We start from the raw sequence: 115,343 nt of genomic DNA on the forward strand, positions 1-115,343 counted from the left end.
GCCTGAACCTAAGAATAGGGTTACGCTTAATGAAGGTGGGACACCATTAATAAGGATTAGTAAGGGATTATTCGGTAAGTTTGAGGGTCTTAACCCAACTGGCTCATTCAAGGATAGGGGTATGGCTATTGGGGTTAGTTTAGCTAAGGCAATAGGGGTTAGTAATATTGTGGTTGCATCCACCGGTAATACTGCAGCCTCAGCGTCAGCCTATGGTGCTAGGGCTGGGTTAAGGGCCATAGTTCTCCTACCCAGTGGTAAGGTGGCTAGAGGTAAGTTAGCTCAGTCAATTATCCACGGTGCAAGCATAATGAGTATTGATGGTTACTTTGATGATGCGTTAACTGAGGCAATGAACATGTTTAAGGCTGGTAAGGCATACTCCTTAAACTCAATAAACGCCTGGAGACTTGAGGGGCAGAAGAGCATTGCCTACGAGATATATGAGGACATTAAAGTACCGGATAACGTAATAGTACCCGTTGGTAATGCAGGCAACATATACGCCATATGGAAGGGGTTCTGGGAATTAATGCAGATTGGGTTAATAGATAAGGTACCTAGGATGATTGGTGTTCAAGCTGAGGGTGCATCACCACTTTATGAAACCTGGAGGAGGGGATCCAGTGAGTTAATTGAGGTTAAGGAACCTAAGACTGTGGCATCTGCAATAAGGATTGGTAAACCAGTGAATTGGCTTAAGGCCCTTAAGGCGGTTAATAATTCAGGTGGATTACTAGTGACGGTTAATGATAATGAGATAATGATTGCTAGAGGTAGGTTAGCTAGGAGAGGTATCTTTGTTGAACCAGCCAGTGCATCAACGTATGCTGCATACATTAAATTAATTAGGAACAGTGTAATAAGTAATGATGAACGCACCGTACTTGTATTAACTGGGCATGGTTTAAAGGACCCTGATTCAGTTAAATGAAGACTAATGAGTAATGAGAGACACCAGGGTCATAGCCTCCATTAAATCACCGCTTAACCTAATTAAGCCACTTAAGTATGCTTGAACCGGGTCCATTTGCCCATTAAGTAACTTAGCAAGAACATCCCCTGAAACCTGAATGGTTAAGGTTGGGTTACTGTGAATACCCTTATTAATTGTTAATGATCCATTATTAACCATTACGTAGAAGGGTTCATAATCATTACCCTTAAATTGAAACACCTTAACGCCCTTAACATTACTTAGTAATTTCTCAGCCTCCTTAACCTTAGCCTCAATTAATGCGTATGGGTCGTTACTCGTACTCATGCTTAAGTACCTTAAGTCCACTTATTAAACGTTACCTAAACTATTACAATCATGTACCTGAAGCCTAATAATCCATGATAATGCATTAAGATATTTAATGTAGTAGCGTTGACTTAAGGGTTTAAGCTCTTGGCAGTGCTCAGTGTAACCCATTTCCTGAAGCGAGGAGGTGGATTATTTGTGTCTTATTAGATCCTTAATACGGATGTTTCTCTCCGCCACAGTCCTACTGATGAGTGGTAGAGGGTTGATTAATGGCCATTTGTAAATCACTATATCAAGTATTTCACTCTCATCATAATTCACTGTAAAGTAACCCACTGGTCTAACGTCACTCCTATTCAACATGCTCTTAGCTATCTCCCTATGAATAACATCACTCACGAACGGGTGAACTAGTATTGATCTATCGAAGCCGAATGAAAGATACTTGGCTGAAACCGTGAAACCCCTATGCTCAGTTCTCCTAATATCTAGGAAGTGATGGGCTATTAACTCATAATCAACTATTATAACTAAGTCAACCTGCTCATCAAACCTCACACCACCAAGCCCCCATATCCTATAGAGGGCATCACTATATGAACCACTTATGTATTTGCCGTAAGCCTTAATAACCTCAACATACCCACTCATTACATCCCCGTACTCCAGGTATGGGAATGGTGAGAAGCCTAGGAGCCTCATACCCATGGGTTCAACCTCCTCAACCTCCACCTCCTCGCAGAGTCCATTAACCCATGGTACCCAGTTGAAGAATTCCTGTAGGTAAAGCCCATTACTTATCCTTAACCCAACCCCATTCTCCTCAAGCTTTTTAACAACATCACCCACAAGTATTATTGAGCCATCTAATGTTGCGTATACTGATTTAATTAAACCACCCTCATTATCAACTACACCTAATCTTAACCACCTACACACCATGGTCCTTAAGTCCTCAGGCAGCCTCGCCACAGCATGCTGATACTGCATTACCCATGCACCATTCGTATTAGCAATCACGGCCACGCATCATCGGGGTAAAAGGCAATCCTCATAACCCTACTCCCTCTCCCCCAGGCTCTAGCCATGGCGCTTGTATTGAATGAGGAAGCAACGTTACCCTTAGCATCAATTCCTATTACACCAACTAACCCATTACCATATCTCTTAGTAACATCATCCACAACCCTCCTTAACGCCTCCCCTATGCTTAACCCATTCTCAACTAGGTAAGCAGCCCTAATGCAAACCATACTCCTCACTATCACCTCCCCCAGCCCTGATGCTGAGAAGGCTGCAACACCGTTTTGAGCCCAATACCCTGCCCCAGGTATTGGTGAATCACCAACCCTACCATCAAGCTTCAACCACACACCACCCGTGGATGTACCAGCGGCTAAGTTACCGTCCTTATCCAACGCCACCGCCCCCACAGTATCCCCTATTCCTAATTCACTAATTAACTTAAGATTACCGCTGAAGTAACCCTTACCGCTCTTGTAATCCCTAAGCATGTCCTCATACCTCCTTGACTTAGCATCACTGTAGAGTTTATGGGTTGGTGTATATAGTTTCCATAACTTGGCTAATTCCGCTGCCCCATCTCCAGCAATAATGACGTGACTAGTCTTCTCCATGATCATTCTAGCTAATTTAATTGGATTAGCTACATTCTTAACAGCAGCCACTGCCCCTATTCTCATTGATCTACCATCCATTATGCCAGCGTCCACCTCCACATTACCACTTATGGTTAGAACCGAACCCTTACCAGCATCAAAGAGTCCTGAATCCTCCATATTAGATACTGCGGCCTCAACAGCATCTACTGCACCTCCATTCTGCAATGCCTTAAGCCCATTAATTGTCGCATCCTCGAGTTCCTTTACATACTTAAGTCTCTCCTCATCATTACTGAATCTATACCCGCCTGCACCACCGTGAATCACTATTATTGGTTCCACTTAAGGGCGGCTAAATGAACCTTTTAAATTAATTAGCCTTAGGAAACTGGTAAACAGGCTCCTTAATCATCCTAAGCAGTAACATTAGTAACAGTGATATTAACCCAACCACCAGGTAACCTACCTTAATCCCTAGGGCTAACCCTATTGGAATAGTTAACATTGATGATATACCATAGGCCACTGCCAGGGTAGGCATGTAGAGTATTGGGCTTGAAATTGATGCAAGCAGTTGAAGAATTATTGAGTAAATCATCATTGATGATGCGGCCACGGCGATTAAGGTGAATTGACTATTGAAAACGTAAGTTAACACTGATGAGGTGGCAAGTATAATTATGGAAATCCTCAATGAGCGTGATAAACCCCACCTCCTAACCATCAAGTGTGTTGGGATTATTGATAATGGAATCGATAATACGTACGCTGAACCAAGCCAATACTTAGATAGTAGTATGGCTGAGGAAACCATGTACGGCAGTGAGAAGGATATGAATACAGCCACTATGAACATTACTTGGTTGGTTACTGCGTATTTTAACCCGGTTCCCCTGGGTTTAAAGTAAATGGAGGATAAGGATAAGTAGAATGATAGTGAAAGCATTAGTATCGTTACGACTATGAAGAGTACACTATTGTTAAGTACAGATGATAAGACACCTATTACTAAACCCACACCGAATAAACCTGAGTAAACATACATTATGTAGTCTATTAAACCACTGCTACTTAATATTATTCCAATAACCCCTATTAACGCCATGAAGTAGAGCCCCATCCCTAAGCCTAGTAATAAATTACCTATGTATGAATTATTTAACGCATGAATGAAGCTACCAATAGCCCCTATTGATAGGGCAACTGAGAGCGTATTACCGGCTCCTATTTTTGATACTAGAAGCAGACCTATTAATTGGGATAACGTGAACATTACAGTGAATAAGACCCCAGCGGCTACACTGGTTAGCCTGAGGGATGCTAGGAAAAGTATGTATCCAGCTAGTGCAGCAATGCCATATGCACTATATTTTAAAGTACTCACTGTGTTACTAAGAGCGGTAAGTACTTAATATATTTTATGCGAATACTAAAGCCTTACTCAACTTCACAGTAATTGGCATATATTACGTGAAAATTAACTAGCCTCAACCATGGATTAATTAAGGATGGCGTTAACTTATTAAATCCCAGTATTAAAACCTATGCATGAATAGGCTTGGGTTAATAATAGTGGTTATTGTATTGATAGCGGTGGCTGTGGTGGGGGTATTATCATACATGTCGTTAACCTCATCTGCTAAGCCTAGTCCAATTGTAATGTTGAATAAGTGGAGTAGTTCAACATACACCGCCAATTACACAATTACGTACACTGGTAGCATAAATATCTTCGGCGTAATAGGTATTTCATCATCATTGATTGGACCAAGGATAACGTGGTCTCAGAACACGTTAAATAAAATCCTACTTGTATTAAGCTTGAAGAATCAGACAAGCACCCTAGTGGCAATGAATAATATTGGAAATAATGAATATAACCTATGTATAGCGCTTACGGGTGGATTAACGTTAAGCTACTGTCAACATACGTCACCTTCCCAATTACCCTTAATTAATTCACTGTCATCCTCATCATGGAGTTTCTTATCTAGGATTAACGTTAATGGTATAAACAGTTACTGTTACGCATCAGTATCAAATAGTAGTGAGCAATCATATAACGTGACCCTCTGCATAGCGTTAAATGGAGTACTCACGAAGGCGTACATAATTAAGAATACCACCTCAGGTTCCTACAGTATTATAATGACTATTAACGGTGTTGAGGTTAATCAATTCCCGTCAAGTGAATTCAATAAGATTACCAGCAGTAGTTGAGGATACCTTATTTAGTTAAATCATGATTCCCTCCATTGAATTCAGTAGTAATGAAATACATTATGTTAACCCCTTAATGGGTAAGGTTTAGGAACATGTGTAGGAAGTTAATTGAGGTGCACCCATTAGACTACTTAGTATGTGAGTTCTCGTACTGTTTCTAATTAATTCTTATAAGGATCCAGTACATTACCCTATTATGATTTTCAGGTATAGGGACTATCATAAGGTGGATAATGGGTGGGTTAAGGTCTTTGAAGACGGTTACTTTAAGCTGAGTTCAATAATGGTCAATAAGGCTACATCAACAGTAATTAATGTTACTAATGGTGAAGGATTATTATTCGCATTGAAGGGATCTGTAAAAGTTAATGGAGTATCCATGAGTAGCTTCGATGTTGCATATATTCCCAGGGGATCAAGTGTAAAGGTTGAGTTAAACCCAGGTACATTAGCCTACTTGGCTGAGTCATGGGCTGACAACACCAGGGAGTTCTACGTGAAGAGGAGGGAGTCGGTGAAACCTGTGGTATCCGGTGTCCCACCCTATGAGAGGAGTGTATACACTATGATAGGTGAAGGTGATCCAGCTGACTCCTTCCTAATGGGTTACACCGAGGGATCCATAGGCAACTGGACCTCTTACCCACCTCATAGGCATGATGGGAAACCGGAGGCTTACATATTCTACAATATAGATCCAGGTTTTGCCGTTCAATTTATTTTAAGTGAGGATGAGGAATTAGCCTACGTGGTGCATGATTTTGACGTGGTTTTAATAAGAAAGGGCTACCACCCTAATGTAGCATCCACCATTAATAGGATAAGCTATGCGTGGGTAATAGCGGCTCCAAGGGGGCAGAGGACACTTGCAGTTAACGTGCATCCACTCTACAGTGGATTACCAATGGGTCAAACCCACTTGAGGCTAAGTAAGTGAGGTAACTTAAGTGCAGTTTAAGCAAATTGAGTACTTGATTTTACTTAACTTATCCCTCAGTATCGTGTATTCAATTATGATTATTAGGACTATTGATGCGGCTAGAATGTAGAGTAATGGCAGATTCACCACAGAGTAGTATAGGGTTATGGCCAATAGGGCAGCGCCAATAGTTATAATGACCTTACCACTTAATCTAGCTACCATAAGCGCCCCCACAGCCACCAGTATTAGGCTTACCACGTAGTATAGTGAATCAATGGCGTAGGCGTACTGCATTGCATTATACGTTAATTCAATGGGCTTAATGTAGCCGCTTAACCATGATGCTAAGTAAGCCATTACAATGGTTAATACTGATATGATTGTACTGAAGTAAAGAGCCTTATGTGGGCTCCCATACCTTGGGTGAGTGTCGGAGAGCCATGCCGGTAGTAAACCATCCCTAGCCATGCCGTAGAGCATCCTGGCTGTGGCATTTAATGTTGCTAAGTAGCAACCGAACACACTAATCATTACGCTTACCGCGAATAGTACTAAGCCTGGTTCACCTAGGTAATGGGCAATAAGGGTGTATACTGGGTTAACACCCATGCCTGATGCCTCATTCACAAAGTTATTTACCGCGTACTGCGAGTAACCGATATTAACCAGTATGGCGTAGGTGACGAGAACATACAATATACCCATGAATACAGTAGCCCATAGTGTGCTCACAGGCACGTTCCTCCTAGGGTCCTTAACCTCCTCAGACAACTGTGTACTAACCTCGAAACCCATGAAGTATGTTATAGCGTAAACTAAACCCCCTGACAATGCTGATAAAGCACCTAGGGGGGTTAACGCATATGCCCCACTTATGGTGAATGGCAGTACTGAAAGCTTCCCCGCATTAGTAATGATGGTTAATGCAACGAATATGAGTAATACACCTATTTCAATACTTGTTAAACTAACCTCAGTCCTAATGCTTGGCCTTATACCCAACACAGCTGGTATTAGAGCTAATACGACTGGTATTGGTAATAGGATGAGTGGATTAACCTGGTATCCAGTCACCGCGTAAATACCCTCCACACCCAGGTATGCGAATGCTATGGCCACTGATCCAACACCCACTATGCTGTAGAATATGGTGTATATGATTCCATTGAAGAAGCCGGCCTTGGGGTTAATGGTATTGGTTACGTAGGCGTAGAAGCTTGCTGCATGCGGGTATCTACGTGCGGTAATGAATATTGAGTAGACTATGGCTAGAACACCAAGTAGTGTTATTAACATTGCTAATGGTGCAGCAGCCTTGGCGCTACCCATTATTAATGCAGCACCACCAGCTATACTGTATGCCGGTGCCTGACCTGCAAGTGAATTATAGAGTGAACCCAGGAAACCCACTGAACTCCTCTTTAACTCACGGCTAGTGGCCACAGTCATGAGTAGTGGCTAACCCGTACTGGGGCTTATTTTTTATTAAACGTTTAGTAACCTTAAGGTTAATTAAGAACGTTAATGAGTAAGTGGTACGTATTGAAAATACGTGAAATGACTACATTGTGTTTTATTTCAGTGACTAGTAGCCGACGTAGATTGCCTTAATCCTGGTGAAGAATTCAACGGCTTCTTCACCCATCTCCTTATACATGTCGTTCCCTGAACCCTTAACACCACCGTAGGGTACCCATGGTTCAAGACCTATTGTCGGCTTATTAACCTTAACAACACCAACCTTAACACCCTCAGTGAACTTAGCTGCTTCACTAATATCCCTAGTAACTATGCCTGCTATTAAGCCGTACTCAGTGGAGTTAACTATGTCGATTGCCTCATCAAGAGTCCTATAGGTCATTACCGCTAATACTGGGCCGAATATCTCCTCCTTGGCTATCCTCATGTCTGGTGTTACGCCGTCAAATATTGTTGGCATTACGAAGTAGCCGTGATCAAACTCCTCACTCCCCTTTATTGGTTGACCACCGTAAACTAACTTAGCCCCCTCATTCCTACCTATCTCAATGTAGCTCAGTATCTTATCATACTGCTCCTTACTGGCTAATGGACCCATATCCACGCCGCTCTTCAACCCATTACCCACAACAATCTTCTTAGTCCTCTCAATTAGCTTACTTAAAACCTCATCATGCATGTCCTCGGGTACCAGGAACCTTGATGTTGCTGTGCAGGCTTGGCCAGTTAAACCAAAGGCTGACCTAGCAGTTAACTCCACAGCTAAATTAATATCACCATTCTTAGATAATACCGTGGCATTCTTACCACCTAACTCAAGTTGAACCCTAATGAACCTATTCATTCTACCAACCTTCTCATTAATCTCCTTACCAGTCTGTAAACTACCTGTGAAGGTTATTGCATCAACATCCTTATTAGTCACTAACTCATCACCAACTTCACTGGCTGACCCAGTGACCAGGTTGAGTACACCCTCAGGTAGGCCTGCATCGTAGAATGCCTTAACAAGCTCATAGGCTATAGTAGGCGTTATGCTTGCAGGCTTCCAAACCACAGTGTTACCTGTGGCTATTGCTGGTATTATTTTCCAAGCTGGTAATGATAATGGGAAGTTCCACGGCGTTATGACTGATATTACGCCAAGAGGCTCCCTAGTGGTCATTATTATAGTGTTCCTATCCTGTGATGAAATAACCTTACCCTGACCCCTTGTTATTAAGCCCGCGTAGAACCTTAGTAAATTAACAGTCCTAACAACCTCAAACATACTGTCCGGAAGAGTCTTACCCTCCTCAAGGGTTAGAGTCCTAGCCATTTCATCAGCCCTTGATTCAATAATATCAGCAACCTTATACAGTATCCTAGCCCTCTCCACAGGCAATGTCTTACCCCACTTAGCAAAGGCCTCCTTAGCCACACCTATAGCCTCCCTTGCATCATCCCTCCTCAACCTAGGGAACTTAGCTACAACCTGCCTAGTATCAGCGGGATTCCTGATTTCATAGAACTCCCTATCCCGTGGAATAATGAGCTTACCAATGAATACGCCTCTTTCACTCATAAAACAGGAATCAAACTTTATATTTTTAAATTTTACCTATGTAACATGAATACAAATATGAATACTATTATTCAACAAACATTAATCAGTTCGTCCCTTCCTACATCATTAATCATCACCTCATCGACCCATCATCACTATGCATTACTCATTAAGTAGACTTTTTAATCTTACCTCATGAATTAGCGTATAATCAATATATTCCTGAAAATAGACATTAATTTGCATATTATCGAACATGTTCCTTAAACCAGTTACCTTAAGTAATTAATCAATGTAAGTATGGGTTCTACTATGTATAATTCCTTATATAGAAAAGTTATTAAGAAATCTCATGGAGACTAACTTTACGCATGATTACGCATTTACATTAATGAAAACTTTATCCCACATTGAGAGGCCTTGAGACACGGAACACGCATGGAGTTTACAAAGATAGGCTTAAAAATCCTGAACCAATAAAGGTAGGGGTCGGGGCGTGGTGAAATCCTTGGCCAGCTGACGCTTGATGAAGCGGGATCAAACAGATCCCGACCCCTTTCACCCCCCTCTAAGTGGTTTCTCTCTAGGGGAGTTTTTAAGTTTTGCTCCTTTTAATTTGTAATTTTTGAATTTTAAAGTTGCTTCATGTGTCGGTACCATGGATTTAGGTTGAAAATTCCTTGTCTATCCTTGCCTACGGCATTCATTTGATGCTTAATAGGAGTTGGTACATTAATGCAGACATCAGTATAGCTAAGCCTGAGAAGAGCCATAGGTAACGGTAATTAAGTGACAATAGTAGGTATGCCGCAATGCCTGGAGCCACGGCACCGGAGAGTTGCCAGAATAGGTTTGCTAGTCCAGTGACACTGCCTGCTCTTTCCCTACCTATCAGTGAGACTGCCGTGGAGTTGGCTGGTGTTATTATGAACCTGACGAAACCCATAGCCGCAGCCACAGTAATTAATCCCACACCCGTGAGTAACCCGAGGAGTATTGTTAATACACCGTAGATTGCCTCGAATATTACTAGAGTATTCTTAACGTTTAATCTACTGATTATGTAACCGGCAATAACAGTGGATGGTATCCCTAGGAGTGCGAGTAGTGAGTATGCGAGGCCTGCTAAGTAGTCGTTGAAGCCCAGGGTTAGGAAGTACTTGTATGCGTATAGTGTTATTACCCAGTATGATAGGAAGAATAGGAAGCCGGATAAACTGATGACAAGGGTATTGGGATTCTTGAGAACCGTTAAATCAGTGAATACCCCACTAGCCTTGGATGGTTGATCGTTATCATTACCACCGTTAATTAAGTATAGTAAAGATACCGTGATCGATATAACGCTAATTATATAGTATGCCCACCGCCAACCAAGGTTTACGCAAATGAAGGGTAGTACGGCACCAGCCAGAACTATGGATAATGGCCAGGCGAGGCTGTAGTAACCCATGGCTATGGGTAATTCCCTACCCTTGAAGTTCATGGTTATTAACTTAACAGTACCCGGGTATACCCAACCCGCTGATAGACCCATGAAGAAGCTGGCCACGTACTCCACAAACACACTATTACCCAACCCAGATACTATTGATGAGGCCGCGAGCCCCATTAAAGCAGTCATGACTACGTACCTGGGATTCACCTCATCTGATATCAATCCTGAAGGTAATTGAACAATCACATAACCTATGAAGAATAGTGAGAAGATTATACTATCCTCAATAACCGTTGGTCTTAATGAAGAGTAAACCGATACAATACTCCAGGCAAGCCTTGAGAAGTAACTTAGGAAAAATGATGCAGACGAAACCCCCACGATAAACCACCTCCTGTAGGCCACGGAACTCACCGTTAATCATGATTTTAAAAATACTTACTCATTTACAGTAAACCTAGGAGATTATTAGGTTGAATAAGTCACGAAGCTCTATGTAAACCCACCAAGGCCTAATTACTCTTTGCCCCATTGACCCTAATGGGGATTAATGAAATGTAATCGTTATTGGGCAAAGTAATGCATTAAGTAGTTAAATAACTTGAATACCTGGTATATTGGTGAATAAATGAATATGAATAACGTTATCCAACACTCTTAGCAATATGTTACTCTTTATAAGCTTGTGAGGTACAGCGTCTTGTGATACCCATTAATCACCCAAGGAGGGAGTCGTTATTAATTAGGGAGAGACTTGTGGATGGGGTTAGGGAGGGTTATGTAGCTTTACAGGGTCTTATTGCCCATGGACGTGGTGAATGTTTTGATTACTTAATTGGTGAAACCACGATTAATGAAGCCTTAAATGCAGAGAGGGCCGCCGTAGCCGCACTGCTCCTTGCTAGGAACCCTGTTATATCCGTTAATGGAAACACAGCGGCTCTGGTGCCAAGGGATATTGTGGAGCTTGCTGAGTTAGTTGGTGCTAAGGTTGAGGTTAACCTGTTTTACAGGACCAGGGAGAGGGAGGAGTTGATAGCCAGGATCCTACGGGAGAATGGGGCTAGGGAGGTCCTTGGCGTAGGTGATGATGCGTCCTGCGTAATCCCCGAGCTCTTTAGTGAGAGGCGTAGAGTCTCGTGTAGGGGCATCTACGTGGCTGACACTATCCTAGTACCTCTTGAGGATGGTGATAGAACCGAGGCCCTTAGAAAGATGGGTAAGACCGTAATTGCAATAGACCTGAATCCACTCTCGAGGACTGCCAGGGCCGCCAGCATAACGATTGTGGATAATGTGGTGAGGGCCGTACCGAACATGGTGAGGATTGCGAGGGAGCTTAAGGCAAAGCCTAGGGAGGAGCTTGAGGGGATTGTCAGGGATTTTAACAATGATGAGAACCTGAGGAAGGTTTTGATGTACATATCCAGGAGACTCGCGGAATTAGCCCAGAATCACATTGTGTTGGAGTTTCCAAAGGATGCTAATTATCTGTGAGGAAGCATTACTTTTAAACTTTAATAATACAGTGTTGTAAAATTACTTAATGGAGAGGAGGAAAGTAACGATTAGGTACTTCCTAGAGAGTAAAGGTAAAAGGAGAATTGCCATGATAACGGCCTATGATTACCCAACCGCAAGGCTCGTTGATGAGGCAGGGGTTGATGGTATACTCGTCGGTGACTCCCTGGGCATGGTTGTATTGGGGTATGAAAGCACTATACCTGTAACCCTCACCGACATGTTAATACACGTGGCTGCGGTGGCCAGGGCAAAGCCTAAGGCGTTACTAGTGGCCGACATGCCATTCATGACCTACGAAACAGGCCCTAGGGATGCCCTGAAAAACGCCTCTAAGTTGATCAGGGCCGGCGCCGAGGCCGTTAAGCCCGAGGGCGGCCTTGAGATAGTGAGGATAGTCGAGAGGCTCACCAAGGCCGGCATTCCGGTTATGGGGCACATTGGCCTAAACCCGCAGAGGGTGCTTACGCTGGGTGGTTTTAGGATGATGGGCAGGACTGAGGAGCAGAGGAGGAAGATCCTCGAGGATGCCAAGGCCCTAGAGGAGGCTGGTGCCTTCGCGTTGGTCATTGAGTTCGTGCCCGCAGGTTTGGCTAGGGAGGTTACGGAGTCCGTGAAAATACCCACGATATGCATCGGAGCCGGGCCTTATTGTGACGGACAGATACTGGTGCTCCACGATGTGATAGGACTAAGCGAGAAGCCGCCTAGCTTTGCTAAGAGGTATGCGGACGTCGCATCTATAATAAGGAATGCAGTGAGTAATTACGTTAATGAGGTTAAGGAGAGTAAATTCCCCAGTCCTGAGTATTATAAGGAATAGTAAAGCAAAACCTATTAATACAATAATATAGTCCACTCCCTCAACTTACCTGTGACCGGATCCACCTGGAGCCCCAGGACCTCCAGAGTTGTTACTCCGATTAGGACCTTGTCTATTATGCCCGAGATCAATGCAGGAATCACCTCACCCCTACCCTCAAGCTCCACCCAAACCCTCGTACGCTCAAGCTCCAATAAACCGCCCGCGCTCATCACCGTGGACTTACCCGTAACAGTAAGCCCCAACTCCCTAGCTAGGTCCTGTGGTATTACGGTTAATGTTGCCCCAGTATCCACGAGTGCATCCACCTCAATAATCTTCCTCATTTCAGGATCGCCAATCCTGACCTTAACCCATACATGACCCATTAATTAAGGTATCACAACCTCACTTATTAGGCTTTTCAACACTAAGTCTATCTTTACCCCTGAGCCTCAGTAACTTCTAGTCCCTAATTACCTCGTTGTTTACGTCCCTCAAGGTACCTCACCCTAATTAACGCAGCAATCACAGAACCCCTGTCACGCCTTAGGGTCTTATAATCAACGCTCTCCATCCTAGTCAACTCACCGTGAAGTCTATTAAGGTCTTCAGCATTAAGCCTCAAGTTACCTGTACTGTATATTACCTTAACAGCACCGCTGATGGCCATTATGATTATGATTACATTGAAGCAATCCCAGAGCTACCTAACTCAACTTTACCATACCTATAAACCACTGCTGTAACACCAAGGTCATTAATGATGCCTTAGACGCCCCTCCATCTCCACCATGCCTTTATCGCAATAGGATCATTAGCTTACTTATAAGTCATATCACCCTAATGAGTAATCCTCACCCAGGCACCTGCGTCACTTGGCTTAAAACGCCTTACATGAATGCCCCTCTCACTTAGGCATTGAGATGCCTCATCGGCCTTATCCCTGTGTGTTATTAGTACCAGGACACCTTTCTTAACGTAGTAACCATCCAGGTACTTAATACATGGTCTAACATTATCCTCAATATCCCTAGTCAAGAACCCAATTCTCCTCGAGAACTCCATACTCAATCTAACGAAGTTCTCATAGGTGGGTTCCCTCATAATTTCACCCATAAACTCCTTTCCAAGGACCTCCAGCTTATCCCTGAGCCTAAGGAGCATCACGTTAGTATCCTCCCTAGTGAATTCATGGGTTAGGATTACTAGGTTGTTTGGGTAAGGTATTTTATCAATAACACCAACGCCAGGAGCCCCTGGCTTAACCCTTATTTCAATACCACCACCATAGAATTCAGCGATCACATCACCAAGCCCAGTACCAAGATTAACCTCGACCTCATGGGCTACTTGAGCAGCTTCAAGTAGAGGCTTCCTGAGTAATGCAGCAACACCCAGTGCGGTTCCTAGGGTTAATGCAGCGCTCATTCCATAACCAAAGCCAAGTGGTGCCTGTGTCTCGTATTTAACGACTGCATTCACGTTATACCTCCTCAACACTTCATCAATATGCCTTAACCCCATTGTCCCTTCACCACCCTCAATCGTCATCACTAGACCAGGGCGTATCACAATACCTGCACCTAGGGATCCTGTCGTCATTGGGTCATTGGTGTACCTGGGCAGCCATATGCTTGTTACATGTAGTGGCACATTAACTATAACCTTCATTAAATTATTAATGCCCTGCTTGGCTTTAAATCTAGCTGCTCTCATGAATCCTACTCTCCTTCAAACAATATTCACCTATCCCAGTAAGCCTCCTACTACGTAGTCGAAATCCTAAATTCTAACCATATCAACTCCCTGAGTCCTCTCATTGCGTGAGCTATGTCCGCATTTTCCAAGGGAACCTAATTATCTTAAACCTTAACCAATAGGCGCACTGCGATTCTTCAGCTAGCCTGATGCTTCAGCACTTAATGTACTATCCATTATCCTTAAGGATTCCCGCACTCAATGGTATTCGAAATTCCCAGCTCGAGGAACTTTAATTCACTGTCTTTAATTATTTTAAACAAAGGCTCCTCAGAATCTTTATAATTATTAGTAAGGCCTTATTTATGGGTGTGGGTATGCCGAGGAGGCTACCGTATTTGGTTATGGCTCCATTAATGTAATCAATCTCTGTTTCCCTACAGTTCATTAAGTCCTGGAGCATTGATGAATAATTATTACTGGTTTTAGAAGCCACATCTAGGGTTTCGGCTACGGGATCTCTGGGTAGGTTAATACCCAATGCCTTAACCACAGCAACACCCTCATTGATTACTTCTAGGGCCAATTCCCTGGCTAATTCATTATTAATCAATATACCGTTTGGTGACTTAAGTATCGTGGTTATGGGGTTTATTGCAGCATTAACAATAACCTTCAACCACCTGAAGGGTTCCACATCATCCACAACCACCACATTGGCACCACCACTCCTAAGTATATCAGCCAACTCACCTAGGGCACTTGGCATTATTATCTCACCTAACCCCTTAACCTCTGTGATATTTCCATGTCTCGTAACGCCATAAGTCACCACAGCACTGTAACCAACACCCAGTCTCTCCTTTATTAACTCAAGACCACCAATACCATTTTGGAAAACCACTGGCGTTCCCTTAATCTTATTTATCACGTTCACTGTATCATACGCCTTAACAGCAATTAATGTGTACTTAACCTCGCTTGGTAATTCTTGAACTAATTTAATGCTTAGGTCATAATCACCATTAAGCCTAATGATGTATCTGTCATATAAAGTCCTCGTTATTACGTATGGTGTAAACCCAGCCCTGTTTAGGAAGTAGGTTAGTAACGAGCCCACGGCCCCAAGACCTATTATGCTAAACATAGGACCTCAATATTCTTATAATTTAAGGAAATTTATTGCTTTCACATCATAATAAAACCTAATATAGTAGGGCAGTAAAAATGCTGCAATGACTAGGGCATTAATGATAGAGGGTAAGGTTACGAATTAGGTTAAGCCGTGACGAAGGACATTAATGAGTTTAAAGCTTTATAGGAGGATTGTTGAGGAAAGGTGAATAATAAGGAGCATCAAGGAACTTGAGAGTATGAGTGATGATGGTTCCATAAATGAGATTTGGTGAATATGGTAGGTCCAGGGTAATGTTAAGGTGTAAGATGAGTCATGTCAATGTTATGGCTAGCAATAGGGATGAGTCGATAGAGGTATGGGTTTTGATGTATTGCGGTGATGTTAGTATGTACGTATTACCCTGGTACATGGTCATTTCTTAACTAGGTTTGATATGAACCATTCATGAACCAGGATTGTTGTTAACTCCGGGTGAAAAGTTAAAGCAAGCATGTTGTTCTCAATGACCACTGGGTAATTGTCACCGTAGGCCACCAGTGGTTTTGCAGAGCCCCAGTACTTAACTATGGCTGGTGCCCTTATGAAGACAGCCCTTACTGTGCCAATACCCTCAATGTTAAGCGTGGTTTCGAAGGATTCCCTCTGTCTACCGTAGAAGTTCCTGACCACAGATATATTCATGATTCCTAACACACCTTGACCGGTCTCACCCATAATCCTATCCTTAACCTCCCTAGCCATGAATATGGCGCCTGCGCATGTACCCATTGCAGGAAGCCCATTGGATACCTCATCACGGAGCGCATTCATTAGGTTGCTCTTAGACGTGAGTCTCCATATGCTCGTGGATTCACCACCAGGGATTATTATTCCTGATAAGCCCCTTAAATCATCAATCCTCTTAACCCTGGCCACGTCACCGCTTATGCCCAACTCATCCATAGCCTTTTTAACGGCGTACTCATGCTCTTCCACATCACCTTGCACCGCAAGTATGCCGATCTTCATTATTAAACACCCCTCGTCTGCAGTAATTCCTCGGATTTGAGGGTCTTCACATCGATGCCCATCATCGCTGACCTCTCACTAACCATCCTCTGAGCCTCAATGACAGCCTCTGGGTCATCCCAGTACGCCGTGGCTAGGACAATGGCCTCAGCCCTCTGCTTTGGGTCCTGGCTCTTAAAGATTCCTGAACCCACGAATACTCCGTCAGCGCCGAGCCACATCATCAGCGCTGTATCCGCTGGCGTGGCTATGCCTCCCGCTGCAAATGTTATGACTGGTAATCTACCGAGCCTAGCCGTTAAGGTGACTAGCTCCATGGGTACTTGGCACTGCCTGGCGAGATCCCTTAGCTTCTCCTCATCACCACCCCTGTACGCTGAGGTTAGTTCCTGAATGGCCTTGTTCAGTAATTTAAAGTGCTTAACCGCCTCGCTAACATTACCCGTGCCCGCCTCACCCTTACTCCTAATCATTGATGCACCCTCGGAGATCCTCCTCAAGGCTTCGCATAACTCCCTGCACCCGTTTACGAAGGGTACCTTGAACATCCACTTATTAATGTGGTGCTGCTCATCCACCGGAGTAAGTACTTCGGATTCATCTATTAGATCCACACCAATGGATTCAAGTAAAACAGCCTCATAGTAATGCCCAATCCTGACCTTAGCGCTCACGGGTATTGTTACGTGGTTCATCACATCCTCAATAACCTTCAAATCAGCCATCCTAGCCACACCACCAGCCTTCCTAACATCATAGGGTAGTTTATCCAGGACCATGACACCTACAGCGCCCGCCTCCTCGGCAATCTGAGCCTGCTCCACATTGGTTACGTCCATGATCACGCCATTCCTAAGCATGGCTGGGAAACCAACCTTAACATTAACAGTACCAGGTACGGCATCTGGTAGCTTAACGGGCCACTGGACACCAACCTCCCTAAGCCTATCTCTAAGCTCAAGCATACCGTAGAGGAAGTCCCTGAGTTTAACCAAGTACTCAAGTCCAGTAACTATCGACATAACGATGATGCAGCAAAGGGTTAGATAAGTCTTGTTAAACGTTTAATAAGGATGCTGTTTGAATTATGATTATAATCCACATGAACTCTGTATTTAAGTAAAGGATTTAACAAATAGTATATCTAATGATATTAATCAGTAATAAAGCAATAATTATACTATAGTGCACTTAAGGTTTTGTTTTATGGACTTAACTGTAAATATAGAAAATCAATATATTATCTAAGCCATCATACGTTAATAGATCCTTATGACCCCTATTGTTGAAGGATTCTGCAGAATATGGAATCATAAGGCTTGGGGGTAAATGCTATAAACTAATGCACAAACGTAAATTTAACCATGTCTTTATCCACTACTTGTGTCTAGGATTTAAATGCATCCAACTTCCATAGCTCTAGAAGTCTTATTCTATATTATAGTGTAAACTATTTAAATCAGAACTTGAAGTACAAATAGGGATCTTTCTGATTAGAGTGGGGGGTCTAACCATACCTACTATGGATGATATAGATATACGATCAAAGAAGGTTCTATTACGCATAGACATAAATTCCCCTGTGGATGAGAACGGCAAGATAATAGATGATTCTAGAATAAAGGCGCATGTTGAGACAATTAAGGAGTTAATTGATAAGGATAATTCCGTTGTGTTAATGTCACACCAGGGTAGGCCTGGGGACAAGGATTTCATAAGTCTAGAGGAGCACTCCAAATTAATTTCAAAGCATTTAAATAGAGAAGTGATTTTCGTGGATGATGTAATAGGCCCATATGCAAGGGAAATTATTAAAAATCTAAAAAACGGTGAAATTTTACTTTTAGATAACGTGAGATTAATCTCAGAGGAATTGATCGAGGCCCCACCGCAGCAGCATGTAAAAACCTTTTTAGTAAGGAAATTGACCCCATTCTTCAATATTTACATCAATGATGCATTCGCTACTGCGCATAGAAGTCAGCCAAGTATTGTAGGTTTTCCTCTAGTTTTACCATCAGCTGCTGGAAGAGTGATGGAGAGGGAAGTTTCCGCCTTGGCTAGGATTTTTAATGCCGAAGATACGCCTAAAATATTTGTATTAGGCGGCGGTAAGGTTCACGATACTATTAGGATAATTGAGAATCTAATGAGAACAAGGATAGCAGATAGAATACTTACTGGGGGTTTAGTTGCAGAATTGTTTTCTGTCGCTAAAGGAATGAATTTAAATACGAAGAATATGGAGATCTTGGAAAGAATGGGTATTTTAAGCCTAGTTCCTAGGGCTAGAAAACTACTTCTAAGTGGAGCTCCAATCGAAATACCAGTTGATTATAAGGTAGAAATAAACGGAAACGTAATTGAGGAACCAGCTAGTAAGATCACTGGTGTTATAAAGGATATTGGACCCGCCACTGTGGAAATATACTCATCACTTATAAAAGACGCTAAGGTAGTGGTTTTGAGGGGACCAATGGGGGTAATAGAAGATGAGAGATTCAGGGATGGAAGTAAGAGTGTTCTAAAAGCATCACTGGAGGGATGGGGTTACGTTATAATAGGAGGAGGACATATGATAAGTGCTTTAGATAAGGATATGAAGATTGACAATAATAAGGTTCACATCTCCACTGGAGGAGGAGCTCTTCTCTTATTCCTATCCGGGGAACGTTTACCAGCGTTAGAGGCATTATCAATGTCGATGACAAACAGGGTGATGAATAATGCCAGTTAACGTAGCTATTAATGGCTATGGTACCATAGGGAAGAGAGTTGCTGATGCCGTCATGAAACAACCAGACATGAAACTAGTGGGAGTTGCGAAAACATCCCCAAATTACGAAGCATTTATAGCACATCGCAAGGGAATAAAGATCTACGTACCGCAGCAGTCTATTAAGAAATTTGATGAGGTTGGAATACCAGTGGCAGGTACAATAGAGGATCTAATAAAAGCCGCAGATATTATAGTGGATGCTACACCCAATGGTGTTGGTGCTCAATATAAATTAATTTACCAACAATTACAGAAAAACGCCATATTTCAAGGAGGTGAAAAAGCAGAGATAGCCGATGCTTCATTCTCAGCCTTATGTAATTACAATGAAGCCCTTGGTAAAAAATACATTAGAGTAGTATCGTGTAACACTACAGCACTACTTAGAACAATATGCGCAATAAATAAGGTCAGTAAAGTGGAGAAAGTTAGAGCAACGATAGTTAGAAGAGCCGCTGATCAAAAGGAGGTTAAGAAAGGTCCCATAAATTCACTAGTACCTGATCCTGCATTAGTGCCGAGCCATCATGCAAAAGATGTTAACAGTGTCATAAGGAATTTAGATATAGTTACGATGGCAGTAATAGCCCCAACAACATTAATGCATATGCACTTTATCAATATAACCTTAAGAGACAGAGTAGAGAAGAAAGATGCACTCAGCGTTCTGGAGAATACTCCTAGAATAGTCCTAGTTTCTTCAAAGTATGGTGCAGAAGCCACAGCAGAATTAGTAGAAGTAGCGAGGGATTTAAGAAGAGATAGAAATGATATTCCAGAGGTAATGGTATTTAGTGACTCGGTTTACGTTAAGGATAATGAAGTCATGTTCATGTACGCAGTGCACCAAGAATCAATAGTGGTGCCAGAGAATATAGATGCAATAAGAGCCTCCATGAGATTAATGAGCGCGGAAGACTCAATAAGAATCACTAATGAAAGCTTAGGAATATTAAAGGGGTATCTAATATGAATGAACCATCTTATTCTATAAGCTTCTGGTTAAGGAGAATACTAGTGCCAGTGGATGGCTCTGAGAATAGTTTAAGGGCATTGGATCTTGCAGTAGACTTCGGTATGAGATACGGCTCTAGAATAACTATAGTACATGTATGTAACGACTGTAGCGATGTGAATGATATACAATCACTTATTGAAAAGAGAGTAAACAATAAGATTAAATACGATTTAAAAATAATTAAGATAAACGTAAATGAATCCAGTGTTTCAAATGAAATATTAAAAATAATAAATGAGGAACCTTATGATGCAATAATAATGGGTGCAAGAGGAACTTCACTAAATAGCGATATAAATATAGGCTCTACAGCGTTAGCAGTATCGATAAATGCCCCAGTATCCGTAATATTAGTTAGATGATTAAAAGAACCCGTGAAGCACTTTTAACCTAAATTTATTAATTTGGCAATTTTTGCCAGTTAACTAAGGTTGAATTAGCTGCCTACCACGGTGTTTTGCATAATAAGAACTATATTTCAATAGCCTTTACCTTGATCAATGAGTAAGGAGGCATTGATTAAGGAGATTAAGGGATTAAAGCAGGAGAGGAATGCCATAATACTGGGTCATAATTACATGGACATGGATGTACAATTAATAGCGGACTTCACAGGTGATTCCTACGACCTGGCGGTTAAGGCCATGGAGACTAAGGCTGAGGTCATAGTCTTCGCAGGGGTTAGGTTCATGGCTGAGCAGGCTAAGGCTTTGAACTACGATAGGGAAGTACTATCACCAGACTTGAATGCGGGGTGCACAATAGCGGATGCACTGGATACGGAGACCTTGAGGGAGTATAGGGAGAGGTATCCTGGGGTTCCTGTTGTTCTCTACATTAACTCAAACATAGATGTTAAGGCCATGGCTGATTACATAGTCACCTCCTCAACGGCAGTTAAAGCAGTTAGGAAGATACCGGGTGATACTGTAATATTTGGGCCAGACTACAACCTGGCTACCTACGTTGAGAGGATGACTAGTAAGAAAATAATCAAGGTGCCACCGAACGGTAAGTGCATTGTGCATGGGAACTACGTGCCTGATTACATTAGGGAGGCGAGGACTAAGTACCCTGGGGCTAAGGTAATGATTCACCCAGAGGCGCCCTTGAACATTATTGACCTAGTGGACTTCGTGGGCTCCACAAACCAGATGATAGAATTTGCAAGGAATAGCGAGGCCAGGGAGTTCATAGTAGGTACTGAAATTGGGATGATAAATGCGCTTAAACTAAAGGTCCCGGGTAAGGAATTCTACCCATTAACCACCGAGCCCATAGCCCGTTGCCCCTTCATGGCTATGATTACACTAGAGAAGATCTATAGGTCCCTGAGGGATGATGTTTACAGAGTTGAAATACCTGGGAACATAGCCGAGGCTGTTAGAGAGGCTTTCGAGAGGACTAGGAAGCTACTTGGTGATTAGGCAATGATCTACATAATCGGTAGTGGTATAGCGGGGCTTTCAGCCGCGATTTCACTGAAGATGAGTAATTACCCAGTTACCGTGATTACTAAGAGGGTTCAGGGAGGCTCAAGCTACGAATCAAGGGGTGGAATAGCAGCCGCAACGGCACCCAATGATTCACCTGAGCTCCATGCCCAAGACACCATAGCCGTGGGTGATGGATTATGCGATGTTAAGTCAGTGGATTACTTCACAAGGGAGGCCCTAGAGGCCATAGAGACCTTGGAGAAATGGGGGTTTGAGTTCGATAAGGACCTTAGGCTTGAGGCAGGTCATAGTAGGAGAAGGGTTCACCATAGGATGGACTCCACAGGCATGTTCCTAACGAACTTCCTACTTAAACTAGCCACTAAGCTTGGTATCAATATTGTTGAGGATAGGGTTATGGCATTGAAGGTTAGGGGTAATGTTGTTAAAGGCTTCATAACCACTGGGGGTGTTTCCATAGATGATGCCGACTCTGTGATATTGGCAACGGGCGGTTACGCCTACCTCTGGAGCTACACCTCAAACCCACGTGACAATACAGGCGATGGTGTTGCCTTAGCCTTTAGGGCTGGTGCCGTTGTTGGTGACTTGGAATTCGTTCAATTCCACCCCACGGTCACTGTAATAGACGGCGAATCCTTCCTATTAACAGAGACCCTTAGGGGTGAGGGCGCGGTTTTAATTAATGATAAGGGTGAGAGATTCGCTTTCAAGTACCATGAAAAGGGTGAATTAGCACCTAGGGATGTGTTGTCCAGGGCTATTTACAATGAGTATAGGCTTGGGCGCAGGGTTTACATGGATTTAAAGCCCATTGATAATTTCGAGATCAAATTCCCATCAGTTAACGAATTCCTGAGACGCCATGGACTTACCAGGAATGACTTAATACCCGTAGTCCCAGGTGCCCATTACTCAATAGGTGGCGTTAGGGTTAATATCAGGGGTGAATCAACAATAAGGGGACTCTATGCAATCGGTGAAGTTGCGAATACGGGGCTACACGGCGCCAATAGACTAGCCAGTAATTCACTGCTCGAGGCCCTGGTCATGGGAATCAACATGCCATTGCACATTGGTGAGGATTGGGAAGGCCCAGACCTAAACGATGGGGAGGTTCTGAACGTTAAACTACCAAGTGGTAGTCGTGAGATGGGTCTTGAGGAAATTAGGAGGCTTAATTGGGATTACCTGGGTATTATTAGGGATGGGGATGAATTAAGTAGATTAATCAGTATTTATGAGGATGTTTATTTAACAGGGATTGATGAGTGGTCGAATGCGGCATTGATTTCCTACTTAACGGCTAAGGCAGCCTTAATGAGAAAAGAGTCACGGGGCTCACATTACAGGGCTGATTATCCTAGTAGGGATGATGCCAGGTTCAGAAGAAGGATTTACTTCAGGATGATGGATCATGATTAAGGAACCCTGAAGTTAATAATGTTGTGAATTATGGTTCATTAATACATGCTGATGAACTATTTACTATTGAGAGGTTAGTGGTATTAGCTCGCGCAGAATTTAACCTGTGGATAAAGAATAAGCACACTTCACTATACAGGCTTAGAGGGCTTGATAAGACTTGCAGAGTAAGCTTCGCAAAGAAGGTTCAAGCGGAGTACTGTAGAGGCTTGGTATCCGTGCCTTCTGATTAATCAACAATACTGTCACTCACCAGGTTAAGCTTAGTTATTTCCCTCATGATAGTGGGGTTAACGAAGCCATTGGCCTCCAACAAATCCTCTTAATACCCTGACTCGGTTTCTTACCCCCTTAAGTGAGCCCCTTGGTATTAAGCACTCATTTACGCATACATGGCAGTGATAATAACTCTCATTAGGAGGAGTGAAGGTAATTCCACGCTCAACCCTCACCTAGCCCTGAACCTCATAATAATTACCAATACCTCAGTTGTATTAATTCCTTCACTTAGCTAAGGTCCTATTCATACCTCATTATCTCTGCATATTAATAATTAAACACCGTATAATCTATAGCAGGTAATGCATGGACTGGGTGGCATTAAATCCATGCTATATTCATTGATAGAAGTAGAGTCTTGGTGTCTTCTTATAAATTTAAACCTAAATTCTCGATAGGCTTCACTATTCCATATGTTCATAATTCTATCATTGTTTAAGTTCCCGAAGATTACCTTCTTTACTTTAAAACATTTACCCATGAAGCAACGGGGTATATAGTTACTTCTTGTTGGTAGGTTTAGGAAGACGCATGGTGAGACATAGCCATCAACATTTATGAATATGGTTTCAGTGGGCCTCTCAGGACATTCAGTGAGTTCCCAGCAATTTAGTGAGTATGTGAATAATTTAATGCCTAACTCCCTAGCCCTTCTTAGTGTTAAATTAATTATACGTTCGTAGATCTTAAATTCTCTCTCCATGGGGTCTGAGAATGCCTTTGACATAATCATATCCTTATTTAATATATACGATAGGTTGTCAAGCACTACTTCCTCAATCCCCAGGTTATTGACCAGCTCTATGAAGTCGGGTAATTCGTGGATATTTACTGGCATCATGATATAACTAGCTACTACTCTGGAACCACTCTTTAACATGTCCTTAATTTTAATGAGTTCTCTTACGTTATTAATGAGAATATTGAAGTCACAGCCTCTCCTTATAGCATTATGTGTTGATGGAAAAGTCCCCGCGAAAGTCACTGCAATTATATCAATCCCTGATTCTAATAACATACGTGCATAATGCTCATTTAGTAACATTCCATTTGTTGTGAGACCGAAATTAACATTATTACGAACTTCATTAATAATGCTTGAAAGATTGGGGTGTAAGAGGGATTCACCCCACCCCTGTAAGTGCACGTACCTCACAGACCCCATGCTTAGTAACTCCTTTATCACGCGACTGTATAATTTAAGGTCCATGAACCTAGAAATCCACTCACTCCTCAATACCGTACGTGGGCAGTAAATACATGATGCATTACATGAGGTGGAGATTTCTATTTGGGCTATTCGTGGATAAGTATTAAAAATATTTATTTTAAAATTAATGATGAACCACCCATCACTTAGGTGGTGGTAATCCAGCGAAGAAGGCTATTGAGGGACCAAGGGCTATGAAGATAATGATAATTAACGACACCACGTAAGCAATTATCATACGCCCTGCCTTTATCTCAGCGAGGGTTCTAAACCTGGTGACTAGTCCTATGGACATGAAGGTTAAGGCAAAGAAGAAGTACCTAAATAACTCAGTCTGTGGCGTTATACCACCCACCATAAACTTAGAAGCTACCACGGCACCCACAGTGAAGCCTACACCCCATAGTATTAGCCACGTGCTTATATAACCCAGCACGAACTTCGGGAACCTAAACCAAATCATTATTGCCGGCACCTTCTGCCCTGGCTTCTTCTCAACAATCATCAGCCATATCACGGCTAGTATGAATGCCCACAAGCCAATCCATATATCAATGAATACCTTAGTCATGACTGCTGTGTTCATAACCCACGTCTTATAAACCGCAAGACCGGGTTGATTACTAATTAAGGCGTCAGCCAAAGCACCGCTTGCAGCAGCTGCACCATCAGTCTTGACACTCAACCCCATCCAGGCACCGGCCGCGTAGGGAGCCCACTTAAGTATTGAAGCCGCAACGAAAGGTAGTATTACCAACTCTACTACCGCGAAGAGAACTATTATGGATGACACAGTGGCTGGAATGATTGATGGCGCACCTATTGCGGCTGCTGTTGCTATGGCTGCAGAAACACCGCATATGCTTACGCCTGAGGCCAATGTAGCTGCCCATTTATTGTCAAGTTTAAACAACTTATAAGAGAGGAAGTATGATATTGGCCAGTAAATTAAGTAAGCGGCAACTATCGCGATTAATGATCTCTCAACCAAAGTAATAGCTATTGTCATGTACCTAAGTGATGATGCACCAATCAATGCCCCAAGTAGCACGATGGCTGTTTTTATGTACCACTCAGTCCTAGCACCTGCCTCGAGAACGGTAGGTAATTTCTTGTAAAAGATAACGTTTGATATAAACAAACCAATTAGGAGTAAGTATATCAATATGCCATCAGCACCCACGGGTATGGACCAGGTAATGTGAAGTTTTGCGTATTGATCAGGGGTTGCGTTGAAGTAGGCATAGCCGAAGAGCCATCAAAAGCCGAATGTTAGGATGAATAGTATCGTGAAACCAGCCGCAAACCTCTTCACATTATACTTCATTAACCAAGCGGCAAAAGTTAATATCGCCAATAGAAATATGCAGAAGAAGAACACGCTGAGTACAGGGTTAAGCCCTGGATAGGCCTTGGTCATGGTTAATGCCTGAGCGACAACTACTAGGCTCTTCGATGGGTCAAGCCAAGGCACAGCAACCCTGGGAACCCAACCCAGTAGATATATTTTATAATAGCCAGGTAGGGCTAGGAAGAATATCAATAGCCCTATCCAAAGAGCCCACCAATCTTCCTTCCTCCATAACGATGACCAATCAATCTTTAACCGTTCCCCTTGACTCATATATTATCGCAACCTTCTCTTACAGGTCAAAATAAGTCTTATTATCCATAGTAACCGTTAATTATGTGAAATAACCTTTTTAAATAAACCTTATCTCCCCATCAGTTGGCTTTAGTAACTTTTAAACTAAGATTTTTACCATGTGAATGTACCATTTATTTAAGGAATACATGTATAAGTTCATTAATGAACCAGGTAGATGGGGAAGGACTAGATAATGTAAATACACTAAGTCATTATGGAAAATAATGCCAGGATTATACACATGAGTGTGAACATGGATATGGTGGACTCAGCCTATGCACCTAAGCCAATAACCCATCATCAGGCAGATTCACCACAAGGGAGGCTTTAGGGCTAGTTAGGGAGGTCACTAGGGCCTTGAGGTTAAGGTATTCAATGTGGTTGAGCATACATTATCCTATGATGCCAATGATATAACGGGAATGTTAGTCACCACGCTAATAATAAACACCACAACGGGTTTAGTGACTAGAATACCTTAAATAATCATAGTTAACCTATGCACCAAGAGGCAGAGACTTTGCTCAGGGAGGCCTTAAGAATAAGATAACTGGGAGCGTGGATAACCTAGGTTCAGGATTTTACTCATATAGTCCTTTAATTCTCCTTAAATGAACCTCATTGAGGACTCTGTTAACGCATCAAAGCTAAATTGACCACTAACCCCTTAGACCAGTCGCCATAAAATAGTTGCGTTGAACTATCAATCAACACATGGTCATCATTTGTAGGATATGGTGAACAGGGTGACTTATGATTCATGGATTGTCTTCGTACAGACTTGGTGATGCGGAATTCGTAAATGCTGTAGAAGGGGGTAATTCCTTGAGTTGGATTGAGTGGCACTATGATTCTCACTGGTCTTAATAAATTCTAGCCGTATTAATTAGGTAATGCCGCAGTCTCTCTGGTTCATTGATTATTAGTATATTTAATGTACATTGGGTGGTTAATAAAGTATTATAAGGGCGTTACCTAAGCCTAACCGTGGCTTACTCTGAACGGGTTAAGGCACTTCTAGGGGGGATTGGGGAGTTTAGTAGGGTTAGGGTGCGTTTAAAGGATGGCTCGACACTGGAGGGTTTAATACTGCCTAGGCCTGAGGTGGGTGATCCTGATGTACTACTGGTGAAGCTTGAGAATGGTTACAACGCCGGTATTCATGTTGATAAGATACAGGCAGTGGAGGTTCTAGGTAAATATGAGCCACCTAAGGTTGAGGTACCATCATACGGTACTGTGATGACTGTAAAGGGTACTGGGGGTAGGGTTAGGTTCGTGGCCACTGGGGGTACTATAATGTCTAGGGTTGATTACGTCACTGGGGCTGTTTACCCAAGCTTCAGTCTGGAGGATCTTTACTTAATGTACCCTGAGTTAAGGGGTTTAGCATCAATAGAGATGGTTAACTTAATGTCAATATTCAGTGAGGACATGACTCCAACCAGGTGGAGTATGATTGCTGAGGAGGCGTGTAGGGCCTTTAATGATGGTGTTGTTGGTGTTGTTGTCCTACATGGTACAGACACAATGCACTACACGGCCGCTGCATTAGCCTTCGCCATTAAGTCAGCCCCAGGTCCAGTTGTTCTCGTGGGTGCCCAGAGGAGTAGTGATAGGCCTTCAAGCGACTCCTTTGAGAACCTTTACGCAGCAACCCTAGTGGCTTCCCAGGCTAAATTCGCCGAGTCCGTGGTTGCGATGCATGATAACACCAGTGATGGTGTGGTGGCTGTTCATAGGGGTGTGAGGGTTAGGAAAATGCACACGTCCAGGAGGGATGCCTTCATATCGGTGAACCATGAACCAATAGCCAAGGTACTGACCAAGGAGGGTAAGTTAATAATGAATACCAGTGACTATAAGGGGAGGGGGCGATTGGAGTGTAGTACTAGGTTTGATGATAAGGTGGCTTTAATCAAGTATTACCCAGGCATGAGTAGTGAATTACTGGATTACCTGGTGGATAAGGGTTACCACGGCATAGTAATAGAGGGCACTGGTTTCGGTCACGTGGGGGAGTGGTTACTTAAGCCAATAGCTAGAGCCATTGAATCAGGCATACCCGTGGTAATATCCAGTCAGACAATATTCGGTAGGGTTAACTTAAATGTGTATAGGAGGGGTGTGGAGTTGCTTAGGATTGGTGTAATACCAAGTGAGGACATGCATCCTGAAACCGCCTTCGTTAAATTATCATGGGTCTTAGCCAACTCCTCAAGGGATCTTAATGAGGTTAGGAGACTCATGCTTACGCCACTTGCCTATGAGATTAATCAAAGGACAAGACCCATGGATTACGTGGTTAAGCCAAGTGTGCCCAAGGATTAGGCGTTTTTAAAAAGCCTAGAGTAGTGGTGTGGTTTAGTGATGTTTAAACCGCAGGCCACTGATTATTGATGAGGAACTTGGGCCTGATGAAATAGTAATAGCCTAGATTCAGTGTTATTAACTAAGGCATTTTACTATACCATTAATCGTATCATTAGCTATCCTCTCCACCATTGAATCAATGTTAATGAACCTACCCATCATTTGAAGAAGCCTACCTAAACCCGCATCGGCGCTCCAATTAACCCTGGAACCACCATTATTGGGTTCAACGATTATGCTTAATGTGACTTCTATTGAACTACCAGCAGCCCTACCATTCACCCTCAGCCTAATACTGCTTTCCGATGCCTCAGTAACCTCAATAACAGTATCTGATGTCACCCTCCTTAATTCAGCCACCGGTACTTCATCGCCTAGGTCAACCCTGAACCTAACCTTAGCCTTTGATTCACTAATTAACTCGTAGCTGGTGACGTTGGGGATGCACTTGATTACTAGGCTTAAATTAGATAAAGCCCCAGTGACCTCCCTGGGGGGTTTGGTTAAGTTGAATGAACCACTGTAATGTAGGTTAGCCACCTAGGACCACCCCATTAACCTCCTACTACTCCTAGTTACCTCACTGACTAGTAGTGTTAAGGCAGCAACCCTACCCCTCTCCTCATCTATACTGCCCTTGAAGTCTAAGGCAAGGCTACGTAGTGGGTTATCCAGCTCCCTTAAGTCCTCGTAAAGATTAGCGCCGAATAATGGATGATTCCTAGTCATTGACCCCTTACTTGAACCCAATAGTCCACTGACCTCGTCACTAAGCCTCTCACCAACCAACCTGCCTGTGGTGAACTTTCCCCCTATTACTGATATTAGGTTACTTGGCTTCTCATGCTTAATAATAGCGAAGTCCCTGGCAGCTTCCCTTGCATTAACCCCAGGCATTTTAATTAATGGCCTAACTGAGGCATAGGCCCTAACCACATCAACCTTAGTCAGCATTGGAACCATTCTTGAACCCTCTGAGGTGAGGAAGTCAATGTCATCACTGGATATGGTTAAGTTATCCGGGTCATCAACTATGACTGCTGTTGTTCCTACTATTGATGATGAGGCGTAGGGTAGGAGTATATCGCCATCAGAGGGCATCCTCATCCTATTTATGACCCTTCCAGTTAATCTACGCCTATAAACAACCATAACACCCATTGTAGGCATCATATCAACCTCAATGTTAGCCATCTTAACCACCTTATACGTCCATGGACCAGCAGTAACCGCAATAACCCTTGGCCTAATTCTCCTAATATCCCCAGTCACGTGATCCTTAACCACAACCTCATCAATCATGCTACCACTTATGTTAAAGCCGACCACCTCAGCACCCTGAATTATTAAGGCACCTTCCCTATAAGCTGACGCAGCTACGCTGAATAATAGATCCTTAGCGAACACCACCTTATCTGGAACCTCAACCACAGCCTTCACCTCAGGGTTTAAGTTAGGCTCCTCCCTAAGTGCATCCCTAGGATCAACTTCCCTATAATCAATGTTAACGGCCCTTAACCCCTTAATGAACTGTTCCCTGTACTCCTCATCATCCTTATCCACAGCTACGTAATAACCACCAGTATTCTCAACTGCATGGGGAGCTATGCTTGCTATTATCCTATTCTCCTCAGCACACTCCACGGCAGCCTTAGGGTCAGTGGCCACATACCTGGCTCCACTGTGGAGTAGGCCATGCATCCTGCCGCTTGCCCCACTACCGATGACATTCCTCTCCAGTAATACCACCTGGAAACCCCTTAATGATAAATCCAAGGCCGCAAATAATCCATTAACTCCACCACCAATCACAACTACATCTGGGTTTGGATTCGCCATTAAGTATTCCTTATAATTCACTTTTAAACGCTTTATCAATTAACCAAGCCCATAAGCCCACGGTACCTCCTTAGCCCAGCCTAATGCCCTCTTAACCGCCGCCTTCCATCCATTGTAAAGCCTCTCCCTGGTTTCAGGATCCATCCTTGGTTTAAAGACCTTATCAAGCCTCCAATTCTGCTTGATTTCCTCTAAATTATTCCAGAAGCCTACGGCTAATCCGGCCAGGTAACCGGCGCCTAGTGATGTTGTTTCAAAAATCACGGGCCTCCAAACCTCAATACCGGTAATATCGGCTTGGAACTGCATTAGGAAATTATCCTTAGCTGCACCACCATCAACCTTAATCCTAGGTATCTTAACCCCAGTATCACTCATCATAGCCTCAAGCACATCCCTAGTCAAGTAGGCTATTGACTCGAGAATAGCCCTTGCAATATGCCTCCTCTCAGTACCACGGGTAATACCAATGATTAAACCCCTAGCGTACTGATCCCAGTATGGTGCACCTAAGCCGACGAATGCTGGTACGAAGTAAACACCACCGGTGTCACTGGCACTGGCTGCAAGGGGCTCTATTTCATCAGAAACCTCAATGGCCTTAAGCCCATCCCTAAACCACTGCACTGCAGCACCAGTGATGAATACACTACCCTCAAGTGCGTATAATGCCTTCCCCTCCTCAAGTGAGTAGTAGACCGTGGTTAATAGATTCATCCTAGACTTCACTGGTTTATCACCGGTATTCATTAGTATGAAGTTACCTGTACCGTAGGTTGACTTAACCTCACCGGTATCAAAACCCACCTGCCCGAATAAGGCCGCCTGCTGATCCCCAGCATCCCCACATACAGGTATGTTAACACCATTGAGTATTTGGGAAACTTCAGGGCCTGTGTACCCGTAGATGGCCTTATCGCTTGATGGCCTTGGTAACGGGAGTACATCCCTCGGTATCTTACCCTCAACCTCAAGTAATTCATTATCCCAGTCAAGTTTATGAATATTAAAGATCATGGTCCTAGACGCATTACTGTAATCAATTACGTGAGCCCCACTCCTCTCAGGGGTGAGTACATCCTTACTACCCCTAGTTAGGTTCCAGATAATCCAAGTATCAATAGTCCCAAACACCACCTCACCCCTCCTAGCCCTATCCCTAAGCCCCGGCACATTATCCAGTAACCACCATATCTTAGTACCGGAGAAGTAGGCGTCAGGAACGAGACCTGTCCTCTCCTGAATCATGCCTAGGTAATTCTGCTTAAGGTAATCAACCATCTGTGACGTCCTCCTATCCTGCCAGACAATGGCATTGTAGACTGGTTGCCCATTCCTTGGATCCCAAATAACCGTGGTCTCCCTCTGATTAGTAACCCCAATTGCCGCTATCTCCCTAGGATTAATCCTAGTGTACTCGATCACCTCCTTAATGACTAGTTTAGTATTCCCCCAAATCTCCAATGGATTATGCTCAACCCACGCAGGCTTAGGGTATATTTGAGTGTGCTCACGGTATGAGTAACCGATTAACGAACCATCGTGACTGAATAAGACTGCCCTAGTGCCTGTTGTCCCTTGATCTATGGCTAAGATGTAACTACCACTAACCATACCTGCATCATTAAGGTTAACCACTCATATTTAAATACATACCATATGCATTACTAATATGGAGATAGGGCACTTTAAATGGTTAAGTGAACATAAGGTTGACTTAAACATTGCCAGCAGCGGTATGATACCGGTTAGTAGGAGTGACGTGGAAAAGTTGGGTGAACCCACTGATATCATGGAGGCTCTGAGCAACATCTATAATGTATCCACTAAGGCTATTGCGTTAACCCATGGTACACAGGAGGGCAATTTCGCAGTCCTATCGGCAATTAAAGATGCTGTGGATCAGGTTATAACAGTGGTGCCTGAGTATGAGCCGATTAGGGTTTTACCAAGTTTCCTTGGGCTTAGGCGAATTGAGGTTAAGGTGAATCACGGGTTAAGTGAATTAATCAACTATATTAAACCCAGGTCAGCTTTATTCTTCTCCAATCCAAATAATCCACTGGGCATGCACTTAAGTAGGGGTGAGATTAGGGATCTTGCTGATGAGGCTAGGAGGAAGGGCTCATACTTAATCATTGATTCAATATTCCTTGAATTCGTCACAAGTGATTTACGTGACCTACCCCTGGAGAATACCGCATACACCTTTAGTACCTCTAAATTCTACACTGTTGATTCCTTTAAGGTTGGTTGGATTATTGGTGATGAGGAGCTTATTCGAAGAGCCGTTAACGTAATTAACCTAGTAAGCCCCCTGGTTATTGGACTTGAGGCATCCTACGTCTCCATAATGCTCCAGAATAGGGATTGGTTTAGGAGAAGAAACCTAAGCATAATTTCACCTAATAGGGAATCATTAATGAGTATTAGTGAATCATTAGGTAACTTAATTAAGGTAACTTACTTCAATCACATGCCCATAGCCTACGTAACCACTAAGTGCAATGTTGACAGTCTTGAATTAGCCAATGAATTATTAAGAAGAGGAGTCTTAACTGTTCCAGGATTCTACTTCGGTATTAATAATGGAATTAGGATTGGCTTAGGCTCAGTTAACCACGACACATTCACTAAGGCGCTTAACGTAATGGTTAACGTGATTACGGGCTTATGCACCAGGTAACTTAAATTAACCTGAATTCAACCTAGGCTTAATGCGGTTTAGAACACATGTAGTCTTCTCAATTGGCTTAACAGCGTTAATTGAGTCGGCCCTGGGAATAAGTAACATTATCCTCCTCCTAGGATCCTCACTGGTTTTATCATATTTAATTAACTTCCTCATAGATGCTCTTGGACATGAGGAGAAGAATGGATTCACCCATAGATCACCTAGAACACACACCATGAGTAGATCATTCACACTCGGCTTAATCATAAGCCTACTGGTGGCTTTATTCCTCTACTACATGACACCCATAGGCGCATATAATGCGTTAATCATAGTATTAATGGGTCCTTTAACCGGGTGGAGCCACATGCTTCTAGACGCCTTAACGGAGGGAGGCATATACATTAGGAGGAATGGGAGGTGGGTTAGATTCGCCCTAGCCCACTTTAAGTATAATAATACTGTATTAAACTGGTTATTCACTATAATTGGAATTCTACTACTCATTAAGTCACTAGTAACGTAGCGTGAAATAACGCGTAACTACATTAGTGATGAAAACATGATGAATAAGTTAAAGTTAAGATTATTCAACCATTATGCAAACCAAAGCAATATTAATACAGATACCATTAACACTACAATACTTGGAGTATTTGCTTCTAGTCATTCAAGGGATATAGTACTTAATGGTTATTAATTGGTAGATAAAGTATTGATAGTGTGGATGACTTTAGAAGCATTGAATCTATTGGTTAATCCAAGTAGTAGGTTAATTAAGAGGCGGAGAGGCCTCCTATTATATTTAGTTAATACTACCTATTCATTATCGATTACTCCTGCTTAGGCTGATTTTAGCAACATCGTCTTTACCTAAACTTAACGTTAATTCACCATTCCTATACCATTAATCAATATTCTCAATATTATTTCTCACCATGTCTATAATCTTCCTAATATTATCAAGAAAACTACAACCATACTATCCTTTGCATTATTTTTAAATATTTAATCATTAGTAAAGCAAAATACATTTAACTAAAAGTGTTATCTCTATTATTTTAAAATTATAGGAAAAACTTAAAATGTAATAAATAGCAGACTTCGAGTGAAGGATATGGTTACTAGATTATATGTGAGACTTCATCATTATCATGATTGGACTGAAGCCACGGCCGATTATCCAAGTATTGAAACTAGCATGGTATATTACTATCCATTTTTCGATAAGGGCTACAGTATCGAGGGCATAGTAGCACAGGGTACAAAATATGGTGAATTAAAAACTTTCTTAAGGAGATTACCTCACTTAGCCAATATAGTGGATGTGATATATATAAATAAGATTAATAATCATTTATATGAAGTATTCTTTCTAGGCGACATTAGGGGTATGGTAAAATATGTAATATTAAATGAGGGGGGTATTGTAATAAACTCAAAGGTTAAGAATGGAACCAAGGACTTTACAGTATATTTAATAAATGATCATGAGGAAAAAATATCATCATTATATGAAAAACTTAATAATTATGGTGAATTACTGAACTTCATAACTAATAAAATACCCGGAAATATTCCACTTTTTAATCGTAGTACTTTACCTTACTTAACAAATACTGAGGGAAAAATACTAGTATATGCATATTTAAATGGGTATTTCGATCGATCAAGAAAGATAAATCTTAATAATATTGCTGCAAAGTTCAATGTAAGTAAGGCAACGGTCGATGCGCATCTAAGAAATGCAATAAAGAAAATCCTTAATGCATACTTTATAAGAGATATGAATGCAATGCGTTACTGATCTTTATTTCCTTTAAAAATTAATATGTAAATTAAAATCCAAGAAGCAAAAACAATAATTTTAAACTTTATAATTTTAGTGATATCAAATTACTCGATTAATTTGCCTAAACAGCAACCTCCTCTGTTTCAGGTGGTTTATACTTCCTAGCATCAAAACCTATTGCTAATCCCAAGATTGCAGTTGCTAAAGCATAGATACCCAGTATTTCCGTCATCTTAGGGGCACCGAGAACGGCTAACCATGTGGGCGCTATGAAAGAACCTACAACAGCGGCTAACTTAACCCAGAAATAACCCCAGCCTGCTGCAGTGCCTCTTTCACTGGCACCGAAGGCCGCATTTATGGACGTCATACCCTGGCTTGCAGGCACAATAACATGCCCAAAGTAAAATGCAGAAGCAAATAATACGAATAGCCAGAGGGGCCAGTGATACAGGAATGTGAATGCAAGACCAAGTAGTGTTATGCCAGCTAACGCAGCACCGATCACGTACTGAGACTTAGTACCTATTCTAGGCGTAAGATATGCCGTAAGGACTCCAGCAATTACACCCATACCATAGAATATTGCAGATGCCTCTATAGTGGCTAATGAACCGGCTAGGTGCATAGTCAGTAATATATACGGCATGTAGAAACCAAAGGTGTAAAATTCAAAACCCTGTTCAAAGTTTCCATTAAAGCAATAAACAAGTTCCCTCCACTTGTTCCTCCTGAATATCTTAAATGCGGACCTTAATCCCCTAGCAGGTCTTCTTAATTCTACGTCAATATCAGGTACGTCAGGTAAATCAATACCGTGTGTACGCTTAAGGATCCTCTTAGCAGTGGCTAGACGCCCCCTATATGCCTCCCATAGTACGGACTCTGGTATTCTTGCTCGTAGCATTAATATAATGAACGCAAAAACGGCCCCTCCAAACATAATAATCCTCCAGAACCATGGATGAAGTAATGAGTAAGTTATTAAGTAGAATGGTAATACGAAGATAAATATAACAACCTCATACATTAGATACCACTGCAACTGCCATAAGTTAGACCAGACTAATCTTTGCTGTTTCTCTAGGTATTCGAATATGTACGCAAAACCTGTTGCCGTATCTGCACCCAATGCAAAACCAAGTAATATTCTAAAGACTGTGAAAGTATATGGATCCGGTGCAAGACCGGCCCCAACTGCCATTACCGTAAAGAGTATCATATTCAAGATGAACATGTTTCTTCTACCAATTCTATCAGTTAACCAACCACCAACTACAGCACCTACCGTAGCTCCTATTTGAACCGCAGCTACTGCTAGGCCAAAGAGCCACGTGGACATCCAGGGAAACGTATTCTTAAATGCTGCTGTTGCAAATGTGAATGCTGCAAAATCATAGGCATCAACCCATAGCGAGGCCAAGGCAAGAATTACTATGTATCTAGCTGTTATATTCTTAGTATTTAACACAATCTCATAGATCCTAGCAATACCTCTCTCGATCTCCTCCCTGCTGTAGTTGCCCTGAGACATGGTTACTCATTGCTATACCTGGGCGTATTAATTAATTGAATCTTACCTGTTAGATTTAATTATGTAAATAATTCTTTTCTTTGAAATGCTACGTGGTGTATTTTTTCAGTTTTTCTTCATTTATGTCAAGTCCCAAACCTGGTTTACTTGGTATGATTACTTCATCCTTCTTAAATACCTCTATGGGCTCCCTGGGTATGTCATATGCCAGTGGGTTCTTCTCGATGTAGTAGTATTCGTATGTTGGTGTGAAGATTATGTGGCTTGGTAGTGAAGGCTATTACTTGGAGCGTTGCCGCCCTACAACCAGCCCCTGATAATCCAACGTGGAATGTCATAAGTATGCCGAAGGAGTCAGCTAATGAGGCTATTTTAATGGCCTCCGTTATCCCACCAACCCTGGCTATGTCGGGCATGGTGATGTCCATGGCGCCCCTACGCATGAATTCAAGCCACTGGTACTTTGTGAATAGTGTTTCCGCGGCGGCTATGGGTATGTCCAGGGCCCTTGAAACCCTAACGTAGGCCTCAGGGTTATCAGGTGGTACAGGCTCCTCAAACCAAAGTACGTCGTATTTCTCAAGCATCCTGCCCACCTTTATTGCGGTGGCCACGTTGTATGCCGTGTTGGCATCAACCATTATCTCAACTTCATTGCCCAGGGAGTCCCTTATGGCCTTTATCACGGCTTTATCAACATCGTATCCCCTGCCAATCTTAACCTTAATGTACCTAAACCCCTGCTCCACTAACTTACTAACCTCCTTAACCGTGTCCTCAGGGCTCATAAAAAGGATTGATGAGACTTATGCAGTGGCCCTATCCCTGAAGGAACCGCCCAGGAGTTTATGCACGGGCTTTCCAAAGTACTTACCTTTAATATCCCATAGAGCTAGGTCAACCCCTGATAGAGCCTCCACGTAGTAACCCGCGAAGTGCCCTCTAATCCTCATTGCAGTGAATAATTCCTCCCAGAGGACCTCATTATCCAGTGGATCCCTGCCAAGGAGCATGGGCCTAAATAATTCATTAATCACGGAGGCAGCCGCCGAGGGAGCCTCCCTCGCTATGGATTCACCCCAGCCCACTATGCCCTCATCAGTCTCTATTTTTACGTAGACTGCTGTGAAGCCGTGGCTTATGCGTGATGCCACGGTCTCGTAATGGCCCCTAAACCCCGTTACGGGTTTCCCCACCTCGGCTCTTAGTACGTATGTCTTTACATCCGTTATTTTCATACCAATAACGAATAAGTATATGGGGGTTAAATATTTATATTGTACAGGTTAGAATTAAGGTATTTAATATCTGAAATATGAGTGTGATACCGTGATTGTAGGTTTAGTGGGCTTGGGTAGGATGGGTGGCGCCTTTGGTAGGGTTCTGCTTAGTAAGGGCTTTAACCTGGTCGTCTACGACGTGGTTAGGGATAAGGTCAATGAATTCGTAAAACTCGGCGCAACCGGCGCCTCATCACCCGCGGACCTTGCCTCTAGGGTTGATATAGTGCTTACTAATGTTCCTAGGTCTGAGGATGTACTGGATGTTTATCTCGGTGGTAATGGCATTCTCAGTGGTGCTAAGCCGGGCCTTATAGCTGTGGAGACAAGCACAACAGACATTAAGACTAAACTCAGGGTTGCGGAGGAGTGTAGGAGGAGGAATGTGGGGTTCATAGTTGCAATGCTGGGTAAGACGGTGCCTCAGGCTGAGAGGGGTGAGACTCCGTTGTTTGTTGGTGGTCCTGAGGAGGTTTTTAGGGATAAGAGGGTTCAGGAGGTTTTTCAGGCAATATCCTCTGGTAGGATTTATTATATGAGGACTATTGAGGCTGCCGTAGCCTTTAAATTAATCACGAACTCCATGGGCTTTGCACAATTACTGACATTCCTAGAGGGCCTACTCTTCATTCAGAAATTCGGTATAAGCATTGAGGAGTTTCTGGAGGCGGCTAGGGATACCGCAGCGTATAACTACTGGTTTGATGCTAGGCGTGAGAAAATACTCAAGGAGGACTATAGTGCCTATTTCTCAATTGATTACATAATTAAGGATTTGATGTACACGCTTGAGGAGGCAAAGGAACTGGGGTGTCCTTTACCGGCTACTGCACTAGCCCTTCAGTACTACGTGGCGGCTAAGGGTATGGGTTATGGGGGTGAGGACGGTATAGCATTAATAAAATTGCTGAGGGAGTCCTGCAAGAAATGATTTATTTTAAATGAATGCGCAGCATTAATAAAATAAATCTTACTCCCTCGCAATCCTTAAACTCACTCCTTTTGTTTCTGGGCCTATAGCTGCCCCTATGGCTCCCAGAATCCCACCTATGATTAGCATTATAGCCGCTATGGGCCACATACTGCGGAATACTGGGTATAGTAGTATTGACCAACATGGCATTAATGTTGTCGAGAGGAAAATACCTGAACTATAACCAAAACCAACACCTAAGTCCCCCTCACGGTTGCAAACCTCTCTGAGAGGTATGCTGGTTCCACACCCCAAATCCAATTGGTGAACCAACCAACTAGGAATGTACCTAGCTAGAGAAGTAATGAGCTTCTGAGGCTACCTCCAAGGTAAAGTATGTAGAATGATGGTAATGCCATTATTGCGGAACCAATACCTGCTATTATTATCGCAAGTCTCCTCCCTATAAAGTCACTCATTAAACCCGTAAACCATATTGAAATAGCGTCAATTAGGCCAGCTATTGCGTAGAAGAATGATGCCGTGACACCTGGAAGCCCAGTTTCTGTTAGGATGCCCACGAAATAATTAAACATTGACCATGAGCAGTAAAACATCCCAGTCATAACGAGCATGACCTGTAGGAACGTGAGGACTATCTCCTTGGGCCACAGCGTAAACCATGTTATGACAGCGCCACCCATGGCAACACCAAATGCAAAGCCTGATTTATCAACACCACCGGCAAACCCCCTCCATTTAATCGGTACCTGTCCCAATACAAATAGATGCCCAGCTGCGTACTCACCGCCGATGAATACTTAGTATTGAGAATGTTATGTAAGCCATTATGCTAACCTGCGCGTAAGTGGGTATCGCAGCCGTTAATGCACTAAGAACCCTAGCACCGAGTAACGTGATCATCAAGACACTTCTCCTACCAATTATACCGGCATAGTTACTGAATAATGCATTACCCACAGGCCTCGCAATCAATGTGAATACATATCCATACAGCATTATGAAGTACGCAAGCCATGCCGGTAATTTAGACAGTAGCAAAACCTTCGCCAGAATTGGGGTCACTGCGGTAACTAACATGAGATCGTAAGCATCTAGGAAAATCCAATTGATTGACCAAGAAGTGCCAATGCCTCTTGCCTTGTTCACCTATATTCAAAATCCTTAGTCACTATTAATAAAAACATTGTTAATTCTAGGTATTAAATACTAAATCTGACTTGTTTAAATAAAGATTAAATAGTTTAAAGATAATAGTCACATTAATGGATGCACCTACCCTGCTAACCGATGTTCTTAGAGAATTGAGGGCTGACTTATCATTTACAGTGGCTGCTGAGGGTATAATGCCTATTTTGAGGTCATTTATTAAGCAGGGTATTAATGTCGTGAATGTCAAATTCGAGCCATCCCTGAGCTTTATGGGCATTACCTATTCACGCCTAATTAATAAGCCAGGGCTTATTGTGGTTACACCAAGGCCTGGCGCACTTGGGGTTGTCTCACCAACTGCTGAGGCCTTTGTTGAGGGTGACCCGTTGATTGTGGTTTCGATGAATGTTGATGGTATTAGAGGTACTCACATGCATTAATTACCCCGTAGTGATACTCAAATTTCCGTTTTCAAATCAATAACTAAGGCAACGTTCAGTATAAATGATCCGAGGGATATACTAAGCATCTTAACTAAGGCGTTTAGTATTTCCATGAGTGATAAACCAGGCCCTGTCTACGTGGAAATATCTAGTTCCATGTTAAGTGAGGATATTGGTGAGATTAAGTATAAGGTTTATTACAGCGTGAGTAGGCCATTGGCATCCCCCAATGATGTAAAGACCACGGTTGACTTAATATGTAGCGCTGAGTATCCTGTTATTCTAGTGGATAGGGGCGTTAGGATATCCCATGCAACTAATGAGGTGATTAAGGTAGCCGAAACAATTAACGCGCCCATTGTAACCACGGTAATGGCTAAGGACGCCATACCCAGTAATCACCCACTCTATGCAGGGGTGGCCATTGGTAGGGCGGGTAATATCGTTGCTTACGAAGTTCTACGAAAGGCGGATGTAATCTTATCCGTGGGTAATAGGTTTAGTGAGATTGGTACTGGTAGGTACTCACTTGAGATCAATGGTGAGCTAATACACGTTAATGTTGACCCATACGACCTCGGCAGGGCGTATAAACCCCGCTTGGCTGTTCTCGCTGATGCTAAGGATTTCCTTACGAAAGTCCTCCAGGAATTAAGCTTAAGGGGTAGGTGTAGGGGGGAGGGAGTATAGGGAATTAACTAGGTATTATAGTTCAATCTCTGGGCTTATAAAGCCCTGGGAGGTTATTAAGGCCGTTAGGGATTCCGTTAGGGGTAACGTGATATTTCTAGGGGATGTGGGTGCTCATAGGATTGAAAGCTTCCTAATGCCCATCTATGAAAATGAGAGGTACATAACAACCACAAGTTACGTATCAATGGGGCTTGCTGTACCGGGGGCCGTGGCAGCATCAATAGTGGATTCGGATAAGACCGTAATAGCCCTCGTGGGTGATGGTGGGTTCCTAATGACGGAGCTTGAATTATCCACCGCTGTACAGTACCATGCTAAGCCAAAGATCATAATCTTTAACGACTCATCATACAGAGTGTTGGGTGTATATGAGAAGGTCAGGTTTGGTGGTATAACTGAAGATCTCATTAAATTACCCACGGTAAACTTCGCGGAATTGAGTCGCTCACTTGGTGCTGAGGGCATAACCGTTGAGGATAGAGGTGAATTAATGAAGGCGATTAATGAAATGCTTGCAATAGACAGGGCTGTGGTTGTTGATGTGCGTATTGACCCAAAGTCGGTGCCCATACCATATCAAAGATTGTATGAAATGCATAGTTTATAATGGTGAGCGGAGCCTTCAGTGCTTTGAGTCGTAATAAGTAGGGTTTAATTAAATATCTAGTTCCTTTACGATGCCATCCTCCGTTAGTCCCCTCTTTCTATAGTAAAGTGGTAGCCATTTTTCGACTATCCTGGGTATTTTTGTGTCATCTCTTTTTTCGTGGGGTGTCAGCATTCTTGGTGGTAATACATCGTCTTTTCTCGTAATTCCTAATTGGTTGTTTATCCATCTTTCTATTTTCCAAATTCTACCCCCAATCTCCAGTATTTTCTCCACGGTGTAATCCTTACCTGTTGTTAGCTTTAGTAGGTTTATTATATCCGTTATTGTTAGTCCTGCGAAGTGTGCATATTTACACATTGTCAGTGAGTCATACACCACCATTAGGTTTTGTATGTTTATTACTATATCCACCATCTCATCACTCTCATTATAACGATCTGTACGTGCATTAATCCCCAGTTCAGGTATTGGTATACCTCTCCATGGTATATGGGTAAAACCAAGGTGATCCGCGCCCCTATTCATTGTCATGAAGCTTAACGCATGTGCAAAGAATGCCCTACCATCATGGGCTGGCACCTCTAAACCTTTAATGTGCATTGCGAATTCCCTACCGCCAATCCTCTCAGAGACCCTCCTGACGCCCTCGGCCAGTAGATCCCCGATGCCGTCCCTGTAGGCAATTTTTTGTACAAGTTTGATTATCGTGTCCGCGTTACCCCATTCAAGCCTTAACCCATCAACTTCCTTATTAATTAGTCCCTTCTCCGCCGCCTCGAATATGAAACCTATGACGTTGCCCGTGGACATGGTGTCAAGGCCCAGTTTATCGCATAGTTCATTTATCTTGATCATGGCCTCAAGGTCGCTGTTTAGTAGGTTTGAGCCCAGCAATGCTAGGGTTTCGTACTCAGGGCCAAGCCCCCTGAAGCCCCCTGGGAAGTACTTACTGCCCGGTTTAACCTCGACGTACCTCTTACACGCCACTGGGCATGTGGTGCATGGGAATGGTCTCTTTAGGAATGTTTCCGTGAGCTTCTCACCACTTATTTTGAACACCTCATCATCGTTCCACCTACCCCATGCGAAGTTCTTAATGGGTAGGTTGCCTATTTGATGATATAAATTAACGGTACCCGCACTACCGTATCTCCTAAATGACGCGCCCCTTGTTGAGCTGGCGAGCTTTACGTTTAGGTCCCTCACGTACCTCCTTAATCCTTCAGGGTCCGCCATGGATATATCCTCAACGCCCTTAACAACAATGGCCTTCAACTTCTTACTACCCATGACCGCACCACCACCAGTCCTTCCACCAATTCCCTCCTCATTTGCTATTGTTGAGAACTTCACCAGGTGCTCACCAGCTGGCCCTATCGCTATTGCCTTAATTGATGGGTCACCCAGGTCCTTCTTGATGGAGTTCACGGTCTCCATTATATCAAGACCCCAATACTTCTCCGCACCCCTAATCTCCACGTGGTCACCCTCAATGTATATGTAAACGGGCTTCTCCGATGCCCCCTTAACGATCACCGCGTCATAACCAGCCCTCTTAAGCTCGTAGGCAAACCTAGTACCTATGTGCGTGGCGCCGAAGATGCCGGTTAATGGTGAGATGAAGGCCGCGGATAACCTACCGCTTTGGGGTATGATTTCGCTGGTTAATGGACCGCTGGCGAACACGATGATGTTGCTTGGATCCAGGGGGCCCCTTATCTCGTGGAAATTCTTATAGATGAAGTAGGCAGCCAGTCCTTCACCACCAAGGACTTTATCATAAACCTCGGCATCTAGGGTTAACGTCTTAATACCGCCACTGCTTAGATCAACCTCGACAACCTTACCCACCCAACCAAATAGCCTGGGCATTTGGTGTTGTGTAGGCATTCATGGGATTAAATATGTTATTTTTACATGTAAAAAAGGACGTCATTGCCTTGGTGAAACTCGCTAATGAGTATAAGGTGCCTGTAATACCGTGGGGCGCTGGGACATTATGGCTTCGATGTACTTTGGCATTAAGTCTGGATTGTAAGGTACATTGATTAGCATTGCCATGGCGGTATTGACAACCTTAATTACAAAGTCCGCAATGCTCATTCCCCATACAATCACGCGATGCCCCTTCTCATCCACCAAGTGCTTAATGCTCAGTCTCTCAAGCACCGACCTAACGAACTCAACATTATTGTAGAAGTAAAGCATCTTACTTTTGCCGTCGTAATACGTCCACCTAGTCCTAACGAGTAGTTCATAGAGCTCGTCAAAGCCCACTGAGCCTGGGGCTTGGTTCACGGGTTGAGTTCCCCCGCCTTCGGTGTTATAAGGTTGGTCTTATGATGGCTTTACATGGGCGTCAATGAAAGTTTCACCCAACTCCCTGAGCCGCTCAGTTGCTCGTTCCGGCTCTGGCTTGGGCTTGAGGAGCAGCAATTGAGCAATTCCCTGATTGCCTCGCTCACGGTCAGTCCCCTCTCAGTGACCATTTTACTCAACTCCTCGTAGACGTCCTCGGCGACCCTAATTGTCCTGTACCTCACGGGAGCCACCATGACACATTGAGCATGCCTTAAAAGGGTGAAACGCACCAATGCGTCACGTGTGCCACGGCAAGGCATAGAGGACCGAGAACACCGTGACGTAACAAGAAGATCATAAAGCACCGTGACACATTGAGAAGCAGAACGAGAGGTATACGCGTGATGTCGATAGGCGGGATCATAAGGGAGAGGCCAGGGAGAAGGTTATTAGGGAGGTGATGGAGTACGTAATGAAGCTAAGGGCCAGGTGGGGCAAACTCACGGCAATACTCTACGGATCATACGCAAGGGGCGACTTCAACCTATGGAGCGACGTCGACGTAATACTCATAACGGAGCACTTCAGGGGCAGGGAATTCATAACCAGGTGCGTGGAATTAATCGACACACCACCAAGGCTAGAACCCATATGCTGGACCCCTGAGGAGGCCAGGAAGGCCATGAAGAAACCCTGGCGGATTGAGGCACTACGGACATCCATCATCCTAATTGATGACCATGGCTTAGCGAGACCATGGATGCAATGGGTAACGGTTTAACTGCCCCTAAGTAACTGATCTATGGGGTATTGATGACTCCCACTCAATGGGGATCGGCCCCATGTAGACTTTCGTGATGATTATGTTAACGATCTGAGGAACTGCGGTTAAGGATAGAAATTCACATATTAAGCCCAAATGACTGGTACCGGAAAATTAACTGTGAAGGGAATGGAAATTCTTAATGAAGTTTTATTTTTAATTCTTAAGTATCGTTATTTAGGCATTATTTCATGTTGGAATGGCCTCTTCCTCCGTCCTATACTTCCTCGCATCGAATCCGAGGACCGCACCTATCACTGCAGTGATAAATGCGAATGTTGCCAGGAAGTGTAATGTATTCACTACGCCGATCGAGCTGAACAGAATGGGTGCCCAGAAGGAGCTTACAACTGCCGCCAGTTTACTGAAGAAGTAGTTCCAGCCACCTGCTGTACCTCTCTCACTAGGTCCGTATGCCGTGTTTATCATTACGTATGACTGTACACCATTGGGTCCCATTACGTGGAACACCAAGAATGTTGTAGCGAAAAATACTATCAGTGGCACTATCTTGGGCGGCAATACGAAGGATGCCGCAAGCATCGAGATACCAGTACCCAGTGTACCTATGACGTATAGATTCTTCGTACCAAGTCTCGGAACAAGATATGCCGTAGCAATGCCCGCCGCGAATCCCGCAACATTTATTATGGTAGTTGAGACTAGGGTAGCCAGTGAGCCTATTTTTGAAAGCACCAATAAGATATATGGAGTATAGAAACCGAAGGAGTAAAACTCGATTCCACCCTCGAAGGTGCCTATAAAGGTACTGGTGAGTTCCTTCCACTTACTCCTCCTGAATATCCTAAACAAGCTCCTGAAACCACGAACCTTGTGTATATCCAAGTCAACATCCGGTACATCCTGTAAATCTATTCCATATACCTGCTTAATTATTCGTTTCGCCGTAGCTAATCTACCCCTATATGCTATCCAAAGCACCGATTCAGGTATCCTTGATCTAAACAGAAGAATTATGAAGGCAGCAATACCGCCAATAACCATGATGGCCCTCCATATTATTGGGTGCGTTAATGAATGTAGTGCAAAATACAGTGGAAAAACTATGAATACTATGGCAAACACCACAGAACCAAACCAATATGCATCAAAACCGCCAGAGAACACGAGTCTCTTATTGAACTCAAGGAACTCGAAGATGTAGCTAAACCCCGTAACTATGTCTGCACCTAACGCATAACCCAGCAATATCCTGAATATTGAGAACGTGTAGGGATCCGGTGCCAAACCAGCACCAATAGCCATAGCTACGAACAGGATCATGTTAAGTATAAGCATGTTCCTCCTGCCTATCCTATCATTCAACCACCCACCCGTCAGAGCACCTATCGTAGCTCCTATTTGTATGGAAGCTATGGCAAATCCAAAGAGGGCGGAGGACATCCATGGCCATGTGTTCTTGAATGCTGCCGTTGCTAGTGAAAATGCGCTGAAATCATACGCATCGAGAAATAGGGAGGCTATGGCTATGCCAATTATGAAGTATGGAGTAACGTGGCTCTGGGCAAGAACGACCTGGTATATTCTTTTTATACCCCTCTCTATGTCTTCTCTAGTGTAACCGGGTTGACTAGCCACATTAGCGATTAATCGACTTGTGTTTATATACATTTTTTAAACTTCTTAAATAAAAACCATCAACCATACCAGTGATTACTCCTCAATAAATACAAGAAATCCATTATTGCTATAAGCCTAGAATTTTTATCCCTCCACAACTGATCCTAGTTTGAACCTCCTTAGCTCTGCACCATAGGGATTTATTATTAGTTTGATTACCTCATCATTATTAATCAGTTCCCTGAAGTAATCGTTAATTTTGATTAAGGGTATCTCAATAATGGGCATCCTGTATAAGTATTCATACTTCTCTTTATGCATATTATAGAGAATCTCTATTGCATTTATGAAATCACTTGGATTATATATTATGGATCCCTCTATGTGGATCTCCCTCCGTACGACTGCATAAAGATCTATATTCACATTTTTTTGCCCTAAGCCTAGAATAACCGACCTTATTCCTGATGGCAATATATTCGATATACTCATTATGTCCGATATACTACTATTATTACCTACTGTATCGACTATCTTTAGCCCGTTTAAATAAGGAAATTCAAGCGGATAATCATAAATACTACTCAGTATGTGCACTAAATCGCCAAACACCTCTCTCAGTATGTGTACTTTCTTAATATTTATTTCCTTTATAAATATGTTTACCTTATCTCTTAGTTCGTGGAGTAATAACATTGTGGTTAGATGCCCCAGTGCACCGCCACCGATGATCAATATATTATCGCCGGGTTTAGGATCTATTTTCTTCATTGCATGGATAACTACTGCTAAGGGCTCGGTTAATACTGCCTCATAGTTACTCAAGGAGTCGGGTACCTTGAATAAATACTTACTTTCAACATCCATGTATTCTGAGAGGGCTCCAGGCGCATTAACGCCAATACTTACTTTATTTTTACAAGTATTGAAGTGACCCACCTTACAATCAATACATGAGTCGCACCAATAATTGGGAAAAACCACAACCCTATCATTAATTTTAAGGCTGTTAGATCCATCTTCCTCCGCTATATTGACTACTTGAGCGACAATCTCGTGGCCTATCACTAGGGGGTACTTTATTCCCTCTCTATGGCCCCTACATATTTCCTTATCAGTACCACAAACACCCACTAGTAACGGCCTAATTAATACATGCCTAGGGGGTGCCTCCTTTATGTCTTTTCTATGAAATACGCAATCCTTATCAAGCTCATACTGCCACATCATAATTCACCCATAATTCTTACAAAGTCTAACATATGCGACAGAGGGATCTGGCCAGACGCTGATTTACCCATTAGGTCGACGAAAACTAAATCTGAACCGAATATCGGCGTCAACACCCTACCTACCTTCCCCCTCTCCCCCATGGTTAGCGTTATCAGGGGCTTCCTTAATTTAGCCCTCAAGTCATGGGTCACTCGAAGCATTGTTATGATATCGCTGAAATCACGCGCCATGGTGGCGATCTTAAGGATATCTGCACCCACAGCCGCCTCCTCCTCACCAATCCTATATAATGTATCATAATCCGGTGTATTATTAAAGTCATGGTAAGATACTATTAACCCTATACCCTCATCTTTAGAGTACTTTAGGATCGATGAAGCATAATATCTCATTTCAGGATCCTTAAATACATACAACTCCACATCTAGTATTGTTGGTTTGTATTTCACTATGATATCTAAAATCATCTTCAGCCTAAGGTGGTCCGGAATTTCATAAACACCCCCCTCTCTGGGTGACCTGAAGGTGAATATGTAGGGGAACCCGAGATTATTAAGTTGTAAAAGGATATTTGATGGAGATAAATCCTTGTTTTCCATCAATAAGTAATCATACCTTATCTCCAAGATATGGATGCCCTTCTCTTTAGCTATATTAACTATTTCACTAATATCATTAAACCCCTTAAGGCTAATCACTGGTGCAGCGATTATTACATTATTATCTCCAAAGACTATACCATGTACATTAACTGCCTTCTCCAGAGTATACCTCAAGGCGAACACCCCTCTTACTCCTTAGGAAGCTCGCCTGGTGGTGAGTAAATCCATAACAGTATCAGCGGCTTGTCACAAGTGTTTATATGTCTATGTTCAACTCCTTTGGGTATAAACATGAAGTCATGTTCCTTAAAGGGCCTCCTCTCTCCCTCAGACTCTACTTCCCCACAACCTTGAACTACAAAGTCAATCTCCTCAGAATTTGGGTGGGAATGTAAGGAACTAGATTCACCAGGCTCAAATATGGTGATCCCAGCGACAAACATCGTACTCCCCGTTAATTGGGGGCTAATAGTCCTAAAAACCTTCCTTATTTCTCCAGGCTTGTTACCAAGCCATATTTTTTCGGCATCCCTATATGGGTTTATTATTAGTATCTTCATCAAGAATACCTTCTCAGAATACCTTAATAAGACTTTATTTAAGAAGTTTTAATGCCCGCCGCGAATCCCGCAACATTTATTATGGTAGTTGAGACTAGGGTAGCCAGTGAGCCTATTTTTGAAAGCACCAATAAGATGCAATGTCAATTACTCAATGTTCTCTCTCCTATCGAACATATAGATCAACTTACCATGATATATCTCGCTTATTGACCAGTGACCTGTAACGGGTACATCAGGCTGCAGTGCAGTTGGCACCTCAACCACAACAGGCTCACTCAACTTTATGGCCTCGTTTAATGCATCTAACAATTCACTGGGCCTCTCGATCCTCATACCCTTAACCCCTGAGGCCTCGGCTATTTTTACAAAATCAGGATTATACAGTCGTTTATACTTATCATAAAATGCTGTACCGATGTACCTCTCCCCGTAATGAATCCTCTGTATATTCTGTATCGTACCGAAACTATAATTATTCAGCACTAAGAACACCACAGGTATTTCGTATTGCTTGGCCGTAAATAGGCATGTTACCGTGCTAGTGAATCCTCCATCACCCACGACACTAATTACCTTCAGGTTAGGGTTACCCAACTTAACGCCGAGAGCTGCAGGCGGCGCAAACCCCATGATGGCGAGGCCAGCTGTTGTTATATAGTTATGGGGTTTCGTGATCCTCAAGAACTGGGCTATGCCATTCTTGGGCCACCCAACATCAGTGACTAATGATATATTCTCATCTTTCTTAATTAACATCTGAAGTACCTTAACTATATAATCAGGCCTTATGGGTGTATTCTCTGCGGTTACCGACATAAAATCTTCCCAATACTTATCGTACACTTCCTTGAACGAGTTGAACCATGGAGAACGCTCAACCTTACCCTTCCTTATTAAGTTCCTTAGTTGGTCTATGATCTCACGCAAGGTGGCCTTTATGTCGCCCAGTAGGAAAAGGTCCTCAGGGAAACTCTTACTTTGCTCCTTCTCATCTATATCTATTCTCAGAAGTCTTGATTTAGAGAAATCGAAAGTGTACCCATAGATCCATGAGCTTGAGTTAACTTCGCCAAAACGAGTACCTAGGGCTATAACCAAATCCGCCTCCAGTAACGCTTTATTCGCGGCGGGATTACCCCAACCACCAGCAAAGCCCAGCGCAAGGGGATGATCCTCAGGGAACGTTCCCTTACCACCCATGGTAGTAACGACAGGAGCATTAAGTAGTTCCGCAAACTCCAGTAATTCCGGCTCTGCTTCTGAAAGTCTAACGCCACCACCTGCCAGTATGACGGGTCTCTCACTCCTAAGGATCATGTTTATGGCCTCATTTATTTTCTCAGGGGAGGGCCTTATCCTTAAGTCATTCAATCTATGTAATCTCCTATAGATGCCGTGCTTATTTGTCTTGAGACTGAATATCTCCATGGGTATATCCACCAACACGGGCCCTGGCCTATTCGATAATGCTAAGGAGAAGGCCCTATCAAGTATTCTCTCAAGGTTATGTACATGATGCACCTGCCAGACCCTCTTTACGAAGGGCAAGTATGTTAGGTGTTGAGACAAGTCAATCAATAGATTGATCTCTTGATGGGCGCCAGCACCCTCATATATGGATGGGGCATCTCCAGATATGATTATCATGGCACTAGAATCTAACGCGGCGTTAGCAACAGCGGGTACCGCATTCAAAAGACCAGGACCCACATGAGTAACCACGACGCCCGGTTTATGCGTTACCCTGAAATAACCATCCGCCATATACGCGGCTACTGCCTCGTGCCTCACCTGGATCAGGTTTATATCTGGGCTGTATAATGCATCATAAAGATCTACTATAGTATGTCCAGTTAATGTGAATACGTACTCAACTTTTTGTCTCTCCAAATACTTAACTATTACTTCTGACCCTCTTAATTCATTCATCATGGATTAATCGTTTAGGTTATATTTTTATGTTTCTTTAACATGTTTAATTTCTCGGCCACTAAGTTATGGTGACCATTAAAGGCTCATTGAATATATTAAAAAAACATTTAAAGGTACCAATTAGGGACAACACATCGTATGATAATCGATGACACCTTAAGGGAGGGTTTGCAGGCACCTGGTATCTCATTCACTGTTGAGGAGAAGATCGAGTTAGCTAAATTAATCAGTAATGCTGGCGTAGATGAAGCCATTGTTTCCCACCCATCTGCACATGAGTCTGAGGTTGAGGTTACAAGGATCATTGTGGAAAGGAACTATTTTAAGTACGTGTTCGGCCTCGGTAGGGCATTAAAGGAGGATATTGATTTAATAGCGAGTACCGGTGCTAATATCAGCACGTATATACCATTTGAGCCTCAATTGGTTAATAAATCCCTCGATGTCATTAAGTACGCCGTTAATACCTACGGTAAGGGTAAATTGATAATTGAAGTGGGTATTACGAATATAACCGCTTATGAGTTAAGCAATATCGTTAAGTTAGCTAAGACCCTGGAGGAGCTGGGTGTCGATAGGATTCAACTTGCGGATTCCCTAGGTAAGGCCACGCCGAAACTCATGTACAATATTGTAAATAACGTGAAGCATACCGTAAAGATTCCAGTCAGCGTGCACTGCCATAATGATATGGGTGCTGCGGTAGCTAACTCAATAAGTTCAGTATACGCTGGTGCTGATTATGTGGATGCAACAATCTACGGTATAGGTGAGAGGAATGGTATAGCCGATTTAGCCACAATAGCCATGATACTGAGAAACGATAGTTACAGGATAAACATTGATTTCGAAAAACTTAGAGATGCATATAACTACTTAGCTAAATTAATAATCGATAAGATTGATATCGAGTTCTTTAGAAATAATTTCCCAGTATTTGGTAATAATATATCTATACAAACCGCCGGCACACACGCAGCTTATCCAGGGGTATTTAAGGAGGTGGGGTATTCGCTTAATGTATACGTGGGTAGGTCCACATTACGTAAAGTGCTATCTGAACTCGGTATATCCCTTAACGATCAGGAATTATTAATGCTCATGAGGAAGATTAAGGATACAGCCGTAAGGACAGGTAGAGCTGTAACTTATGACCAATTACTGCGACTCATCAATGAGATTAAGGGTGAGTTACATGGTTCTTGAGATAAAGCCCATAGTTCTTGAGCTTGGACAAATCGTAGCAGGACCCACAGCTGGATTGATACTCGCTGATCTAGGCTTCAACGTCATAAAGATAGAGCAACCAGGTCGTGGGGACATAGCGAGATACCTTACTGGGCCTAGTGAGGGGCACTTTGCATTCTTTAACAGGGGTAAGAGGAGTATGACCCTTAACCTGAAGACAGAGGAAGGTAGAGAGATATTTCTTAAATTAGTTAAGAGATCGGATATTATAATCGAGAATATGGGCTATGGCACCATGGAGAGATTAGGCATTGGTTATTCCGTATTGAGTAAGATTAATCCAGGGATTATTTACTTATCCATAAAGGGCTACGGGAGTGGGCCATACGAGGACAGGAATGCATTAGATTACCCAATTGAGATTGAGTCTGGGGTTGCTTATATGAATGGCTTAAGCAATAAGCCAATGAGGCTAGGGGCCTCCATCATAGATATTGCAGCGGCCATGTTTGGGGTAATTGGAGTACTTCATGCATTATTAGAGAGGGAGAGGACCGGTAAAGGCACATTCATTAAGATTGGATTGTTTGAGACAGCCATGTTCCTCATGGGCCAACACATAGCTGCTTACCAAGCCAGGGGATTTGTACCCCTGAAGCCTATGAATGAGGAGGGATTTGCATGGGCAATCTATGATTTCTTCGAGACAGCCGATGGTAAAAGAATATTCATAGCAATAACCACAGATGCCCAATGGCATAGATTCTGTGAACTCTTTAAACTACCCATATGCGAATCACCCGACTACTCGACAAATGAGGCAAGATATCAACGTAGAAGTGAGCTCATACCTATGGTAGCAGAAGCCATAAGAAGGCTTCGTAGTGATGAGTTAATTCATGTGCTAAGGCAAAACGGTATCAGTTACGCCGTACTGAATACACCATGGGATTTATTGAATGATCCTCATGCATCCAAAAAATTAATCAGCATCAATTATAGACAGAAACAGATTAAGGTACCAGTAACGCCATTAGAGAGTGATACAATACGATACAATGACGCGGATCCGCCTGAGCTTGGAGATAGCACGGAGATAATACTTAAAGAGCTTGGTTATAGTTAATGAAGATATAGATTAATGAAGATATAGATTAATGAAGATATAGATTAATGAAGATATAGATTAATAATTAAAGGTGTCATTTAAATAAGAAAAGTAGTAATGTTTTTATATTTCTTATTTAATTTGAAAGTAACGGGTTTCTATGTATCTAGTTACTTTAAGGATTCACAGCGGGTGCGGACTAGCTATGGCCGCGAAGGTTGTGCAATCCCGCATTATATCAATAAATGCTTATCCAATTAATGATAAAATGAACATAGTGCTCGCACTTTTTAAGGTGGACAAAAAAGAGGATGATGTTATGGCTATTAGGTCATTAAAGAGGGATTTCTTAAAACTATCTAACTTATCGCTGCATGAGAATAATAACAAAAAGTATTATGTTATTTCCGGTGTAAAAAGTGGTCATGGTGTGCTTTATCCACTGGTTAAGCATAATGCAATACCGTTATTGCCTTACATTGCATTGCCTAATGCTGAGTCCTTCATCTTCTTACATCACGATAAGAGTACCATAGACGACATCGTCGATGAAGTAAGTCATAAAAATAAACTGGAATATTTTGACTATAAAAGGATAAGTAATGGAAATGATATAATGAGGATAATCACTAAAAACTTCAATGAAATATACCTCTACGATCTTGATGATTATGAGCGTAAGGTGCTGAAAATAGCTATCAATATGGGTTATTTCGATTGGCCTAAGCGTGTAAAAATAGATGAAATAGCTAGAGAATTGGGTGTTTCGAAACCCATGATTTCCTATTACCTTAGGAAGGCCAGTAGAAATATTTTTGACAAAATGGGGCTGAGGCGTTTCTAATGAATACGGAGGCCCATGTTAAGGACGGCTTGCACTGGCTCTCATGCTTCAAGGCTCAGCAGGTGGCTGAGTTCTCACTAAGGTCAATACTAAGGGCGCTTGGGAGACCAGCCTTCGGGCACAACCTAGTGGCGTTCCTAAACGAGTTAGCGGGCATTTGCCCAGGGCTCACGACCGAGCTCAGGTTCTGTGTGGGTTACCTGGATAAGATGTACGTAAGTGGATTCAACTATGGCGATATTGAGAAGGCACCGCCGCATAGGTTGGTTAAGGAGTACGGTGTTACCCACGAGAAGCTTTGGAATAACCTTAGGGAGTTCCTTGAGTATATAGTGCCAATTGCGGAGCAGAGTAATGTTAAGATAGCAATGCACCCCGATGATCCACCAATACCCGAGTTTAGGGGTATACCGAGGATCATGAATTCCATTGAGTCCTTTGAGAAACTACTGATCCTAGTCAGGAGTGATTATAATGGTATAACTCTATGTCAAGGAAACTTCACATTAATGACTGACGACCTACCAAGCGTCATTAAGAGGTTTAGGGATAGGATATTCTTTGTGCATTTCAGGGATGTTAAAGGTGATAGGTATAATTTCGTGGAGACGTTGATAGGTGAGGGTAAGACGGACCTGGTGGGGGTCATGAGGGCGTACGTGGAGATTGGCTATAATGGTTACGTTAGGGTTGATCACACACCAACCCTTGAGAATGACGCAGAATTAGGTGCACCTGGTTATAACTACCTGGGTAGAATCTACACAATAGGTTATATTAAGGGCCTTTATGAAGCAGTTAAGAGGGAATTTAGTAAGGAGATATTAAATGCATAAGATAGCACCCTTAAATTACTTAAGGGTCATTTTGTTGAGTTAATGGTTAAGGAGCAATTAATTAACGAGCTAAGGAAGCTCGGCATGACGTATGAGTTTGGTGAGAGGAGGGATTTCATAGGATTCCCTGTAAACCCCTGGTAATTGTTTATCCTCGTAATGAGCAGGACGTCATTGCCTTGGTGAAACTCGCTAATGAGTATAAGGTGCCTGTAATACCGTGGGGTGCTGGGACAAGTCTCACTGGTGCGTTGTCATGTGATGGTTGCGTCTTAATTGATATGAAAATGATGAATAGTGTTCTCGAAGTTAATACTGTTGATTGGTATGTTAGAGTTCAACCAGGGATAATCCTTGATAGACTTAACGAGGAACTTGCAAGGTACGGCTTCTTCTTCCCAGTGGATCCAGCGAGCCATTACATGTGCACTGTGGGGGGTATGATTGCAACTGGTGCTGGTGGAATGAGGGCTCTGAGGTACGGAACCATGAAGGACTGGGTCCTGGCGCTCAAGGTTGTTTTACCCATGGGTGAAGTTGCTCAATTCGGTGAACCACTGAGGAAGGATAGGGCAGGCTATGATCTGGTTCATCTATTCATCGGCAGTGAGGGTACCCTTGGGATTATAACTGAGGCATGGCTTAGAATAATACCGATACCGAAGAAGTCATTCACCACGTTGCTAATAGGTATTGAAAATGAGGATGAACTTGGTAAGTTGGTGGTGAAGATTAGGGAGGGTGGCTTGTTACCTGAGTTGATGGAGTACATGGACTATTACTCAATAATGGCTGTTAATAAGGTATTCAATGGTAATTTACCTGAAGCACCTGGTGGATTATTGATTATTCGAATAGAGGGCGAGTACATGGACGACTTAATGAACATAGTGAAACATGTTGGATTGCAAAATGTTAAAACATTGGTAAGTGAAGAAGAGGCTAAGGAGGTTTTAATGCTTAGGTCAAGGGCTGGTGAGGCTATAAAGGCATTCTATGGGAACTTCTTCTCAGAGGATTTATCGCTACCTATCTCGAGGATTACTGATGCAATTAAGGAGGTGAGGAGGGTGGAGCGGATTATGGGGAAACCAATACCAATACTAGCACACATTGGTGATGGTAATATGCACCCGCACATACTTATTGAGCCAGGTAAGGAGGAAGAGGCAGATAGGGTATATGAGGAGCTTTGTAGAATAGCAATTAAGATTGGCGGTAGTATAACGGGGGAGCATGGTGTTGGGCTTCAAAAAGCCCGATTACTCTATGAGCAGTTTAAGTCACGTAATAACCTAAAGGCATTACTAATTATGAGGAGGATCAAGGAGTTAATGGATCCAAACGATATAATGAACCCCAATAAATACGTAGAATTATCCTTAAAATATACGAATTAATACTCATGACATGCTTGGATTATACCTGCCATTCATGGCCTTCCTCTCATCATTCATGAATACGAGTACCACGGAACCAACCACATTATTAAACCTAATGACACAGTACCTAAAGGCCTTATTACCACCAACCCTATAAACAACTACCAAAATCTTAACACCGTCCATAACCCATAATACCGAGGAACCCTAATATAAATCCAGATAAGCTAGGTAATTCTTAAAAATTAAATAAAATATCTACTTGTCAGTTATGGTTCATTTTGTTCTAAATAAGCAAGACGTTGAGGATTTAGTTGTTGGCGCCGCTATACTTGGTACCGGCGGTGGTGGCGATCCATATATTGGTAAATTAATGGTTCTTCAGGAATTAGAACGCGGTAGAAAAATCGAAGTTGTTAGTATCGACGAGATTGATGATGAGGCCTTCATAATACCCGTAGCCGCTATGGGAACGCCTGTAGTTCTAATGGAGAAGATACCCAGCGGCAAGGAGGCATTGTTCTCACTTAATTTATTAGAGAAGTACTTTAATAGAAAGGTGGACTTTATATCACCAATTGAGGCTGGTGGTGTTAATTCCACGATACCTCTTGTGGTGGCAGCAGAAAGGGGATTGCTTGTTATTGATGCTGATGGTATGGGTAGGGCATTTCCCGAACTTCAAATGGTCACTTTTCACATATACGGAATAAAAGCAACACCAATGGCTCTTTCTGATGAACGTGGTAATGCAATTATACTTGATGCTATTGATAACTTCTGGGCTGAAAGGATAGCTAGAACTGTAACCGTTAGATTTGGTGGCTCTGCTTGGATAGCTATCTATCCAACTTATGGGAAACCATATAAAGATGCTGCTGTGAAGGGCAGTATATCATTTGCGATTGAAATAGGTAGAACACTAAGGGATGCAAAGATCACTGGCAAGAATCCAATTGATGCATTGCTAGATGTAACTAAGGGTTATGCCCTATTTAAAGGTAAGATCATTGATGTGCAAAGGTTTAATATAGGTGGTTTTGCAAGAGGTGAGGCTGTGATTGAAGGGCTCGATGAATATAAAGATTCAAAGATTACTATTAAATTTCAAAATGAAAATCTCGTAGCAATTAAGGATGGAGAGATTATAGCATCGGTACCCGATTTAATAACAGTACTTGATAGTGAAACCAGTAAACCCATAACCACAGAGAGACTTAGATATGGTTTAAGGGTTATCGTAATTGGTATACCGTGCAATGAAAAATGGAGAAATCCAAGAGGTCTAGAAGTTGTAGGGCCTAAGTACTTTGGTTATGACATTGATTATGTACCCATTGAAATGAGAGTTAAGAAAATAGGTGGTGTGGCATGACAAAGTACAAGATTGGTATTGATGTTGGTAGCACACATACAGATGCTGTGATACTTGATGAAAATAATAATTTAATATATGCTGCTAAAACCATGACTACACCCGATGTTACATCAGGAATAATTAATGCATTAAAACTTATTCTTGAAAACTCCGGTATTAGTAAAGATGATGTTGTAGCCGTAATGTTTGGAACTACGCACGTTATTAATGCAATAGTTCAAAGGAGAAATCTTGGCAGAGTCGGAGTAATTAGAATCGGATTACCCGCTACTGAGGCTATAGTGCCTATGCTTGACTGGCCAAGTGATCTTAAAAATGCTATTCTAGCGAGTTCATACATGGTTAAGGGTGGTCATGATTATACTGGCGAGCCTATTACTAATTTTGACGATAATAACATCAAAAGGATACTTAAGAATTTTACAGAAAAGGGAGTAGACGCTGTAGCGATTACATCTGTATGGTCTATAGTTAATCCTGAACATGAAAATAAAGTTCTCGACATTGCTAAGGAGACTATGCCTAATACACCGATTGTTTTATCACATGAAATAGGTTCAATAGGACTTTTAGAAAGAGAAAACGCAACAATACTTAATGCCGCTACAATTAATGTCATGAAAAATGCCATTAATTCCCTTAAGAGCGCACTCAATAGCATGGGATTAAGCCACGTTAAAATGTTTTTTGCACAGAATGATGGAACAACAGCCTCTGCTGACTATATAATGAGGTTCCCTATATTCACTGTCATAGCACCTATATCAAATAGTATACGCGGTGCCTATGTCTTAACAGGAATACCAAATGCTATAGTTGCTGATACTGGTGGCACAACAACAAACATAGGCGCACTCGTTAATGGCTATCCACGTGAAGCCCTAGAAGTAGAGATTGGGGGTGTTAGAACAAATATTAGGGCGCCCGATATAATCGCCATAGGATTGGCAGGCGGTAGTATTGTTAGAGTCGAAGGCAATGATGTGAAGATAGGGCCTGTCAGTGTTGGGTATAGATTAATTTATGAAGGTATTGCATGGGGTGGTGAGACAATAACGGCCACTGATATAGCACTTGCAAAGGGTGTTATGGTAATAGATGATCCACAATGTAAATCAGAACTTGCCAAAGCTAAGATACCTCAGTGGTTAGTTGAAAAAGCCTATGATAAGATGGTTAAGATGCTAGAGGATGCTCTAGATAAAATAAAGACAAGGCCAGAGCCTGAAACTGTGATTCTGGTAGGTGGAGGATCTGCCATGTGGCCAAGAAGATTAAAGGGTGCTAAGGAGGTTATTAGACCCGATAATGCACAATACGCAAATGCCATAGGTGCAGCAACAGCATTAGTAGGTGCAACAGTAGAGAAAGCGTATTCTTATGAAAAAACCTCTAGAAGTGATGCTATTAATGATGCATCTAAAGAAGCCATTCTACGAGCAATACAGGCCGGTGCCGATCCAGCTACCGTAGAGATTGCCGAAGTTGAAGAAATAGCAATGCCATATTTACCAGGAAATGCTGTTAAGGTTAGGGTTAAAGCTGTTGGTAAATTGAAAATTTAAGACGAATCACCTAAACCTCTTCTCATGATTTCACTTAATTCGCCATAAGTGTTTTTTAAAATGTTCCATTCATTTTCATCATAAAACTTCATCTTACCTGTAGTAAATTCATAAGCAACCTCTAATATGAATCGTGATGCTTGATCCAGTGATATTAAATTTGTGACGTTAGTAGCAGAGCCTGGTATTACTGTTTCCGTAGTAATGGCAACACCAACTACAGGTGATTTCGTGAATAACCATGGTTGTACTATACTGTTTATATGATAAACAGGTACCGTAAATGGTATTATATCCTGCATAGTTAACGGTACAATGATGGGGGTTCTACCAGTTACATTCATGTATATTTTTATCAAGTCAGGGCTTACCTTCAATATCCATCCCTCCTTAACAGTTGGTGTTATCGCGAAACCTAAATTCTTAACAACTAAATTAGCCTTTGTGGCATCAACACTTAGTATTGCATCCATTTCAGGTTTAACCTCTCTCCTTAAAATTTCAAATAAATTAATAGGGCTTCTTATTAATGGTGCAGGTTCATGCGGTATTACTATGGCATTGGGGCAAATATTAGTCGTTATGATAACATCCCCGGGTAATGCATCACCCCTACGGGCCATCTCTGCTATTTTATAAGCAACAGCTAATGCTGTAATTACACCATCTGCATCAGAAACAAGCCCTTTAATTGTTGGTCTAGCACTAATACCACCAGCTCTGCCAGTAATACCCAGTGTTGGTGCTGTCCCACCTAATTTTTTACCTTGTGCGCCTGGTATTAAAATAGTTACCAAGTCAACAGAACCATCATTACCTTTAATGGTTTCAACATCAACCCTTAAGTAATTAGAATATTTTGCTTCAAGGAAATCCTTGACTCTATAGCCATCAATTTTAGGATCTTCTAAAATATCAATTACCTCTATTAAGTATTTAACCATTGACATTAAGAAAGACTTTAATTTCAGCGGCATAAAAAGATTACCACATGACGCGCGACATTAAGGTGGGATTCATAACCATAGGGCAATCACCAAGAACTGACATAATACCAGAAATAATGCCCATTCTCGGTAATAATATAAAAATAATAGAATGCGGTGCACTAGACGATTTATCCTTAAACGAAATCAAAAAATTAGCACCTAAGGATAATGATTACATACTCGTTACTAGATTAAGAGATGGTACCCAAGTAATGCTTAGCAGGAGTAAAATAATTGACTTAATGCAAAAATGTATTGAAAAACTGGAAAAAGATGTTAATTTAATAGGATTATTATGTACAGGTGATTTTCCAGAACTTAAGTCTAATATTTTAATGATCGAACCATCTAAATTAACAATGAATGTTGTTAAATCTATGAATGTTAAAAAACTAGGTATTTTTGTACCTGATAAATCTCAAATTAACTTAATAAAAAATAGATGGTTAAATATAGTTAATGATGTAACTGTAGTTTCATCATCAGCTTACATAAATACTATTGATAAATTTAAAGAATTATCAAAACAATTAATTGATACCGATTTAATCGTGCTTGATTCATTTGGATATTCCATAACAATTAAGAAAACGGTTGCTGAAATTACAAAGAAACCTATAATATTACCTAGAACACTCCTTGTGCGAGTAATTAAAGAATTATTAGAAATCTGATAAATATAATATTTAAAATGGATTAATAATTTTAACTAATATTACTTATAATCTTAATATATTAATCTTACTTCTCCATGCAAGATATAAATCAATTATCCACAGTGCCGTTACTATACTCGTAACAGTCAATTCAAGCGGCTTAACAGGATTATTCATAAACGGTGATACTTGGATCGCTATATAAGCAGTAATTATGGATATTACTAACCAAGCATCTGCGATAATCCTGCTTACTTGGTTTTTCCAGGAGAAGTATATACTCATTAATGAAGTTATAAGCATGAATAATGTCGCTGCCAATGTATGGTACATGGCATAAATATTGACATTATATTTTAACACTGCAAGTAAAATTACTGAAAATACTAATTGAATTATCGCAAAGTATAAACTTAATCTTGAAAAGTTCATTTCACAACACCTCCCATGTACACATACTTACCTAATTCGTACTTAATTTCTGTCCTCTTGAAGGCATACGCTAATATTACATGTACAATAAATGCAACAAGAATAGCATTAATTGCTGCTATACCAACAGTTAAGAAGAAGCCAGCAAGAGCACCCGCAGCAAATGATAATATACCAGTGAGATTAAGTTCAGGGTACTCCTTACCTGGTATTAATTTAAATCTCTCAAAGGGATTCTTAACACCTTCTAGATAAGGTTTTACGATGAAAAACTCTGCAAATACAGAACCACCAGCAGCTGGTAGTAAGGAACCCAGTACAGTTATAAAACTCTCAAAAGGTGCTAACGAAGCGCCAGCTGTATAACCCCAATATGCCGCTAATAATGTACCTATAATACCTACTATTATTGAGGAATAATCCCTTCTGATAGGTATTGCATTCGTAAAGCTTAAACTACCGCTGTATAGATTCACTGTATTTATTATCCACTGCCCCAGAACTATTATCAAAAGTATACCAAGGCCCATACCTAATTTAAGCATATCCTCAGTGATAATTACACTACCAGTAAGCAGTACTATGGCAACAGCACCAAGTATTAAAAATGGATAAAACACAAACATATGTAACACCCATGCAACAACAGAATCCCTCGGTCTTTTCGCAAACCTAGTAATATCTGGTGCTATTAATGAACCAGCTATGTACAAGCCTACCGTAGCCGTAATTGCATCAGCCAGCGACATATGAGACTTAGGAACAGCAGTCCATACGGCACCCCAACCACCATGTAATGAAATAGCAAGAAAAAGCCCAACTGCAATCAACCATACATGCTGTGGAAGTATGAAATAACTAAGGAATGATAAAGCCCTGTAACCTATATAGGTAGAGAGTATCATTAAAGCACCACCCCATAATGCAGCCGCCCATACGGAGAAGAAAGGATTATTGGGATATATCTCATTCATAACAACACCAAAGAACCAGCTCTCAACAGCAAACCAACCAATTCCAGTTGTTATCGTTATTAACGCAAACCCTAATAATTTACCACCAACTCTACCAAAGGGTAATCTCCAGCCAACATATGTTGACAAACCAGAATACGCACCAATAACACCAGATAAAGCACCAATTATAGATAAAATTATATTACCAACCATCACGGCTATTATTGCATTAGTAAAGTTAAGACCACCACCAAGAACACCACCAGCAAATAAAACCGCTATGGCACCAAACGATGCACTTAATGTCAAGAACACATTATACAAACCATACCTCTCAACAATAGGCACCTCCTCAATCGAGTAGTCATCAAATATGAACCGCCTTTGCCTCCTAGGTTCTCCTGCCATAGCAATACTATATAGTTTATGTATTTTTAAGCATTTCTCTACTTCATGAACAGTTAGTGGTAGGTTTGTTTTTCTATCCTTATATGTTAACTGGCTTTAGCATTGGGTGGGAGATTACTGGGTAATTTCACTGCTTGGCAAAGGCCTTAGTAATTGTCCTCCGGCTGATTCTTAATGCATATGAATGATACTTTAATTATTTTGATTAACTTATTCATGTTAAGTATTATTCTTTACTTCCTTGAAAACTTAATGTACATGCAGTTGGCATCCATGGTTACGTGGGTTCAGGAATCAGCGGTATCATCAGTTATCAGGGCTGCAAACCATCATCACTTACTACTAGTACTTATGCATGCTTATTAAATAATTCACCTGCCTCAACTTGATTAACCATTAATTAGAATGATAGTAGGCACGGTTGCTGTGAATTATCCCATTATTAAGGGAGTTATTTTAAGTAGTCGAGTATTGAGTTATTCCTACGTCTACTCCTCCACTCATCCTCCTCAGTAATGCAGTTAACGCCGTAGCTATCGCAGAGTTGTGTTAATTCGCCTACTACTCTTCTCCACCAATTATTTGTTGGCACTGGGTTAATGTTTAATTTAGTCCTCATTAATCTTACTGCTGTTTCCCTTGGCCTAAACCTGTCTATTATTAATTGACTGTTAGTCTCCTTGGCTAATCTAATTATTGGCTCGTAATTGAGCCTTGAGTCATTTATGCCTGGTATTATTGGGCCTAGGAATATCCATGTTTTTACACCAGCTTTAGCAAGCTTCCTAATGGTCATTGCCCTAACCAACGGTGGTGGTGTGTTTGGTTCAATTAACTTATATGAATCACTCATTGTTGTTATCGTTAAGCCAACATCAGCCATTTCACCGCATTGTTTAAGAACATCAATATCCCTAATCACTAGGGCTGACTTGGTTTGAACACTAACATGGAATCCTGAATCGCAAAGTAGGCTTAAGGCCCTTCTACTGAGCCTATACTTTGATTCAATGGGTTGATAGGGGTCTGTTATTGTTGATAAACCAACAACACCTCTCCTAAGCCCCTTAACCTCACTGCTGAGTACTTCAATTAAATTAACCTTAACATACACGACCTCACCCCACTTAATGGCTGGTTCCCCCTTGGTGAAGTCCCTTGCATAACAGTATATGCAACCATGCTGGCAGCCTAAGTATGGGTTGAGGGCGTAGTCGTACTCGGGTAGGCCGGATTTACTTAGGGCTTTCTTAACCTTAATCTCCTTAACTATGATACTCATAGTAATCTAGCCTCCCTTAACCTCCTCAATACGTAGGATCTTGAGGCCCATTGAGCCAGCGGTAGTTTAAGTTGACTTGAGGCGAATTTAAGCGCCTCATCAAGGCTACTGAAGCTGACGTAGCTACCCTTAAACATGGCTCTAACATTCTCCCTAACGAACCAAACACCCACAGGTATATTGAAGCCTGGGTAAATCTCCCTCCAGAGAATTACGGCTGCCTGCCTATGCATACTATGAAGCGCCTCTGCTGCAGCTAACCTGGCTGCGTAGTAGCATCCACCGATGCTTGGGTAGGTGTCCCTACCCCAGTAGCCTTCACTATCGATTTCAATCACTGGTTCACTTCCCCAGGTGTTCCAAGTGCTCCCAGGCCACCATGCCTCACCCCACTCGTATAGCCAGGTGTGTGGGGCTAGTATGCCTATGAATAGGTTATTGTTACTCCTCCTGACGTAAACCCTGTACTCGCTTAACTCAGGGTAATTCTTAACCTCATTGATTAACCTACTTGAAACCTCCTCATCAACCGCAGTTATAGACCACCTAGTGGGTACGAGTCTCCTAGCCCTACCCCTACCTATGGCGCCTACGCTCATTAACCTTGAGATAACGTGCACATCAATGCCTGAGTTATAAAGCATCCAAACGGCATCATTAGCCTTTAAATCCACGTCGGAGTAAGCCTTCTCCACAGCCCTGCTTGGTTGAGGTATTGTGGATAATTTAATGCTTCTCAATGGGGCTGAGGGGCCTATTGGTGGTTCCTGTTCATTTAAGGTTACATTACCTTTAATTGGCTTAGCCAGCGTTAACTCAGTGTCCACGGGTCCGCTTGAAATAGCCATTACCTGTATGTCGTGGAGTTGCCTAGGTGGGTTCCTTGGGTCATTAACCTTGAAGATTACTGACCCCCTGATTAACGTGAGTCTACTTGATAGGAAGTCCTCAAGCCTCATGCTTAACCATGTCCTCGGTTCCTCAAGCCAACCTGTGTCCCCATGAGTGGGTGGTGTGGCTGGGTAGACTCTAACCTTAGGGTAACCTAATCTACCAACCATGATGCTTGGGGGTGAGGAGCCGTTAACATCCTGCCTACCCTCAAGGGGCTTAATCCTCCTAAGTGTCCAATTATTCACTAGTATTGGGCAGTACGCTAACCCGCATAGGTTATACTCCCCACGGCATTTAATGCATAGTTCAGGGTTAATCCGCACTACGCATTAGATGGTGCTTAGGATGGTTAAATACCTTTCACTCAATGAGTATACTTACTTAACTTAATTAGGGTAATTACCTAGCGTTTAAGTATCCTGACTCCTAATACGTCTTGGAAGAACCTAATGGTCTCCTCCCTACTTACCCTATGATCCTTACCCACGTCTGCCCTTGCCCTACGCCTATACTGAACCCTGAACCCGGGTCTAGCTAGGGTTACTGCAACATCGAAGCCAAATATGCCTAATGCTGGGTCATACCTAGAGCCGGGTACAAGTATGTGCTCCCTAATACCGAAGCTTACGTTACCTGCATTGAAGCTCTCCTCCCTAAGCGTGAAGTCAACCGCCGCCAGGGCCCTTAGTAGGAACCAGACGGCTTCATTCCTCCTTAAGGTGACTAATAGGCCTATTGGCTCACCTCTCCTTATTCCGAAGTCCTTAATTGACTTATGGGCAAGCCTATAGGATGGTGTCCTCCCAGTTAACTCAGACATAACCTTAGCGGCCTTCTCAAGCCTCTCACCACTCTGCCCAATCCCCATATTCACAGCCACACTCCATATGAATATCCTTCTCATTGGGTGACCTGTATCAAGTGTGAACTTCCTCCAATCCAGGTCACTGGGTTTTATTGCCCTTAAATCAATGGTTGATAGGTCAATGGCCGGCATCACTCAGTCACCTTCACCACTGGTGATTCCTTACCGATAACGAGTAGGTAGTTTAATACCGTCCTGAACTCAGAGTCCTTAGCCTTAACCGTGGCTATGGCGTCCCTCTTCCTAAACGACCTAACCCAATTAATTAAAGTACCGTGCCTCCCCACGTTAACACCGTTGAAGGCTATTACGTATTGGTTAGGCTGCATTGGGTAGTAATCCATTAACTTACCGTCCTCAAGATTAACCACAACGCTCCCAAGCGTCTCATACTTCCTACCCTCATCCTGGTCAACAATTATGTTCCTCCCATCATGTAGGTTTAACTGAATCTTACCTGCCTTAACCATGGTCTTATCCTCAATCCTACACACCTTTACGCCTGCCTCAGACTTATCAATCCTAATAGGCCTTAGGAAGTTAACTGGATCAGGTATAATCCTGTAGTACTCGTTTATTGGCGTTAACTCAATAACATCCATTAAGCCGACTGGGTACTTGTAATCCCTCCTGACCTTACCATCAACCTTAACATACCCCTTACCTATTATTAACCTAGCCTCCCTAAGGGTCTTAGCGTAGTGGAATACATCCCTAAGAAGCACCGCGAGGGGTATGCTTGAGTTAGCCGGGTGGGGTCCTGGGCTTGGTTTAATTGACCACGGCGCCCCCTTCCTCTCCACAGGCCACCATTCAGGTGATGTTGATCTCCTTAAATGCGTCATGATTGACCACCCTGCTGTGGTGTTATAACCTCCCTAACACCCGCCTTAGCCTCCCTAGCCTTCCTAGTCTTATCAATTGCAGCAACCCTAGCCTTATCGCTTTGATCAAGCTCCACGATAACTACCTTAGATGGGTGTATTGGGTAGTACACAGCCTCACCACTGGGTTTCTTAAATGAAGCCGAGTCAACGTATATCCTCACTCTCTTATAATCAACCCTAGTCACCTTACCCCTAGTACCCTTAAAGTCCCCCCTCAGTATTAGCACGGTATCCCCAACCCTAACAGGTATCCTCCTTATACCCAACTGCCTCTGAAGATCCTTAGATAATGGTGCAGTCAATAACCTACGCCTAGCATGCCAAGGCGCCTTAGTAAGCGCCTTATGCTGCTTCCTGGGTTGACTCGATGATGTTAACACAGGCATGTTATTATCCTTAAACCCACGCTTAATTGCCCTTATAAAATTAACTATAAGTCACTAATGCAATGCGCCTTAACCTCATTAACAAGCGTTGACGCGTACTGGAGAACCCTCCTTAAAAATTCATTACTTATTACGCATTCCACACTTAACCCCTTCAATGACTTTAATAAGCATTGAATAACCCTAACATACTCGTCACTCAAGGAGTCACTATAATTCGATTCAAACTCAATTACGTTTAATTTAATTAACCTCAGTGATTGAGCTAAGGCATATATACCCAGCACCTTAATCAACTCCTCATTACTAATACCCAACTCCGCAGCATCAATTATAGTGTCCTGAACCTCGGAGTGAATCCTTTCAAGGAAATCCCCGGAGCCGCAGCTACTCATTAATCCCTTCACTAATTCATCCACATTAAGCACCAGTTAATTAGATTCATGGGTTTATAAGTAAAACCTCATTGATTCACCGGAAGCATATGCCTCAACTGATGAGGAGTCTACTGAGAAGCCTTTTAAAAGGGGTGGTTTAATTTAGTTTGCGTGAAGATAAAATACTATGAATGGGTTAGGCATGGTATAACTGAACCATTACTGAAGGTTCAAATATTTAAGAAGGTTGAGGACGGTAAGATTGTGGCAATGTACGATATAATGTATTACTCGAATAAGTTGATCACAGTGTACGAGAATTCAACACTAGATGGCCCAGTCATAGTTGAGGAGAATGATGAAGTTAACCTAGCCAATGTACTTAAGTTAGTTAAGAAGTACTACGATGAAGCCACTGATGATTTAATAATAAGGGGGGAAAGGTACCTTGGGGAGAAGCTTATTGAATTAATAGCATTGGAGGAGAGCGAGCGAGTTTAGCGTTAAATGGGAATTAACCCAATAATTTTAATTCACCATTAACTCTGCTGTAAGCCTCATTCATAAACTCCAGCCATAACTAATGTAATCCCTAAAGAACCCTACCAACAATAAGCCTCATAGCCTTAACATAATCACCCACAATGCACCTCCTTAAAGACCTCTAAGACTTAGTACAGTGGATTGTACATGAAGTCGACATAAGCCTTATCATATTGCATGGCTTAAAGCCCGCATAGTAAATCCCTTAACCATACACCCACTGGACTTAATCATGCTGATTAAGCCAATAGTAATTCATGTACTGTAGTATGTTTAATTTCAGGGAATAGGGCAGTAATGGAGAGGAGTGTAGGGGGAGCCATACCTTAGCGGGCCCGCCGGGATTTGAACCCGGGTCCTACGGCTCCGGAGGCCGCCGCTCTAATCCATGCTGAGCTACGGGCCCTTAGGTGAGTTGATGCCATTTAACTATTTTAGTGTTTCTCAATAAGGCTTAGCGCATTATTGCCTTGAACCCTGCTACATATGATGTAAGGTTAACGTAACCCATGTAAATCATGAAAATCATAACGGCGTATATGGCTATAGTGACTAGTATGGGTGGTGATGCGTAGAGTGTGTTTACGCTACCTATTGTTAACCATAGGCTGTTTAACGCTGGGACGAGGAATGTTAACATGAACAACACCATGATTACTAATGCTATGATTAATATCTTACTGTCTCTCAACGCATACTTAAACTCCCTACGCATGATACTCTGCTTAATCATATAGGAGTACACTGATAATGCTATTGAGGCTACTGCTATTACTATTACTGGGATAACGTTAAGCACGTATATTAATGGTACGTTTCCAATGGTCTTGGTTGAAATAGTGAATACTAGTGATGCCGATATGAAGGCTATTAAGGCTACAATACCGGTGAAGAAGCCGTACAAGTAGTAGTTAGCAATCTTATCCAATGATGGCTTCTCCTCAGCCTTAACTTGAGTTGGTTGAATGGGCTGGCTAATTGGTTGGCTCCAAGGCTGCGGTGATTGCTGAGCATAATACTGCAGTTGATTCAATGGTATTGGTTGAACATCGGTTTGGTTAATAATAACTACGTCGCCGATGGAGCTGACCTTATCCACCGGTACAGCGACATAACCTGTTGGACCAATGATCCTTAGGTAAACAGTGCCTTCGTAATTATACTCATCATACACCATGCCTAATGACCTACCACTCACTGTGTATGCGTACTTCCTTGCCGCTGTACCAGGCGCCATGGGTACTGCCTCCTTTGGGTAGACTGAGTTATCAACTATGACTATGTCGCCGATTGCCTTAACTAAGTCTATTGGTATTGGGACTTGAATAACATTAGACCTAACGAGGATGTAGGGTTTTCCATCCTGTCCTGTGTAAATGCTGTATGCATGCCCAATAAACCAACCATTCTCCGTGAACACTTGCCTACCTAATATTAGTGAAGGTTCTTGATTCTTCTGCACAATTGCCTTTATTCAAAGTGTAGTTAAATATTTTCCGCATAGTTAATTAAGACGCCTACTGTTTAATGTTCTCTGAGGCGTAAACGTATATGCCGTCTAATATGCCTGGCGCTGATTCTCTACCGTGGGGACTGGGTCTATTCTTACCCCTGAGTGTTGTGGCTAACTCAATGTTTGCCGCGAATTGACTAACCAGTTCCTTATCAATACCCTCCACCACTATATCATCCTTAGCCACCTGAACCTTAACACCCTGTGGTATTTGGAGAATTATCTTAGACCTCCTACCCAGGAAATTCTCTATCACCACACTATTGCCTTGAACCTTAACGCTTATTGGGAAGTGGGCGTAAACCACCTTAAGCTTATACCTCCAACCCTTAGTTACCCCAATTATCATGTTCCTAATGTGCCCAGCAACAGTGAACACCGTGGACTTAGCCTTCCTATCCAATGCAAAACCCTCCACCACGACTTTACCATCCCTTAAACTCACCAGTACTGGTAATCCCTTAAACTCCTTTGCCACTGAACCCAAGGGCCCCTTAACGGTTACCCTGTAGTTCAATTCCCCTCCCTCAACATTAACCTCCACCCCATCAGGCACCTCAATGGTATCTGATAAGTAAGGCACCTTAGCCATTACGGTAGGTCACCACTAGGCCTTAATAAGCTTAATGCTATTCACTGGTTAACCTTATTCCCCAGAGCCGTAATTCAAGCACTGAAGCCCTTAAGGCAGTATCACTGTTCCAGTGACCCCCTTAATTAACTCAATGGCCTTACCTAACCTACCAATGTAGGCTCTCCTGCCACCATCTTCAATGAACCTAATTACCGCCTCCACCTTGGGTCCCATGTTGCCCTCAGGGAATTGCCCCTCATCATAGTACTTCCTTAATTCACTAACCCTTACCGTGGTTAATGGCTTCTGGTTGGGTTTCCCGTAGTTTAAGTACACGTAATCTACATCACTGAGTATCATTAATTCATCAGCGTTAATACTATTTGCAAGTAATTGAGTGGCTAAATCCTTATCAATAACAGCCTCAACACCCTCATGATTAATAACCGGTACACCACCACCGCCAACTGCGATAACTATGTTGCCATTATTAATTAACTGCTTAATTGCATCAATCTCAATTATGGATACTGGTCTTGGTGATGGAACAACCCTCCTCCAACCACCCCTGGGGTCTCTTCTGAAGACCCAACCCTTAATTCTACTTAACTCAACTGCATCAGTCTCACTGTAAGCTGGCCCAATGAACTTAGTGGGGTTCCTGAAGGCTTCATCATTACTATTAACAGTAACCCTGGTTACAATAACCACAGCCCTAGTATCCAACCCCCTTCGCCTAGCCTCACCCTCAATTGCATTAGCCAGTAAATACCCCATCCAACCCTCCGTGGCGGCAACAGCCATATCTAGGCTTAATGAGTCACTAATCCTCTCAGTTATTAAGCCGACCTGGGGGCCGTTGCCATGGGTAACAATAACCCTATACCCTAATTGAACCATGTTAATAACATCAACAGCAGCCTCCCTAACAGCCTCCAATTGATCCTTAGGTGAACCAACTCTTGAACCGGTCTTAGCGAAGGCATTACCACCCAGTGCAATAACCAGCATCATGACTTAAACGCTATGCTTAGGTATTTATATATTTCCCTATAACTTGAGGTAAAGTAAGTAGTGGTTCATATTCTAATTAGTTTAAGTAATGAGTTACGGATATTGTTAACACTACTTTCAAACACGCTATCAATATTATCCAGGAAGCTCATAATCATGTCATAGGTTATTAACCTAATCGCCTCCTCCCTACTTAACCCCCTCATCCTGAGGTAGAGCTCCTGCTCCTCATCTAAGGCGGCGTCTGATGCGGCGTGTCTGGCGCCGTTAACATCACCTGTATCAACCATTATCACCGGCACTGACATACCCACTGCATTACTTGAGCCTATGAATACCTTACCCTCTATGTTAGTGTACGACCACTTACCATGATCACTAATCCTTCCAAAACCCCTATGTATAACTGTGGCTGAGTCTAAGGCAATAGCCTTAGTAATGGAGTTACTGCTGGAGCCTTCACCATAATGCATTAGATTCACCATGTAGTCGATCCTAGAGGAACCTAAACCAACTTCAAGTGAATTCACATTAACCATTGATTCCCTTCCCTGCAGCACATAGTCCTCCCTGTGGTGAGTCATTTTCCCGTTAACCACTATTGAGTATGAGTTAACCTTAGCTCTAGCCCCCTCATTAATCCTGATTAAGTTGAATGCAGGGTCCACGTTCACTGAGTAGATGAGTAAATTAACCACTGCCCCATCACCCACGTTTAACTCCGTGATATTAGTCCCGCATCCCCCATTTCCAATAATGCTTAGAAACACATTGGCTAAAGCATCATTATTAACGTTTATTATAACGTGGTTTGAATGCATTTCACTGCCTCCACCACTGTAACTCATCATTACCCTGACGCTTGATGATTCACTTAACGTTAACGAGTGTATCTCCCTTATATTAACGAAATGCCTTGCAATTATCCTTGACTCAGACGGATCTATGCCTGTTACCGCATTATCACTGGTTAATTCATTACCCTTAACTAGGATGCCGTTGTGAATAACCACGTCGTATTCATTAAATTCAAGTGAGGGCGGCGATGCATTACCATTATTTGATTCAACGCAATTATCGAAGAGGTTCCATTGCGTGTAGTATTTAACCGTTGGTGAATCCTTAATTAACTGGTATGGTATTCTACCCGCAAGCTCCCTAGCCTTAACCTTAATCTCCTCCGGCACCAACATTGATTAAGCCACCTTACCGTATTTACTGAATTCAAGGCTAATTACCCTGTTTAAAACCATGGCGTACTCGAATGGTAAACCCTCTGTTACATCGCTTATGAATCCAAGTACTATTAGGCTTTTTGCTTCTTCTTCGTTTAATCCTCTGCTTCTTAGGTAGAATAGTTTATCTTCGCTTATTCTGCCTGTGTAGGCTTCGTGGGTAACCACTGCCGTGTCCTCGAATACTTGATCATGAGGAATAGTGTATGCCTTAGACTTATCATCAAGAATAAGCGAATCACATGAAACATGAGACCTAGCAAACCTAGCACCCCTCCTAACGTAAACAACCCCCTTATACACCACAGTCCCACCATTAGCCGATATTGACTTATTAACTATCTTAGAATACGTATTAGGCGCATCATGAATCACCTTAGCGCCATTCTCCTTAATGTGCTTACCATTAGCCACGGTAATGCCTGTTATTTCCGTTCCAGCCCCCTCACCCTTAAGTATTGTGGATGGGTAGACGAAACTGGCCATGCTTCCTATACTGGCTTCAACCCACTCAACCTTGGCGTTTCTCTCAGCTATAGCCCTCTTATTATTGAAGTTTATCACATTCCTACTCCAATTCTGCACTGTGGTGAACCTTATCCTAGCCCCCTCATGGGCGTATAACTCAACCATACCATCATGGAAACTATACCTACTGAACCTTGGGGCTGAGCAACCCTCAATGAAGTGTATGTAACTGTCCTTATCGGCTATAAGCAATGTGTGTTCGAATTGACCCTCACCGGCATTGCTTATTAGGAAGAAGGCCTCAATGGGTGCTTCAATCCTAACCCCTGGGGGTACGTAGACGAATACTCCACCACTCCAGAGTGCTCCATGTAGTGCAGCGAACTTATGTTCAGGTGGGAATATCTTCATGAAGTACTGCTTAACTAGGTCAGGGTACTTCTGAACAGCCTCCTCCATGGGCATCACTACCACGCCTTTTTCAGCTAACTGCTTCCTAATGTTGAAGTATATCATTTCTGAATCCAATTGTGCACCAAGGCCCATTAATGCCCTAGCCTCTATCTCTGGTATATTCAATGACTCGTAGTACTTCCTAACCTCGGGTGGTATTTCATCCCAACTACTGGCCCTATTAATGTCGGGTTTAGCGTATGTTGAGTACTCCTCAAGGTTAATGTTCTCCAGGACCCAGTTGGGTAACCAGTTTGGTGCTGGTAATTTATTGAATAACTCAAGGTTCCTTAACCTAAGCCTCCTCATCCAATCAGGCTCATTCTTAGCCTTAGATATCTCCTCAATAACATCACTGGTTATCTTACCCTTAATCTCAATGCTTCTTCTAATCGGCGTATCCCTACTAAGAACCTCCTCTGGGGTTAATCCCTCCTCCACCAGGTTATGTAAGTCCTGCCTCATCTTGACCTCACCTTAAGGAAGTTCTCGTAACCAATCTTCTCAATCTCCTCCACCAGCTCTAACCCACCCTCAGCGATTATCTTTCCCTTACTTAGAACCAGTACCCTAGTTGGTTTAAGGATGTGGAGTATTCTGGCGCTATGCGTGGTTAACACTATTCCTGTCCCTGAGTTAACCAGGTTAAGTAATGCCTTCCCAACGGCGAAGATACCGTCAACATCCAGTCCTGAATCAGGTTCATCAATTAGGGCTATCTTAGGCTTAACCATGAGTAATTGAAGCACCTCACTCCTCTTCATCTCGCCTCCACTGAAGCCATGATTCACACCCCTACTTAAGTGGGCTGGGGTTAAGCCAACCTCCTGAACACCCTTAACTAGGTTATTTACGAGACTTGGTGGAGCTGGGTCAGTTAGCTTCTTACCATTCATCTTATTAACCATAGCCGTTATGAGTGTTGATAACCTAACCTCAGGTACTGCGATTGGTGTTTGGAAGGCAACCATTATGCCCTTCAATACCCTCTCCTCAGGTAGTAGTGTGGTTAAGTCATCGTTATCCAACAATACCCTACCCTTAACTATGTTGTACTTAGGGTGGCCGGCAATAGACATGAATAAAGTCGTCTTACCACTACCATTAGGCCCCATTAATGCTAAAACCTCCCCACTCCTAACATTGAATGACACATCCTCTATAATCACCTTACTATCAACCGAGACCGTTAGGTTTTCAACCTTTAACTCAGCCATACTTAATGCCTCAATACACCCCCACGTGACACCTATTTAAAACTTTTCGTGGGAGTCACAAACAATATATTTACAGTTACTCCTTTACTTATTAAAATCAGCATTAAGGCTATTACTCATAAGGGTTAAGTGAGGATTAATAATGTTAAAGATGCCCCAACCCCAGCACGGGCCTTTCCCACGGCCTCGCGGACCGCAGTACTCAGCACCGCGGTGGGGTGTTTCACTTCCAGGTTCTGATGAGTCTGGGTGGGTCCACCCCACCTATGGCCGGGTTATGGGGCAGTTACCTCAGTTGCATAGGGGCTTTTAAGCATTACTAATCATTACTCCTTAACTGGTTAAGGTGCAGAAATGCTTTTATAGCGTCTTCAACACCAGTTTTCCGTGGGTAAGATTAAGCCTAGTAGGACTAGGGAGTTTGGTAAGGGTTCCCTTAGGTGCGTTAGGTGTGGTACTCATGAGGCTGTAATAAGGAGGTATGGATTAATGCTGTGTAGAAGATGCTTTAGGGAAGTGGCGCCTCAGCTTGGATTCAAGAAATACTATTGAGACTGTTATTAAATCGTTAATACTAATGGAACAATTATGGGAACCAGTATTGTAAGCAGTAGGCCGTTTGATATTGAGGCCACGGAATACTCATTACCTAGGACTGACACGTAGACTGGTAACGTATCATCCATTGATGTCGCCCCACCAATGCTTATCAAGGCCTGTGGACTACCTGGTATGAAGGGAACTAGGATGAAGGTTAATTGCTCCCTAAGGAAGTTGGATAGGAAGGCTAGTAAACCGTAATACGGTCCCGCGTATAACGCAACCATGGGTCCAGTGAACGTGTACCAACCCATGCCTAGGGCTATTGCTAAGGATACGTTTAACCTAATGTTGAAGACATAAGATAATATTAAACCTGAGGCTAAGCCACCTAGGAGGGCACTCACCCCAGCCTGCATCCCAATCCTTCCCCCAGCCATGAGTGATTTAACATTCATTACTCTACTTGAGGATAAGCCAATGACCCCAGCTAAGGCTATTAACTCAGCTTCAATAATGTTACCTATGCCTGTAACATGGAGGAGTAAGCCCGTTAACCAACCAATCACTAGGGTAATTATGAATATTAACGGTGTCCTATTCATGAGTCTTAATGAACCATTACGCCGCCTCTCCCCTATCATAATCCCTACGGCGTATGATAATGCCACTGTTAATAGTGAGTAGATTAACGAGTATGCTACCAGGGAACCAGCCTTACTAATACTTGTTAATTGCTCACCGCCCCATAGGCTTATCGTGAATATTAATGCCACAACAATGGGTATTACCGCTTTATCCGAGGCCTCACTAATGGATACTGGGGTTAACTTACCAATCGCAATTGATACTGCAAACACTACTATGAATATGAACCCGGCAACATACATTGAAGCCTAGTTAGGTAAGTCCCTTTATAAACTGTACCTAACATAAGCTTGGTCACTTAAGTAAGGGTTTAATGATCCATTAACAAAAATTAATCTAAATTCACAATCCCTGTGGGCAGTATGTGAAACAAGCCTTAAAGCTCACTCATAATGAGTAATGAGGGTGTCTTAAGCTTAAAACGATACTTATATTTACTATCCCCATGATTAACCCAGGTGGCGATACAGGATACTAAGCCAAGTAGCCTTAGTAGGGTGATAGCTGCACTAGGTGGCTTACTCGTCTCCCTGATTGCATTAGCTCCATTCGCATCATTCACCATGCTAACAATCACTAATCACGGCTTCATGCTGCTAATGCTAGTAATACTGGGTGGCCTTATTGCAATCAGCGCCGTGGGTAGGCTTAACCAAGCCTCAATCCTAGGTCTACTGGCGTACGTAATGGCGTTACTGTTGGCCTCATGGTCATGGTTCTACAGGGACCCCGTTGGCTCAATGCTTAGGTTAACCCCCCTACTCATAATACCAGTGGTGATAATAGGTGTCCAGGTTAAGTTATTTAACTCATCGTCAAGCCAGGGGGTAAGCCCATTATTCTCAATAGGTTCACTGCTACTTATGTATCAGCCATGGCCAGGTCCATTAATTGGGGCTGCATGGGGTTTAGCAGGAGGGATTACGTCGGCTTATGAGGCCTTCTCAATGCCAACCCTACCAGCCTTAACGTATATTGTAACCTACTTGATCGGCAGTATGATGCAGGGTACATTACCGTGGAACCCAATATCACTAACCCCCCTAAGCTTTTACAGGGTTTTCGTTAATAATATTGCAGTGTACAGTAATCCAGCAGTGTTATCCTTAGTTATTGTGATGGCTGTGGTTTACGTTGCTTCACCATCAATAGCCAGGTTAATTAAGGGGCATGCATCACCAATATTAGCCTCACTACTGGCTTCGGTTGCATCAATAATACCCATGCTGACGTATGATCAATCACCAATCCTCCTAATCACGCAAACAGTAGCTATACTACTCATCGCCGCGCTACCAGCATCCTATGCCGGTGTCTGGTACGTGAATAGTACTGACGTATTACCAATGCTGTACGGTAGCATAGCGGATATACCCGATAGGTATAATTTAATGAAGTACTACCATGAGGATTGGGAGGCTTTAATAGGCTTGGATTCAGCTAAGAGGGAGTTAATTATTGCCGCTGAGAGTTTTAGGAGTAATGGTGTCAGGCCTATTCACGGTATCCTACTCTATGGCCCAGCGGGCACGGGTAAGACTGCTCTTGGTCTTGGTTACGCCGCCTGGCTTGGCTTATACAGGGGTTTTAGGGTTATTTTAGTTAAGTCCGGTCGCCTAATGAGGGGTGGTTCATGGGAGGCTGCCTGGAGGCTTGAGAGGGTTTTCGCACTGGCTAGGGCTCTTCAACCAAGCGTAATCTACATTGATGAGGTTGACTCAATAGGTAGGGCTAGGGAGGAGGCTGGTACTGGTGGGTATAGGTTGGTTAGCGTACTCCTCCAGAATATTGATGGAGTGGCCTCAAGGTACGATAAGGTGCTTGTAGTGGCTACGACGAATAACGTTAATGCACTTGATGAAGCCTTAATCAGGCCGGGGAGGCTGGGGGACTTGAAGATATACGTGGCTAAGCCACCGCCTGAGTTGGTTAAGGCAATAATAATGGGTGTAGCCAGGCAGAGGGGGGTTATTATGCCTAATTGGCTCCTCGAGAAGGCAGGCAGCCTAATTGAAACAGGGGCCGAGGCGGAGGCGCTTGTGAACTGTATTGCAGTTAAGCAACTAGCCGGTGTTAATGATGCAACGCAGCTTGAAGCCTGCCTGGCAGGGATAACGAAGGGAATAGAGGCTTATGACCAATTCCCCACTGGGAGTGGGTAATGAGTGGTGATTATGCTTAAATTTATCTTTGTATTAAAGTATTTAAGCCATAGGGGTGCATGGGTGTTGTGGTTAGTAGGAGGTTGATGTTTAAGGTTAGGAGTACTGATGAGGCTGTTAGATTCATTAATACTTACTTAAGTGAGGTTAAGGCTAAGGAGGTTTACGTTAAGTATAGGGGTAGTAGGCTTGAGGTTAAGGTTAGGGGGAACCCGGTTCTTGCTAAGGTTTTATCAACGGAGGCTCATAAGGTTTACGGAACCTTGAGGCAAGGTAGGTTGATTAATGTATTTGACTTAACAGTAATTATTCGTGAGGCTAAGCCTAAATCACCCATACCGCCTGAGACCATTGAGTTAACCCTTAGATTAATGGGGTATTACGCTGAGTTGAATGAGTCAAGGCTACGCACTGGTGCAAGCCTCAGTAAGGTTATTGAAACTGTGAGGAGGCTTTCAGAGGCTTACGCAGCAATGGTGGACTTAGACATTAGTAGTAGCGCTAAGAGGATTATAGCGTCCCTAGCCGTTGCCAAGGGGGTAAGTATCTATGATGCAATTGATGAGTTAGTGAACATGGATGTGCTTAATAAAGGGAAGGTGAATGGGAGGGAGTACATTACCCTTAAGGCTAATCTTAATGATATAGTTAACATGTTAACATCAATGAAGAAGCATTAAGTGAGCTTAAGGGTTTCATTAACTGTGAAAGTTTTTAAAGGGTGCAGCACCGCATATGGTGTATGAGTACAATAGACCCGAGGGTCTTTTACGCCAATCCACCTCAGGGGAAGCCAATATACGTTAGGTTTGCTGTCCCCCAGGAGTTAGCTGAAATGACGTATAATGTGGTGAGCATGGCTAAGCAGACTGGGGTAGTTAAGAGGGGTTCCAATGAGACAACCAAGATGATTGAGAGGGGTTTAGCTAAACTAGTGGTTATCGCTGAGGATGTTGATCCACCGGAAATAGTAATGCACCTACCATTACTATGCGAGGAAAAGGGCATACCGTACATTTACGTACCCAGTAAGGAGAGGTTAGGTAAGGCAGTTGGCTTATCATCATACGCCTCAGCAGTCACCATAGTTGACCCAGGTCAAGCAACCAAGGACCTTGAGGACCTGGTGACTAAGCTAAATGACGTTAGGGTTAGCGCTGGCTTAAACCCAATACAATTACCGAGGACTCAACCACAGGCTAAGCCGCAGCAAAGGGAGAGGAGGGAGAGGGAGTGATTTAAATGGCCGGTGAGGGTGGTGAAATTAAGTTAAGCCCATACGATGACGCCACAGCTGCAGTGGTGGTTCAGATACTGGGTAGGACTGGGGTGGCTGGTGAGGTTAATATTGTTAGGGTTAGGATACTTGAAGGTAGGGATAAGGGGAGGATAATAACAAGGAACATTAAGGGCCCCGTGAGGGTCGGGGACATATTAATGCTTAGGGAGACTGAACGTGAAGCAAGAAAGATAACAGTGAAGTAAAAATATAATCAAATCAATCCCTAATAAAAGCCAGTTTCCTCCAAAATTAACCCAATAATATAGCAAGGTAACCTCAACGTTGAACCATCTAACCTGTTAGAATAAGACTTATTACTATCCATAGCATAATCGGAGCTGATGAGTAACTATATACTTAAGGAGAAAGGTTATGTAACAGTAATACTACTGGTAACAGTAGTAATCTTAACTCTGAGCGCCTTAAAAGTAGCCTACGCTCAACAATCCTACCCAACTTATAATATGTATATGGCTGCTCCATGGTACTATGTCCTGCTTCCTCCTTGGCCTGCTCCTTGGTGGAATCCCTTTGCCTCAGGTAATGTGATATTCCAAACTGGTACATGGATGCCTCTTGCCGATTATAATGATCCCACTGGTCAGTGGTGGCCTGTTTTGGCTGAGAATTGGACTGTGTTTCCTCAGAATCAGACCTTGATAATCTACCTTAGGCATAACTTGTATTGGTTTAATGGTTCAGCGGTAATACCCTTCACCGCATGGGATGTTTACGCATGGTTCTACATTAGTGATAAGGCCTTTGGTGAATGGGAGCCTTGGTTAATGCCTCAGAATGCTGATAAGGACTTCATAATCATAAACAACTACACAATATCCATACACTTCGACTACTGGTCAACCACAGGGTATTACTGGTTACTAATGAGCTGGATACCTAATACACCATGGCCAGTTTGGGAGAGCGTAGTAAACGAGTTGAAGACAATGAATGTAACAGAGGCGCAGAAATTTGGGTCAGTTAACATAACAAAGATGGCTATACCATACTGGGGTTTAAGCCCATACTACGTAACCAAGGCTACACCAAACTATATCACTGTTCAGCTTGAGCCTGATTACTTCCAGGGTAAGCCATTGTTGGCTGAGTGGGATAAGATACTACCATTCCACACATGGCAATACTATCCGCAGATAACAATAAACATAGCCGTATCAGGTGGATTAACTCAATTAGTATCATATGCGTTAAGTGGCCAACCATACTTCATACATACCGTTGAGGCTATGCCCTATTCATTCCAGAGTAAGTTGAAGAGTGCAGGCTACTACATACTTCAGCTACCTGACTTATCCATTGAGGGAATAGCATTACCAACATATTACCCGTTTAATATTCCTCAGGTTAGGCAAGCATTCCTATACATCATTAATAGAACTGCTGCAGCTGCACCATGGTCATGGCCTAATGTACCAGTCTTCATTAATGTTCCAGCCCCAGCACCTAATACCGTGCCTGGCTTTTGGTTGACGTTCCCAGCGGATATTAGGAGTATGGTTGTTAACTTCACTGAACCAAACTTAACCAAGGCAATGCAACTCCTAGAGTCAGCTGGCTTAATTTATAAGAGTGGTCAATGGTACCTACCCAATGGAACACCACTAACACTAACAATATACGCTAGCTCCACAGCTCACCCAGCATGGATTGAAGCTGCGTCAATTGATGCTGAGGCTTTAACAGGATTCGGTATAAAGACCACTGTAGTCACCATAGAGGGTAGTACTTATAGTTCTGAGCTTGATAGTTGCCAATTACCAGATACTGGCACTGACTGGTTCTTCGCCGGTTCTAATAAGGGTGGTGTTAATGAATTATGGATATACTATGATGACGCACTTTACACGGCACCAGGCCTTTTCCCATCCTACTGTGTCCCTGGCCACACTACGCCTTTCGCCTACCCGATTGTTCAGAGTAATCAGATTACCGGCTGGTATTGTAAACCATTAACCACCAACCTGCCTATACCGAATAACACCATTGTAACATGCGTAAACTCAACATACGGATACATTAACTTGAGTAATTGGTTAGCTGCAATAGCCGCAGCTGCACCAGGCACATCAACATACTATGAGTTAGTTAAGGCATTCTACGCATGGTTCCAATACTGGGTACCTGGAGTGGAGCAGTTCCAGTCTCTAATAGCTTACGCATTCCCGGAGAAGATGGTTGATCCAGAGTGGGTTGTGACATGTATTAATTATAGTAATCCTGAGTACACTGAGGCAGCATATTCGCTGCTTCATGATTGGGCTATGGGTTGGGGTTGGGATGGATTCTACCCAGGCTTCAACACATGGCTATTCATGGGTGGATTCGCACCTCAAGGCGTGATGCCTCCTTTGGCTGAGGCTATTATTAATGGTAGTCTTTGGACTAATCCGTATCTGCATCAGTGGGCTGTCTTAATAGGCTTACCTAATCCTGATCCTCAGTTGCAGGCTTGTGTTGCATCATACTTCCACACAACATACACACCGGTAACAACCACTACTTCAACCACAACCACTACTACAACAACCACTACACCGGTGACTACTTCAACTACTACTTCAACAACAACTAGTACCGTCACCTCAACAACCACTGCCGTTGCTACTGTTACAAGCACAGTAACCAGTACAGCCGTAAGCACTGTAACATCAACAGCAACCACAACAGCAGTATCAACCGTAACCGTGACTAAACCAGTAGTATCAACAGCATTAATAGCAGGAATAGTAATAATAGTAATCGTAATAGCAGCAGTAGCAGCAATAATAACATTAAGAAGAAGATAAGGCAAATAAAAATCTAAAATCAATTTCAATTTTATTTTTATTAAAAATAATAACGTAGATTATTAGTTTCAGCCTGGTTTAGACTAATCACTGTGTTCATTCCTACCACGCCTCATCATTAGTTTCACTGTTTGTATAGGGATAAAAAGGTTATTCCTTAGGTTGGGACTTAGTATGTTCAGTTACAGTTAATCTGTATTCCTTCCTGCTATGGGGTGAAGAGGATCCGATGGGTGAATCCTCATACTGAGAGTCATAAAATTGCATATAAGGAATGGTAACCTGATTTAGATTAAGTGTGTTATTGGAAAACACTTAAATAATCTGATTGAGTAACCCTAGTGAGTAGGGGGTTGGCGTGAAGATTACTGTTTCAGGAACCCCGACTGTAAAGGTTCAGTATTGTATTGGGGCGAGTTGTCAATACTTTATTTGTGTTAAGAAGGCTTTAAAGTTCATTAAGGGTAAGGCAATCTGTGGCTTAACTAATGATCCTTGTATTGGCTATAAGTGTCAGTATGCATCATGTGGTGCGCATGCTATGGCGCCGAATGGTGAATGCACGTTAAATCAGAGGGATAGGAATGTTAGGGAGTTGACTGATGAGGCTAAGAGAATGGAGAAGGATGTGTCTAAGATTAAGAGTCACTTAAAGAAGCTTGGTCTTGATGATTACCTGTGATTAAGCTTATGTACTAAAATTAAATTAAAGGCTTCATGCAGTATTCAATTCCTATGAAATACATTTAATAATTCAGTGTCTAGCTGCCTATTGAATGATTGTTAGGATTAATAAGTCGGTGGCGTTTGGCTCAGTGAAGGCTCCTAGATCAAAGAGCTGGGCTATTAGGCTAATATTATTATCAGCGATTAGTGATGAGGAGACCACAATCTGCAGTATACCGGATTCTGATGATACTGAAGCCGCCTTAAGGATGATTGAGGTCTTAGGATCAAAGGTGATTAGGCAGGGTAACTGCATTAGGGTAATTCCTAATTTAAGGCAATGCGGCGGCTACGTCAATGTCGGTGGCTCCGGAACGGTGATGAGGCTTGGAGTAGCCTTGGCGTCATCATGTAGAAACCCAGTGATTATTGATGGTGATGAAACCCTTAAGAGGAGGCCGATACGGGAATTACTGGAATCATTAAGGAGCCTGGGGGTTAATGTGAATGGTGATTCATTACCAGTGGCCATTAATGGACCAGTTAAGGGTAATTATGTTGAGATTAGGGGTGATTTAACAAGCCAGTATATTTCAGGGTTAATAATGCTTGGCCTGGTATCAGGTATTACTATACGTGTAATTGGTGACTTAGTGTCTAGGCAGTACGTGGATTTGACTAGGAGGATTATTGAGGAATCAGGGTGTAGTGTGGGGGTAAGTAATGATGTAATTACTGTTAATGAATGCATACCGAGGATTAGTTTAAGTAATGTGCCTGGTGATTACGCATTGTCAGGATTCTACACGGCCTTAGCCTTAGCCACGGGTGGATTAGTGACTGTAACTGGGTTACCGAAACCACTTGGTTACGGTGATGATTCACTAGTGAATATATTTAGCAATGCAGGTGCACGCAGCGTCTTCAGTAACGGTGATTGGAGTGTTGAGGGTGGAGGTGAATTAAGGGGTATTGTGGTTGATTTAAAGGATTCCCCTGACCTAGCCCCAGTGGTAGCATCAATCGCACCCTTTGCCTCGGGTGAAACGGTGATAACTGGGGTGAGGCATCTTGCCTTTAAGGAGAGTAATAGATTGGAGACAATATCAGATTCCTTAAGGGCGTTTGGTGTTAATGTTAACCATGGTGATGACTCCTTGAGGATAAGTGGGTCAATAACCCATGGTGCATTAATCAAGTGTCCAAACGACCACAGGATAGCAATGATGAGTGGTGTAGTTGCCGCAGGTTCTAACGGTGAGTCAATTATTCATAATGCTGAGTGTGTTAATAAAAGTAATAGATTATTCTGGAGGGACTTGGTGAAGCTTGGAGTTAAATTAACCATTAATTAAACATAGGGTCAGTTGCGAGAAGAATCCTCACCCATCAGTACTGCAGACTCATCACTATTACCCAGTTGCGTGAAGATTAATTTAAAGACACCCTCTTTAAGTGAGGGTTCACTTAACTATTAATACGGGTTTACTTGAATGCCTTGCAACCTTCTCTGATACTGAACCCAATAGGAACCTTGCTAATCCCCTTAATCCTCTTGAGCCGACTACTATTAAGTCCACGTTCAATTTATCCGCGTTTTCAAGTATCTTATCGGCGGCATTACCCCTAGCTAATATGATGTCAGCATTAACACCTGCTTCAGATGCCTTAGCCTTCGCCTTATTTAATATTTCATTACCGATTTTAACCATGTCATCAATCACATTAACCATAATCGGCATTGTTGATGCAGCCATAGCCACCTTATCCTCCTCAACCACGTGAATTATGTATAGGTTTGAGTTAAACGCCTTAGCCAACCCTATAGCCACCTCAAGGGCCTTATCCGAGTACTGGGAGCCATCCGTGGCGACCAATATTTTACTAAACATAATTCTGTAGACTACTCTACTCTTTAAAAGGATAGGCTCTATGCAGTTTTAATTAAGTGAAGTCTTAAGTATGTTTATAAACCACCACCCCCTTAATAAGTACTGGCTCATGTGCCTAATAGACAGGATAGATGTGGAGACCCATGCGCATGCCACGGAGGATTACGATAAGGTTATTACTGCTTTAACTAACTTACTTGGGTTAACAGTGATTAAGCTTATTGAGACTAATTCACTTAGAGGTCATTATAATAATCCAATTAAGGTTTTCAAACTTACCTTAAGGTTAAGGAACTGTAGTAATGATAACTTGGTTAAGAGTATTGCAGCAAAGTTATCTGATGATGATAAGAGGATTCTCAGGATTTCACTGGATTCAAGGATTAACGGTAATAAGCTTTACCTACGCTTCGATAAGCAGAGGCTTTATTTAAATACTGTGGCATTAAGTGATAGTGATGATGTTGTTAAGGTTATTATACATGTTAACCCAATTAAATTAAGGGATAGTAATATGTTTAATATATTAAGGGAATTGGGCTTATTAATCGATTAAGAATCCTCATTAATGTTAATTGACATTGGGCGTTTACTTAAGTCCCATGCAGCCGAGGCTAATTTACGAATGAATTCCTCACTGTACTCACCTATTTGCCCGAGCTTAGCCTTATACCTACTTAACACCATGTTGAAGGCGAATAAGCTTATGCGCCTCACAATGAACTTAGCTATTATGTTCTCCATACTACCCACTATTAACTCCACGGACCTTATGGCCTCCTCCATTGATTTAATTAATGCCTTAAGTATGAATTCCCTTCTAAGTGGATCATCAATCATCTTATCCAGTATGGTGAAGTCTCTTCTTCTGAGGGCACCCATTGGTATGAATGGTAGCGGGAATGTAAGTATCCTGTACTTCTTCAGCCTATCAAGGAGCTCAATACTGGCTGCAACATCCTCATCCCTCTCCCCCGGTAAATTAAGTATCATAGTACCCACCACAACCCACCTATTGTCATTAAGTATACCAACTGCCTGCTCCACAATGTCAGGGTACTGCCTTGGCGTGAATGGTTTAGCCTTACCAACCATAAGCATGTTAAGTAACCTCGGTGACCCAGTCTCAATACCCATTTCAATAAAACTCCATTCACCACCCTCATTCATGTACTCCCCCACGAACTTAACCAAGTCAGGTGCCTGAACAACCACTGCAGCTGTTGTGAAGTCGGTGTGCAACCTGTATTCATCCCCATAGCGTTTAATCAACTTATACGCCTTAACCACTAGATCCTTAACCTTATCTGGATTAGGGTCAATGGACTTAGCCCCATATCTAAAGAATTCCTCACTATGAAGTGTAATACTCTTATGACCCCCCTTCTCAATGTTAATAATAATCTCCTTATCAATGTGGCCTTCAAATGGGAATGATGAAATCATTCCATTTAAAGTAGGGGTACAGAATTCACAACCCCTACCGCAACCCCTAGTGACCTCAACTAAGCCACCTATTGATGGTGTGACTATGGTTGGTACATCCTCAATGCTTGATGGCCTACTGTTAACTACCCTACCCCTAATATCCTCACCCTTAAGTATCCTCTCAAATAGCATTGGGCCATAGTTCTCGAAGCTACCCTCATACACTATATCAATACCCAACTTCTGCCAAGCCCCAGTATCCACCAGTTGCCAAGCCGCTGGTCCACCAACCAGAAGCTTAATATGATCCCTATGCGCCTTTATGGCAGGATGCTCAATAACCTCAAGGAACGACCTAGCTATATACGGCATACCTCTGTATGGTAAGTCAGCCAGCTTAAGGATCCAGTACAATATGCCTGAACCGTAGCTAAGGCCTAGGGCATCCATGGTGTAGATGCCGACTATCCTCGTCCTTGGGCCAATAACCTTATGAAGCTTATATGGGCTAGCTATTATTACGTCATCACGGTTAAAGCCGTAGTTCAGTAATGATGCCTCAACCTTAGCTAAACCATACGGTGCCCTCTTAACCCTACCCTCCCTATCACTGCTTACATTAAAGAACCAGTGCGCTATCCTCTTCCTAAAGTAGTCATCAGGTATTGCGCTGGCAAAACCCACTACTGATGAACCATATGTATCACTTGCAGTAGCTATCTCACTCGTTAGAACTATTGGGTAACCATAATTGCTTGACCCAGATTTCATTACCCCGACTATATTGACCTATATATTTAAGCCTTTCCATGATGCTCAAATCCACTTATTACGATTACTGACGAATACATTAACGTTAATCAACTAATGCCATGGAGGGATCAAAAGATTTATAAAATAGGGAGGTATGGCTTAACCCATGTCTGAGGAAGGATGGCAACTACCAGAGGACTGGGAGTACTCTGGTGGCGTACCTGAGAGAATACTGAAGCTTAGAGCTAAGTGCCCATACTGTGGCCATGTGTTTGAACTTGAATTAGCTGAATCATGGTACAACATAGGTATGTCTGTGGCATGCCCGAAGTGTGGTAAGGAATTCTCAGTAAGCCAATACAGTGAGGTGTTAGGTGAAGTTAAGCCTAAGAAGCAGCAGGCTAAATGAGATACTTAACACATTGTGTTTAAGTTAAAAATAGCGTGTTTAACCCGGGACAACGAACCTGTAAACCTCAATTTCACCGGCGGTGGGGGATTTCCTAATTATCCTAATTATATCCCCTGGCTTGGCACCCAGGCTTCTAACCAATGGATCAGTACTCCTAATCCAGGGTAGTTGCCATGGCGCTGCATTAAGTCTCCTAAGTAGCGCCTTTACATTATCCTTAGGCACCACCTCGGCCTTAGGCATTAATTCATGATTAAGTACCTTCTCTAAAACCTCCTCAGCCTTAGTCTTACGCTTCCTCTCTGTTGTACTCTTCCTAGGCATGCCTACTCAACCTTAATCTTAGTACCCCTACTACCCTTATTCTTCTTCGGTAATTCTATTGTTAAGACCCCATTCTTGTATGTTGCCTTAGCCTTACTTGCATCAACCTCAGTGGGTAATTGAAGCTCCTTCCTATAACTCCTATCACTCCCCTTAGCCTCAACGATGAGCGTCCTCCCATCTGGTTCAATGCTGATATTTATGTCATCCTTATCAACACCCGGCATATCCATTATTACCTTAACTGTATCCTCCTCCTCATAAACATCAGTTAATGGTTCAGATTCCTCACTAACCAGTGGCCTGCCCCATGGCCTAACATTACCGAACTCCTTAATCTTAGGCTTACCATCAGGACCCATTGTGATTTCGAAGCCGTAGTAGTAGACGTTACTCTTCCCCTTCTTTGAACCCTGCTTCTCACTTAGGGGTCTTAAAGTATCCTCAATCTCCTTCTCAACCTCCCTTTCAAATTCCTCAACAAACTTCCTCCATTTTCTAAACCATTCATCAAAGTCCTCAAACCAAGACATATTAATCTCAATTGAGTTGGTCTTTAAAAACCTATGCCCTTAATCAGAACTAAGTAGTGTTAATTAATTAACGCTGGAATAGGCTTAGTGAGTATTAAGTAACCCCAATGCTCATTAACGTAATCAACGTAAGGCCCCTCCTCACCGGTTTTAAAAACCGCGTAGATTGATGGACCATTACCACTCACACCAGCAGCCAAGGCCCCCTTACCTAAGGCTTCACCGATTGCGCTTAATTGCTTAATGTAGCCAAGTACCTTAGCCACCATAATACCATTAATTGTCGCAGCCTCCCATAACCTACCCTCCAACACCCAATGCACTAAATCATGGTAAATACTGCTTAAACTCTTTAAGGCATCAACATTAATGGCCTTCTTACCCTCCTTAAACCCAGTCACAACTACCACTACATCATTAGGTGGGTTAATATGCTTAATCACCTTCATAAGCCTATTATCAGTCAACACTACTCCCCCTAGCAGTGATGCTGATGCATCATCAAATGCCCCTGTTATTGATGAACCATGAGCCTTAGTTGCCTCAGCGGCAATTCTAATTACATTAATTTTACTTAACCCAACCTTACTTACCTCTGCTAACGCGTAGGTTACCCCAACCGCCACCGCACTATTACTCTTTAAACCACTAGCCATTGGTACATTACTATTAACCCTAATACAGTACTCCTCCCTAACACCTAATTTCGCTGAGGCGTACTTAACTATGAATGATGTGAATTCATCCATCGAGCACCCACCCCTACTTACATTAACCCTAACAGGTAGGTCAATAGCCATAGTGCCTCCTCTCAATGACGGTATTGCATTAATTATTGAGACACCCCCGTAGGTCGTGTACTCCACTGTGAAGTTTCTGCGGGTTAGTTTAAAAGGTTGCTAAAGGGCGTTAATGTTAATGAAGATTAATGAGGGTAAGAATTACGTTGAGTTAACGGTGGAGAGGGTTGAGGACCTATTCATACTTTACCTCATACTTAAGCCAGGTGACCTAGTTTACTCCTGGACTGTTAGGGAGGTTAGGGGTAGGAGTGGGGAGAGGTTTGGTAGGGAGAAGGTTTACCTAGGTGTTAGGGTTAGGGATCTTGAATTCCATGAGCCCAGGGGTGTTTTGAGAATTAGGGGGATTATTGAGGATTACCCTGAGTGGCTTGAGGGGGCTGGTGGAAGTTACCATAGTCTTGAGGTGGGGATTGGTTCAACGTTAAAGATCATGAGGAGCATCAATAGGGATTACCTTGAGCAGTTAATCAACACTCTCAGCTCCGGTATCAAGGTCCTCATTGTATCAGTATCCATTGAGGAGACAACGGTGGCGTTGGCCACTAGGCTTGGTGTAAGTATTATAGCAACAATCAGTAATAATTATATTCAAGGTAAGGAGAGCGGTGGGTCGTTAATTAACCAGAGGTACATTGATGATGTCTCTAAGGTTGTTAGGCAGTTGACTGAAGTACATAAACCCAATGCCCTAATAATAGCCACCCAGGGAATGCTAATGAGCAGTATCCCTGATATTGAGGTTAAGGGAGTACCCGTTGAGAGAGTCATAGTATCTGAGGGTGGTTTAAGCGGCATCTACGAGGTTGAGAGGAGGGGTTACTTGGATAAGGTTGGCCTTAAGTTAGGTTATGATACTGTTAATAGGATTATGGAGGAGTTAAGCAAGGGCAGTGGCTTAGTGGCCCTGGGTGATGAGATTTATGAGGCTTTAAGTATGGGTGCCGTTGACTCATTAGTCATGCTTGATAAACTCCTAATAGAGAAGGCTGAGGAATCCAGACGCATCATAGATGATTGCATTAGGACTAGGGCTAAATTAATAATAGTACCTGATGGTAGTGAGGCAGGTAAGCTGCTTAATGGGTTAGGGGGGTTGGCTGCATTACTTAGGTTCAGGATTAAGTAGTGTACTGGATAAGTGATTTAAACGCGTAATTAAGGCTAGTGGCGACCCAGTATGGTGAATGTGAGTTATGGTAAGCTTAAGAGAATTGCCACTAAGCACCCGGCCTACAGGATGATTGAGAATGGGGATAACATTGAGGTATTATTCTACCCCCCAACGGAGGAGTCTGCATCCTCAACATCAGAGTTCGAGAGCAGCTACGGTGAAACAGTCATTAGGGTGATAGGGTTAAGGAGGGGTGATGTTGTTGAAATAACTGATGCCTTCGTTGAATCTGGGGGCACTAGGAGGAGGTTAAGCCTAGATGAGTTAAGTTTCTGGGTTAATGAAATTGAATGGCTTGCTTAAATGAGGGGTAATTAATCATTAATAAGTTAAGGGCATTGTTTTTAACCAAAGGCCTTAAGCAGCCTTGTTAAGTAATCCCAGTAACTATCTATTTCAGCCTCCATGGCCTTAATCTCATCCTCCTTCAAATGGGCGAACCTACCCTGCGGCTTAATGTAATTTATGAGAGGCTTCCTCTTCGACTTATCAATATGCGCATTACTGGGTGGATTAAGCCTAAACTTACCGTGATCCCACTCGTAAAGTGGGAACACCCCAGTATCCACGGCTAGCCTAGCTATCTCAACAGTCTTACTCTCATCAATCCTCCAACCTGGTGGGCATGGGGCAAATACGTGCAGGAACGCTGGCCCTTCATCTAATGCGTCAAGAGCCTTCTTAACCTTACTCATGAAGTCAATTGGATACGCTATACTTGCTGTGGCGGCATAGGGTACACGGTGAGCTATTACAATACTCATTATGTCCTTCTTACTCTGAACCTTACCCCTAATCTTACTGCCCACCGGTGACGTAGTAGTCCACGCGAAGCGTGGTGTACCGCCTGAACGCTGTATACCGGTGTTCATGTATGCCTCATTATCGTAAAGCACGTATAATACACCATGCCCCCTCTCCAACATTCCACTTAATGCTTGAATACCAATATCGTAGGTCCCACCATCACCAGCTAGGGCAATTACCTTAGCCTTAGTGTTAGCTATACCCTTCCTATTAAGCGCCTTAATAGCCGCCTCAATCCCTGATGCAACAGCGGCAGCATTCTCAAAGGCCACGTGAATATACGGTACAGCCCAGGCTGTGTATGGGTATTGAGTCGAGGTTACTTCAATGCAACCAGTGGCGTTGGCTATTATTGTGTTTGGTCCAGCTGCCTTAAGCATAAGCCTAACTGCCAGCGATGGGCCGCAGCCGGCGCATGTTAATTGGCCCGGCCCAAAATACTCCTCCTTAGGTACATCCCATATGGTTCTTATACCAACCTTAACTTGCTTAGCCATCCCCATCACCTCAACCCCATGAATAATGACTCCTGCGGTGACTTACCGTTTTTAGCAATATCCTTAAGCCTATAGTATAATTCATAGAAGTCCCTTATGTACATTGTACGCTGTGAGAGACCATGTATTACTGAGAGCATCGGCTTATCGACTCCAGCCATGTGTAGAGATATGTAGACGTCCTTAAAGACCGGTCCCTCTATGGGTGAACCCGGTGCCACAGCCCTATCAATAACGGCTATTGCCTTAGCGTTGGAGAGAACCTTAACCAGGTCGTTTGCTGGGAAGGGCCTGAAGAGCCTAATCCTAAGTACACCAGCCTTAAGCCCCCTATCCCTAGCCTCCTTAGCAGCCTCAAGGGCGTTCCAGGTTGCTGCACCACCGTATGTGACTAGGACGTAGTCAGCGTCATCAATCATAAAGCCCTCCACAGGCTTATATGATCTACCGAACTTCTCATTGAATTCAGAATCCACTTCATCAATTACACCCCTAGATGACTTAAGCGCATTAATAGTCTGGTACTTTATCTCATAATACCAGTCAGGGGTTGCTAAGGCCCCTATTGTTACTGGGTTCTCAGGGTTAAGAATAGGCCTAGTGTTGCGTCTCCTTGGCGTGAACTCACGCACAACCTTAGGGTCATATACATCAACAGGCTCTGTGGTATGGCTCATTAGGAACCCATCGTAGGATACTATAACCGGTAATTGAACCCTGGGATCCTCAGCAACCCTGAAGGCCTCAATAACAGTATCGTAAGCCTCCTGGGCAGTGGACGCTATGTAGATGATCCACCCAGTGTCCCTAATATTCATTAAGTCCTGGTAATCACCATGTATGCTTATTGGGGCTGATAAGGCCCTACCGGGCACCGCCATAACTATGGGTAATCTTAGGCCTGAGGCTATGTGAAGTATCTCATGCATTAACTCAAGACCTTGAGCAGACGTTGCTGTGAAAACCCTGGCGCCGGCTGCTGATGCACCCACTGCTGCTGATAAGGCACTGTGCTCTGACTCAACGGGTATGAATTCAGCGTCAAGTTCCCCATTAGCCACGTATTCGGCTAATTTCTCAATTATAGTTGTTTGAGGTGTTATTGGGTATGCTGCAACAACATCAACGTCAACATCCTTAACTGCCTGAGCAACAGCGTAGTTTGTCGTTAAACCCTTCTTCTCAACAACAATACCCCTCTCCCTCGGCCTCTCAAGTACCTGTGTCATTGCTGAACCACCTCAGGCACCATCTTTATTGCCTTAACTGGGCATTCGTTTGCACATATTCCACAGCCCTTGCAGTAATCGTAATTAACCTCAAACGTGATGCTGTACTTCCTCCCATTCTTAGCCACATAGGGCTTATCAAGCTCAAGTATTGCTGGTTCAGGGCAGTAGAGCCAGCATATGCGGCATCTAGTGCATGCATCCTGGTCTATTACTGGTCTCTGGGTTCTCCATGAACCAGTTTTATTGTTCATGGAGTTCTTTGGTTCAGTTATGTAACCCCCTATGGGTATTTGAGTCCAGGACTTGAGTTCACTCATGGTATCACCCTAGCCAACTTATACGCCTCATCAATTGCCTCAGCGTTTAATTGACCAATCCTCCCCCTGAAAGTGTTTCTAATTAACTCCTTAACCACCTCAATATTAATCATCCCTATCACCCTCAATAATGCGCCGAGCATTGGTGTGTTTACTATGGCCTTACCAAGGTACTTCATGGATATGCCGTATGCATCCACGTAAACCACCTTACCGTTAAATTGGCTAAGCATCTGTTTAGCGTAATCCTCACTGGAATTTATCACTATTGTACCATTTGGTTTAGTTATCTTAGTTATGTTAAATACATCAATAAGCCTCGTATCGAAAACCACTGATACATCAGGCTTCTCTATGGGTTCCCTAATACCAAGGTACTGGTTAGCAACCCTCACGTAAGCCCTAACTGGGGCACCCCTACGTTCAGCCCCATACTCAGGGAACGCTGATGCAAATAAGCCACTGTGTATTGCAGCCTCAGCTAAAACCTGCGCCGCAGTGACTGCACCTTGTCCTCCTCTACCGTAGAACGTTATGTCTATGCGGCTTAAACCCTCCATAGGGTTACCTTTTCAAGAATGCCTTATTAATCTTTCCTAGGTTAAAAAACATGAGGGAGTTTCATTGACTATACCTCTATGAATTATCATATTGCTTTAAATGAATTCAGTCACAGATTCACTAATGTTTTAACAATAATAACTTAGCATTAGTTATAATATAGGTTCATGTTATCACATTATCTATAATTATAAACTAGGTATAAGGCACAAAATCATAGCGGTTTAAGCGGAGTCAATTTAAGTACTCATGCAGATAAGCCAATAGTGCTTAAGTTAAGCTCAGGGGTAAAAAGATTTAAAACCACTGAACTATGGATTATTGAATTGATAATATGGTTCCACCTTTAAGAAAAATAGATAGGCTCATTTGGGAAATACCTAAGACGTATAAACCATGCATGAAGGTTCCAGCTAGGATATTTGCTGATGAGTCATTAATAGAGAAAATGAAGACTGATTCAACACTTGAGCAGGCAGCTAACGTGGCTTGCTTACCTGGGGTATATAAGTATAGTATAGCATTACCCGACGCGCACCAGGGCTACGGCTTCCCAGTGGGTGGTGTGGCTGCTGTGGATTCGAATCAAGGTACAATAAGCCCAGGGGGAATAGGTTATGATATTAATTGCGGTGTTAGGGTGCTTAGGACTGATTTAACTGAGAATGAGGTGAGGCCTAGGTTGAGGGAACTTGTGAACACAATCTTTGAACTGGCACCGGCTGGTGTTGGTGAGACCGGTAAACTGCACTTACCTGTATCTGAGCTTAATAAGGTGCTTGATGAGGGTGTGGACTGGGCTATTAGGAATGGTTACGGTTGGACTGATGATAAGGAGTACATTGAGCAGAACGGTAGTTGGGACTTCGCGGATTCAAGTAAGGTTAGCCAGAGGGCTAAGGAGAGGGGGAAGGACGAGATTGGAACCATTGGGTCAGGTAACCACTTCATTGAGATTCAGGTGGTTGATAAGATATTTAACCCTGATGTGGCCAAGGTCTTCGGCATAGAGAAGGAGGGGCAGGTACTAGTCATGATTCACTCAGGTTCAAGGGGATTAGGACACCAGGTGGCTACGGATTACATTAAGGTTGCTGAAAGCAAAATGAGACAATGGGGCCTCTACCTACCTGATAGGGAATTAGCAGCCTTACCGTTAACGGCAAGGGAGGCGCAGGACTACTTACACGCAATGGCTGCCGCAGCCAACTACGCATGGACTAATAGACATTTATTAATGCATTGGGTTAGGGAGTCCTTTAAGAGGGTTTTCGGAAGGGACCCTGATAAATTAGGCATGAGGATAATCTATGATGTTGCTCATAATATAGCTAAGTTTGAGGAGCATGTAGTGGATGATGAGGGTCATAGGGCTAAGGTTTGGGTGCATAGGAAGGGGGCTACTAGAGCCTTCCCAGCGGGTAGGGAGGAGATACCTAAGGTGTATAGGGGGATCGGGCAACCAGTCCTAATACCTGGAAGCATGGGTACGGGCTCATATATTCTCGTCGGCTTTGAGAAATCAATGCAGTTAACCTTCGGTACAGCCCCACATGGGGCTGGTAGACAGATGAGCAGATCAGCGGCCGTTAGAAGTCTACCACCAAGTAAGGTTAAGGCGGCTTTGGAGTCAAGGGGAATTATTATTAGGAGCGCTGAATCAGAGATAATAAGTGAGGAGGCCCCCGAGGCCTATAAGAATGTCGATGTTGTGGCTGAGGTTTCTGATGCATTAGGCTTAGCTAAGAAGGTTGTTAGAATGAGGCCAATAGGGGTTGTTAAGGGTTGAAATTTAATCATAGGCACCAGTATCTTGATCGGGACTAAAATAAACCTTATTAATACGCTATATTAATGAGGCAGGTGCGTGCGCTTAAGGGTAATACCGTCCACGGTAATGGTGTTGTATCAGGGGAGTTAATTGCCATTAATACACCAATATCATTCCTAGGTGATGTTGATGGTGCCAGGGGTATTGTTAAGGTTAAGGGGATGGAAATCAATATAGCTGGTAAGATCCTTGCATTACCATACTCCACCGGTTCAACGGTGGGTCCATACGTAATGTATAAGTTAGCTAAGTACGGTAAGGCGCCATTAGCCATACTCACCATTAAGCCTGACACATTAGTACTGGTTGGGTCAATTATGGCTAACATACCCTTAGTAATTAATATTCCTGAGGAAATACTTAACTACAGTGGATGCGTAATTGAGGTGAACCTAAATGAGTCAACAGTACTCATCCCAGATGAGTGCAAGGTTAGCAATGCTACTGCTTAGGGAATTAGCCTACAGGGGTGGTAAAGCCAGGTTAAAGTACCTGAAGGTTTATAGGACAATACTTGAGTGGGGTGGGGGGGATTACGCAGCGTATATACTTAATAGGCTTAAGGATGGTTCATTAATTAAAATTGACGGCAACTACATAATACTCACTGCAACTATCCAACCCAGTAGCCCCACTAGGCTTGAGAGAGAGGCTAGGGAAATGCTGATTAGGGGGATATGAGAGATACGTTTATTTCACTGCGTTAATTCGCTTTTATTAATGATTAGTAGTGATAGGTATATTAGGCAGTTACCCTTACTGGGCATTGAGGGTCAAAGGAGACTCAGTAATAGTAGTGCATTAGTGGTGGGGTTAGGTGGATTAGGTTCATTAGCATCAATGTACCTGGCTGGTGCAGGGGTTGGTAGGCTTATTCTCGTTGATTTCGACACAGTCAGTATAAGTGACCTACATAGGCAACTCCTATACACTACTAGGGATATTGGTAAGAGCAAGGTTGAGGTGGCTGAGAGGAGGCTGAGGGAAATTAACCCAGAGGTTAAAATTGAGGCTCATCAAACGGTGTTAACGAAGAATGAGGAGGCTGAGGAATTAGTAGCCTCAGTGGACGTTATAGTATTGGCTGTTGATAATATGAAGACTAGGGTTGATGTTGATGAATTAGCCGCTAAGTACAGTAAACCAATAGTTAATGGTGGTGTTGATGGGTGGTTTGGATTAGTAACCACGGTGGTGCCCGGTAAGACACCGCGGCTAGCTGAAATACTGAACATAAGAGGCCTAAACCCAGTATCATGTGTAGAAGGCTTATGTAACGCAGTAATAGGCCCAACAGTAGGTGTAGTTGCATCCTGGCAGGCATTGGATGCGTTAAGAATACTTGCTGGATTAGAGCCAACGCTGGCCGGTAAGCTACTTGTAATAGATTCAAGTAAGGGAATGATTGAAATCATACCCATCTCCAGTCCTTAGGGGTTCAGATTCAAATAGTGTTCTAAATAATAAGGTAAATAAATCCCTCGATTGATAAAGGAATTAATGAAAGCTAGTGGTAATCAAGTGAGGCAGGGGCCGCCTTTATCATCAGTGTTAAGTAAAATAGTTAAGAGCTGGATTCCAATAATAATAGCAGGCATTGTGGTTTACATAATCTATCACTTAACCATCTACACGTTTAATGTTTCCCCGCGGTTAGCCTACTTAAGGAATTATGAGTACTTGATTAGGCTTTCACTGGTGTTAATAATAGGTTCAGTGTTAATACTCACGACCGGTAGGGAGATAACTAAGGCTCTTTACCCGTATGATCCACATACAGCCACTGTCCTTAAGTTCACGCTTCAATTCCTAATAGCGCTAGCCGTTATAGTATTCGTAACCGCAAGCATAGTTCAATATAGCCCAGCCGCCGCAGCCCTAAGCGGTACAGTAATAGGCCTAGTGCTTGGTCTAGCCTTCCAACAAACCCTTAACGACATAATATCAGGCTTCGTACTGCTTGTATCTAAACCCTTTAAACCAGGGGAGAGGATAACTTTCTTAACTTGGCGTTACGGATTACTTAGAGCCATGTACCCCACAGAGGGTACTCCAAATGGTTTTACCGGAACCATAATTGACATGGGGTTAATGTACACGACTATTGTACTTGATAACGGTGAAGTGGCTAAGGTACCTAATTCTGTTCTTAAGGACTCAATGATAATTAGTAAAAGTGATGCCAAGTACCATGCAGTTAGGGTTAGGCTTGATTTACCTGTTAAAATATCTGTAAGTGAATTCGAGAACGCCTTGAGGGAATTACTGATTGATGATGGTGTTAAGGACGTTAAGGTGTTGGCTGAGGAGACTTGGCAGCAGCTTGAAACATATCAAGTAGCCGTAGTGGCTTATGGTGATTCCAGGATGAGTATGGAGGAGTTGAAGAGCCTAGTGTTAAAGAGGGCTATTGAGGTTAGGAGTAAATTAAGCCAACAACGATCAAACTAATACTTCCTCTCCTCAGGTTTCCAACGAGTTATCTTAACCGGTGAGTAACTTATTCTAGGCTTATCTCCTGCCGTGTAGAAGAGTAGAGTGTGCTTAAGCCAATTGGCATCATCCCTCTTGGGGTAATCTAACCTATAGTGTGCACCCCTTGACTCAGTCCTATTTAATGCAGCTATCGTTATTAACTCGGCTTGCTCAAGTAGGAAGTCTAATTCCAGGATGTCTTTAAGGTTCTGGTTATATATCCTGCCGTCATCCTCAAGCCTAACCTTAGTAAACCTCTCCCTAAGCCTCTTAATGCTTGTGTAAGCCTCCTCAAGGGTGCTTTTATCTCTAAACACGTAAACGTTATTATCCATTGTTGAATTCATCTCAGCCTTAATTTCATATGGATTCTCACCCCCAACCTCCTTATGAATTAACTTATCGAATATCCTACTCTCCTCCCTAGATGCCAGGTCCTTGATTGATCCATCGAACTCCGGTTCAGATGCATTAAGGGCATACTGTGCTGCTAATGCTCCAGTTATCCTACCCCAGACTAAGCATTCTGATAGTGAGTTACTGCCTAGCCTATTAGCACCATGAACACTTATAGATGCTGCCTCACCTGCTGTCCAAAGGTTAGGTACCCTTGTTGTTGTTTCATCAAGCATTACTTGCCCATTAATATCAGCGTGTATTCCACCCATCATGTAGTGCATTGCTGGTCTAACTGGAATAGGTTCATTTACTGGATCGATTCCAAGAGTCTTCATGGCTATTTCCCTAATCATAGGTAACCTACTTTCAATTCTCTCCTCACCCAAGTGCCTTAAATCAAGCAACACGTAGCATAGGCCTGTTTCCTCATCAATGAAACCCCTACCCTCCATGCACTCCGTCACTATGGCCCTACTAACTATGTCCCTTGGAGCCAACTCCATCCTACTTGGTGCATACCTCTTCATAAACCTCTCCCCCTCCTTATTAATCAAGTAACCACCCTCACCCCTAGCCCCCTCAGTTATCAGTATACCGTTCGGGACTAGGGCAGTTGGGTGGAATTGAGGGAATTCAAAGTCCTTAAGCGGTATCCCAGCCCTATAGGCTAGTGAATACCCATCCCCCGTGGATGAGTGAGCCATTGTGGTGAAGCCGTACACCCTACCATTACCACCCGTGGCTATTATACCTACCTTAGCGAGGAACACCTTAAATTCCCCAGTCTTAAGGTCAATTACCGTGAACCCCTTGAAGACCCCATTCTGCATAATCATTGATGTGGCAAAGTGCTCATGAAACATCTCAACGTTCTTAAACCTAAGCGTATTATCATATAGAGTACTTAATAGGAAGAAACCACTCTTATCCTGGGCGAAGGTTGTCCTCGGTATAGTCATTCCACCGAAGGGTCTTTGAAGAATCCTACCCTGAGCATCCCTAGACCATGGGACGCCTAAATGATCCATGAAGATTATTTCCTTAGGAGCCTCCCTAACTAAAACCTCAACCGCATCTTGATCAGCCAGGAAGTCACTGCCCTTAACGGTATCGTAGGCATGTAGGTCTATATTATCCCCATTATCCTTAGGATACAGGACCGCACTCGCACCACCCTCCGCGGAGACTGAGTGGCTTCTCATGGCTTGAACCTTAGATATGACGGCTATCCTAAGCTTACCATTACTAACCCTAGCGGCCTCGAAGGCTGCCCTTAAGCCAGCTAACCCAGAGCCAAGAATCACTATGTCGTACTTCAATACTTCAACCATGCATTCAGTAATTAGCTTGGATTTTATAAATCTTATCATTTCACAATTGTTGAATTTGCCTGCTTAACCTTAGTTTTAATGACTTAAATTTTATTAACTGAGGTGTGTAGACTGCATAATATGGAGTCTCAAGCTGATAACACTGGTGGTGACTTAGAGGTAATGTACTTTGCATCGCTGAACGATTTCATGAATTACATAGATAACCAGATTAACTCCCTTGAGGAGACCATTAACTTAATTGAGAAGAACATTGCACAAATTGAACCAAGGTTAGTAGGCTTCCAGTCGCTTCTAAATATTATTAAGAAGCTTGTGGGTAATGAGAACATAATGCTAACTCCAGCAATAGAGGTTACTGGGCTTAAGATAATAGTTGATCCTAAGCCCATTGATGAGTACGACGTACTTAAGGAGTCCGTTGACTCCATGAAGGATAAGTTAACAGTGTTGAAGAAGGTTAGGGAATTAATAAGAACAATAATAGCCTCCACTAAACTAGACGTACCAATATTAGTACAGACTAGGGCTGGGGTCCCAATTAAGATGCTAATAGGTGTAAGTAAATGAAACTACAGGTGGCATTGGATTTAACAAACCTAGATGCTGCCGTTGACTTGGCTAGGAGACTTCATAGGGGTGGGTTGATTGATGTTATTGAGGTTGGTACACCATTAATAAAGGCCTACGGCATGTATGCTGTATCAAGAATGAGGGTCTGCTGCCCCTCGGCGCTAATATTCGCCGACTTAAAGACAATGGACGCTGGTAGAATTGAGGTGAGGTTAGCCTCAGAGAATGGTGCAAACATGGCCAGTGTATTGGCCGCTGCCCCAGTGGATACTATAAGGGAATTCAGTGATGAGGCCAGGAAACTGGGCTTAAGCACCGTGGTTGACTTCATAGGGGTGGTTAACGTTGAGGAGAGGGTTAAGGAGGTTCTTAATGCAGCTAAGGTTGATTACATAGGCCTCCACGTGGGTATTGACGTACAGGACTCTAGGAAAGTTAACGCTGAGGTACTTATCGATGAAGCCGAGTCAATAAAGAGGAAGTATAATGTTGGGGTTACCCTGGCAGGTGGTGTTGACGCTGGAACAGCCCTTAAATTAAGGGGAAGGGACATTGATATAGTTGTAGTTGGTAGAGCCATAACCTCAGCTGAGAAGCCGGAGGGTGTGGCTAGGGAAATTAGAAGAAACCTAGGACTAATGCAGTGAACATAGTCTTATGATTTGATCTTAAAATAATATACACATTATGGTATCATAATATTTAATTAACAAATTGATTACTTAGCCGTGTTTAATTCCGTGAACCTTAACCACTGAGTTAAGTATCCATCACCTCATTTTATTGAAGAGTAATAATTATTCCTAATACTTAATTATTACTCATGGTAATTTTTTCTTCGGGATAGAGGAAGTGGGCCCGCCGGGATTTGAACCCGGGACCTTCCGGTTATGAGCCGGACGCTCCACCATGCTGAGCTACGGGCCCTATTAACCTATGGTTGCCTAAGACTTTTTAACTTTTACCTCAGTGGCTTTTTAAACCATTCCCTTAATTAAGCATGATTCACCACTCAAGGCCCATGACTCCCACAATACCCTTATCATAGTAATGCTTAACAGGCTTAAACTCAGTTACTAGGTCGGCTAACTCAAGGAATTCACTTGGTGCATTACGGCCTGTTAAAACGACGTTAACCTCATTGGGTAGCTTCCTTAAGCCATCAATAACTTCACGACTAGTCATTAACCCACCGTTAACTGCATTGTTAACCTCATCCAATACTAGTAGGAAGGGTTTAATCATAATGCTCCTTTCAATAGCCTTGTTGAAAACATCCCTAGGGGTCCTTAAGGCTTCCTCACTCATGTAATACACCTCAACCAGATCACTCATCTTAAGTAATGCCGAGTATTCACCAACCCACTGTCCTCTGTAAATTAGGGTCTTCATAACGTGTGCAACTATTGACCTTAATCCATGGCCGTAAGCCCTCAGCACCAGGCCTAATGCTGCAGTGGTCTTACCCTTACCATCACCAGTGTAGACTAGTATTAAACCCATAGACTGGGTATAATAATCAGTGGTATATAAGGCATAAGCTTTAATGAAGCGGTAGCTACTATTTCTCATAATTAATAATCCTCTACTTAAGTAATTTATTTAGCTATAATGTAATGGGAAGGCAAACCCATGGTGATGAATTAAAAAGCGTAAGGGCAATGATTTATTGCTTATTACTCTCAGCCTTAGTGCTCATGCTTTGTCCCTTCCTCCATGCCTCATGCTCACTAGGTTCAATACTGGCCCAAATCTCCTCAAGGGTAACGTACTTTAAACCAGGCCTAAGCCTGAGCATTGAGCCTGGAATCACGTAAGCCGCCTTACCGCTGTATTCACTTGGTACACCCATGAATATTCTAATCCTCTTCAAGGCTGACTTACCCTTACTCCTCTTATACGGAAGCATACCCCTAATAATTCTCCTAAGGATCCTATCCGGCCTCCTAGGCCACTTTGGCCCAACCTTCTCTGGGTTATAATGAGTCCTTATCTCACTCATTCTCCTCTTAAACCAATCAATAACCATGTTCCTATCCCCTGTTACCACAGCCTTCTCAGCGTTAATTATTATAACCCTCTTACCCTGTAGTGCTAATTTAGCAACCACGGTTGCTAACCTTCCTGCAACGTGGTTTGATGCATCAATCACTACCTCATTTTCCTTGGGTAATTCACCCTTATTAAGCACCTTAACCTCACTCATAACTTAACCGAGGCACACTGGTGGGGGGCCTTTTAAATAATTTGCACCATGATTAATGCTAAGCCCAGGGATTCATCATAATTTTCCATTATTCAGCGTCAGTGAAGTTGAATTAAATGTTAAAAGCTTAAATAACCCTATAGGGGAATATAAGCGTATTATGTTTAACTTAAGGAAAGGGCAGATGAGCGCCATTGAGGCCATAGTTATTGTAGTTGTTATTGTATTAATGGTAATAGTATTCATTAGACTAATCCCCAGTTACCTACCCACGGCAGGCAGTGAGGTTAATACACTTCAATTAAACGCCCTGGCTCAAAGCCTACTAAACTACATTATCACTAATCCAGGTAATCCAGTTTACTGGGGTCAGAATGCAAGCCTAATGAATGCCTTTGGCCTAGCCTCATTTAACTCACCCTACTCCCTTGATCCATTTAAGGTACTTCAATTAGTATTCTGGGACTATGCGAATAATGCCAGTGTAGCCGTATCGCCAGGCAATATTAGGGGTTACTGCAGTATTAATCAAATAAATGGTGTGGGTTTCCAACAATTCCTAAGCCAGTACGGTATTAGCTACGTAACCTTGAATTACCTCTGGTTATTCACTGTTGGTTACCCAACGAACTGGGTGATTAGTTATAATCAGGTTAAGCAACTTCTTGGTTTAGGTAATAGTTATGACTTCGTTATTGTAATTCACCCACTCTACATGATTAGGGTAATTAACTTAACCTCAAACATAGCCTACATTAAGGTTACCGACTACTCCACCGGTGTAGCAATACCTAATGCGACGGTTACCGTGCAGTACTTTATAACATCACTGGCATCTAATAATGCTGTCTTTTACCAGGGTTACTCATCAGGAATAACCAACTCTAATGGGGTGGCTTCAATCAGCTTACCCGTAGCCTTTAACCCAAGTAATTACTACTACATGGTTATTACAGCGCAGACAGCTGGGTTGAAGGACTACGCCTACTACCAATACCCTGCTATTCAAATACCATTACTAACCGTTGGCATAGTACCCTTAATTAACAGTAATGGGTATAGCGTAGTATTCGCTGACCCACACATATTCACTAACTGCCTACTGGGGGTGAGTTTAAGTAATCCAAGTCAGTCTGCATTAGGTTTAAGGGTAGTTGCGGTATATAAGTCAATATATAATTTCACAACAATGAGCATTAACTTCACCTTTAACCCATCTAGGGGTAGTAATAGTTACCCAGTTTCATGCACGATCTTAAGTAGTAGTAATCCTCCTAATTACTCAGCCTGCTACTGGAACCTACCCAGCACACCCATGCTTCTACTGGTTTGGATTCAGAGGAATAGCCAAGGCCAAAGTGGCTCAGTACCCTTAAGTCAATTACTGGTAATACCCTTAGGCTATAACCCGGACTTATACTTAGTGAATAGGACAATAATCTTCGGTTACCCAGTTAAGTACGCACCCACTGGTGTGTCTAGGGCTTTAGTCTACATTGGTGATGCAGCCTACGTGATTAAGCTTTACCTATACTATAGGGGTAACGCCTTCAGCGGATTAGGGGTGAGTTAAATTGAGGGGGCAGGCAGTAGTGCTCATAGCGTTAGTAATAGTCCTAGCTGCACTAGCCCTAGCCGTAGTGTTCAGGGTATTTGCAATGGCCCCAGCCTATGTTTACCAGAGGAGCATATACTACGTCTTCAAGTATAACCCACTCCTAGTGACTCAAGGCTTAGCATTAAGCATGAATACTGCGGTTTACTCATTTGCAGTGAACTTTAGTAGGTATATGGTTAACTACGGTGTAACAATGTACCTTCACGTACTGGCTGGGTGGACACCATTACCAACATCATTACTCAGCATGCTTCAGCAGGAGTTCAACCTAATAATTAACACGGCCTACGCCCCCACAGGCTTAGCTGTGCCCGTGGGTCAACCAGTGTTTAACGTATCCGTATTCACTGATTTCTACGGTGCATTAGGGGTACCTAATGTTAATATGATTTACAGTGGTGGTTCAGGGGCAGGTATTAGCATTGGTGTTTCACAGAAATTCAACATGCCCACCCTTGGAATTTACAACTTAACCTTAAGTGATGCATTCAATTACACGGCGATATTCGTGCATCCAGGTAATTCAACATGCAACGTACCTACTAGGGCAATAACCTACACCGCAGTGTACTCATGTACATTCAACTTCACATCACCCCAATACTACCGCTGCATTAACCCAGGCGTTAATGAAACAGGTTTAACATACTCAATCTGGGCTGGAATCCAATCCCCCCAAGGAATCCAAGAGGGGGCATTACTACTCTACCCCATTGATGAACTTGACTCATCAGGTGGCTTTAGGGTGAGCGCATTATTCAAGGTGACTAACATAAATGACTTAAGCATAGGCTTAAGTATACTTGACCCATACCCATCAACCCCGCAGGGTTACGCTGGTTACACAATCATTGTGCAGTCCAGTTCCAATAACCTAATGTACACAATCTATGCTGGCACTAATCAAGTAAGTCAAGGTACTGCGCCATTATCGGTATTATCTGGTAATGTAATTAACGTCACTATTCAGGTTACTGGGATTACTGGTGGCCCATTCTCAAGTAACCCCACGGCCACAGCCACCTTCTACATTAATGGTTCAAGTGCTGCGTCATTCAGTGTTAGTTTGCCTAAGTGGAATTACATCTACTCGCAGGAATTCTCAAGTTATATGTATGAGTTGGCTGGTGTTGATAATGCCCAAGGTACTTATGCACCCATTGGATCATGGGTTACTATACTTAACTCAAGCGGTGCTAATATATTCATGGTTCAGGTTAGGCTTAAGCAAAACTACAGGCTGGTGGTTAATCCATTAATCCTAGTCAGCCTGAATAATGCACCAGCATTAGGCACTACACTTAACTTAGCGTACGTTAAGCCAACCGTGGGTTTAAGGTATCTTAACATTAGTTACGTTATATGCAATATAACATCAAGTGGAGTAATCTATGAGGTTAATTTAAGCAGTATTAACCCGCAATTAATAGGCTACCCTTATAATCAATTACTAATCCTAACTAATTATTCAGGTATAGTGCTTGCCCTCAATCCATGGAGCCCAGGTGCCTTAGCCACGTATGGGGTTGATTACAGTGATTATATTCCATATTCGAAATATTCATCAACATCAATGGTGGGTTACTATATTCAAGTCTACAATACGGCATCCAACTCATTAATCAACCTAGTTTACCTATGGAATGGTGGGGTGCCAACAGCATTAACAATATACCAGGGTGAATCCATACTAGTCTACTATGGCAGCCTTACTACAATATACCTGGTTAATGTGAAGGCATCCAGTGTTAACATTTACCCAGGCTTAGTGGGTTCACTTAAATTATACACCTTCAAAGAGACTATACTCAATATACCTCCCGGTTACATGGTGCTCAATGAAACAGCCCCATCCGCCTCACTTAACCCAGGTATGGTTATAGCTTTTCAGTATCTACCCAGTGAAACACTACCCATAACTTACGTTAACTCAACAATAACTAACTGCTACTCGTTTGAGTATAATCAATTAGTTAATTATGCATTACTGCTTAATTATGTTCCCGGCCAGGGTTATGTTTACTATGGTTATGGGGGTGGTTCCGAATGTTGAGGCTGGGTCAAGCTAGGTTGATTGAGGCTGTGGCCGCGGTCTTAATAATAATTATATTATTCTCAATGCTTCCGCTTCTCTTTAAATCACCCCTTACACCACTTAGGAGTCAGATTCAGGTTGGTGTTAGTCAATACGCCTATAATTCATTATACACCCTGGTTACTAACCCATTATTCATAAATGCCTTAAGTAAGGGTAACTGGAGTACTATACATTCATTGGCATCCGCCATAATTGGTCCTCAGTATAATTGGTTCATTGGCCTTGAACCCCTTTACAAGGCCTTAACCATAAGCTCATATAGTGTCATGCCTAATTACGTTGCCTTAAACATAACCCTAGTACCAAGCCCAAGCACATACGGTGGCTATGCGTTAATTGATTTACCAATCCTCTTAATTAACCAGGGCTTACCCCTCAGTTATAGGATAAACACCAGTGTACCCATGGCTAACGTATTCATATTGAATAGTAATGGTAATCCTGTTAACTGGTGGTTAATGAGTTATAATTACGTCACTGGGGATGCCTTAATTTGGGTTAAGACTAGTTCAAGTAGGTTAACAATCATTGTTTCCAGGAATGGTTCCGTACCCTATAATCCAATCACCGGTGAATACTGCAGTAACCCCTACTGCCCACCCTACGGTGGCTTAAGCTCATTCATGGCTACTTCACTGAATTTACCAATAGCTAATTATAATAATGGGTTAAGCGTGCTTAGTCAATTGAATGGTTTAAACCAGTACTGGTGGTTTAACCAATCTACTGCATTATGCTCCGGCGCTTACTCATTATCAGGTAACGTGCTTACTTTTAATGTTCCTCAATCATCATCAGCATCATGCACCTTACTTAACCCATCAATAATAGGTACGTACACAACATTAATTGGGCAGTTAATGAGCATAATACCTGGTTCATCATTAAGCATTAATTTGAATTACGTGGTGACTGTGTATAATGGAACCAGAAGCTACACAGCCAAGGTGCCTGTTGCATTAATCTTAACCTACTACGGTAATGGGACTGTTAACTATGAATTATATGTTAATGGGCAATTAGCCTATGATAACAATGGGCCATACGTCTACTTATTCATGATAAGCCTGCAGCCTTCAGTAACCCCAGGAGTATGCTCCAGTGGTTCCTCATTATACTACACCCTTAATGAATCAGTGAGTATGTATGATTACGTATCAATGACTAGTAAGTCAATAAGCGGTACGTATCAGTCACCATGCCTCCCCCTCACATATAATGGAGTAGCCTCAGCATCAGTGGCAATAAGCAGTAGCTCTGGGATAACCCTGGGTTTAAATTCCTCATACACCCCTGGTGTGAATTATGAATATAACTCTGTGGTGAAGATCTATGACCTAGTAGCCACGCCACCAGCCACTTCAGCGGTGGTTGCTGGGGCTTACTTTAATTACGCAATAACCAGTAATGTTATTCCACAGTATTACGCATACAGTATTCCTGGTTTACCATTCACCCCAACGGCAGGCGCCTTCACAGTCATAGTGCTACCTAATGGAACGTATTACTTAATTGCACTTGAAATACAGGAGGTGAGTGGTGGATGATGAGTAGGATTGGTCAATCAAATATCATTGGGGTAGTAATATTGATTGCTGTGGTATTAATAATATCATCAGTCTTCCTAATTTATGCCATGGGTAATTTCAATAAGTCTGCTGCATCAGCTGCATTATCCCAGGTTGAGTCATTCCTAACTAATGTCGCTGATGATGTTGAGGCATCAATGTATGTTCCAGGAACAGTGCTTGTTTACCCAATTCCATCAACAGGCTATGGTGCATTCAACCTAATTAACAGGTACTGTAACTACACTATTAGTGGTTACGGTAACTTCACCAGTGGCGCCTTGGTTTACGGTATTCCACCCGGCTTATTATCATACCCGGTGAACTTCATTGATGTAATCAGGGGTGGTTACGGTAACGGGTTACCGAGCGCAGTGGTTGATAGCCCTATTGTTAATAATTCGGCTGCGCCATTAATATCCATTGTTCAATTCGGTTACGGTGAGGTGCTTGGGGTAAGTTACGGTACTTACCTGGTTGTCTTCCCAAGGGTAATGATTGTTGAGAATCCACCTAACGCCTACATTTATGTCCCAGTGTTCAACCCTATTACTAATACCGCATTAGGCTCTAGGACTACACTAATAATTAACGTAACCAGTGTTGAGTCTACTGTTATCTCACTGCCGAGTGGTTCATCAGTAACTGTGAGTGGTGAATGCGGTGACTTAAGCGGGTTAGTTACTGTTAATAATCTTAATAGTATTAATATTGTTATTATTAACATGACTATAACCTATAGGTGATGGTATGGATGTGATAGGTTATGTCATAATAACCGTGGCCTTGATTACGGTGGCTGGTTTAATGTACTACTACGTTAACTACTACATAACCTACAACATGCTTAACGTTGCATCATACCTAGAGTCACTGATTTATAACGCCATTACTCATGATTTTCAAACAGCGGTTGCCTTAGCATCGTTAAACCAAGTCACTGGTTCATTCCAATACCAGTTAACTTTACCAACAGCAACATTACCTAGTCAAGGTATTTCACTACAGTATACTGTTACGTTTTACCCAGGTTACTTAAGTAATGGTGGCTTAGGCTTATTCCTAAACATTACCGTCACGTTATCAACAAGTAGTCTTAGCCTCACTGTTAGGAGGAGTGGATTAACTGTATTATCATCGGAGCAACCGGTCATAGTATCGGCCTTAAATTGCTTAAACTCACCGAAACCAGTTACGTTAATTAATCCAAGTTGGGGCACTTTACCTAATCCACCACCATCATGTACCTGGAGTGGCTCAACAGTGATGAGTGGTTTAGCTTACCTTAACATAACTAAGGTTGGTTAAGTGAAGAACCTCTGCTTAACCTCCTCCTTCTCGGCGTTGTATAATTTAATTATGAATTCATTGAAGTCCTCCGACCCATCTGATGATAGGAATTCCTCAGCCCTGCGTAGACTAATCCTACTCGCTATAGCCATTAACCCCCTCCAACCATACTTAGTCAATAATTCACTGGCCTTCACTAATCTATCATAATCATCACCACTACCCCTCCTAATTATTGCAGCAACCTTATCAGGCTCCATCTTTGATGCAGTTAACTTAACTGAACCACACTTAGGGCACTTCAAGTCCTTAATCAAATCCTTAACACTCCCAATGTAGACGTTACCGCATTCAAGGCATGCCAGGGTTAATGGTTCATTAAGCAACCTAGCCTTCACACTCTCAATTATTAACTTATCCAACCTCTCCGGGGCAATTACCTCAAGCCTACTGCTAGCCTTACTTAGGATTTCCCTAGCCATTGGACTGAATTCACTCCCCTCAATTACACTCACCTTAATGGTTCCATCCAGTATGGACTTAAGCACCCTTACGGCTCCATCAACATCAAGATCACTTGTTATGAACTCCCTAAGCGCCTCAACGTAAACCGGTGTACCCTCAAGGGCTTGTATCAGGTTGGTTAAGCTAATGTCTGAGACAGACTTATCACTCTTAATTACGTTGAACCTCCTAGCTACGTGAACCACCTTCCTCTTAAATAAACCAGTCTCAAGGGCAATCCTCTTAATATACTGGATGAACTCACTCATGCTTAAGTTCGCCAACGCCCTCAGGGACTCAATTATGATGCCTGGCCCAACCTTACTAGGTAGTTGAAGTATTATTGCGTATGGGTCCTGTTGAACCCTAACCGGTAAGTCAAGGGCATGCGTCATGTAGCTGGCTAATAATCTTGATAATGTCCTATTCACTAATGTACCGAAGCTGGCGTGTACGACGACTAATTCACCAACCTTCTCAATGATTATTGAGTCATCAGTTGGCACGAAGCCGTACTTCAACTGCTCCTTAATAGTTGACACAATGTACTTAACCGTGCGCCTAGATACACCCAACTCCTTGGTCAACCTACTAATTAACGCATCCTCACTGGCGCCGTTCCTTAACTCGTCTGTTATTATTCTCTTCAATCTACCGACGTCTTGCGCAATCTCAAAGGGGACGGGTATCTCTTCCCCAATCCATGATGGTATAGCACCCACTGGGTCCTTTGCTGGTTCAACGTAAATTACATCATCCTTAATTGACCTAAGTATCCATACGTTACCCCTGAATACGAATTTTATTCCTGGTTCCCCATACTCAGCCATGAATGCCTCATCAAGCACACCAACCACCTCACCTGTATCAACTCTAGTAACCAGGTACTGCTTCTCCTCAGGTATCATTGATAAGTTGTTGAAGAAGTATTCCCTAAGCTCAATCCTGGACCTAGGGCTCCTCGGCTTTAACACAACACCCTCCTCCTCAATGAAGTAGACTAACCTAGGCCTAAGGCCCTCACTCATGAATCTGAGAACTGCAATCAACTCATCCCTAGTTAAGTTCCTGTAGGGGTAGGCGCCCTTAACTATGTTGAGTATCTCATCAACAGTCCACCTGGGTTTCATGAGTATCAGGGATACTATTTGATTAAAGAGGACGTCGTAAGGCTTCTCAGGGGACTTGGTTGGTTCAAGCCAGCCGGCCCTAGCCCTATTCACTATGGCTATTGCCTCCAAGGTATCGTTAATATCCTCAGTTATTATAATGCCCTTAGGTACCTTATCAAGCCTATGCCCACTCCTCCCAACCCTCTGAACAAGCCTGGTGACTTGATGCGGTGAAACGTATTGAATAACCTGGTCAACGTGCCCAATATCAATACCTAGCTCTAGGCTTGATGTGGCTACAACAGCCTTAAGCCTACCACCCCTAAGCATCTCCTCTGTGTTAAGCCTATTAACCCTGGATAATGAACTGTGGTGTATTGATACTGGGTAGGTTGGGTTAATCATGAGTATTCTTGAGGTGAGTAACTCAGCCATTGACCTGGTGTTAACGAAAACTATTGATGACTTACCACCATCATCAATTAGATTCATGACGTACAGCAACCTGGCTAAGGCATCGTTATGGAATAATTCATCAGCATTAATGTTATTCACAATCATGTACCTAGCCTTAAGTTCATTAATGTCCGCGTTACTTAATGATACTGCTGGGTTAATTACATCGAATTGGTAATTCCTAGTGAAGGATAGGTTAATGACTTCACACTCCTCATCATTACCCACAAGGAATTTAGCCACTTCACTGGGTGAACCCACTGATGCCGATAATCCAATTACCTGGAATCTACCCGCCAAGGCCTTAAGCTTCTGTAGGCCGATTGATAATTGACTCCCCCTCTTATCCTCAACTAACTCATGAACCTCATCCACTATAACCCATTTAACCTTAGATATGTGCTCCCTAAGCCTACTACCAATGAAGAGTATTTGAAGGGTCTCCGGGGTGGTTATGAGTAATTGAGGAGGGTTCCTACTCTGCCTAGCCCTCTCATTCTTATCAGTGTCCCCATGCCTAACAGCCACAGTTAACCCAACCCCACTAGCCCACCACTCAATCCTCCTTAGTAAATCCCTATTAAGGGCCCTGAGGGGGGTTATGTATAGTATGTAGATTCCCCTCGGTTTATCCTGAGGCATATTTAGGTACATTGATAAGACAGGTAGTAGGGCAGCCTCAGTCTTACCGCTACCAGTGGGGGCTATTAGTAGGGTGTTTTTACCGCTTAATATGACTGGGATTGCCTTAAGCTGAGGCTCGGTTAATTCCCTGAAGCCCCTCTTAACCACTAATTCCTTAACCATGGGATGCAGCATGCTTAATACATCAATAGACATTATTACTACTGACAATGAGCATAACCCCTTATAAAAGTTTCCACGATGCAAATGAAGGCATCATTAACCCCACTTGTTTAAGGTATGCTGCATTAATGCTGGTGCCTAATTAACTCCTCATTTTTGCGTGGAGTAATATTTTTAAGTTCACGATACGGCACCTGCTGATGAAATATAGGTTAATGGATATTTTAGCATGCCCATATGATAAAACATTCCCACTAACCCTAGTGGTATTTGAGGAGAAGACTTACCCTGAAAGAACATACAGCGGTAGAGTACCCTTCTGCGAACTATACTGCTCCTTCAGGAAAATGAACATTAAGGACATGAGTAACCCAAGCCAGGAAGCACCCTGCGGTGAGTGCATTAAGCATGAGGTGGTTAACGGCATACTATACTGCCCAACCTGCGGTAGATGGTACCCCATAAAGGATGAGATACCGATACTACTCCCCGATGAGTTAAGGAATAAGAAGGAGGATGATGAATTCCTGGATAAGTTCAAGGATAAGATAAGGGAATTAGCCCCTGAGATAGCATCCAAGATACTTAAACAAGCCACGTAACTCACTGGGGAGCGTGATTAAGTGGGAGACGTAAAGGAGGCAAAACCTTAATAATAACTAGGTGATCCTAAACTTGAAATGGATGTTAAATCCAGTGAGACCATTATTGAATTAATAAGGAGGGAGTTTGGCGAGGACTCGGAGCTGGTGCTGAGCCTATATAAGGCTTATAGGGAGAGGGGTGTTAAGGGGATTAGGGAGGAGTTAAACACAATGCTTAGTAAATATGGGATCAAGTTATGAGTAGTCGCTTAATAATAGATTCAGTGGAGTTGGAGGGATTTAGGGTATTTAAGAGTAGGGTTGTCTTTAACTTCATTGATGGCTTAAACGTGATTCATGGACCAATAGGTTCAGGTAAATCAAGTATAATTCAAGCCATTGAATTCGCCCTTTACGGTAATCAATTGGAGGCTAGGGAGAGGGTTGCTAGGTTAAGTGACTTGATTAATGAGGATTCTAATGAGGCCACGGTAGCCTTAAGACTAAGCGGTAACCTAATATTGAGGAGGTTAATGCGTAAGGGTAATTCAACATACCAGGCCTTAACGCTAAACGGTAACCAATCAACTGACGACCAGTTAGTTACGCTACTGGGGGTTGATGATGATGACTTTGAGAGATTCATCCTAATTAGCCACAAGACCCTTGAGGACTTAGTTTATGGTTCAGTTAGGAGGAGGACATTAGCCATAGATAGGCTCTTTGGATTGGAGTTCCTTGAGATCCTAGGTAGTGTACTACCGGTTAAGCAGGTTAATGAGGCTATAGATATTAGGAAGCAGAGGTTAGCCAGTATAAGGGAGGCTGAGGATCTTCTACGTAAGTATGGTTCAATTAAGGCAGCCTTAGATAAGAGGAGTAGCCTAGCCGCTGAGATAGAGAGTATTAGGGAGCAGGTTAAGGCTATTTCATCAGCCTACGTTGAGTTAGCTAATAGGAGGTCAAGGTACGTTGAGGCAATTAAGAGGGTTGAGGAACAGTACACAAGGTACCTTTACGTTAGGGAACGGTTAAGGCAGCTTGAGGAGGAGTTGAGGAGTATTAAGGATGAGGATTACGGTGAGGTCTTAATTAAGGGTAGTCTAGAGGTCATTAGACGCATGTTGATTCCAAGACTTGAATCAGCCATGCTTCAGGAATTAAGTGAAAGACTTGAGAAGGCTAATACCATTGATGAACTACTTGAATTAAGCTACAGTGGTATCAATGCCCTGGAGGGTAAGGTGAAGGAGCTTGAGGAGGAGTTAGAGGCCATGAGGAGGAGTAGGGAGGATTTAAGCAGGTTAATAGATAGGACTAGGGGGGAGTTGAATTCTATAATGGAGAGGATTAACGCCATTGAGGAGGCTGCTAAGCAGTATGCAGAGTACGTTAGGAAGTACGGGGATTTAAGTAAGGTTAAGGCTGATTTAGAGTCCGCTAGGAGTGAGTATAATGAAATTGAGACTGTGGTTAAGGTTAAGGCATCCGCATTGGAGGTGCTTAACTACTTGATAAGGGAGCTTGAAATACACGGTGAGGCAACATGCCCAGTCCATGGTTTTAAAGTAACGAGGGATAGGCTTAATGAACTTAAGGAGAGGGCCAGTAATCTGCAGAGGGAGTTAAGTGAGTTAAGGATTATTGATGTTAAGAATAGGGTTAATGAACTTGAGAGGGTTGTTATGGAGATGGAGGGTTTATATACGCAGTATGTTCAATACCAGGAATTACTAAGTAAGGTTAATGATTATAAGACTCAATTAAACCAATACATCGATAAGCTTCAAAGACTGGAGAGGGCTATTGCTGATCTTGAGAAGAGGATTAAGGACTTCAGGGGCATTATTGAGTTAACCCACAGGAGACTTGAGGAGACTGAGAAGAGGTACTTAATCCTCAGGAAGATTAAGGAGAGGGATTCATTAAGGCTTGAGGAGAGTAACCTACTCAGTGAGCTTAAGGGAAGCGGCATAAACCTAGATGAGATCGTGGGTATTGATGAAGCCTTGAGGGATATGGAGAAGCGCATGGATGAACTCAGGAGGAGGCTTGAGGAAGCTACATCAGAATACATGCAATTAGACACTGTGCTATCTAGGATAAGTCACGAAAACATTGATGTCGAGAAAACCCTCAGCGAAATAAAGGAACTTGAGGAGATTAATGGTAAATTCCAGCGCATACTTAATAAGCTTAATGAAGTTCAGAATAAGGTTAGGGGTGACGTGGTTAATATAATTCAATCCAAGGTGGTTGACTTATTCAAGCAATTATACCCATACAGTGACTTGGAGGGGATAACCGTTAAGCTTCAGCATAGGAGGGGTAAGGGAAGTGACTACGTGCTTTATGCACTTAGGGGAGGTAGGGATGTTCCAGTATCTAGGCTTAGTGATGGGCAAAGATTAACCCTAGCTCAATCATTCGTACTAGCGGTATATAGGCTAATGCAGCATAACTTAGGCTTCATACTAATGGATGAACCAATCCCTTACGTTGACGCTAATGCTAAGAGAACATTCTCTGAAACCATTGTAAGGGCGATAAGCGAGGGTATGATTAATCAAGTCATATTGGCAACTCAGGATGATGCATTATTAGAGGCTTTAATTAAAAGCTCTGAGGGGGGTAAAGTGAGGAGTAATGTAATTAGGCTTCAACACCCCAGGTGATCGCCATTATGCGATTAACTTTAATTAGCACTCTTTTAAACGGGTTGTGTGGCTAAGCTCCTCATATTAAGTGACTCAAGTAGATACAGTATAAGTAAGCTTACTGATGAGTTAGTAAGCATGGGTCATCAGGTTAAGTACATGAATATAAGTAATGAGCCACTTGCATTAAGTGCGGTTAATGAGTATGATTTAACAGTGTTAACATCCATGAACCCCTACACAGCGTTATCAATAGCATTAACCATTGGTAAAAGCATTAACTCAGCTGCAGGGATAATTAACGCCTTATCAGTAACTAAGTTACTTAAGGAGCAGGGGCTGGATTTCCTAATGGTTGCTGGGGATTCAGCGGTTAAGTCAGCGTTCACTAATGGCCCCTACTACTTCAATACTGCCTGGTCCCTCGGCTTAGGGGGCTTTGTGGATACTGTTGAGGGTGCTAGAAGCATCCTCGAGTATAGGCATTACTTGAAGAACCCCCTAGCCTCAGCATCAATCCTAGTTAAGCTCACCGGTGAGGAGTCTAGGGTGTTTGCAACTATTAAGCATAGTAAGTACGGTGAATTACTGAGGAGGCTTAATCTACATTTCGCCGAATTAACAGTGATTGATGGTAAAGTCACTGAGGCTAACCCAACGCCGGAAATACCCGTGGAGAGTGTTAAGGAGGTTGCCCAAGTGGTGGCTGAGTATGCGGCAGGAAT

At 42.7% G+C, this 115,343-nt stretch carries 120 protein-coding genes, 2 tRNA genes and 1 rRNA gene (3 of these 123 running past the window's edge); 57 read left to right on the top strand and 66 right to left on the bottom strand.

Going from position 1 to position 115,343, the window contains the following annotated elements; genetic code table 11:
* On the top strand, window positions 1-934 hold the 3' portion of the coding sequence (thrC, locus tag CMAQ_RS09105; RefSeq protein WP_012186813.1) for a threonine synthase. It extends 242 nt beyond the left edge of the window; the window shows 934 of its 1,176 coding nt (coding positions 243-1,176); the start codon falls outside the window, past its left edge; its stop codon occupies window positions 932-934.
* 3 nt (window positions 935-937) lie between these two features.
* Here thrC and CMAQ_RS09110 read toward each other — a convergent pair whose 3' ends face one another.
* From CMAQ_RS09110 to CMAQ_RS09125, 4 genes are all read right to left on the bottom strand, one after another.
* Window positions 938-1,264 (bottom strand): SCP2 sterol-binding domain-containing protein, encoded by a 327-nt coding sequence (locus CMAQ_RS09110; RefSeq protein ID WP_156769890.1) that lies wholly within the window; start codon window positions 1,262-1,264, stop codon window positions 938-940.
* A 174-nt stretch (window positions 1,265-1,438) separates the two neighbouring features.
* On the bottom strand, window positions 1,439-2,239 hold the full coding sequence (locus CMAQ_RS09115; protein WP_012186815.1) for a hypothetical protein: 801 nt from the start codon (window positions 2,237-2,239) through the stop codon (window positions 1,439-1,441).
* Between the two features lie 26 nt (window positions 2,240-2,265).
* Entirely contained in the window at window positions 2,266-3,213 is a 948-nt protein-coding gene (locus CMAQ_RS09120) for an isoaspartyl peptidase/L-asparaginase (protein ID WP_012186816.1), read from the bottom strand.
* Between the two features lie 28 nt (window positions 3,214-3,241).
* Window positions 3,242-4,255, bottom strand: coding sequence for a hypothetical protein (locus CMAQ_RS09125; RefSeq protein ID WP_012186817.1), 1,014 nt, complete (start codon window positions 4,253-4,255; stop codon window positions 3,242-3,244).
* 164 nt (window positions 4,256-4,419) lie between these two features.
* On the opposite strand from CMAQ_RS09125, the gene CMAQ_RS09130 reads away from it, so the two are divergent.
* Both CMAQ_RS09130 and CMAQ_RS10475 read left to right on the top strand, forming a co-directional pair.
* The gene (locus CMAQ_RS09130; protein WP_012186818.1) at window positions 4,420-5,091 is read left to right on the top strand and encodes a hypothetical protein; all 672 of its coding nucleotides are present in this window, start codon (window positions 4,420-4,422) and stop codon (window positions 5,089-5,091) included.
* Between the two features lie 199 nt (window positions 5,092-5,290).
* Window positions 5,291-6,031, top strand: coding sequence for a 5-deoxy-glucuronate isomerase (locus tag CMAQ_RS10475; protein WP_012186819.1), 741 nt, complete (start codon window positions 5,291-5,293; stop codon window positions 6,029-6,031).
* Window positions 6,032-6,037: 6 nt separating this feature from the next.
* Here the strand turns inward: CMAQ_RS10475 and CMAQ_RS09140 are convergent, their stop codons facing one another.
* The 3 genes from CMAQ_RS09140 to CMAQ_RS09150 all read right to left on the bottom strand — a co-directional run bounded on the left by CMAQ_RS09140 (window position 6,038) and on the right by CMAQ_RS09150 (window position 10,884).
* On the bottom strand, window positions 6,038-7,465 hold the full coding sequence (locus tag CMAQ_RS09140; protein ID WP_012186820.1) for an APC family permease: 1,428 nt from the start codon (window positions 7,463-7,465) through the stop codon (window positions 6,038-6,040).
* A 136-nt stretch (window positions 7,466-7,601) separates the two neighbouring features.
* Window positions 7,602-9,059 (bottom strand): aldehyde dehydrogenase family protein, encoded by a 1,458-nt coding sequence (locus CMAQ_RS09145; protein WP_012186821.1) that lies wholly within the window; start codon window positions 9,057-9,059, stop codon window positions 7,602-7,604.
* A 685-nt stretch (window positions 9,060-9,744) separates the two neighbouring features.
* A complete protein-coding gene (locus CMAQ_RS09150; protein ID WP_012186822.1) occupies window positions 9,745-10,884 on the bottom strand; it encodes an MFS transporter in 1,140 nt (379 codons plus the stop codon).
* A 297-nt stretch (window positions 10,885-11,181) separates the two neighbouring features.
* Here CMAQ_RS09150 and CMAQ_RS09155 point away from each other — a divergent pair, with 297 nt between their 5' ends.
* Together CMAQ_RS09155 and panB are read left to right on the top strand one after the other, a co-directional pair.
* A complete protein-coding gene (locus tag CMAQ_RS09155; RefSeq protein ID WP_012186823.1) occupies window positions 11,182-11,976 on the top strand; it encodes a 4-phosphopantoate--beta-alanine ligase in 795 nt (264 codons plus the stop codon).
* A gap of 49 nt (window positions 11,977-12,025) precedes the next feature.
* Window positions 12,026-12,823, top strand: coding sequence for a 3-methyl-2-oxobutanoate hydroxymethyltransferase (panB, locus tag CMAQ_RS09160; RefSeq protein ID WP_012186824.1), 798 nt, complete (start codon window positions 12,026-12,028; stop codon window positions 12,821-12,823).
* A 14-nt stretch (window positions 12,824-12,837) separates the two neighbouring features.
* Here panB and CMAQ_RS09165 read toward each other — a convergent pair whose 3' ends face one another.
* The 6 genes from CMAQ_RS09165 to pdxS form a co-directional block, all read right to left on the bottom strand.
* Entirely contained in the window at window positions 12,838-13,191 is a 354-nt protein-coding gene (locus CMAQ_RS09165; protein WP_012186825.1) for an aspartyl protease family protein, read from the bottom strand.
* An 83-nt stretch (window positions 13,192-13,274) separates the two neighbouring features.
* Complete coding sequence (locus tag CMAQ_RS09170; RefSeq protein WP_012186826.1) at window positions 13,275-13,475, bottom strand: hypothetical protein; 201 nt, start codon at window positions 13,473-13,475, stop codon at window positions 13,275-13,277.
* Window positions 13,476-13,645: 170 nt separating this feature from the next.
* Complete coding sequence (locus CMAQ_RS09175) at window positions 13,646-14,476, bottom strand: pantoate kinase (protein WP_156769891.1); 831 nt, start codon at window positions 14,474-14,476, stop codon at window positions 13,646-13,648.
* 337 nt (window positions 14,477-14,813) lie between these two features.
* Entirely contained in the window at window positions 14,814-15,650 is an 837-nt protein-coding gene (locus CMAQ_RS09180) for a ketopantoate reductase family protein (protein WP_012186828.1), read from the bottom strand.
* Window positions 15,651-16,052: 402 nt separating this feature from the next.
* A complete protein-coding gene (gene pdxT, locus CMAQ_RS09185) occupies window positions 16,053-16,649 on the bottom strand; it encodes a pyridoxal 5'-phosphate synthase glutaminase subunit PdxT (RefSeq protein ID WP_012186829.1) in 597 nt (198 codons plus the stop codon).
* 2 nt (window positions 16,650-16,651) lie between these two features.
* Entirely contained in the window at window positions 16,652-17,671 is a 1,020-nt protein-coding gene (gene pdxS / locus CMAQ_RS09190; protein WP_012186830.1) for a pyridoxal 5'-phosphate synthase lyase subunit PdxS, read from the bottom strand.
* Window positions 17,672-18,138: 467 nt separating this feature from the next.
* Between pdxS and CMAQ_RS09195 the strand changes: the two genes are divergently transcribed.
* The 5 genes from CMAQ_RS09195 (at window position 18,139) to CMAQ_RS09215 (ending at window position 23,328) form a co-directional block, all read left to right on the top strand.
* The gene (locus CMAQ_RS09195) at window positions 18,139-19,386 is read left to right on the top strand and encodes a phosphoglycerate kinase (RefSeq protein ID WP_420805663.1); all 1,248 of its coding nucleotides are present in this window, start codon (window positions 18,139-18,141) and stop codon (window positions 19,384-19,386) included.
* Window positions 19,376-20,401, top strand: a complete 1,026-nt coding sequence (locus CMAQ_RS09200) for a phosphorylating glyceraldehyde-3-phosphate dehydrogenase (RefSeq protein ID WP_012186832.1) — start codon at window positions 19,376-19,378, stop codon at window positions 20,399-20,401. The genes CMAQ_RS09195 and CMAQ_RS09200 overlap by 11 nt, the downstream gene beginning before the upstream one ends.
* Window positions 20,398-20,808, top strand: a complete 411-nt coding sequence (locus CMAQ_RS09205) for a universal stress protein (RefSeq protein ID WP_012186833.1) — start codon at window positions 20,398-20,400, stop codon at window positions 20,806-20,808. Before CMAQ_RS09200 ends, CMAQ_RS09205 begins: the two co-directional genes overlap by 4 nt.
* Before the next feature lie 138 nt (window positions 20,809-20,946).
* Window positions 20,947-21,873: a quinolinate synthase NadA gene (gene nadA, locus CMAQ_RS09210; protein WP_012186834.1), complete on the top strand. Its 927-nt coding sequence runs from the start codon at window positions 20,947-20,949 to the stop codon at window positions 21,871-21,873.
* A gap of 3 nt (window positions 21,874-21,876) precedes the next feature.
* Window positions 21,877-23,328, top strand: a complete 1,452-nt coding sequence (locus tag CMAQ_RS09215; RefSeq protein WP_012186835.1) for an L-aspartate oxidase — start codon at window positions 21,877-21,879, stop codon at window positions 23,326-23,328.
* Window positions 23,329-23,881: 553 nt separating this feature from the next.
* On the opposite strand, the gene CMAQ_RS09225 is transcribed toward CMAQ_RS09215, so the two are convergent.
* The 3 genes from CMAQ_RS09225 to CMAQ_RS10880 all read right to left on the bottom strand — a co-directional run bounded on the left by CMAQ_RS09225 (window position 23,882) and on the right by CMAQ_RS10880 (window position 26,441).
* Complete coding sequence (locus tag CMAQ_RS09225; protein WP_338028841.1) at window positions 23,882-24,949, bottom strand: radical SAM/SPASM domain-containing protein; 1,068 nt, start codon at window positions 24,947-24,949, stop codon at window positions 23,882-23,884.
* Window positions 24,950-24,959: 10 nt separating this feature from the next.
* Window positions 24,960-26,000 carry a putative sulfate exporter family transporter gene (locus tag CMAQ_RS09230; protein ID WP_232203755.1) on the bottom strand — a complete coding sequence of 347 codons (1,041 nt, stop codon included), beginning with the start codon at window positions 25,998-26,000 and terminating at the stop codon, window positions 24,960-24,962.
* Window positions 26,001-26,075: 75 nt separating this feature from the next.
* On the bottom strand, window positions 26,076-26,441 hold the full coding sequence (locus CMAQ_RS10880; RefSeq protein WP_232203757.1) for a hypothetical protein: 366 nt from the start codon (window positions 26,439-26,441) through the stop codon (window positions 26,076-26,078).
* 1,011 nt (window positions 26,442-27,452) lie between these two features.
* On the opposite strand from CMAQ_RS10880, the gene gatD reads away from it, so the two are divergent.
* A complete protein-coding gene (gene gatD, locus CMAQ_RS09235) occupies window positions 27,453-28,796 on the top strand; it encodes a Glu-tRNA(Gln) amidotransferase subunit GatD (RefSeq protein WP_012186837.1) in 1,344 nt (447 codons plus the stop codon).
* Window positions 28,797-28,913: 117 nt separating this feature from the next.
* On the opposite strand, the gene CMAQ_RS09240 is transcribed toward gatD, so the two are convergent.
* The 3 genes from CMAQ_RS09240 to glpK are packed head-to-tail and all read right to left on the bottom strand — an operon-like array spanning window position 28,914 to window position 32,291.
* A complete protein-coding gene (locus tag CMAQ_RS09240; protein ID WP_012186838.1) occupies window positions 28,914-29,378 on the bottom strand; it encodes an SRPBCC family protein in 465 nt (154 codons plus the stop codon).
* Window positions 29,379-30,677, bottom strand: a complete 1,299-nt coding sequence (locus CMAQ_RS09245; RefSeq protein ID WP_012186839.1) for an FAD-dependent oxidoreductase — start codon at window positions 30,675-30,677, stop codon at window positions 29,379-29,381.
* 39 nt (window positions 30,678-30,716) lie between these two features.
* Entirely contained in the window at window positions 30,717-32,291 is a 1,575-nt protein-coding gene (gene glpK / locus CMAQ_RS09250; RefSeq protein ID WP_048063076.1) for a glycerol kinase GlpK, read from the bottom strand.
* Window positions 32,292-32,349: 58 nt separating this feature from the next.
* On the opposite strand from glpK, the gene CMAQ_RS09255 reads away from it, so the two are divergent.
* The 3 genes from CMAQ_RS09255 to CMAQ_RS09265 all read left to right on the top strand — a co-directional run bounded on the left by CMAQ_RS09255 (window position 32,350) and on the right by CMAQ_RS09265 (window position 35,158).
* Window positions 32,350-33,363, top strand: coding sequence for a pyridoxal phosphate-dependent aminotransferase (locus CMAQ_RS09255; protein ID WP_012186841.1), 1,014 nt, complete (start codon window positions 32,350-32,352; stop codon window positions 33,361-33,363).
* 31 nt (window positions 33,364-33,394) lie between these two features.
* Window positions 33,395-33,877, top strand: coding sequence for a DUF1286 domain-containing protein (locus CMAQ_RS09260; protein WP_012186842.1), 483 nt, complete (start codon window positions 33,395-33,397; stop codon window positions 33,875-33,877).
* Window positions 33,878-34,468: 591 nt separating this feature from the next.
* Complete coding sequence (locus CMAQ_RS09265; protein ID WP_012186843.1) at window positions 34,469-35,158, top strand: helix-turn-helix domain-containing protein; 690 nt, start codon at window positions 34,469-34,471, stop codon at window positions 35,156-35,158.
* A gap of 106 nt (window positions 35,159-35,264) precedes the next feature.
* Here the strand turns inward: CMAQ_RS09265 and CMAQ_RS09270 are convergent, their stop codons facing one another.
* The 3 genes from CMAQ_RS09270 to CMAQ_RS10485 all read right to left on the bottom strand — a co-directional run bounded on the left by CMAQ_RS09270 (window position 35,265) and on the right by CMAQ_RS10485 (window position 37,915).
* Window positions 35,265-36,677: an MFS transporter gene (locus CMAQ_RS09270; RefSeq protein WP_012186844.1), complete on the bottom strand. Its 1,413-nt coding sequence runs from the start codon at window positions 36,675-36,677 to the stop codon at window positions 35,265-35,267.
* A 200-nt stretch (window positions 36,678-36,877) separates the two neighbouring features.
* Window positions 36,878-37,465 (bottom strand): mandelate racemase/muconate lactonizing enzyme family protein, encoded by a 588-nt coding sequence (locus tag CMAQ_RS10480; RefSeq protein ID WP_052290731.1) that lies wholly within the window; start codon window positions 37,463-37,465, stop codon window positions 36,878-36,880.
* Window positions 37,466-37,483: 18 nt separating this feature from the next.
* Window positions 37,484-37,915 (bottom strand): enolase-like domain-containing protein, encoded by a 432-nt coding sequence (locus CMAQ_RS10485; protein ID WP_052290732.1) that lies wholly within the window; start codon window positions 37,913-37,915, stop codon window positions 37,484-37,486.
* Between the two features lie 91 nt (window positions 37,916-38,006).
* On the opposite strand from CMAQ_RS10485, the gene CMAQ_RS09280 reads away from it, so the two are divergent.
* On the top strand, window positions 38,007-38,888 hold the full coding sequence (locus CMAQ_RS09280; RefSeq protein ID WP_012186845.1) for an NAD(P)-dependent oxidoreductase: 882 nt from the start codon (window positions 38,007-38,009) through the stop codon (window positions 38,886-38,888).
* 39 nt (window positions 38,889-38,927) lie between these two features.
* On the opposite strand, the gene CMAQ_RS10745 is transcribed toward CMAQ_RS09280, so the two are convergent.
* From CMAQ_RS10745 to CMAQ_RS09290, 3 genes are read right to left on the bottom strand one after another with little or no spacing between them, the layout of a single operon-like run.
* Window positions 38,928-39,191, bottom strand: a complete 264-nt coding sequence (locus tag CMAQ_RS10745) for a hypothetical protein (protein WP_156769892.1) — start codon at window positions 39,189-39,191, stop codon at window positions 38,928-38,930.
* 32 nt (window positions 39,192-39,223) lie between these two features.
* Window positions 39,224-39,649 carry a hypothetical protein gene (locus CMAQ_RS09285; RefSeq protein WP_048062797.1) on the bottom strand — a complete coding sequence of 142 codons (426 nt, stop codon included), beginning with the start codon at window positions 39,647-39,649 and terminating at the stop codon, window positions 39,224-39,226.
* 25 nt (window positions 39,650-39,674) lie between these two features.
* A complete protein-coding gene (locus CMAQ_RS09290) occupies window positions 39,675-40,040 on the bottom strand; it encodes a hypothetical protein (protein ID WP_048062798.1) in 366 nt (121 codons plus the stop codon).
* A gap of 116 nt (window positions 40,041-40,156) precedes the next feature.
* Between CMAQ_RS09290 and CMAQ_RS09295 the strand changes: the two genes are divergently transcribed.
* The 3 genes from CMAQ_RS09295 to CMAQ_RS09305 all read left to right on the top strand — a co-directional run bounded on the left by CMAQ_RS09295 (window position 40,157) and on the right by CMAQ_RS09305 (window position 41,786).
* On the top strand, window positions 40,157-40,483 hold the full coding sequence (locus CMAQ_RS09295) for a thiamine pyrophosphate-binding protein (RefSeq protein WP_048062799.1): 327 nt from the start codon (window positions 40,157-40,159) through the stop codon (window positions 40,481-40,483).
* 114 nt (window positions 40,484-40,597) lie between these two features.
* Window positions 40,598-41,176, top strand: a complete 579-nt coding sequence (locus CMAQ_RS09300; RefSeq protein ID WP_048062800.1) for a thiamine pyrophosphate-binding protein — start codon at window positions 40,598-40,600, stop codon at window positions 41,174-41,176.
* A gap of 88 nt (window positions 41,177-41,264) precedes the next feature.
* A complete protein-coding gene (locus tag CMAQ_RS09305) occupies window positions 41,265-41,786 on the top strand; it encodes a thiamine pyrophosphate-dependent enzyme (protein ID WP_048062801.1) in 522 nt (173 codons plus the stop codon).
* Window positions 41,787-41,834: 48 nt separating this feature from the next.
* Here the strand turns inward: CMAQ_RS09305 and CMAQ_RS09310 are convergent, their stop codons facing one another.
* The 3 genes from CMAQ_RS09310 to CMAQ_RS09320 form a co-directional block, all read right to left on the bottom strand.
* Window positions 41,835-43,679 carry an aldehyde ferredoxin oxidoreductase family protein gene (locus tag CMAQ_RS09310; protein WP_012186846.1) on the bottom strand — a complete coding sequence of 615 codons (1,845 nt, stop codon included), beginning with the start codon at window positions 43,677-43,679 and terminating at the stop codon, window positions 41,835-41,837.
* A 63-nt stretch (window positions 43,680-43,742) separates the two neighbouring features.
* Window positions 43,743-44,087 carry a hypothetical protein gene (locus CMAQ_RS09315; RefSeq protein WP_012186847.1) on the bottom strand — a complete coding sequence of 115 codons (345 nt, stop codon included), beginning with the start codon at window positions 44,085-44,087 and terminating at the stop codon, window positions 43,743-43,745.
* A 50-nt stretch (window positions 44,088-44,137) separates the two neighbouring features.
* Window positions 44,138-44,332, bottom strand: a complete 195-nt coding sequence (locus CMAQ_RS09320; RefSeq protein WP_198002077.1) for a ribbon-helix-helix domain-containing protein — start codon at window positions 44,330-44,332, stop codon at window positions 44,138-44,140.
* A gap of 230 nt (window positions 44,333-44,562) precedes the next feature.
* Here CMAQ_RS09320 and CMAQ_RS09325 point away from each other — a divergent pair, with 230 nt between their 5' ends.
* A complete protein-coding gene (locus tag CMAQ_RS09325) occupies window positions 44,563-44,871 on the top strand; it encodes a nucleotidyltransferase domain-containing protein (RefSeq protein WP_232203760.1) in 309 nt (102 codons plus the stop codon).
* A gap of 231 nt (window positions 44,872-45,102) precedes the next feature.
* Here the strand turns inward: CMAQ_RS09325 and CMAQ_RS09330 are convergent, their stop codons facing one another.
* The 5 genes from CMAQ_RS09330 to CMAQ_RS09350 form a co-directional block, all read right to left on the bottom strand.
* Complete coding sequence (locus CMAQ_RS09330) at window positions 45,103-46,545, bottom strand: MFS transporter (RefSeq protein ID WP_012186850.1); 1,443 nt, start codon at window positions 46,543-46,545, stop codon at window positions 45,103-45,105.
* Window positions 46,546-46,638: 93 nt separating this feature from the next.
* Entirely contained in the window at window positions 46,639-47,724 is a 1,086-nt protein-coding gene (locus tag CMAQ_RS09335; protein WP_048062803.1) for a zinc-dependent alcohol dehydrogenase, read from the bottom strand.
* A complete protein-coding gene (gene aroD, locus CMAQ_RS09340; protein ID WP_198002078.1) occupies window positions 47,721-48,503 on the bottom strand; it encodes a type I 3-dehydroquinate dehydratase in 783 nt (260 codons plus the stop codon). The genes CMAQ_RS09335 and aroD overlap by 4 nt, the downstream gene beginning before the upstream one ends.
* Before the next feature lie 14 nt (window positions 48,504-48,517).
* The gene (locus CMAQ_RS09345) at window positions 48,518-48,889 is read right to left on the bottom strand and encodes a cupin domain-containing protein (protein ID WP_012186853.1); all 372 of its coding nucleotides are present in this window, start codon (window positions 48,887-48,889) and stop codon (window positions 48,518-48,520) included.
* 147 nt (window positions 48,890-49,036) lie between these two features.
* A complete protein-coding gene (locus CMAQ_RS09350) occupies window positions 49,037-50,824 on the bottom strand; it encodes a thiamine pyrophosphate-binding protein (RefSeq protein ID WP_012186854.1) in 1,788 nt (595 codons plus the stop codon).
* Window positions 50,825-50,962: 138 nt separating this feature from the next.
* Here CMAQ_RS09350 and CMAQ_RS09355 point away from each other — a divergent pair, with 138 nt between their 5' ends.
* The 5 genes from CMAQ_RS09355 (at window position 50,963) to CMAQ_RS09375 (ending at window position 56,200) form a co-directional block, all read left to right on the top strand.
* Window positions 50,963-52,030 (top strand): 2-isopropylmalate synthase, encoded by a 1,068-nt coding sequence (locus CMAQ_RS09355; RefSeq protein ID WP_012186855.1) that lies wholly within the window; start codon window positions 50,963-50,965, stop codon window positions 52,028-52,030.
* Window positions 52,020-53,138, top strand: a complete 1,119-nt coding sequence (locus tag CMAQ_RS09360; protein WP_012186856.1) for a CaiB/BaiF CoA transferase family protein — start codon at window positions 52,020-52,022, stop codon at window positions 53,136-53,138. Before CMAQ_RS09355 ends, CMAQ_RS09360 begins: the two co-directional genes overlap by 11 nt.
* Window positions 53,139-53,325: 187 nt before the next feature.
* Entirely contained in the window at window positions 53,326-53,964 is a 639-nt protein-coding gene (locus CMAQ_RS09365) for a helix-turn-helix domain-containing protein (RefSeq protein WP_048062804.1), read from the top strand.
* Window positions 53,964-54,800: a mannonate dehydratase gene (locus tag CMAQ_RS09370; RefSeq protein ID WP_012186858.1), complete on the top strand. Its 837-nt coding sequence runs from the start codon at window positions 53,964-53,966 to the stop codon at window positions 54,798-54,800. Before CMAQ_RS09365 ends, CMAQ_RS09370 begins: the two co-directional genes overlap by 1 nt.
* Window positions 54,801-54,982: 182 nt before the next feature.
* Window positions 54,983-56,200 (top strand): FAD-binding oxidoreductase, encoded by a 1,218-nt coding sequence (locus tag CMAQ_RS09375; RefSeq protein ID WP_052290733.1) that lies wholly within the window; start codon window positions 54,983-54,985, stop codon window positions 56,198-56,200.
* A gap of 3 nt (window positions 56,201-56,203) precedes the next feature.
* Here the strand turns inward: CMAQ_RS09375 and CMAQ_RS10750 are convergent, their stop codons facing one another.
* Window positions 56,204-56,350, bottom strand: coding sequence for a hypothetical protein (locus tag CMAQ_RS10750; protein ID WP_156769894.1), 147 nt, complete (start codon window positions 56,348-56,350; stop codon window positions 56,204-56,206).
* Window positions 56,351-56,453: 103 nt separating this feature from the next.
* Between CMAQ_RS10750 and CMAQ_RS09380 the strand changes: the two genes are divergently transcribed.
* Complete coding sequence (locus CMAQ_RS09380; RefSeq protein WP_012186860.1) at window positions 56,454-57,557, top strand: DUF917 domain-containing protein; 1,104 nt, start codon at window positions 56,454-56,456, stop codon at window positions 57,555-57,557.
* Window positions 57,554-59,125, top strand: coding sequence for a hydantoinase/oxoprolinase family protein (locus CMAQ_RS09385; RefSeq protein ID WP_012186861.1), 1,572 nt, complete (start codon window positions 57,554-57,556; stop codon window positions 59,123-59,125). The genes CMAQ_RS09380 and CMAQ_RS09385 overlap by 4 nt, the downstream gene beginning before the upstream one ends.
* Here the strand turns inward: CMAQ_RS09385 and CMAQ_RS09390 are convergent.
* On the bottom strand, window positions 59,122-60,075 hold the full coding sequence (locus CMAQ_RS09390; RefSeq protein WP_048062805.1) for a DUF1177 domain-containing protein: 954 nt from the start codon (window positions 60,073-60,075) through the stop codon (window positions 59,122-59,124). The genes CMAQ_RS09385 and CMAQ_RS09390 overlap by 4 nt on opposite strands.
* Before the next feature lie 41 nt (window positions 60,076-60,116).
* Here CMAQ_RS09390 and CMAQ_RS09395 point away from each other — a divergent pair, with 41 nt between their 5' ends.
* Window positions 60,117-60,788, top strand: coding sequence for an AroM family protein (locus tag CMAQ_RS09395; protein WP_012186863.1), 672 nt, complete (start codon window positions 60,117-60,119; stop codon window positions 60,786-60,788).
* Between the two features lie 45 nt (window positions 60,789-60,833).
* Here the strand turns inward: CMAQ_RS09395 and CMAQ_RS09400 are convergent, their stop codons facing one another.
* The 8 genes from CMAQ_RS09400 to CMAQ_RS09440 all read right to left on the bottom strand — a co-directional run bounded on the left by CMAQ_RS09400 (window position 60,834) and on the right by CMAQ_RS09440 (window position 67,308).
* On the bottom strand, window positions 60,834-61,202 hold the full coding sequence (locus CMAQ_RS09400; RefSeq protein WP_156769895.1) for a hypothetical protein: 369 nt from the start codon (window positions 61,200-61,202) through the stop codon (window positions 60,834-60,836).
* Window positions 61,199-62,566, bottom strand: coding sequence for a purine-cytosine permease family protein (locus CMAQ_RS09405; RefSeq protein WP_012186864.1), 1,368 nt, complete (start codon window positions 62,564-62,566; stop codon window positions 61,199-61,201). Before CMAQ_RS09405 ends, CMAQ_RS09400 begins: the two co-directional genes overlap by 4 nt.
* 451 nt (window positions 62,567-63,017) lie before the next feature.
* Window positions 63,018-63,848, bottom strand: a complete 831-nt coding sequence (locus tag CMAQ_RS09415; RefSeq protein WP_012186865.1) for an SPL family radical SAM protein — start codon at window positions 63,846-63,848, stop codon at window positions 63,018-63,020.
* Window positions 63,845-65,065 (bottom strand): Nre family DNA repair protein, encoded by a 1,221-nt coding sequence (locus tag CMAQ_RS09420; RefSeq protein ID WP_012186866.1) that lies wholly within the window; start codon window positions 65,063-65,065, stop codon window positions 63,845-63,847. The genes CMAQ_RS09415 and CMAQ_RS09420 overlap by 4 nt, the downstream gene beginning before the upstream one ends.
* Window positions 65,066-65,145: 80 nt before the next feature.
* The gene (locus tag CMAQ_RS09425; protein ID WP_012186867.1) at window positions 65,146-65,739 is read right to left on the bottom strand and encodes a 50S ribosomal protein L5; all 594 of its coding nucleotides are present in this window, start codon (window positions 65,737-65,739) and stop codon (window positions 65,146-65,148) included.
* Window positions 65,739-66,452 carry a 30S ribosomal protein S4e gene (locus CMAQ_RS09430; protein WP_012186868.1) on the bottom strand — a complete coding sequence of 238 codons (714 nt, stop codon included), beginning with the start codon at window positions 66,450-66,452 and terminating at the stop codon, window positions 65,739-65,741. The genes CMAQ_RS09425 and CMAQ_RS09430 overlap by 1 nt, the downstream gene beginning before the upstream one ends.
* Entirely contained in the window at window positions 66,449-66,880 is a 432-nt protein-coding gene (gene rplX, locus CMAQ_RS09435) for a 50S ribosomal protein L24 (protein ID WP_012186869.1), read from the bottom strand. Before rplX ends, CMAQ_RS09430 begins: the two co-directional genes overlap by 4 nt.
* Window positions 66,881-66,924: 44 nt before the next feature.
* A complete protein-coding gene (locus CMAQ_RS09440) occupies window positions 66,925-67,308 on the bottom strand; it encodes a hypothetical protein (RefSeq protein WP_012186870.1) in 384 nt (127 codons plus the stop codon).
* A 120-nt stretch (window positions 67,309-67,428) separates the two neighbouring features.
* Here CMAQ_RS09440 and CMAQ_RS09445 point away from each other — a divergent pair, with 120 nt between their 5' ends.
* Complete coding sequence (locus CMAQ_RS09445; RefSeq protein WP_012186871.1) at window positions 67,429-67,758, top strand: hypothetical protein; 330 nt, start codon at window positions 67,429-67,431, stop codon at window positions 67,756-67,758.
* Between the two features lie 372 nt (window positions 67,759-68,130).
* Here the strand turns inward: CMAQ_RS09445 and CMAQ_RS09450 are convergent.
* The 8 genes from CMAQ_RS09450 to rrf form a co-directional block, all read right to left on the bottom strand.
* Window positions 68,131-68,206, bottom strand: a tRNA-Arg gene (locus CMAQ_RS09450).
* A gap of 48 nt (window positions 68,207-68,254) precedes the next feature.
* Complete coding sequence (locus CMAQ_RS09455) at window positions 68,255-69,262, bottom strand: hypothetical protein (RefSeq protein WP_012186872.1); 1,008 nt, start codon at window positions 69,260-69,262, stop codon at window positions 68,255-68,257.
* Window positions 69,263-69,317: 55 nt separating this feature from the next.
* Window positions 69,318-69,905 carry a 50S ribosomal protein L6 gene (locus CMAQ_RS09460; protein ID WP_012186873.1) on the bottom strand — a complete coding sequence of 196 codons (588 nt, stop codon included), beginning with the start codon at window positions 69,903-69,905 and terminating at the stop codon, window positions 69,318-69,320.
* Between the two features lie 90 nt (window positions 69,906-69,995).
* Window positions 69,996-70,901, bottom strand: a complete 906-nt coding sequence (gene arcC / locus CMAQ_RS09465; protein ID WP_012186874.1) for a carbamate kinase — start codon at window positions 70,899-70,901, stop codon at window positions 69,996-69,998.
* Between the two features lie 65 nt (window positions 70,902-70,966).
* Window positions 70,967-72,094 carry a SufB/SufD family protein gene (locus tag CMAQ_RS09470; protein WP_012186875.1) on the bottom strand — a complete coding sequence of 376 codons (1,128 nt, stop codon included), beginning with the start codon at window positions 72,092-72,094 and terminating at the stop codon, window positions 70,967-70,969.
* 3 nt (window positions 72,095-72,097) lie between these two features.
* Window positions 72,098-73,522: a Fe-S cluster assembly protein SufB gene (gene sufB / locus CMAQ_RS09475; protein ID WP_012186876.1), complete on the bottom strand. Its 1,425-nt coding sequence runs from the start codon at window positions 73,520-73,522 to the stop codon at window positions 72,098-72,100.
* A complete protein-coding gene (gene sufC, locus CMAQ_RS09480) occupies window positions 73,519-74,274 on the bottom strand; it encodes a Fe-S cluster assembly ATPase SufC (RefSeq protein WP_012186877.1) in 756 nt (251 codons plus the stop codon). The genes sufB and sufC overlap by 4 nt, the downstream gene beginning before the upstream one ends.
* Before the next feature lie 157 nt (window positions 74,275-74,431).
* Window positions 74,432-74,552 (bottom strand): 5S ribosomal RNA (gene rrf / locus CMAQ_RS09485).
* A gap of 109 nt (window positions 74,553-74,661) precedes the next feature.
* Here rrf and CMAQ_RS09490 point away from each other — a divergent pair.
* Window positions 74,662-74,826, top strand: coding sequence for a 30S ribosomal protein S14 (locus CMAQ_RS09490; RefSeq protein WP_012186878.1), 165 nt, complete (start codon window positions 74,662-74,664; stop codon window positions 74,824-74,826).
* A gap of 8 nt (window positions 74,827-74,834) precedes the next feature.
* Here the strand turns inward: CMAQ_RS09490 and CMAQ_RS09495 are convergent, their stop codons facing one another.
* A complete protein-coding gene (locus CMAQ_RS09495; RefSeq protein WP_012186879.1) occupies window positions 74,835-75,704 on the bottom strand; it encodes a LysO family transporter in 870 nt (289 codons plus the stop codon).
* 216 nt (window positions 75,705-75,920) lie between these two features.
* Between CMAQ_RS09495 and CMAQ_RS09500 the strand changes: the two genes are divergently transcribed.
* From CMAQ_RS09500 to aroA, 7 genes are all read left to right on the top strand, one after another.
* A complete protein-coding gene (locus CMAQ_RS09500; protein ID WP_012186880.1) occupies window positions 75,921-77,624 on the top strand; it encodes an AAA family ATPase in 1,704 nt (567 codons plus the stop codon).
* A 59-nt stretch (window positions 77,625-77,683) separates the two neighbouring features.
* Window positions 77,684-78,304 (top strand): DUF2067 family protein, encoded by a 621-nt coding sequence (locus CMAQ_RS09505; RefSeq protein WP_012186881.1) that lies wholly within the window; start codon window positions 77,684-77,686, stop codon window positions 78,302-78,304.
* Window positions 78,305-78,366: 62 nt separating this feature from the next.
* On the top strand, window positions 78,367-78,861 hold the full coding sequence (rpl7ae, locus tag CMAQ_RS09510; RefSeq protein WP_012186882.1) for a 50S ribosomal protein L7Ae: 495 nt from the start codon (window positions 78,367-78,369) through the stop codon (window positions 78,859-78,861).
* Between the two features lie 5 nt (window positions 78,862-78,866).
* Window positions 78,867-79,109: a 30S ribosomal protein S28e gene (locus tag CMAQ_RS09515; RefSeq protein WP_012186883.1), complete on the top strand. Its 243-nt coding sequence runs from the start codon at window positions 78,867-78,869 to the stop codon at window positions 79,107-79,109.
* Between the two features lie 138 nt (window positions 79,110-79,247).
* A complete protein-coding gene (locus tag CMAQ_RS09520; protein ID WP_012186884.1) occupies window positions 79,248-81,713 on the top strand; it encodes an ABC transporter substrate-binding protein in 2,466 nt (821 codons plus the stop codon).
* Window positions 81,714-82,254: 541 nt separating this feature from the next.
* Window positions 82,255-82,395 carry a hypothetical protein gene (locus CMAQ_RS10885; RefSeq protein WP_232203765.1) on the top strand — a complete coding sequence of 47 codons (141 nt, stop codon included), beginning with the start codon at window positions 82,255-82,257 and terminating at the stop codon, window positions 82,393-82,395.
* A 94-nt stretch (window positions 82,396-82,489) separates the two neighbouring features.
* Entirely contained in the window at window positions 82,490-83,734 is a 1,245-nt protein-coding gene (gene aroA / locus CMAQ_RS09530; RefSeq protein WP_012186886.1) for a 3-phosphoshikimate 1-carboxyvinyltransferase, read from the top strand.
* Window positions 83,735-83,842: 108 nt separating this feature from the next.
* On the opposite strand, the gene CMAQ_RS09535 is transcribed toward aroA, so the two are convergent.
* Window positions 83,843-84,271 carry a universal stress protein gene (locus tag CMAQ_RS09535; RefSeq protein WP_012186887.1) on the bottom strand — a complete coding sequence of 143 codons (429 nt, stop codon included), beginning with the start codon at window positions 84,269-84,271 and terminating at the stop codon, window positions 83,843-83,845.
* A gap of 109 nt (window positions 84,272-84,380) precedes the next feature.
* On the opposite strand from CMAQ_RS09535, the gene CMAQ_RS09540 reads away from it, so the two are divergent.
* Window positions 84,381-84,827, top strand: a complete 447-nt coding sequence (locus CMAQ_RS09540) for an RNA-binding domain-containing protein (RefSeq protein ID WP_198002079.1) — start codon at window positions 84,381-84,383, stop codon at window positions 84,825-84,827.
* Here CMAQ_RS09540 and CMAQ_RS09545 read toward each other — a convergent pair.
* On the bottom strand, window positions 84,824-86,470 hold the full coding sequence (locus CMAQ_RS09545) for a B12-binding domain-containing radical SAM protein (RefSeq protein ID WP_012186889.1): 1,647 nt from the start codon (window positions 86,468-86,470) through the stop codon (window positions 84,824-84,826). The genes CMAQ_RS09540 and CMAQ_RS09545 overlap by 4 nt on opposite strands.
* Window positions 86,471-86,618: 148 nt before the next feature.
* On the opposite strand from CMAQ_RS09545, the gene CMAQ_RS09550 reads away from it, so the two are divergent.
* On the top strand, window positions 86,619-86,861 hold the full coding sequence (locus CMAQ_RS09550) for a hypothetical protein (protein ID WP_012186890.1): 243 nt from the start codon (window positions 86,619-86,621) through the stop codon (window positions 86,859-86,861).
* Between the two features lie 39 nt (window positions 86,862-86,900).
* On the opposite strand, the gene CMAQ_RS09555 is transcribed toward CMAQ_RS09550, so the two are convergent.
* Genes CMAQ_RS09555 through CMAQ_RS09565 form a run of 3 tightly spaced genes read right to left on the bottom strand, consistent with a single transcriptional unit; the run spans window position 86,901 to window position 88,587 of the window.
* Window positions 86,901-87,188, bottom strand: coding sequence for a DNA-directed RNA polymerase subunit H (locus CMAQ_RS09555; RefSeq protein WP_012186891.1), 288 nt, complete (start codon window positions 87,186-87,188; stop codon window positions 86,901-86,903).
* A 2-nt stretch (window positions 87,189-87,190) separates the two neighbouring features.
* A complete protein-coding gene (hsp20, locus tag CMAQ_RS09560) occupies window positions 87,191-87,721 on the bottom strand; it encodes an archaeal heat shock protein Hsp20 (protein WP_012186892.1) in 531 nt (176 codons plus the stop codon).
* Window positions 87,722-87,780: 59 nt separating this feature from the next.
* A complete protein-coding gene (locus tag CMAQ_RS09565) occupies window positions 87,781-88,587 on the bottom strand; it encodes a shikimate kinase (RefSeq protein WP_012186893.1) in 807 nt (268 codons plus the stop codon).
* 52 nt (window positions 88,588-88,639) lie between these two features.
* Here CMAQ_RS09565 and CMAQ_RS09570 point away from each other — a divergent pair, with 52 nt between their 5' ends.
* Window positions 88,640-89,650, top strand: coding sequence for a pelota family protein (locus CMAQ_RS09570; RefSeq protein ID WP_048062808.1), 1,011 nt, complete (start codon window positions 88,640-88,642; stop codon window positions 89,648-89,650).
* A 51-nt stretch (window positions 89,651-89,701) separates the two neighbouring features.
* Window positions 89,702-89,998 (top strand): hypothetical protein, encoded by a 297-nt coding sequence (locus tag CMAQ_RS09575; protein ID WP_012186895.1) that lies wholly within the window; start codon window positions 89,702-89,704, stop codon window positions 89,996-89,998.
* Between the two features lie 41 nt (window positions 89,999-90,039).
* Here CMAQ_RS09575 and porB read toward each other — a convergent pair whose 3' ends face one another.
* From porB to CMAQ_RS09595, 4 genes are read right to left on the bottom strand one after another with little or no spacing between them, the layout of a single operon-like run.
* Window positions 90,040-90,999 (bottom strand): pyruvate synthase subunit PorB, encoded by a 960-nt coding sequence (gene porB, locus CMAQ_RS09580; protein ID WP_012186896.1) that lies wholly within the window; start codon window positions 90,997-90,999, stop codon window positions 90,040-90,042.
* Between the two features lie 5 nt (window positions 91,000-91,004).
* Entirely contained in the window at window positions 91,005-92,228 is a 1,224-nt protein-coding gene (locus CMAQ_RS09585) for a pyruvate flavodoxin/ferredoxin oxidoreductase (protein WP_012186897.1), read from the bottom strand.
* Window positions 92,225-92,548, bottom strand: coding sequence for a 4Fe-4S binding protein (locus CMAQ_RS09590; protein ID WP_012186898.1), 324 nt, complete (start codon window positions 92,546-92,548; stop codon window positions 92,225-92,227). The genes CMAQ_RS09585 and CMAQ_RS09590 overlap by 4 nt, the downstream gene beginning before the upstream one ends.
* Window positions 92,545-93,108 carry a 2-oxoacid:acceptor oxidoreductase family protein gene (locus tag CMAQ_RS09595; RefSeq protein ID WP_012186899.1) on the bottom strand — a complete coding sequence of 188 codons (564 nt, stop codon included), beginning with the start codon at window positions 93,106-93,108 and terminating at the stop codon, window positions 92,545-92,547. Before CMAQ_RS09595 ends, CMAQ_RS09590 begins: the two co-directional genes overlap by 4 nt.
* Before the next feature lie 335 nt (window positions 93,109-93,443).
* On the opposite strand from CMAQ_RS09595, the gene CMAQ_RS09600 reads away from it, so the two are divergent.
* The 5 genes from CMAQ_RS09600 to CMAQ_RS10490 all read left to right on the top strand — a co-directional run bounded on the left by CMAQ_RS09600 (window position 93,444) and on the right by CMAQ_RS10490 (window position 97,391).
* On the top strand, window positions 93,444-94,898 hold the full coding sequence (locus CMAQ_RS09600) for an RtcB family protein (protein ID WP_012186900.1): 1,455 nt from the start codon (window positions 93,444-93,446) through the stop codon (window positions 94,896-94,898).
* Between the two features lie 65 nt (window positions 94,899-94,963).
* Entirely contained in the window at window positions 94,964-95,392 is a 429-nt protein-coding gene (locus tag CMAQ_RS09605; protein ID WP_012186901.1) for an aconitase X swivel domain-containing protein, read from the top strand.
* Complete coding sequence (locus tag CMAQ_RS09610; RefSeq protein WP_048062809.1) at window positions 95,337-95,621, top strand: hypothetical protein; 285 nt, start codon at window positions 95,337-95,339, stop codon at window positions 95,619-95,621. Before CMAQ_RS09605 ends, CMAQ_RS09610 begins: the two co-directional genes overlap by 56 nt.
* A gap of 39 nt (window positions 95,622-95,660) precedes the next feature.
* Complete coding sequence (locus CMAQ_RS09615; RefSeq protein ID WP_012186903.1) at window positions 95,661-96,374, top strand: HesA/MoeB/ThiF family protein; 714 nt, start codon at window positions 95,661-95,663, stop codon at window positions 96,372-96,374.
* Window positions 96,375-96,440: 66 nt separating this feature from the next.
* The gene (locus CMAQ_RS10490; protein WP_012186904.1) at window positions 96,441-97,391 is read left to right on the top strand and encodes a mechanosensitive ion channel family protein; all 951 of its coding nucleotides are present in this window, start codon (window positions 96,441-96,443) and stop codon (window positions 97,389-97,391) included.
* Here the strand turns inward: CMAQ_RS10490 and CMAQ_RS09625 are convergent.
* Window positions 97,388-99,145, bottom strand: a complete 1,758-nt coding sequence (locus CMAQ_RS09625; RefSeq protein ID WP_048062810.1) for a succinate dehydrogenase/fumarate reductase flavoprotein subunit — start codon at window positions 99,143-99,145, stop codon at window positions 97,388-97,390. The two genes, CMAQ_RS10490 and CMAQ_RS09625, sit on opposite strands and share 4 nt — an antisense overlap.
* 120 nt (window positions 99,146-99,265) lie before the next feature.
* Here CMAQ_RS09625 and CMAQ_RS09630 point away from each other — a divergent pair, with 120 nt between their 5' ends.
* Both CMAQ_RS09630 and CMAQ_RS09635 read left to right on the top strand, forming a co-directional pair.
* Window positions 99,266-99,715: a hypothetical protein gene (locus tag CMAQ_RS09630; RefSeq protein ID WP_012186906.1), complete on the top strand. Its 450-nt coding sequence runs from the start codon at window positions 99,266-99,268 to the stop codon at window positions 99,713-99,715.
* The gene (locus tag CMAQ_RS09635; protein ID WP_012186907.1) at window positions 99,712-100,365 is read left to right on the top strand and encodes an orotidine 5'-phosphate decarboxylase / HUMPS family protein; all 654 of its coding nucleotides are present in this window, start codon (window positions 99,712-99,714) and stop codon (window positions 100,363-100,365) included. Before CMAQ_RS09630 ends, CMAQ_RS09635 begins: the two co-directional genes overlap by 4 nt.
* A gap of 206 nt (window positions 100,366-100,571) precedes the next feature.
* Here the strand turns inward: CMAQ_RS09635 and CMAQ_RS09640 are convergent.
* The 3 genes from CMAQ_RS09640 to CMAQ_RS09650 all read right to left on the bottom strand — a co-directional run bounded on the left by CMAQ_RS09640 (window position 100,572) and on the right by CMAQ_RS09650 (window position 101,924).
* A tRNA-Met gene (locus tag CMAQ_RS09640) sits at window positions 100,572-100,645 on the bottom strand.
* A 78-nt stretch (window positions 100,646-100,723) separates the two neighbouring features.
* Window positions 100,724-101,221, bottom strand: a complete 498-nt coding sequence (locus CMAQ_RS09645; RefSeq protein ID WP_048062811.1) for a cob(I)yrinic acid a,c-diamide adenosyltransferase — start codon at window positions 101,219-101,221, stop codon at window positions 100,724-100,726.
* Window positions 101,222-101,384: 163 nt separating this feature from the next.
* Entirely contained in the window at window positions 101,385-101,924 is a 540-nt protein-coding gene (locus CMAQ_RS09650) for a 50S ribosomal protein L13 (protein WP_012186909.1), read from the bottom strand.
* Window positions 101,925-102,084: 160 nt separating this feature from the next.
* Between CMAQ_RS09650 and CMAQ_RS09655 the strand changes: the two genes are divergently transcribed.
* Genes CMAQ_RS09655 through CMAQ_RS09675 form a run of 5 tightly spaced genes read left to right on the top strand, consistent with a single transcriptional unit; the run spans window position 102,085 to window position 108,516 of the window.
* Window positions 102,085-103,497 carry an Ig-like domain-containing protein gene (locus CMAQ_RS09655; RefSeq protein WP_156769896.1) on the top strand — a complete coding sequence of 471 codons (1,413 nt, stop codon included), beginning with the start codon at window positions 102,085-102,087 and terminating at the stop codon, window positions 103,495-103,497.
* A gap of 1 nt (window position 103,498) precedes the next feature.
* Window positions 103,499-105,595, top strand: a complete 2,097-nt coding sequence (locus tag CMAQ_RS09660) for a hypothetical protein (RefSeq protein ID WP_012186911.1) — start codon at window positions 103,499-103,501, stop codon at window positions 105,593-105,595.
* Window positions 105,589-107,187: a hypothetical protein gene (locus CMAQ_RS09665; protein ID WP_012186912.1), complete on the top strand. Its 1,599-nt coding sequence runs from the start codon at window positions 105,589-105,591 to the stop codon at window positions 107,185-107,187. The genes CMAQ_RS09660 and CMAQ_RS09665 overlap by 7 nt, the downstream gene beginning before the upstream one ends.
* On the top strand, window positions 107,184-107,954 hold the full coding sequence (locus CMAQ_RS09670) for a hypothetical protein (protein ID WP_012186913.1): 771 nt from the start codon (window positions 107,184-107,186) through the stop codon (window positions 107,952-107,954). The genes CMAQ_RS09665 and CMAQ_RS09670 overlap by 4 nt, the downstream gene beginning before the upstream one ends.
* 4 nt (window positions 107,955-107,958) lie before the next feature.
* On the top strand, window positions 107,959-108,516 hold the full coding sequence (locus tag CMAQ_RS09675) for a hypothetical protein (RefSeq protein ID WP_012186914.1): 558 nt from the start codon (window positions 107,959-107,961) through the stop codon (window positions 108,514-108,516).
* Here CMAQ_RS09675 and CMAQ_RS09680 read toward each other — a convergent pair.
* Window positions 108,513-111,410 carry a DEAD/DEAH box helicase gene (locus CMAQ_RS09680; RefSeq protein WP_048062812.1) on the bottom strand — a complete coding sequence of 966 codons (2,898 nt, stop codon included), beginning with the start codon at window positions 111,408-111,410 and terminating at the stop codon, window positions 108,513-108,515. The genes CMAQ_RS09675 and CMAQ_RS09680 overlap by 4 nt on opposite strands.
* A gap of 167 nt (window positions 111,411-111,577) precedes the next feature.
* On the opposite strand from CMAQ_RS09680, the gene CMAQ_RS09685 reads away from it, so the two are divergent.
* A complete protein-coding gene (locus tag CMAQ_RS09685) occupies window positions 111,578-111,979 on the top strand; it encodes a Trm112 family protein (protein ID WP_012186916.1) in 402 nt (133 codons plus the stop codon).
* A gap of 78 nt (window positions 111,980-112,057) precedes the next feature.
* A complete protein-coding gene (locus CMAQ_RS10755) occupies window positions 112,058-112,222 on the top strand; it encodes a hypothetical protein (protein WP_012186917.1) in 165 nt (54 codons plus the stop codon).
* Entirely contained in the window at window positions 112,219-114,636 is a 2,418-nt protein-coding gene (locus CMAQ_RS09690) for an arcadin-4 (RefSeq protein WP_012186918.1), read from the top strand. The genes CMAQ_RS10755 and CMAQ_RS09690 overlap by 4 nt, the downstream gene beginning before the upstream one ends.
* Before the next feature lie 48 nt (window positions 114,637-114,684).
* Window positions 114,685-115,343, top strand: the 5' portion of a protein-coding gene (locus CMAQ_RS09695; protein ID WP_012186919.1) for a hypothetical protein. It continues 10 nt past the right edge of the window; 659 of the gene's 669 nt are visible here — the first part of the coding sequence; its start codon is at window positions 114,685-114,687; its stop codon lies beyond the right edge, outside the window.
* Window positions 115,331-115,343: the beginning of a KEOPS complex subunit Pcc1 gene (locus CMAQ_RS09700; RefSeq protein ID WP_012186920.1), read on the top strand. Its footprint extends 236 nt past the window's final position; the window shows 13 of its 249 coding nt (coding positions 1-13); its start codon is at window positions 115,331-115,333; its stop codon lies off the right edge, out of view. Before CMAQ_RS09695 ends, CMAQ_RS09700 begins: the two co-directional genes overlap by 23 nt.

The organism is Caldivirga maquilingensis IC-167, from assembly GCF_000018305.1.
Taxonomy (GTDB): Archaea; Thermoproteota; Thermoprotei; order Thermoproteales; family Thermocladiaceae; genus Caldivirga; species Caldivirga maquilingensis.

Coding starts and splice junctions, on each gene's coding strand:
- CMAQ_RS09110 (WP_156769890.1), bottom strand. CDS start 1,264: ATGAGTACGAGTAACGACCCATACGCATTAATTGAGGCTAAGGTTAAG.
- CMAQ_RS09115 (WP_012186815.1), bottom strand. CDS start 2,239: ATGCAGTATCAGCATGCTGTGGCGAGGCTGCCTGAGGACTTAAGGACC.
- CMAQ_RS09130 (WP_012186818.1), top strand. CDS start 4,420: ATGAATAGGCTTGGGTTAATAATAGTGGTTATTGTATTGATAGCGGTG.
- CMAQ_RS10475 (WP_012186819.1), top strand. CDS start 5,291: ATGATTTTCAGGTATAGGGACTATCATAAGGTGGATAATGGGTGGGTT.
- CMAQ_RS09140 (WP_012186820.1), bottom strand. CDS start 7,465: ATGACTGTGGCCACTAGCCGTGAGTTAAAGAGGAGTTCAGTGGGTTTC.
- CMAQ_RS09145 (WP_012186821.1), bottom strand. CDS start 9,059: ATGAGTGAAAGAGGCGTATTCATTGGTAAGCTCATTATTCCACGGGAT.
- panB (WP_012186824.1), top strand. CDS start 12,026: ATGGAGAGGAGGAAAGTAACGATTAGGTACTTCCTAGAGAGTAAAGGT.
- CMAQ_RS09165 (WP_012186825.1), bottom strand. CDS start 13,191: ATGGGTCATGTATGGGTTAAGGTCAGGATTGGCGATCCTGAAATGAGG.
- CMAQ_RS09170 (WP_012186826.1), bottom strand. CDS start 13,475: ATGGCCATCAGCGGTGCTGTTAAGGTAATATACAGTACAGGTAACTTG.
- CMAQ_RS09175 (WP_156769891.1), bottom strand. CDS start 14,476: ATGAAGGTTATAGTTAATGTGCCACTACATGTAACAAGCATATGGCTG.
- CMAQ_RS09180 (WP_012186828.1), bottom strand. CDS start 15,650: ATGTTTAGCATAATAGGTCTTGGGGCCGTGGGCTCGTTACTAACCTAC.
- pdxT (WP_012186829.1), bottom strand. CDS start 16,649: ATGAAGATCGGCATACTTGCGGTGCAAGGTGATGTGGAAGAGCATGAG.
- pdxS (WP_012186830.1), bottom strand. CDS start 17,671: ATGTCGATAGTTACTGGACTTGAGTACTTGGTTAAACTCAGGGACTTC.
- CMAQ_RS09200 (WP_012186832.1), top strand. CDS start 19,376: ATGCCAGTTAACGTAGCTATTAATGGCTATGGTACCATAGGGAAGAGA.
- CMAQ_RS09205 (WP_012186833.1), top strand. CDS start 20,398: ATGAATGAACCATCTTATTCTATAAGCTTCTGGTTAAGGAGAATACTA.
- nadA (WP_012186834.1), top strand. CDS start 20,947: ATGAGTAAGGAGGCATTGATTAAGGAGATTAAGGGATTAAAGCAGGAG.
- CMAQ_RS09215 (WP_012186835.1), top strand. CDS start 21,877: ATGATCTACATAATCGGTAGTGGTATAGCGGGGCTTTCAGCCGCGATT.
- CMAQ_RS10880 (WP_232203757.1), bottom strand. CDS start 26,441: ATGAGTCAAGGGGAACGGTTAAAGATTGATTGGTCATCGTTATGGAGG.
- CMAQ_RS09245 (WP_012186839.1), bottom strand. CDS start 30,677: ATGGCGAATCCAAACCCAGATGTAGTTGTGATTGGTGGTGGAGTTAAT.
- glpK (WP_048063076.1), bottom strand. CDS start 32,291: ATGGTTAGTGGTAGTTACATCTTAGCCATAGATCAAGGGACAACAGGC.
- CMAQ_RS09255 (WP_012186841.1), top strand. CDS start 32,350: ATGGAGATAGGGCACTTTAAATGGTTAAGTGAACATAAGGTTGACTTA.
- CMAQ_RS09260 (WP_012186842.1), top strand. CDS start 33,395: ATGCGGTTTAGAACACATGTAGTCTTCTCAATTGGCTTAACAGCGTTA.
- CMAQ_RS09265 (WP_012186843.1), top strand. CDS start 34,469: ATGGTTACTAGATTATATGTGAGACTTCATCATTATCATGATTGGACT.
- CMAQ_RS09270 (WP_012186844.1), bottom strand. CDS start 36,677: ATGTCTCAGGGCAACTACAGCAGGGAGGAGATCGAGAGAGGTATTGCT.
- CMAQ_RS10480 (WP_052290731.1), bottom strand. CDS start 37,465: ATGAGCCCTGAGGACACGGTTAAGGAGGTTAGTAAGTTAGTGGAGCAG.
- CMAQ_RS10485 (WP_052290732.1), bottom strand. CDS start 37,915: ATGAAAATAACGGATGTAAAGACATACGTACTAAGAGCCGAGGTGGGG.
- CMAQ_RS09295 (WP_048062799.1), top strand. CDS start 40,157: ATGGATGCACCTACCCTGCTAACCGATGTTCTTAGAGAATTGAGGGCT.
- CMAQ_RS09300 (WP_048062800.1), top strand. CDS start 40,598: ATGAGTGATAAACCAGGCCCTGTCTACGTGGAAATATCTAGTTCCATG.
- CMAQ_RS09310 (WP_012186846.1), bottom strand. CDS start 43,679: ATGCCTACACAACACCAAATGCCCAGGCTATTTGGTTGGGTGGGTAAG.
- CMAQ_RS09325 (WP_232203760.1), top strand. CDS start 44,563: ATGAAGCTAAGGGCCAGGTGGGGCAAACTCACGGCAATACTCTACGGA.
- CMAQ_RS09330 (WP_012186850.1), bottom strand. CDS start 46,545: ATGTATATAAACACAAGTCGATTAATCGCTAATGTGGCTAGTCAACCC.
- CMAQ_RS09335 (WP_048062803.1), bottom strand. CDS start 47,724: ATGATGTGGCAGTATGAGCTTGATAAGGATTGCGTATTTCATAGAAAA.
- CMAQ_RS09345 (WP_012186853.1), bottom strand. CDS start 48,889: ATGAAGATACTAATAATAAACCCATATAGGGATGCCGAAAAAATATGG.
- CMAQ_RS09350 (WP_012186854.1), bottom strand. CDS start 50,824: ATGATGAATGAATTAAGAGGGTCAGAAGTAATAGTTAAGTATTTGGAG.
- CMAQ_RS09355 (WP_012186855.1), top strand. CDS start 50,963: ATGATAATCGATGACACCTTAAGGGAGGGTTTGCAGGCACCTGGTATC.
- CMAQ_RS09360 (WP_012186856.1), top strand. CDS start 52,020: ATGGTTCTTGAGATAAAGCCCATAGTTCTTGAGCTTGGACAAATCGTA.
- CMAQ_RS09365 (WP_048062804.1), top strand. CDS start 53,326: ATGGCCGCGAAGGTTGTGCAATCCCGCATTATATCAATAAATGCTTAT.
- CMAQ_RS09370 (WP_012186858.1), top strand. CDS start 53,964: ATGAATACGGAGGCCCATGTTAAGGACGGCTTGCACTGGCTCTCATGC.
- CMAQ_RS09380 (WP_012186860.1), top strand. CDS start 56,454: ATGGTTCATTTTGTTCTAAATAAGCAAGACGTTGAGGATTTAGTTGTT.
- CMAQ_RS09385 (WP_012186861.1), top strand. CDS start 57,554: ATGACAAAGTACAAGATTGGTATTGATGTTGGTAGCACACATACAGAT.
- CMAQ_RS09390 (WP_048062805.1), bottom strand. CDS start 60,075: ATGTCAATGGTTAAATACTTAATAGAGGTAATTGATATTTTAGAAGAT.
- CMAQ_RS09395 (WP_012186863.1), top strand. CDS start 60,117: ATGACGCGCGACATTAAGGTGGGATTCATAACCATAGGGCAATCACCA.
- CMAQ_RS09400 (WP_156769895.1), bottom strand. CDS start 61,202: ATGAACTTTTCAAGATTAAGTTTATACTTTGCGATAATTCAATTAGTA.
- CMAQ_RS09405 (WP_012186864.1), bottom strand. CDS start 62,566: ATGGCAGGAGAACCTAGGAGGCAAAGGCGGTTCATATTTGATGACTAC.
- CMAQ_RS09415 (WP_012186865.1), bottom strand. CDS start 63,848: ATGAGTATCATAGTTAAGGAGATTAAGGTTAAGAAAGCCCTAAGTAAA.
- CMAQ_RS09425 (WP_012186867.1), bottom strand. CDS start 65,739: ATGCCGGCCATTGACCTATCAACCATTGATTTAAGGGCAATAAAACCC.
- CMAQ_RS09430 (WP_012186868.1), bottom strand. CDS start 66,452: ATGACGCATTTAAGGAGATCAACATCACCTGAATGGTGGCCTGTGGAG.
- rplX (WP_012186869.1), bottom strand. CDS start 66,880: ATGCCTGTGTTAACATCATCGAGTCAACCCAGGAAGCAGCATAAGGCG.
- CMAQ_RS09460 (WP_012186873.1), bottom strand. CDS start 69,905: ATGGCTAAGGTGCCTTACTTATCAGATACCATTGAGGTGCCTGATGGG.
- arcC (WP_012186874.1), bottom strand. CDS start 70,901: ATGATGCTGGTTATTGCACTGGGTGGTAATGCCTTCGCTAAGACCGGT.
- CMAQ_RS09470 (WP_012186875.1), bottom strand. CDS start 72,094: ATGTTGGTGCCGGAGGAGATTAAGGTTAAGGCTAGGGAGCTTGCGGGT.
- sufB (WP_012186876.1), bottom strand. CDS start 73,522: ATGAGGCAGGACTTACATAACCTGGTGGAGGAGGGATTAACCCCAGAG.
- sufC (WP_012186877.1), bottom strand. CDS start 74,274: ATGGCTGAGTTAAAGGTTGAAAACCTAACGGTCTCGGTTGATAGTAAG.
- CMAQ_RS09495 (WP_012186879.1), bottom strand. CDS start 75,704: ATGTATGTTGCCGGGTTCATATTCATAGTAGTGTTTGCAGTATCAATT.
- CMAQ_RS09505 (WP_012186881.1), top strand. CDS start 77,684: ATGGGTGTTGTGGTTAGTAGGAGGTTGATGTTTAAGGTTAGGAGTACT.
- rpl7ae (WP_012186882.1), top strand. CDS start 78,367: ATGAGTACAATAGACCCGAGGGTCTTTTACGCCAATCCACCTCAGGGG.
- CMAQ_RS09515 (WP_012186883.1), top strand. CDS start 78,867: ATGGCCGGTGAGGGTGGTGAAATTAAGTTAAGCCCATACGATGACGCC.
- CMAQ_RS09520 (WP_012186884.1), top strand. CDS start 79,248: ATGAGTAACTATATACTTAAGGAGAAAGGTTATGTAACAGTAATACTA.
- CMAQ_RS10885 (WP_232203765.1), top strand. CDS start 82,255: ATGGCGCCGAATGGTGAATGCACGTTAAATCAGAGGGATAGGAATGTT.
- aroA (WP_012186886.1), top strand. CDS start 82,490: ATGATTGTTAGGATTAATAAGTCGGTGGCGTTTGGCTCAGTGAAGGCT.
- CMAQ_RS09535 (WP_012186887.1), bottom strand. CDS start 84,271: ATGTTTAGTAAAATATTGGTCGCCACGGATGGCTCCCAGTACTCGGAT.
- CMAQ_RS09540 (WP_198002079.1), top strand. CDS start 84,381: ATGTGCCTAATAGACAGGATAGATGTGGAGACCCATGCGCATGCCACG.
- CMAQ_RS09545 (WP_012186889.1), bottom strand. CDS start 86,470: ATGAAATCTGGGTCAAGCAATTATGGTTACCCAATAGTTCTAACGAGT.
- CMAQ_RS09550 (WP_012186890.1), top strand. CDS start 86,619: ATGTCTGAGGAAGGATGGCAACTACCAGAGGACTGGGAGTACTCTGGT.
- CMAQ_RS09555 (WP_012186891.1), bottom strand. CDS start 87,188: ATGCCTAGGAAGAGTACAACAGAGAGGAAGCGTAAGACTAAGGCTGAG.
- hsp20 (WP_012186892.1), bottom strand. CDS start 87,721: ATGTCTTGGTTTGAGGACTTTGATGAATGGTTTAGAAAATGGAGGAAG.
- CMAQ_RS09570 (WP_048062808.1), top strand. CDS start 88,640: ATGAAGATTAATGAGGGTAAGAATTACGTTGAGTTAACGGTGGAGAGG.
- CMAQ_RS09575 (WP_012186895.1), top strand. CDS start 89,702: ATGGTGAATGTGAGTTATGGTAAGCTTAAGAGAATTGCCACTAAGCAC.
- porB (WP_012186896.1), bottom strand. CDS start 90,999: ATGGCTAAGCAAGTTAAGGTTGGTATAAGAACCATATGGGATGTACCT.
- CMAQ_RS09585 (WP_012186897.1), bottom strand. CDS start 92,228: ATGACACAGGTACTTGAGAGGCCGAGGGAGAGGGGTATTGTTGTTGAG.
- CMAQ_RS09590 (WP_012186898.1), bottom strand. CDS start 92,548: ATGAGTGAACTCAAGTCCTGGACTCAAATACCCATAGGGGGTTACATA.
- CMAQ_RS09595 (WP_012186899.1), bottom strand. CDS start 93,108: ATGGAGGGTTTAAGCCGCATAGACATAACGTTCTACGGTAGAGGAGGA.
- CMAQ_RS09600 (WP_012186900.1), top strand. CDS start 93,444: ATGGTTCCACCTTTAAGAAAAATAGATAGGCTCATTTGGGAAATACCT.
- CMAQ_RS09605 (WP_012186901.1), top strand. CDS start 94,964: ATGAGGCAGGTGCGTGCGCTTAAGGGTAATACCGTCCACGGTAATGGT.
- CMAQ_RS09610 (WP_048062809.1), top strand. CDS start 95,337: ATGAGTCAACAGTACTCATCCCAGATGAGTGCAAGGTTAGCAATGCTA.
- CMAQ_RS09615 (WP_012186903.1), top strand. CDS start 95,661: ATGATTAGTAGTGATAGGTATATTAGGCAGTTACCCTTACTGGGCATT.
- CMAQ_RS10490 (WP_012186904.1), top strand. CDS start 96,441: ATGAAAGCTAGTGGTAATCAAGTGAGGCAGGGGCCGCCTTTATCATCA.
- CMAQ_RS09625 (WP_048062810.1), bottom strand. CDS start 99,145: ATGGTTGAAGTATTGAAGTACGACATAGTGATTCTTGGCTCTGGGTTA.
- CMAQ_RS09630 (WP_012186906.1), top strand. CDS start 99,266: ATGGAGTCTCAAGCTGATAACACTGGTGGTGACTTAGAGGTAATGTAC.
- CMAQ_RS09635 (WP_012186907.1), top strand. CDS start 99,712: ATGAAACTACAGGTGGCATTGGATTTAACAAACCTAGATGCTGCCGTT.
- CMAQ_RS09645 (WP_048062811.1), bottom strand. CDS start 101,221: ATGGGTTTAATACTAGTCTACACTGGTGATGGTAAGGGTAAGACCACT.
- CMAQ_RS09650 (WP_012186909.1), bottom strand. CDS start 101,924: ATGAGTGAGGTTAAGGTGCTTAATAAGGGTGAATTACCCAAGGAAAAT.
- CMAQ_RS09655 (WP_156769896.1), top strand. CDS start 102,085: ATGTTTAACTTAAGGAAAGGGCAGATGAGCGCCATTGAGGCCATAGTT.
- CMAQ_RS09665 (WP_012186912.1), top strand. CDS start 105,589: ATGTTGAGGCTGGGTCAAGCTAGGTTGATTGAGGCTGTGGCCGCGGTC.
- CMAQ_RS09670 (WP_012186913.1), top strand. CDS start 107,184: ATGATGAGTAGGATTGGTCAATCAAATATCATTGGGGTAGTAATATTG.
- CMAQ_RS09675 (WP_012186914.1), top strand. CDS start 107,959: ATGGATGTGATAGGTTATGTCATAATAACCGTGGCCTTGATTACGGTG.
- CMAQ_RS09680 (WP_048062812.1), bottom strand. CDS start 111,410: ATGTCTATTGATGTATTAAGCATGCTGCATCCCATGGTTAAGGAATTA.
- CMAQ_RS09685 (WP_012186916.1), top strand. CDS start 111,578: ATGAAATATAGGTTAATGGATATTTTAGCATGCCCATATGATAAAACA.
- CMAQ_RS10755 (WP_012186917.1), top strand. CDS start 112,058: ATGGATGTTAAATCCAGTGAGACCATTATTGAATTAATAAGGAGGGAG.
- CMAQ_RS09690 (WP_012186918.1), top strand. CDS start 112,219: ATGAGTAGTCGCTTAATAATAGATTCAGTGGAGTTGGAGGGATTTAGG.